Raw genomic sequence first — 83,683 nt, 5'->3', positions numbered from 1 at the left:
CCCGTCGACGAGGGTCGCGATCCTCGGCGCGGACACCACGGCCGGATCGACCCGCAGCCTCTTGAGCACGAGCGGGATCACCCACGCGATGAGCGCCGCCCCGACCACGATCACGGCGAGCGAGATCGAGACCGTGAGCATCACCTGCGCGCCCACGCCCAGCGTCCACGCCCGAAGGAGTCCGGCCGCGGCCATCGCGAGCGCCACCAGGAGCCCGGTGGCGTCGGGCCGTCCGATCGACAGGCCGACGCTGTCGCCCGGGGGTCAGGCGGTCGACGCGCGCGCGGCGATCGACGCCGGCGCGACCAGGTGCTGCGGCGGCTCGGTCGATCCCGCGATACGGCTCAGCAGCAGGTCCGTCGCGCGCTCGACGATCCACCCGTTGTGCGGGTCGACGCTGCTGAGGCCAGGCGGGACGTGCTGGACCAGGCCGAGGTCGTCGAACCCGATGAGCCGCACGTCCTGCGGGACCCGGAGCCCGGCGTCGTGCAGCGCGGCCCGCACGCCGAGCGACACCTGGTCGGTCACCGCGAACACCGCGTCCGGCAGCGCGCCGCGCTCCCGCGCCCGAGCGAGCGCCTCGGCGACGACACGGTGCGCCGTCGCCGCCTCGAGGTCCGGCATCGGGACGAGCAGGTCCTCGGGGGGCTCGAGACCGGCGTCCCGGTGCGCCGCGCGCCACCCCTCGCTGCGCAGCTCCGACGCCCCCGTCGACGGACCCGACGGCGTGCCGCCCGCCATCGCGACCCGTCGGGACCCGCGCTCGAGGAGGTGGGCGGTCGCGAGGCGCGCGCCCTCGACGTTGGCCATCATGACGTGGTCGAACCGCTCGGGGACGACCTGCTCGCCCAGCAGCACGATCGGGAGGTCGGTGCGCAGGCGGTCGACGTCGTCGTAGTGCAGGCCGACCACGCTGAGGATCACGCCGTCGTACATGTGCAGGCGGGCGTGCGAGACGGCGGACAGCTCGCCCTCGCGGCTCGCGCCGCTCTGCTCGACCGCGAGGTGCAGCCCCTTCTCGCCCAGCAGGGTGGCGAACCGCCCGGCGAGCTCGCCGAAGTACGGGTGGTCGAACCGGGGGACGACGAGCGCGACGGTCCCGGTGCGACCCGCACGCAGGCGCTTGGCCGTGAGGTTGACCTCGTAGCCGAGGTCCGCGACGACCTCGAGCACGCGCAGGCGCGTCTCCGCGCTGACCCGTGGCCGGCCGTTCACCACGTTGGAGACGGTCATGACCGAGACGCCGGCCACGCGCGCGACGTCGCTCATCGTCACCGGTGCCATGCGTCGTCACCCCCGCCCGTCAGCTCGCCCGCTCGCCGGCCGCGCCGCAGCGAGGATCGTTGCTTGATCGTTAACATCTGCGCCGCCCTGCGGGTTGACGTCCGCGGGCGGCGGCTGTCACAGTACCCGTCAGCACCCAGGTATATCGATAAAGCCTTCGCCCGCGAACGTTCCCGGGCGAGTGTCGGACCCCTGATCAACCACTGACCGAGTGGGGGCCGACGACGTCCTCGAGCATGCCGACGAGTGCCGATGAGTGCCTCTGATGAACGGACACGAAGGAGTTCCGATGAGCAAGCGCCCCCTCCTGGCCGGCGCCGCCCTGGCCGCGGCCCTGGCGATGACCCTCTCCGCCTGCGGCGGTTCCGACGGCGGCGGCGACGCCGACGGCACCACGACGATCACGTTCCTCTCCTGGACGGGGGAGGAGCAGATGACCCCCGTCCTCGACGCCTTCGGCGAGGCACACCCGGAGGTCAAGGTCGAGGTCTCCTACTCCCCGCCGGTCGCGGAGTACATCCAGACCCTCCAGACGCAGGTGCTCTCCGGCACCGCACCGGACGTCTTCCTCATCGCGGCCGAGAACAAGACGAACCTCATCGACGGCGAGCACGTCGTCGACCTGTCGGGCGAGGACTTCGTCAAGAACGTCGAGCCGTTCAACCTCGAGACCTACGGCCGCGACGGCGCGTACTACGGCCTCTCGCTGTCCTCCTGGGCCGCGGGCTACGCCTACAACATGGACCTGCTCGCGGAGGTCGGCTACGACTCGGTCCCGGAGACCTGGGACGAGTTCCTCGAGATGTGCCAGAAGCTCAAGGACGCCGGCATCACGCCGTTCCTCGAGAGCGTCGACCAGATGCCGACCACCGTCTCGGCCATGATCGGCGCCAAGTCCTCGGAGATGGACCCGAGCCTGGACGACCTCATCTTCTCGGGCGAGTCGACGTTCGAGGAGCAGTGGACGCCGGTCCTCGAGGAGTACAACCGCCTCTACACCGAGGGCCTCGTCTCCTCCGACGTCGTGGGCCTGGACGGCGACATGGTGCGCGACGAGTTCGCCGCCGGGCGCGTGGCGATGTTCAACGCGGGACCGTGGAACATCGCCGCGATCGAGGAGGCCGCACCGGACCTCAACTGGACCTACGCCATGATCCCCGGGCTCGAGGACGGCAAGCCGTTCGTCGCCGGCGCCGCGTCGCCGGGCTACGCGATCAACTCCGCCTCGGACGAGGCGCACCAGGCCGCGGCGAAGGTGTTCCTCGGCTGGCTCGCCTCCCCGGAGGGCGTCGAGATCGCGCAGAAGCAGACGAACGACGTGACGGTCACGAGCGACTTCGACCCGCCGGTGGACCCGATCTTCGAGCCGATGGTCGAGTCCATCCGGTCCGGTCAGCTGTACCTGCCGATGATCTCCTGGCAGCGCTCGGAGGACGTGCTCAACGTCGAGGCCGTGGCGCAGATCCAGCGGATGATCCAGGGACAGATCACTCCCGAGCAGGTCGCGCAGGCGCTGGACACCAAGCTCGCCGCGTCCTGATCGTCCCGACCCCCCGCCCGGCGCCGCGCCCGACCGCAGCGCCGGGCGGGGCCCCGAGAGGTGAGTGATCCATGAGTGCAGTCGCAGTGCGCCCGCCCCGGGCGCTGAGCAAGAGGGGCTCCCTGCGCGGCGGGGCGTCCGGGGGGTGGAAGCAGATCGCCGTCAACCAGGCGTTCCTGCTGCCCGCCCTCTTCGTCTTCGTCTTCCTCTTCGTCGTCCCGCTGGTGCAGACGTTCTACTGGAGCCTGACCGACTTCACCGGCTACAGCCCCGAGGCGAACTTCGTCGGCCTCGAGAACTACACGAAGATCCTTCAGGACCCGTCGATGCTTGCCGGCCTCGGGTTCACCCTGCTGTTCGCCGTCGGCACGACCGTGCTCATCACGGTGCTGGCGATCCCGCTCACGGTGCAGCTGAACAAGGTGTTCTTCGGGCGCAACTTCGTCCGGTCCGTGTGGTTCTTCCCCGCCATCCCGTCGATGGCCATCCTCGGGCTGGTGTGGCGCTACGTGCTCTCGCCGCTGGAGTCCGGCGTCCTCAACTCGGTGCTGGCCCGGTTCGGCGTCGAACCGATCGGCTGGCTCTCGGTCGACTCCCTCGCCCGGCTGTCCGTCATCGTCGTCGGCGTCTGGGCGGCGACCGGCTGGCACGCCGTCCTCTACACCGCCTACCTGCAGTCGATCCCCGGTGAGTACTACGAGGTCGCGAAGATCGACGGCGCGTCCCCGCGGCAGCAGTTCTTCGGCATCACGCTCCCGCTGCTCACCCCCGCCGTCGTGATCAGCACGTTCCTGCTCATGACCGGCGGCCTCAAGGTGTTCGACCTGCCCTACACGCTGACGAACGGCGGGCCGGGGTTCGCCACGTACACGATCACGCAGTCGATCATCGTGTCCGGCGTCGGACAGGGCCGCTACGGCCTGGCCTCCGCGCTCGCCGTGATGTTCACGGTCGCGGTCGGCATCCTCTCCTTCAGCCAGCTCGCGCTCACGCGCTACATCGAGCGGAGGTTCGTGTGGCCAGGCCGCTGTGGCGCCGCATCCTGCTGAGCGCCGTCATGATCCTGCTGGCGTGCTTCATCGGGATCCCGCTGTACTACATCGTCGTCAACACCTTCAAGACGCAGGGTCAGATGGTGACCTCGCCGCTGGCGCCGCCCACCGAGCTGTTCCTCGGCAACTTCCAGGAGGTCCTCACCGACCCGCGGATGTACCGCTCGTTCGCGAACACGCTCTACGTGACCGCGCTGTCGGTGGTGCTCCAGCTCGTCGTCGGGGCGCTCGCGGCGTTCGCGATGATCATGCGGACGAGCCGGCTCAACCTCCTCATCGGCAACATCCTGCTCATCGGGTTCATCGTCCCGGGCCAGTCCACCCTCATCCCGCTGTACCGCACGCTCGTGGGCTTCAAGCTCGTGAACGACCTCAACGGCCTCGTCGTGATGTACATGGGCGGCGCGATCTTCTGCTACTTCCTCATCCAGGGGTACATGCGGACGCTCCCGTTCGAGGTGATCGAGGCGGCCCGGCTCGACGGCGCCGGCCCGTTCCGGATCTTCTGGCACATCGCGCTGCCGCTCATCAAGCCGATCCTCGTGACGGTGGGCGTGTTCCAGACGATGTGGGTGTGGAACGACTTCCTCATCCCGACCGTGTTCATCTCCAGCCCGGACAAGCGCACCGTGGTGCTGCAGGTCTACAACGCGGTCTCGGAGTTCACCACGGACTGGCCGATGTTCATGACCGTCTCGGTGGTCGCGCTCATCCCGATGGTGATCTTCTTCGTGTTCACGCAGCGCCACATCGTCTCCGGGCTGCTCGCCGGCAGCGTGAAGGGCTGAGCCGTGACCGACCTCGATCCCTACGGGTATGTCCTCGTGCACTTCGTCGAGGACCACGTGGGCCACGGCGAGCGGCTCTACCTCTCGCTCTCGGTGGGCGACGACCCCCTGCGGTGGCGTCGCCTCAACGGTGGTGAGCCGGTCGCCGAGTCGACCCGCGGGGCGAGGGGCATCCGTGACCCGCACCTCGTGCGCCGGCACGACGGCGAGGGGTTCCACGTCGTCGCGACCGACCTTCGCGTGTGGACCGGACAGCCGACGATCGACTGGGACCACCTGCACCGGCACGGCAGTCGCGACCTCGTGGTGTGGGACTCGCCCGACCTCGTGACGTGGTCGGCGCCGCGGTACGTCACCGTGGCGCCGGCCGAGGCCGGCATGGCGTGGGCGCCCGAGGCGCACTACGACGAGGCCTCGGGGGAGTACCTCGTCTACTGGTCCTCCACGCTCTACGCGCCCGACGACGTCGAGCACGCCGGGGAGTCCTACAGCCGCATCCTCGTGGCCCGCACGCGGGACTTCGCGACGTTCGGTCCGGCGCAGGTGTACCTCGACCAGGGCGAGGAGGTCATCGACCTCACCGTGTACGTCGAGAGCCCGACGCGCGACGGCGAGCACACCCGGGTGCACCGGTTCGCCAAGGACAACGGCGGGGACCGCGGGGTCTTCCAGGAGACCGGCTCGGCGTTCCTCGCCGACGACTTCGTGGCCACCGCGGACGGGCTGGGCCGCGAGCTCGCCGTCGGGGTCGAGGCGCCCCTGGTGTTCCGCCACCACCACGAGCGCCGGTGGTACCTGTGGGTGGACAGCTACGAGCTGGACCCGCAGGGTTACCGTGCTCTGACCACGACCGACCTCGCGTCCGGCCAGTGGGACCTGGTCGAGGGGTTCGAGCTGCCGGCGAACACCAAGCACGGCACGGTGCTGCCCCTCATGCGTGCCGAGTGGGAGCGCCTGGACCGCGCGCTCTGAGCGCGCACGCGTCCCTCCCGACCAGACCCCTACCAGGCCCCGACCAGACCCCGACCGTCCCACCCGACCCACACTCGAGGGAACACCCATGTCCGACTCGCTCGTCGCCGTCGTCGATCTCGACCTGCCCGGTCCCACGATCTCCCGGCACGTGTACGGCCACTTCGCCGAGCACCTCGGCCGCTGCATCTACGGCGGGTTCTACGTGGGCGAGGACTCCGACCTGCCGCACGAGGGTGGGATCCGGCTCGACGTCGTGGAGGCGCTGCGCGCCGTCGCGATCCCGAACCTGCGCTGGCCGGGCGGCTGCTTCGCCGACGACTACCACTGGCGCGACGGCATCGGCCCGCGCGAGGACCGCCCGCGGATGGTCAACTCGCACTGGGGCGACGTCGTGGAGGACAACTCCTTCGGCACGCACGAGTTCATGCACCTGTGCGAGCTGCTCGGGGCCGACCCGTACGTCTCGGGGAACATCGGCTCCGGAACCGTGCGCGAGATGAGCGAGTGGGTGGAGTACCTGACCCGCGGCGACGACTCCCCGATGGCGTCCCTGCGGCGCAGCAACGGCCGGGACAACCCGTGGCGCGTGCCGTTCTGGGGCCTGGGCAACGAGGCGTGGGGCTGCGGCGGGAGCATGCGCGCGGAGCACTTCGCCGACCTCGCGCGGCAGTACGCCACCTACGTGCGCAACCACGGCGACAACACGGTCTACAAGATCGCCGCCGGCGCCAACGGGGACGACTACGCGTGGACCGAGACGCTCATGAAGTCGCTCTCCTGCCTGGGCTGCTCGCGCGAGCCGCAGAGCTACTTCCAGGGCCTGTCGATCCACTACTACACGATGACCGGGACCTGGGGGGTGTCGAAGGGTTCGGCCACGGAGTTCGACGTCGAGGAGTACTACGTCGCGATGCGCCGCGCGCACCGGATGCGCGAGATCGTCGCCGGGCACGCGGCCGTCATGGACTGCTACGACCCCAAGCGGCGCGTCGGCCTCGTCGTCGACGAGTGGGGGACCTGGTGGGACGTCGAACCCGGCACCAACCCCGGCTTCCTGTACCAGCAGAACACCCTGCGCGACGCGCTCGTGGCCAGCGTGCACTTCGACGCCTTCCACGACCACGCCGACCGGGTGGTGATGGCGAACATCGCGCAGACCGTCAACGTGCTGCAGGCGATGATCCTCACCGACCCGGACTCCGGGGCGCTCGTCCTCACGCCGACCTACCACGTGTTCGAGATGAACGTCGGGCACCACGACGCCGCCTCGCTCGCGGTGCGGGTCAAGGGCGACGTGCCGACGCGTGAGGTCGAGGGAGCGCAGCTGCCGTTGCTGTCGGCGTCGGCGTCCACCAAGGACGACACCGCGCTGATCTCGGTGTCCAACCTCGACGCGGAGGAGCCGCGCACCGTGGTGCTCGACCTGCGCGGGCGCGACGTGACCGCCTCGAGCGCGCGGGTCCTCACCGCCGCGACGCTGCAGACGCACAACACGCCGGAGGCGCCCGACGCCGTCGCACCGGTCGCGCACGACGGCCTACGTCCGCACGCCCTGGGTCTCGAGCTGGACCTGCCCGCCCACTCGTACGTGACGGTGTCGCTCGAGCTGGGCTGACGTCAGCGCGGGCACAGCCACAGCGGTTGGGTGTGTACGCGCCGCGCATGCGGCGTTGCCGGACCGCCGGGGCCGGACGAGCCGCTCGTTCTTGCGGATCTCGGCCTACGCCGGGCATCGCGAGCCGCACGCGCGAGGGCGCGTGGAGCCACAGCGCTTGCACGCATGGGCGGGGCCCGGTCGACGCCGGGTCCCGCCCTCGTGCGGGATGCGGGATGTGGGATGCGTGGTGTGGAGACTGGTCAGGCCGATGCCGGCGTCGCACTGGCGCGTGACGCGTGGCGCTGGGGTCAGCGTCCGCCGGTCTCGCCCCGGGTGAAGAGGAGCAGCTCCGGCAGCGACGTCGCGAAGTAGTCCGTGACGCCGGAGGCGTGCCGGGCCACCGGCGGCACGAACTCCGGGAGAGCCTCGCCGAGGTTCGCCGGCGGATCGGCGAGCGGGAGCCCGAGCGCGTCGCGCGCCGCGTCCCAGGCGGCCAGGGTGCGGCCCTCCCCGCCCTCCCACGGGTGGAAGCGCCGCGTGGTGAGCACGTCGAGCGCCTCCTGCGCCCGGCCGCAGGCGGTGAGCAGCCCCACGTACTCGATCGTGAGGTCGTCGCGCGTGAGCACGAGGTGACGCACGGGCTCCAGATGCGCGAGCCGCTCGGGGTTCGTGTGTCCCAGCCGCGCGGCGAGCTGGTCCTGCTCGTAGCGCAGCCGGGCGTCGTCGGGGGCGAGCGCGACCGCCTGCTCGTACCGCCGCCAGGCGAGCGCGTCGTCGTGGGTCACGTTGTAGGCGGCGAGGCCCGCGTTGCGCAGGAGCACCGGGTCCTCGGCGCCCGCGGAGACGGCGGTCTCCCACCGCTCGGCGGCCTCGGGTCGCCGGTCGTGCGCGTACAGCAGCATGCCGAGCAGCGCCGCGGCGCGCGCGTCACCGGGATCGGCGTCCAGTGCCGCCACGAGCACGTCGTGCTGGTCCAGCCCGTTCGGGAACGCCCAGGTGGCGTCGCTGGCGCGTGCTGCCGCCCGGTGCTCGGCCGCCTCGTCCGCCTGCCCGAGGTCCGCGAGGATCGCGGCGGCCGTGTAGTGCGCGATCGGAGCCCAGCTTCCGGCCGGCGTGCTCGGCGCCGCGGCGACCTCGGCCAGGTGCGCGAGAGCCTGCTCCACCTCGCCCGCACCCCACAGGTCGAGGGCGACGTCGTAGCGGATCCCCGCGTCGGTCGGAGCCGGCCGATCGGCGAGCACGCGGAGCGTCGCGTCGAGCGGGTCGGCGCCGAGCGCGGCCGCCAGGACCCGGTCGGCGTCGTCGGGGCGGCCGAGCCGGCGCAGCAGTACGGCACGCAGAGCCGGACGTCGGGCGTCGTGGCCCACCACGCCGTCGAGCGTGTCGAGGACGCGCAGCGCCGCCCGGTTGCGCCCGCGTGCCGCGAGCGAGCGCGCGAGCTCCAGGCCGGCCGCGGGCGCCCAGGTGCCGTCCCACCCCGCCTTGCCGAACGCCGACTCGGCCTCGGCGGTCCGGCCCAGCCGAGCGAGCGCGAGCCCGGCGAGGTAGAAGGCCTCGGCGTCCTGCGGGTTGGCGTTGCGTCGCGTGAGTCGCGCGAGGGCGGTCTCGGCGTGCTCGAGCGCGGCGGAGTACCGCGCGGCGCGGTAGTCCCGATCGGCGAGCGCGAGGTGGGTGCCGACGTGTCCGGGGTCGCGGCGCAGGGCCTCGGACCAGTAGGGCAGCGGGGAGCGGGTGGGGTGGCGGTACTGGGCGAGGTGCACGCCGATGAGGCAGAGCTCCTCCACGGAGTCGATCTCCTCGGGCGCCGCCGGCTCCGAGGCGACCCACGGCTCGCCGTCGGCGACCTCGGTGGGCGCCCAGGCCACGAGCAGGCGACCGGCGGCGTCGCGCAGCTCGACGCTGACGCCGTCGGGCTCACCGTCGGCGTGCAGCGAGACCGGGACGCCGGGCACGGCGTCGACGGTGGCGCTCGCGAGCGTGACGTCCCCCCGGCGGATCAGCAGGCGCGCGCCCGGGCGCGGCGAGGTGACGGCGAACGAGGCCGTGATCCCGTCCTCGCGGTCGACGCTGACGGCGGCGTCCGGTGTCGCCTGATGGGCCGGCCCGATGGCGGGGATCGGGTACCAGTACTGCGTGAAGAGCTTGGTCTCGCCGGGCAGGAGCCACGTGAAGTCGGGCTGGTTGTCCGTGTAGACGCCGGCCATGAGCTCGACGTAGGGCCCGTCGTCGTCGGTGAGCTGCGCGTCCCACGCGTGGCCGAAGGGCGCGTCGCCCCACGTCCACTGCTTCTTTCCGGGGGAGATCCGGCGCTCGGCCCAGTGGACGAACCCGGCGCCTGCGCCGTGGTCGTAGCCGCCGAAGAAGTCCTGCTGGGAGTCCACCACCATGTACGACGTCGGCACCGGGATGTTGCGGTACCAGTCGATCCGGTCCGCGCCCGGCGTGACCTCGGCGCGTGCCGGGTAGTCCACGCCGTAGTAGGGCCGGTCGGCGTGCGGGAAGGCGGTGAGCGCGCGCCGCGCGTGATCGGCCACGTAGCGCACGTCCTCGGGGAAGAACGACTGGTAGTCGTCGTTGACCGCGGCGGCGACGTTCGCCCACCACAGGAACGTCTGACGCTCGCTCGTGCGGTTGTGCAGCCTGACCACGAGCTCGAGGACCGAGCTGTGCGCGCGCAGGCGCACGCCGTGCTGGGCGGACATCCGGTCGAACGGGTCGTGGTCGTGGCACCACACGGTGACGGTGCCGTCGTCGTCGTGCTCGATGGTCGTCTCGACCGGCAGGTAGGTCGCGGGGCGGTGGTGCTGCGGCCAGTTGAGCTCGACCCCGCCGCTGATCCACGGCCCGCCGAGCCCCACCAGCGCGGGCTTGATGACGTTGTTGCGGTAGAAGAAGTCGTACCCGGTGCTCTTGTCGTAGCCGATGTGGATCCGTCCGCCCAGCTCCGGCAGCACCACGAGCCGGACGTAGGAGTTCTCGAGGTGGACCGCCTGCCAGTCCCGCGCGACGCCGTCGTCCGCGACGCTCTCCACGAAGGGGAGCGGATAGACGCGCCCGCTGGAACCCTGGTAGACGCGCTGGTCCAGGTACATCGGGTAGGCGCTGGGCGTTCCCGCCTCGTAGGTGGTGATCGTGAGGGGCTCGCTCCACGCGACCGCCGCGCCGGACGTCAGGCGCGCCGCCACGTTCGCGGAGGCCTCGGGTAGGAGGATCCGCGCCCGCTCGCGCGGCGTGGCTCCGGTCGCGAGCGGGAGCGGCCGGTGCCGTCGGGTGGCATCGGCGGTTCGCTCGGTGGTGGACATCGCGGGACCTCTCTCGGGGCGTCGGAGCTCGGCTCGTCGTTCTCGGCTCGCCGCGCTCAGTGCCTCGGTGCGGGCTGCCTCGGTGCGGGCGGACCTGGACGGGTCGCCGTCGGTGCTCACGACACTAGGAAGGTGCCGCGCGGGTGGGCATGGCGGGACCCGCTGGTTCCATGGACGAAATCGCGGCCGGGGCTACGCCGTCGTGGTACCGCCCGGCCTCGTCGCGGATCAGGCCTGGCGCTCGCGGTAGGCGGTCGGCGGCACGCCGTGCGTCTTCGTGAACTGCCGGGAGAAGTACAGGGGATCGTCGTACCCGCACGCACTCGCGACGGCGGCCACGGGCATCGTGCTGCTGTCCAGCAGCTCCCGCGCCCGGGCCATCCGCAGGTCGTTCTGGTAGCGCAGGGGCGGCACCCCGACCTGCTGCCGGAAGAGCGCCCCGAACTGGGACGTGCTGAGGCCGACCATCGTGGCGAGCTCCTCGACGGCGGTCCGGCGCGGCGCCGTGGCGCGCAGGTGCTCGACCGCCCGCTCGATCGGGCCCAGGGTCGACCCGCGGGTACGTCGTCCGGTCGCGATCACCTCGGTGAGGGCGTTCCACGCGGCACCGGAGGCGCGGACGAGGCCGCCGGCGGTCGCTGCGTCGAGGCCGTCGACGACCCGCGCGAGCAGAGCGGTGACGGTCCCGGCGTCGCGCAGGTGGGAGAGCACACCGCCGGTCGCCGCGTGGGCGGCGTGGACCAGCTCGGCGGCGTCCGCCCCGGTGACGTGCATCCACCACAGCGTCCAGGGGTCCCGTTCGGACGCGACGTACTCGTGGGAGACCCCCGCGGGCAGCAGCAGCGCATCGCCGCGCTGCACGTCGAATCGTCCATCGGGGGTCCGGCACCAGCCGGCGCCGCCCGAGCAGACCATGAGGATGTGCTCCCGGGAGCCGGCCGGACGGGTGCGGCCGTGCCGCGCGGCGTGCGGGAAGAAGCCTGCGTCGGTGACGAGGAGTCGCCTGGTCACCGGCCGGGTGAGCGCCGCGCTCACCACCGGTCGCGCGACCACCACCATGCGCTGTCCCGCGAACCCCTCGCGCAGGTACTCGGGCGTGGCGCGCGGGGATTCATCCATGGTCCACATCGAATCGGCCATCCCCGCGAGGGTCAACGCTCGCCTACCGTGGAACGCTGTCGCGGGCCGCCCGCGCCCGTCACGCCTCGCAGGAGAGACATGAGCACCACGAGTCCCACGCCGTCACCGGTCGAGCCCGGGCGGACCACACCGGCTGCACCGAGCGGGCCGGCTGCACCGGCTGCACCGGCCGGGCCGGCTGCACCGGCTGCCAGGCACCTGCGCGTGGGCCGCCCGAAGGAGCCGCGGCGCGGGCACCTCGCGCTCGGCGAGCCGGAGGGCACGCCCGACCGGATCGACGTGACCAGCCGCTCTCTCGAGCGCGGCGGCCGGCCGTGGTTCCCCGTCACGGGTGAGATCCACTACTCCCGGATCGACCGCGAGCGCTGGGACGAGGTGCTGGGCCTCGCGCGCGCCGGCGGCCTCGACACCGTCGCCACCTACGTGTTCTGGCAGGCGCACGAGCCGCGCCCGGGTGAGTTCGACTGGTCCGGCAACCTGGACCTGCGGGCGTTCATCCAGCTCGCGGCCGAGCACGGGCTCGACGTCGTCGTCCGGATGGGCCCGTGGGCCCACGGTGAGGCGCGCTACGGAGGCTTCCCCGACTGGCTCGAGGAGCTCGGCCTCGCCACCCGCACGAACGACCCGGAGTACCTGACGCTCGTCCGACGGCTGTTCGCCGAGCAGGCGGCGCAGCTCGTGGGACTCACGCACGCGGAGGACGGGCCCGTCGTCGGGCTCCAGATGGACAACGAGCTCTACGACCAGCCGCAGCACCTCGCCACCTTGCGGACGATCGCGGAGGAGCTGGGTCTGCGGGTGCCGATCTGGACCGCCACCGGCTGGGGCGGGGCCCAGGTTCCGGAGACGCTCCTGCCCGTCTACTCGGCCTACGGCGACGGCTTCTGGGAGGAGACCACCACCGAGTGGCCGGAGTTCGCCGCGTTCCACTACCGCTACTCGCCCGTGCGCGACGACCTGAGCGTGGGCAAGGACCTGCGCGAGAGCCTCGACGGCGTCCTGCTCGACCCCGACGCGGTCCCGCTGAAGGACGACGAGCAGCTTCCCTACGCCACGTGCGAGCTCGGCGGCGGGATGCACGTCGCGTACCACCGGCGCCCGCTGATGACCGCGGCGGACGTCACCGCGCTCTCGCTGGCCAAGCTCGGCAGCGGGTCGGTCTGGCAGGGCTACTACATGTACGCGGGCGGGACGATCCGGCGCGGACCCTGGGGAACCTCGCAGGAGTCGCACGCGACCGGCTACCCGAACGACGTCCCGACCCTGACGTACGACTTCTACGCGCCGATCGGCGAGTTCGGTCAGCTGCGTCCGCACTTTCATGCCCTGCGCCTGCAGAACCTGTGGCTCGCGCTCGACGGCGAGGCGCTCGCGGCCATGACCGCGAGCGTCGGGGGCGGCAGCGAGGACCCCGCCGAGCTGCGCTGGGCCGTGCGCTCCGACGGCGAGCGCGGCTACGTCTTCCTCACCACCTACCAGCCGGCTCGGCGCCCGGTCGACGGCCAGGAGTCCGTCCAGGTCACGGTGGAGCTTGAGGGCGGTCCGGTCACCGTGCCGTCCCGGCCCGTGGACCTGCCGGCGGGCGTCAGCGTGGCGTGGCCGATCCGCTACCGCCTTACCGACGCGGTGACGCTGCTGAGCGCGACCGCCGCCCTCGTGACCCGGGTCGGTGCGCCCGGCGCGAGCGACGTCGTCGTGCTCGCCGCCACCGACGGCGTGCCCGCCGAGGTCGTGCTCGAGGGCGACGTGGCGGTCGCGGGCGCGGGGCGGGTTACCCGCGAGGACGGGCGCACGATCGTGGCGATCGACGAGCCCGGCGCGGACTGCGTCGTCGAGCTCCCGGGCGTTCGCCTCCTCGTGCTCGACGAGCGCACCGCCGACGCGCTGTCCGTCCTGGACCTCGGCGGCGCACCCCGGCTCGTCCTGACCGAGGCCGGCGCGTACGCGCGGGACGGCCGGCTCGTGCTCCTGTCGGAGCGGGCCACCGCCCGAGTCTCGCTGTTCCCCGCGGCGCCCGGCCTCGTCCGGGCCGTCGCGGGTGAGGCGCGGGACGAACCACCGCGCTCGATCTGGACCACGCTGCGCGTCACTTTCCCCGGCGCGGGGACGACCCGCCTCGCCGAGGGGCTGTCCCTCGAGGCGCCCCGCCCCCCGGCGCCGACCAGGGGAGGGCCGCTGCACCGGCTCTCGGCCCCGACGGACTTCACCGGCGCCGCCCGGCTGCCGATCGACCTCCCGGTCGAGCTCGTCGACGGCGCCGACCGCAGCCTGCTCCGCGTCACCTGGACCGGTGACGTCGGCCGCGCGGTGATCGGCGAGACGGTCGTGAGCGACACGTTCTGGCACGGGCGCGTCTGGGACGTCGACCTGACCCGGGAGCGGGACGCCCTCGCCCGAGCGAAGCTCGTCCTGGAGCTCCTGCCGTGGCGCGCCGAGACGGGCGTGTGGGTCGACCCCAGCGTGCGGGACGTGCCGGACGGGATCCACGTGGACGCCGTCGACGTCGTGCGGGTGGGTCGCGCGGTCCTCGAGGTCGCCCCGGCCGACTGACGCGAGGGCGGGGCCCGGCCGGTGCCGGACCCCGCCCTCGCGTGGTCGTGCTGGTGGTGCTGGTCGTGCCGACCGAGCTCGTCGGATCAGTTGAAGAGTGCGTTCACCTGGTCGTTGGCCGAGGTGAGCGAGTCCGGCTCGGCGTCGCCCGTGAACACCGCGTCCACGGCCGGCTGCATGATGCCGGTGATCTCCGCGGCGTGGTCGGTGATCGGGAACAGGAACGTCGTGCCGTCCTCGACGTGCTGGAGGAACGGCGTGACGTCGATGCCCTTGGCCTCGAACGCGGCCTTGGCGGCGTCGGTCCCGCTCGGGATGGCCGGGAAGACCACGCCGCTCGCGCCGACCACGTCCTGGCAGGCAGCCGAGCCGAGGTACTCCACCCACTTCACCGCGGCGGCCTTGTTGTCCGAGCCGGCCCACACGGAGTCGGCGAGGCCGTTGTACATGCTGGCGCGCTTGCCGTCGGGGCCGACCGGGGTCGGCGCGAGGCCCGTCTCCACGCCGTCGTAGCCGAACATCTGGTTGATCATCCAGGAGCCGTTGGTGATCATCGCGTACTTGCCGGCGCCGAAGATGTCGGCCGAGCTCTGCCCGGTCACGGCCTCGAGGCTCGGCATGTAGCCCTTCTCGATGAGGCTGCGCATCCAGGCGATGGTGCTCTGGAACTCCGGCTTGTCGTAGTTGTAGTGCGTGCCCCACGGGTTCTTGTCGGTCACGGTCCAGCCGGTGGTGCCGGAGTACATGCTCCACTGGGTCTGGCCGTTGCCGGCGCCCGAGCCGCCGTCGAGGCCGAGGCCGTAGACCGCGACGTCGTCCTTGTCGAACCCGGGCTCGTCGCCGCGCACGCCCTTGCCGTCCACCGTGAGGTGGGCGATGAGCTTCTCGTACGTGCCGCCGTCGTCGGGGTTCCACTCGAGGTTCTGCAGCTCGGCCGGGTCGACGCCCGCGTCGGCCAGCAGCGCGCTGTTGTAGAAGATCGCCACGGTGTCGAAGTCCTTCGGCAGCCCGTAGCGCAGGCCGTCCTGGCCCACCCACAGGTCGGCGAGGCCCTCCTGGAACGAGCCGGTGTCCACGCCGTCGGCCTCGAGCGTCGCGTCGAGCGGGAGCAGCTGGCCCTGCGAGACGAACTCGGGGTACTTCGACAGGTGGTCGGTGAAGACGTCCGGCGCCGTGCCGGCGACGAAGCCGTTGGTGACGTTGGTCCAGTAGTCGTCCCAGCTGTACTGGGTGATGTTCACCGTGACGTCGGGGTTCGCGGCGTGGAAGTCGTCGGCGCACTGCTGGTAGGCGGGCAGCTGGTTGCTGTCCCAGAGCCAGTAGTCGATGTCGCCGGACGCGGTCGAGGTGTCGATCGCGTCGCCGGCGTCGCCTCCGCCGGAGGAGTCGCCGGACCCGCCGGAGCTCCCGCCGGAGCAGGCGGTGAGGACGAGGGTGAGGCTGGCGGCGACGGCGAGCGCGCCGCCGACGGAGCGGGTACGGGTGCGGGTGCTGGACATGGTTTTCCTCTCGGGTGACCGGCGTCAGAGCGCGCGGGGCTCAGGGGTGGTGGGTGAGGGGTCGAGCGAGCGCTGCGGGCGAGTGCCCCAGCGGGTGGTGCGGCGAGCGGGAGGCGAGCCGACGCGGCGACGGGAGCGTCGCCGTCGGGCACGCCTACTTGCTGCCCGAGTAGCCGATCGAGTCGATGATGCGGCGGGCGAAGGAGAAGAAGAGCAGGAGCATCGGGGCCGCGGCGACGAGCGTCGCGGCCATCAGGCCGGCCCAGTCGGGCGAACCCGCCGGGGTCTGGCTGCGGAACACCCCGAGCGCCACGGTGAGCACGCGGGTGTTCTCGGTGTTGCCCACGATCAGGGGCCAGAAGTAGTCGTTCCAGGTCGCGATGAACGTGAGGATGCCGAGCGTGGTGACCGGTGCGACGCTCATCGGCAGGATGATCCGGAAGAACGTGCGCCACTGGCCGGCGCCGTCGATCCGGGCCGCCTCCTCGATCTCGCGGTTGATGCCGAGGAAGAACTGCCGCAGGAAGAAGACCGCGAACGGCGTCATGAGCAGCGTCGGCAGGATCATGCCGGGCAGCGTGTTGAGCAGGCCGAGGTTCTTGATGAGGATGAAGTTCGGCAGGCTCGTGAAGATCGGCGGCACCAGCAGGGCGCCGAGGAAGATGCCGAACACGAGGTTGCGACCGGGCCAGCGCAGCCGGGCGAACGCGTAGGCCGCCATCGAGCAGAAGAACACCTGGCCCAGCGTCACGGCCGTGGAGTACACGAACGAGTTGCGCAGGTAGAGCCAGAAGTTCACCGCCGCACCCGAGCCGCCCTCGGCGACCGCCTCGTCGAAGCTCGCGAGACCGAGGACCCGCTTGAACGCGCCCCAGGTGAAGTCGACCGGGAGGAGCGAGGAGGGGTCGGTGGGCAGCGCGCGGGTCGTGGAGAACGCGGTGCGCAGCATCCACAGGAACGGGAAGATCGTGAGGGCGAGGAACGCGATCATCACGATCCACGCGGCGATCCGGCCGGGCGTGAAGCGGCGACGGCGAGCGCGGGACCGCGCGTCGGCGCGCGCCTTCGCCTGGGCGTCGGCGTCGTGGGCGCCGCCTGCGTCGTTCGGACGAGCGTCGGAGACAGTCGTGGTCATGGCGGGCGCTCCTAGGCCAGGTCCGAGTCGCCGGCGCGGAGCAGCCTCAGCTGCAGCGTGGCGAGGATCGCGAGGATGATGAACAGGACGACGGCGATCGCGCTGCCGTAGCCGAACTGCCCCTCCCCGAAGGCCTTCTGGTAGATGTAGTACTGGATGACGCGGGTGACGTTGACGGGGCCGCCTCGCGTCGTGACCGCCACCGTGTCGAACACCTGGAACGAGCCCGTCACGGTGATGACGAGGACCATCGCGAGGACCGGGCGCAGCAGCGGGAGCGTGATGCGGCGGAACGCGGTCACCTCGGACGCGCCGTCCAGGGACGCCGCCTCGTAGACGTAGTTCGGGATCGTCTGCAGGCCGGCGAACACCAGCAGCGCGGTGTAGCCCATGTGCCGCCAGACGTTGACGAAGGCGATCGTCGGGATCGCCCACACCTCGTCGCCGAAGAAGGCGATCCGGTGGATGCCGACCCAGTCCAGGAACTGGTTCACCAGGCCGATCTGGTAGTCCAGCAGCCAGAACCACAGCATCGCGGCGATGACGTTGGAGATCAGCCAGGGGATGAGCAGCGCGCCGCGCAGGGCCGTGGACCTCGTCAGCCGCTGCATGAGGACCGCGAGGAGGACCGCGATCGTCGTCTGGAAGGTGATGTTGAGGACGACGTACCAGATCGTCACCTTCAGCGCGTTCCAGAACAGCGGGTCGTGGACGAGCTTGACGTAGTTGTCCATCCCGACCCAGGTGGGCGAGCCCAGCAGGTTGTACTCGGTCAGGCTGTAGTAGATGCCGCGCAGGGTGGGCACCAGGTAGAAGGTCGTGAACCCGATCAGTGCCGGGAGGATGAAGACCAGCGCCGTGGCGAGCTCGGCTCGCCGGCCGGTCGGCAGGCGGAGCGACCTTCGGGCTCTGCCGCGTGTGCTCACGTCCGCGTCTGCGACTGTGCTCGCACTCACCTCAAGTTCCCTTCGTTGGGATGCCCACGGGAGTCGTGGGCCTGTCGAACGGGTGGGACGCTACACGTGTAGATCCGAAGCGCGCAAGAGGGAAGTTCGGAGCGGAGAACCGCGGTAGAGCGGCGATGCCGGTTGGCGACCCGCCCTGTACGCCGCAGGTCTACAGGTGTAGATTGCCGTCGTGATCTACTGCTGTAGATTGGCAAGCGCCAGCAACGAAGGAGGGCACGATGTCCGGTGGCGTCCCCGGCTCCGGCGAGCCGAGCACGCGGCGCTCGCGCCGCTCCGATCCCGAACCGGCGCCGCGCGCCCTGGCGACCCGCGCCGACGTGGCCCGCCTCGCCGGGGTGAGCTCCGCCGTCGTGAGCTACGTGGTGAACGACGGACCGCGGCCCGTCGCGGCCGAGACGCGCGCCCGGGTGCTGCAGGCCATGGACCAGCTGGGCTACGTGCCGAACGCGAGCGCACGCAACCTGCGCCGGGGGAGCACGCAGACGCTGGGGCTCGTCGTCGCCGACAGCCAGAACCCCTTCTTCGGCCAGTACACGTTCGAGCTGGTCAAGGCCGCCGAGCGACAGGGCAAGCAGCTCCTCATCGCGGACTCGCGCGAGGACGCCGCGCGCGAGGCGGACATCGTGGACAACCTCGTCGCGCAGCAGGTGGACGGGCTCCTGTTCACCTCCGCGTTCGCCCGCGTGGACCGCAGCCGCAGCCTCCGGCTCGCCGGCATCCCGACCGTGCTCATCGACTGCCCGGGCCCCGTGGTGGGGCGCCGCACCGTCGGGTCGGACGCGGGTGGCGCGGCCGAGATGCTCGTGCGGCACCTCGTCGAGCACGGGCGCACCCGGATCGGTCTCGTGATCGGGCACCGCGGGTTCGGCGATCCCGACCCCCGCGAGCACGGCTGGCGCCTCGCGCTGCGCTCCGCCGGCCTGCCGGACGGGCCGATCGTGCGCGTCCCGTTCACGCGCGAGGGTGGCTTCGCCGGGGCGCAGGCGCTGCTCGAGAGCGCCGACGTCGACGCGATCTTCGCCAGCAACGACATCCAGGGCGTCGGCGCGCTCCTCGCGCTGCAGCAGCGGGGCGTCCGCGTGCCCGACGACGTCGCGGTCGTCTCCTTCGACGGCACCGAGGAGTCCCGGTTCTGCTGGCCGCCGCTGACCGCCGCGCGTCAGCGCATCCCCGATCTCGCGGCCACGGCGCTGGAGCTGCTCGGTACGCCCGACACCGAGGCCGGCACCCACGTCAGCCTCCCGACCGACCTCGTCCGGCGACGATCCTGCGGCTGCGGGGTGGCCGAGCCCGATCCGGGTGTGGCCGCGGAGCTGCAGCTGCCCGACGGCGAGGACGCGGGCGACGGCGGATCGGCGTCGGCGGCCGTGGCGACCTGAGCGTCACGACCTTCCCGCCCCGACCGAGCCCGCGCGCTGCGCCCGTCCCCACCAGCCCTGATCGCACGCCCCAGCACCCAGCACCCACCACCCAGCCCCCAGCACCCGACCGCCGCCGTCCGGCACGCCTGGACGCGCGGTGCCCCGACCATGCCCAGCCGAGCCGAAGGACCTCACCGATGAGCAAGCCCGTCAACGCCTATCTCCACCTGCACGCCGAGGGTGTCGGCGTCGTGATCGACCTCGCCGAGGGTCGCCTGCCCGCGGTGCTGCACTGGGGCGCCGACCTGGGTGCGCTGACGGTGGCCGACGCGCAGACCCTCGCCCTCACCGGGGTGCACGTCATCGCGCCGAACATCGTCGACGAGCCGGTGCGCGTCGCGCTGCTGCCCGAGGCGCGCACCGGCTGGCTCGGCCGCCCCGGGATCAGCGGCTCGCGCGGCGGCCGGGACTGGTCACCCGCGTTCACCACCACCGCGCTGGTGATCGACGGCGTGGACCAGGACGCCAACGGCGAGACTCCCGTGCTCCTGGAGCGCGGGACCGCGGAGGCGACCGTGCTCGCCGTCGACGACGTCGCGGGTCTCGCGCTCGAGCTGCGGATCGGCCTGACGCCGGGCGGTCTGCTGCGTACCCGCGCGCTGCTGCGCAACACCGGTGCCGACGCGTACCAGCTCGACGACCTCGTGCTGGCCTACCCGGTGCCGCCGGTCGCGCGCGAGCTGCTCGACCTCGCGGGTCAGTGGGGTCGCGAGCGCTCGCCGCAGCGGCGCGCCCTCACGGTCGGCACGCACCTGCGCGAGGGTCGCCGCGGCCGCACCGGCGCGGACGCGGCCACCGTGCTGCACGCCGGCACGCCGTCGTTCTCGTTCGGCTCCGGGGAGGTCTGGGGCGTGCACATCGCCTGGAGCGGCAACCACACCCACCTCGCGGAGCGGCTGTCCACCGGCGAGCAGGTGCTGGGCGGCGGCGAGCTCCTGCTCCCCGGCGAGGTCGTCCTCGCCCCGGGCGAGCACTACTCCTCGCCGTGGCTCTACGGCTCCTACGGCGAGGGGCTCGACGGCGTGGCGCACCGCTTCCACCGCTACCTCCGGTCGCGCCCGCAGCACCCCGACGTCGAGCGACCGGTCACGATCAACGTGTGGGAGGCGGTCTACTTCGACCACCGCCTGCCGCCGCTGCTCGAGCTCGCCGAGATCGCGGCGTCGCTCGGCGTCGAGCGGTTCGTGCTCGACGACGGCTGGTTCGGCTCCCGGCGCGACGACTACTCCGGCCTCGGCGACTGGACCGTGTCGGCCGACGTGTGGCCGGACGGGCTGCACCCGCTCGTCGACCGGGTGAAGGACCTCGGCATGCAGTTCGGCCTGTGGTTCGAGCCCGAGATGGTGAACCTCGACTCCGACGTCGCCCGCGCGCACCCGGACTGGGTGCTCGCGACCGGCGGCCGGATGCCGGTGCCCTCGCGCCACCAGCAGGTGCTCGACCTCGGCAACCCCGACGCCTACGCCTACATCCGCGACGCGATCGTGGCGATGCTCGCGGAGTACCGGATCGACTACATCAAGTGGGACCACAACCGCGACCTCGTCGACGCCGGCAGCGGACCCGCGGGCCGGCCGGGCGTGCACGCGCAGACCCTCGCGGTCTACCGGCTGATGGACGAGATCCGGGCCGCCCACCCGGGGCTGGAGATCGAGGCGTGCGCCTCGGGTGGTGCGCGCGTGGACCTCGGCATCCTCGAGCGGACCGACCGCGTGTGGGTGTCGGACTGCATCGACCCGCTCGAGCGGCAGCAGATGCTGCGCTGGAGCGGTCAGCTGCTCCCGCCGGAGCTGCTCGGCTCGCACATCGCCTCGGGCGTCTCGCACACCACGGGCCGGTCCCACGACCTCGACTTCCGCGCCGCGACCGCCCTGTTCGGCCACCTCGGCATCGAGTGGGACCTGCGCCGGGCGAGCGAGCGCGAGCGCGCCGAGCTCGCCGAGTGGATCGCGTTCTACAAGCGTGAGCGCGGCCTCCTGCTGCGCGGCGACCTCGTCCGCGTCGACTTCCCGAACGCCTCGCTCACGGCGTCGGGCGTCGTGAGCCCGGACCGCTCCCGAGCGATCTACTCCTTCGCCTCGGTCGCGACGCACGAGACGGCGCTGCTGGGCCGGCTCCGGTTCCCGGGGCTCGACCCGGACCGGCGCTACCGGGTGGCGCCCGTCCTGGTGGGGAGCGCGCCGTCGGGCCTGCTCCCGCCGCAGTGGTGGGGTGTCGAGCGCGACCACTCCGCCTACCTCGCCGACCTGCACGAGGGGCACGCGCCCCGGCTGCGGCAGGTGGGGGAGCACCTCGGGGTCGAGCTGCCGGGCTCGGTGCTCGTGCACACGGGACTCGTCGACGCACGCGTCAATCCCGACCACGTGCTGCTCTACAGCGCGGAGGCCGTCGACTGACGGCGGAGGTCGGGCCGGGCGCGACCCCGCGCCGACGCTCGTGGGAGCGGCGGCGCGGGGTCGCGCGGTTCGGCGGCGCGCCTCAGCGCGTCTCGGCGGCTTCGGCGCCCTCCTCGTGCCCGACGGCGTCGCGCAGCGCCGCGTAGACGGCGTCCGGCACGCTCGGCGGGACGGAGCACGACGGCGCGAGCAGGAACGCGCGCCCCGCACCCTCGAGCGCGGCGCGGGCCTGGTCGCGGACGGTGGCGACCTCGCCGTCGCCCGCCGCGAGGTGCGCGACGCCGCCGACGCCGGTCGCGCGCAGCGTGCGGCCGGCCTCGGCGAGCGTCGGGTTGCCCGGCGCCGTCTGGTCCCAGTGCACGGCGTGCACGCCGGGACGGTCCAGCCACTCCGGGTGCGCCCACGGGCCGCACGTGTGCACCACGCGCCAGCCCTGGACCGAGGCGAGCACCTCGTCGTCGTACGGCGTGGACAGCTCGGAGAACTGCTGCGGCGACGCGACGTCGCGGTGGGCCGTCCCCGTCACGGCGAAGAACACCCCGTCCGCGCCGGCCTCGCGCGTGCGCCCGAGATAGGTGACCAGGGTGTCGGTGATCGCGCGCAGGGCGGCGTGGACCGCCGTCGGGCGCTCGGCGAGGAGGCCGGCGAGCACCTCGGTGGGCCGGGCGTCGCCCGGCTGGAGCGCCGAGACGTACGACGGCGTGCCGGTCAGCTCGAGCAGCACCGACAGCGGCGAGAACACGGTGGGCAGGAGCGGGAGGTCGCCGACGCGTTCGCGCAGCAGCGCGACGAGGCGCACGTGGTCGGCGAGCACCGCTGCGTCGGCGGCGTCGGTCACGAGGTCGAGGTCGGCGGGGGTGCGCACGAGGGTGCGGGTGCGCGCCGGGAGGACGCCGGTGTAGCGGGCGAGGTCGTAGGTGTTGCCGAACGCCTCGGGCAGGTAGGTCGCGCGCGGGTTGATCTTGATCCAGTCCCAGCCGAAGCGCGCGGTGTCGGCGGCCACCCGGTCGGCGAGGGCCTCGACGTCGGACTCCGCGGGGATGTGGTGCTGCCACGCGGTGACGGGGACGCGGTCGGGCGTGCCGCCCGTGAGCGTGGCCTCGAACCGGCGGCGCTGCGGGGACGGGGTCGGGGTGGGAGCGGGGGTGGGAGTGGTGGACTCGGCCGGCGGGACGAGCGTGGTCGTGTCAGTGGTCATGGCGGGCTCCTCGGGGGTGCGGTGCCGAGTCGGTCGCCGGTGCGACGGCCGCTCGGTCGGGCGGGTGCTCCCACGGTCGGGGCCGACGCGCTCGCGCGAGGGCAACGCGGCAGGCGTCCCGGATGCCGGAACGATTTCGTGGGACTTCAGTCCCGTTCGGGCGCGGGAGGGGGCCATGGCGCGCCGTCATGCCGGGCTGACGCGGTGCGCGCTCCTACGCTGGCGCGATGCGCGCGCATCCCCACGCCCTCGACGAGGTGCCCTGCCACGACCCGTACGTCCTCGCCGTCGAGGACGGGTACCTCCTGTACACCTCGTTCGACTCCCGGCGGTGGGCGCACCACATCCCCGACGGCAGCGACTACGCCGCACCGGTCGGCACCGGCGTGCTGGCCTGGTGGAGTCCCGACCTGCGCACGTGGGGGTCGCCGGAGGTGGTGTTCACGGTGCCGGACGGCGCCTGGGCGAGCCCGGACGCGGCGCCGTGGGCACCCGAGGTGCACGCGTGGGGCGACCGCTTCGTGCTCGCGACGACGCTGCACGCGCCGCAGGACCCGCTGCCCCCGACGCGTCAGCGCGGGACGGTCGTGGACCTGATCGGTGCGGCGGGGGAGCACACGCTGCGGCCGATCCGCCGAGGCACGGTGCTCGCCGTCGCCGACGACCCCCGCGGGCCGTTCGAGCTCCTGGACCCCTCGGCGCCCCACACCCCGGGGGACTTCATGGCGCTGGACGGCACGCTCGTGCGGGACGAGCACGGCGCGCCGTGGCTCGTGTACGCGCACGAGTGGGTGCAGGTGCTCGACGGGACGATGGAGGCGGTACCGCTGACGGAGGAGCTCGCCGTCGCCGGAGCGCCGGTGCACCTCTTCCGGGCGTCCGAGGCGCCGTGGTTCACCGCGATCACCCCTTCGACGCAGGCCCTCGCGCCCTACGTCACCGACGGCCCGCAGCCGTACCGGCTGCCGGGTGGTGCGCTCGCGATGCTCTGGGCGTCCTACCGGCCGGGGAGCGACGTCGTGACCGGCGAGTACGTCGAGACGCAGGCGATCTCACCGTCCGGCTCGCTCCTCGGGCCGTGGCAGCAGGGCGAGGTCCTCGTGGCGGGGAACGCGGGTCACGGGATGCTCCTGACCACGCACGACGGCGAGCTCGTGCTCGTCCTGCACCGCGGCATGAACACCCCGCGGGTGCGAGCGGAGGTGCACGACGTCGTCGCGACGCCCACGGGCCTGCGCGTCGTCGGACGCCGCGTGCCGGCGATGTGATCGTTATCAAACAGTGACCCGACCCACTGGTCAGGAGTTGTTCTAAGGGTTAATGTAACGGCCACGACAACGACCGAGGGCCGGTGCGCTGAGGCGCCGGGCCGACGTCGGACCCACCGCAGAGAGGCGGAGAACCTGGGATGAGTGCCACACGACGACGCCCGAGGCGACCGTGACGGCCGCTACGGCCGTGCTCACGGAGCTCGAGCCGCCACCGACCCGGAAGCAGACGACGATGCGCCGGCTCAAGCAGTCGCGCGTCCTCATCGTCATGTGCCTGCCTGCGCTCATCTACTTCCTCGTGTTCGCCTACGGGCCGATGCCGGGCAGCTGGATCGCGTTCACGAACTACAACTACCGGGACGGGATCTTCGGCAGCCCGTTCGTCGGGATGAAGAACTTCGAGTTCCTCATCCAGTCCGGCCAGCTGTGGCTGCTCACGCGCAACACGATCCTGTACAACCTGGCCTTCATCGTGCTCGGCAACATCTCGCAGATCGCGCTCGCGATCATGCTGAACGAGATGCGCATGAAGTACTTCAAGAAGATCAGCCAGACGATCATGTTCCTGCCGTACTTCATCTCGGTGGTCCTGATCGGCGTGATCGCGTTCAACCTCCTGAACTACGACACCGGCGCCGTCAACGCGCTGATCGAGCAGTTCGGCGGCGACCCCGTGAAGATCTACAGTGCCGCCGGGATCTGGCCGCTCATCATCATCCTGTTCTTCCTCTGGCAGAGCACGGGATACGGATCGATCGTGTACTTCGCGGCGATCATGGGCATCGACTCGACCATGTTCGAGGCCGCGGCCATCGACGGCGCCTCGGCGTGGCAGCGGATCCGCTACATCATCCTGCCGAGCCTGAAGCCGACCTTCATCATCCTGCTGCTCTTCTCGCTCGGCGGGATCATGCGCGGAAACTTCGGGCTGTTCTGGAACCTCATCGGCAACAACGCCGTGCTCTTCGAGACGACCGACATCATCGAGACCTCCGTCTACCGCATGATCGTCTCCCAGAACAACTTCACCTCGTCCACGGCCGTCGGCCTGTACCAGTCGCTGTTCGGCTTCGCCCTGGTGATGCTGTGCAACTGGATCGTGCGACGGATGAATCCCGACTACGCGCTGTTCTGACCGGGAGCCACCATGACCACCACAGCTGCAGCCCTGCCGGCGACGAAGGCGGGCACCACCAAGGTCAAGCTCGGCGCGAGCGACTACGCGCTGCGCGGGGTCTCCTACGTCGTCGTGACACTCTTCACGATCTTCTGCGCGCTGCCGTTCATCCTCATCATCTCGGCCTCCTTCTCGAGCGAGGCCTCGATCATGCGAGACGGCTTCGGGCTCTTCCCGCGGGAGTTCTCCACCGAGGCGTACGAGTTCATCTTCCGCTTCCCACGCGCGATCGCCGGCTCCTACGTCGTGACGATCGTCATGACCGTGCTCGGGACGGCCATCGGGCTCTTCGTCATCGCGATGACGGGCTTCGCGCTCCAGCGCCGCGACTTCGCCTACCGCAACTATCTCTCGTTCTTCATCTACTTCACGACGCTGTTCTCCGCGGGCCTCGCTCCCACCTACCTGTGGGTGACGCAGGTGCTGGGCCTCAAGGGCTCGTACCTGGCGGTGTTCCTGCAGCTGCTCATGACGCCGTGGCTGATCATCCTCATGAAGAACTTCTGCCGCTCGATCCCGTGGGAGGTCGTGGAGTCCGGGAAGATCGACGGCGCGGGCGACTTGCGCATCTTCCTCCAGCTCGTCCTTCCGATGCTCAAGCCGGCGCTGGCCACCGTCGGGCTCTTCCTCGCACTGGGCTACTGGAACGAGTGGTACCTCTCCTCGCTCTACCTCGGCAGCGCCGTCGAGTTCAAGCCGCTGCAGTACTACCTCTACAACGTGGTCAACACGGCGAACGCGCTGAAGAACTCGGTCGCCGGAGCGAACGTCAGCGTGGCGCAGCTGCCGTCGAACACGCTCAAGATGGCGACCGCCGTGATCGCGACCGGGCCCGTGGTCCTCATGTACCCGTTCGTCCAGAAGTACTTCGTCACCGGCCTCACGGTCGGCGCCGTCAAGGGCTGACCCCCGGACCCGCCGGCTCTGCGGGGCGGCTGGTTCGCGCCGTCCCGACCCGCAGCGTCGCGCGGCACCCGCAGGACTCACCAGACAGCACCACCAGCACCACCGGATCCACCACCACGACCAGCACCAGAACCAGAACCAGCACCACCGGATCCACCACCACGACCAGCACCACCCGGAATCACCTACAAGGGAGCAGAGGATTCTCCGATGAAGCGCAGAACGATCACCAAGGCGGGGGCGGTCGCCGCCACCCTCGCGCTGTCCAGCGTGGCTCTCGCCGCCTGCGGCAGCGGCGGCGACAGCGACGGCGGCAACGCCGACGGCGGCGCGTCGGGCGACATCACCCCGATCACGATGCTCGTGCTCGGTGACAAGCCGACCAACGGCCGGCTCGAGGCGATGCTGGACGAGCTCAACGCGAACCTGCGCGAGCAGGCGGGCGCCGAGCTCTCGCTGTACTACGTGGAGTGGGCCGACTGGCAGACCCAGTACAACGTGCAGCTGCTCGCCAACGACGGTTCGGTCGACCTCGTCACCACCGCGACCGACTGGCTGTTCGCCTGGGAGAACGCCGAGAAGGGCGCGTTCCTGCCCCTGTCGGAGGACATGCTCAAGGAGAACGCCCCGAAGACCTGGGAGCAGGTCTCGGCCTCCGGCGACTGGGACCTCACCAAGCTCGACGGCGAGATCTACTTCATCCCGGAGGACAACTACACGCAGTACACCAACCACGGGTTCTTCTACCGCGGCGACTGGGCCAAGGAGGCCGGCTTCGCGAACGGCGAGATCACGAAGTTCGAGGACTTCACCCAGTACTTCCAGTGGGTCAAGGACAACCAGCCCGAGGCCTACCCCTGGGACGTGGCGGGCGCGAACATGGCCGCGCTCACCGGCTACCTGCAGGGGCACACGGACGCGATCACGCTCCAGGGTGTCGCGACCGGCAACTACTCGATCTTCGAGACCACGAAGTCGGACCCGTACACGATCAGCTCCAACTTCATGGAGGGTGACGCGCTGCTCGAGGCCGCCGAGCTCGCCAAGGAGTGGAACGACATGGGCGTGTGGCGGGAGGACGCGATCAACTACACGGGCGACACCCGTGAGGAGTTCTACGCGGGCCTGTCCGGCGCGGACCAGCACCACACCCAGACCTTCCTCACCCAGATCGTCAACAACATGACGACCAAGCAGGAGGGCTCGGGCCCGAAGATGTTCTACTTCGGTCAGGAGAACGGGAACATCTTCAAGGACCTCAAGACGCACGGCGCGATGGCGGTGAGCGCGGCCTCGAAGAACCCCGAGAAGGCGCTGCAGGTCTACGACCTGATCCGCAACGACCAGACGGACTACGACCTGCTGAACTTCGGCATCGAGGGCACCGACTACATCCTCACCGACGACGGCAAGCTGGACTACCCCGAGGGCTACGACTCCTCCACCGACGCGCTCGGCTCGAACTTCTGGGGCGGCCGGATGGACGAGTACGAGTACGACAAGGTGACCGACGCCCCGAACAAGTGGGAGACGTACGAGGCGCTCGACGCCGTCGCGGAGGACTACCCGTACGAGACCCTCGTCTTCAACAAGGACTCGATCGACTCCTCGCTGGCCACGATCGGCGGCGTGCTCTCGACCTACCTGCCCCAGCTCATGTACGGGAAGTTCGACGACCCGGCTGCGGCCATCGAGGACATGCGGGCCGAGCTGGCGGCCGCCGGCTACGACGAGGTGCGGGAGTCCCTCCAGGCGGACATGGACGCCTGGGCCTCGGAGCAGGGCCTGAAGTAGTCCGTTTCCCCCTGCACGATCCCGCACGACACCCAGCACGATCCGGGTGGGGCCGGACGTCGATCGGACGTCCGGCTCCACCCGCCCACCACGACGAGACGAGGACGACGTGAGCACGAGCATCTTCGAGGCGGACTCCGCGCTCCTGCGGTTCCTCAGCAAGGTCGCGGACGTGATGGTGCTGAACCTGGTGTTCGTCCTCACCTCGCTGCCGATCGTGACGATCGGCGCGTCGCTGACCGCGCTGAACTACACCGCGCTGAAGATCGTCGACCGCGAGTGCGAGTCGGTCCTGGACTGCTACCGCCGGTCCTTCCGACAGAACCTGCGGCAGGCGACGGCGCTGTTCGGGATCGTGGTGGGGCTCGCCGTCGTGCTGGTCGCGTGGTTCCTCATCGCCGACGGCCTGGCCATCGCCTCGATCATCCGGTTCGCGCTCTACATCGTGCTGTTCCTCGTCACGTTCCAGGCTGTGATCGGCGCGCTCTTCGTGTTTCCGTACCTCGCGAAGTTCGAGGGGTCCACCAGAGAGGTGCTGGGCAACGCCCGCAAGATGTCGCTGCGCCACCTCTTCGCGTCGCTCGCGATGCTCCTGACGACGGGCCTGCCCGTGGTCATCACGATCTTCTACCCCCACCTCGTGGGCTACGGACTGCTGTGGCTGGCCTTCGGGTTCGCCGCGATCGCCGTCGTCAACGCGTTCCTGTTCAGCGCGATCTTCGCGAAGTACGTCCCGACCGCCCCGGAGGGTGTCGCATGACCGTCGTCGAGCAGCCGGCCCCGGCCGGCGTCCTGCCGGAGCCGAGCGGGGCGGGGCTGCCCGGGCTGGACGAGGTGGTGCTGTGCGCCTCGCTGTTCTACTTCCGGATCCCGCGTGAGCTGTGGTCCGCCCGGCTGGCTCAGGTGCGCTCGTCCGGGTACCAGGCGATCGACGTCTACCTGCCGTGGAACTTCCACGAGCTCGCCCCCGGCGAGTGGGACTTCACGGGTCGGCGCGACGTCGCCGCGTTCCTCGACCTCGCCCACGAGGCCGGGCTCCGTGTGATCGCCCGCCCCGGGCCCTACATCTGCTCCGAGTGGGACGGCGGAGCGCTGCCGGCCTGGCTCGGCCTCGCCGGGACCGACGGCCTTCGGCAGGCCGAGCCCCGCTACCTCGACGCGGTGCGTGCCTGGTTCGACCGCGCGCTGCCGATCCTCGCCGAGCGCCAGCTCGGCCGCGGCGGCAGCGTCGTCGCCGTCCAGCTGGAGAACGAGCTGGACTTCTTCGACACCCGCGACCGCACCGCGTACGTCGGCGCGCTCGCCGAGATGGCCCGCGCGCACGGCATCGAGGTGCCGCTGATCGCGTGCGCCGGGCAGGGTGATCTCGCCGGCGCCACCGGGGACGTGCCGGGTGTCGTGCCCGCCTGCAACTTCTACCCCGACGACCGCTCCCCGTTTGTCGAGCCCGAGGTCCGCCGGTACCGTCACCTGCTCGCCGAGCGCGGCCTGCCGCTCCTGGTGACCGAGACCAACCGTGCGCACGCCACCCTGCGCCGGCTCGTGGCCAGCGGCGCGGGTCTGGTCGCGCCCTACCTGCAGGCGTCGGGGTACAACGTCGGCTTCACGCCCTCGGTCGGCAACTGGGGCGACCCCGCCGGCTTCATGGCCCACGACTACGACTTCCACGGCTTCCTCTCCCCGGTCGGGCAGGCGCGTCCGGAGCTCGCCGACGCGCGTGTGCTCGCGGCCCTCGTCCGGCTGCTCGGCGCCGATCTCGCGCGCGGACTGCCCGAGGCGGCGGACGATGCCTACGCGACCGACGCGCCGACCAGCGCCTCGCCCTCGCGCCTGCGGATGCCCAGCGGCGCGACCCTGCTGGCCGTGCCGAACCTCGGCGACGTCGACGCCGAGGTGAGCCTCGCCGTCGGGCCCGATCGGGTGAGCGCGCCGTTGCCAGGGCTGATCTGCCTGCTCGTGCTGGCGGAGCTGCCGCTCGCGCGGTTCGGCCTGCCGGGCACGCTCGAGCTGGCCACCGCGGACCTCGTCGCCGCCGACCCGACGGGCCTCACGCTGGCGGCGACCGGCCGCAGCGCGCTGGTCCTTCGTGCGCCCGACGGCGAGCGAACGGTCCTCGAGGTCGACGCGCCTGCGCCCGGGGCCACCGTGCGCCACCGGGTGGCCGTGGGCGACTCCACCTGGGACGTCGAGGTGGTGCACCCGCGGGACGTGGCGGGCCCAGCCTCTCTCGACGCCGACGCCGACGCCGACGCCGACGCGGACGCCGCGACCCCCGTCTCCGACGAGGCGCAGGAGCTCGGGCCGCTGCGCGCGCTGCGGGCGGCGGAGCTGCCCGCACCGCAGCGGCACGCCGTCGCGCCCTGGTCGGAGGAGGTGGGGGTGTGGCGTGGCCGCACCCACTACCGCGCCTCCGTGGCCGACGTGCGCGAGCTGCTGCTCGAGGGCGCGGGCGACATCCTGGACGTCGCGCTGCTCACGGGCGACGGGGACGCGTCGATCGCCCACCGCACGCTCACGCCGTTCGGGGCGACCACCCTGCTCGACGTCGCGGACGCGACCGAGGTCGCCGTCACGGCCGAGACGTGGGGGCACGCCAACTTCGACGACGCGCGGCTGCCGGGCCTGCGGCTCGGCTCGCTGCGCGGGCTCGGCCGGGTGTGGGCCGTGACCGGGCGCGACGACGTCGGCGCGCTCTGGCGGGTCGAAGGACAGTGGAGCGGCCGGCCCGCGCCGCTGCGCACGCTCGGCGGCTGGAGCAGCACCCGCGTCGGGCTTCCGATCACCTACCGCCGCACGCTCCCGATCGACGGTGAGCACCACTACGCGCTGCACCTGTCCGGGGTGCCCGGCGCGGTCGAGGTGACGCTCGACGGCGAGCCTCGCCTCGTCAGCGCGCACGAGCCCTGGCTGCACCTCGAGCCGGGCCGCGGGCGCGACGTCACCGTGACCCTGCCGCACCTGCCGGGATCGCTGGGCGCCGCCCGGCTGCTGCGCCTGAGCGAGGTCCGGGACTGGAGCGTGCAGCCCGAGCCGGACGACGTCTACCTGGCGCGGGTCGCGGACGCGGCCGAGACGGCCGACGCGATCGAGCTCCCCCTGGCCCTCGAGCCGGGCGAGGAGCGCGTCCTGGCGCTGCGCGTGCCCGCGGGCGGGCTGTCGCTGCGGTTCGCCGGTCAGCAGGTGCGCGTCTCGGTGGTGGCCGGCCGGGAGCTGCTCGGCCGGGTCTGGCTCGACGACCCGGCACGTCCGAGGTTCACCGGAGGTGACGCGCACCGGACCTGGCTGCCGGCGGCGTGGAACACCGGCGCCGTGCGGCTGCTCGTCCGCGGCATGGCGGGCCCCGGCGTCCCGGAGCTGCGCAGGGCGTGGGCGGAGCCGACGCCGCAGTGACGGCGCCACGCCGCCGGACGACGTGTCGGGCGGCCCTGTCCGACGGCGCGAGACGTGTGCTCACCGAGGCTCAGCGGTGCGCAGAGCTGCTCGTGGTTACCATGACCGGAACCAGGTGGGGGTGAGCGTGGCGGTCCAGCGACTGACGTCGCGCGACATCAGGAGCGAGTCGAGACTCGACGTGATGAAGGCGCTGCTCGTGGCGGGGGAGGCGTCCCGCAACGAGCTCGTGCGCGAGACCGGGCTGAGCCCGGCGACGGTGGCGACCGTGGTGGGCGAGCTGATCACCGCGGGCATCGTCACCGAGGGCCGGACCACCTCCGGCGGGATCGGGCGCCCGACCCGCGTGCTCCACATCAACGCCGCACGAGGTCTCGTGGTCGGCGTCGACGTGGCGGAGACGTACGTGCGTGCCACGGTCTTCAACACCTCCCTCGACGAGGTCGAGTCCGCCGTCGTGCACCGGGACGAGCACGAGCACACGGTCGAGTACGTCGTGGACGGCATCGAGCGCGCGGTGGACACCGCGCTCGCGAGCGCGGGCGCCGAGCGGGAGGCGGTGCTCGCCGTCGGCGTCTCGCTGCCCGGTCTCGTGGTGCGGGGCGGGAGCACGTCCGTCGTGGTGCCCGAGCTGACGTGGCACGAGACCGGCGTGGACCGGATCCGGGAGCGGCTCGCCCTGCCGGTCGTGGTCGACAACCCGCTCAAGGCGGTCGCGGCTGCCGAGCTCTGGTTCGGGGAGGGGCGCGACTGCGACTCGATGATCACGATCAACCTCGGCACCGGCGTGGGCGCCGGGATCGTGATCGGCGGGGAGATCCTGCGCGGCGCGACGAGCTCGGCCGGCGAGTGGGGTCACTCCCTCCTCGTGCTGGACGGCCGCGCCTGCCGGTGCGGGCGGCGCGGGTGCGTCGAGGCCTACGTCGGCGCGCCGGGCATCCTGGAGACGCTGCGCGAGATCGACCCCGACAACCCGCTCGTGCGGGTCGGCGCTCAGCGCGACGTCATCGAGGCGCTCGCGGGCGAGCTCGCCGCGCCGGAGCCCGACCCGGCCGCTCTGGAGACCATCGCGCGCACCGCGCGCTACCTCGGGTCGGCGATCGCCGACCTGGTGGCGATCCTCAACCCCGAGGCCGTCGCCCTGACGGGCTGGACGGCGTGGGCGCTCGGCGAGCACCTGCTGCCGCTGACTCGCTCGACCCTGGTCGCGCAGGCGCCGGGGGAGTCGGCCGTCGACATGACGCTCCGCATCTCCACCGTGCGCGGCAACTCCGTGGCCACCGGAATGGCGGTCTCGGCGCTGACCTGGTTCCTGGCCGACGTCGGGCTCGTCACGCGGGTGCCCGTCGGGCTCTGAGGCGCCGACGGCGGGGCGGGGGTCGGCGCGGCACGGTCAGTGCCGCGGGCGGCCGCCCTCGTCGAGCACCACCTCGAGCGCCCCGCGGGGCAGGCCTCGGTCGGTCGCCCAGCTCGGCAGCCAGCCCCGCCGGGACGCGTACCAGACCAGCGCCGCGATCGCGAGCCCGAGCAGCACGGGCCAGGAGGCAGCGGCCACCGTGACGGCGTCGAGCCTCGGGACCGAGACGATCGGGACCCACTGCCCGGCGAGGTACCAGGTGGCCGCGGTGCCGCCGAGCACGAGCGCCGCCCACGCCACGAACCACCCGTCGGCGCGTTGCCTGGCCGGCGCGATGTGGCTGCGCAGCGTGAACGCCGCACGCGCGAGGATCAGCGTGGTGGCGGTCGCGACGAAGGGGAGCAGCGCGGTGACGTCGAGCAGGAACGGCGCCGCAGCCACGGCGCTCTTGGCGGCGTACTTCGCCACGGCGCCGCTGCCGAGCGGCGCCCCGGCGACGGCGAGCGCGAGCACCACGCCACCCGCCACGACCCAGCGCCGCTGGGGTCCGCCGCCGTAGCGCGCCCACACGGCGACCGTGAGGATGAGCCCGCCCTTCGCCATGCCGTGGTGCACCGCGTACACGACGGCGGACAGCACGCACGCCGTCGCGAGCTCCGGCGCACTCAGCGCGACGCCCACGATGACGCCGAGGAAGCCCATCTGGGAGACCGAGCTGAACGCGAGGGACGCGTCCGGGTCGTTGCTGCGCACGCCGGGCAGCAGCGCGACACCGGCACCCAGCAGCGCGAGCACGACGAGGCCACCGCCCCACACCGGCAGCGCGGCCTCGCCGAGCGGCAGGAACCGCAGCCACCCGACGAGGCCGATCTTGATGACGCAGCCGCTCAGCACCGCGCCGACCGGGATCGAGACGCCGGACTCCACGAGCGGCAGCCAGCCGTGCAGCGGGAACGTGCACGCCCACTCGCCGAACCCCAGCAGCAGCAGCGCCACGATGAGCGGCGCGAGGGGCGACGCCGCGACGGCCGCCGGGGCGTCGGCCACCCGCCACCCGCCCGCGGCGACCACGAGCACGAGCGCCGCGAGCACGAACGCGTCGCCGACGAGGCCGAACGCGAGGTAGGTCCGCGCGGCCCTGCGCGCGAGCGGTGACTCCTGTCCGAGGATCATCGCGTAGACCATCGACGTCACGATCGCGCAGCCGACGGCGAACGTCGCCACGTCGACGGCGGACAGGACGAGGGCGTTCCCGGTGAAGCACACGAGCAGCCTGCTGGTCAGCCGCGACGCCGCGGCCGACCCGGACCGGGCGGAGAGCACGAGCGCCCCGGCGTAGAGCGTCACCGTGACGAGCAGCAGCGGACGGCTCACGACGTCGAGCCGGCCCACGCCCCACGCGGCCGGTTCGCTCGCCCCGAGCACGTCGAGGACCGCGACCGGCACCAGCGCGAGCGGCGCGAGATGCGCGACCCGGCCCGCGGCCCCAGGCCCCGACGACGACGGCGTGACCCCCGTCGGTCCAAGGGTGGCACCCGCGTCGGAGCCGCGCCGCGCGAGCACCCACAGCAGTCCGGCCGTCAGGGCCGGCAGGAGGTGGGCGAGGAGCTGCAGCGCGAGCATGCGTTCCGTTCGGACGTCAGGCGCGCGGCGCTCGAGCGACGCGCGCCGCCGAGTCTCTCACCTCCTCGCGCGGCTCGTCGAGCGTCGGGACAGGGCGCGTCACCCTGCGGTGTGTCGCAGCAGCACGACGTCGTGCGGCGCGATGTGGACCTGCAGCGCCACGCTGCCCGGGGCGACCCCGCGCGCCGCGTCGCTCTGCTCGGTCACCGCGGTGCGGGGCACGACGGCGTCGCTCCAGAGCTCGCGCACCTCTCCTTCCAGGGTCACGGGCAGGTCGACGTTGCCGGCGTCGAGCGCGACGGCGAGCGGCGCCTCGCCGGTGTTGAAGGCCGCGACGTACGCGGCGCCGTCGTGCCCCTGTGCCGACCACAGCACGAGGGGAGGTTCGCGGAAGACCTCGCGCGACGCCGTCGTGCGCAGGAGGGCGAGCACGCCGGGGTTGGTGAGCAGGGCGATCGTCTCCGGGGAGGACGTGGGCAGGTCTCCGCCCACCATGAGGGGCGAGCGCGCTACGCACCACAGCGTCATGAGGGTGCGGCGCTCGGCCGGCGTGAGGAGGCTGTCGCGCGGCTCGCCGCGCTCGGCCCGCAGGCCGATGCGGCCGAGGGGGAGCATGTCGCCGTCGGGCCAGCCGTGGGAGCCGGCGTGCGGCGCCCAGCGCGCGAACCGGGCGAAGTTGGCCTCGACGTCCTCCCACCGGTCCCACAGGTCGTCGCAGATCCGCCACATCGTGGCGTGCTCGCGCAGGTGGTCCAGCCGGGTGAGCGAGAGGTCACGCCCGGGGGAGAGGCTGAGCTCGATCGTCCTGCCCGAGCGCTCGATCGCGAGCGCGTAGGCCTCGATGTCGCGCGCCTGGTAGGGCCAGAGCATGTCGTCGCACTTGATGAAGTCCACGCCCCAGGAGGCGTAGAGCGCGAGCGTGGAGTCGTAGTACGCCTGCGCGGCGGGGTGGTCGTGGTTCAGGCCGAGCATGTCGGGGTTCCACTCGCACACGTTGGTGGCGTCCGCGACGTCGGCTGCGGTGCCAGCGGTGCCGAGGATCGGCGTGGCCTGCGCGACCGCGCGGCGCGGGATGCCGCGCATCGTGTGGATGCCGAAGCGCAGTCCGAGCGCGTGCACCGCGTCGGCCAGCGGGCCGAAGCCGGCGCCGTCGACCGAGCTCGGGAACCGAGCGACGTCGGGCTGAAGGCGACCCCAGGCGTCCATCGCGAGCGGCGCGTCGGCGTTGTACCCGTGGGAGCGCGCGGTGGGGTCGGACCAGTCGATGTCCACGACCACCGTGTCCCAGCCGTGGGGCAGGAGGTGCTCGGCCATGAAGCGGGCGTTGGCGAGCACCTCGGCCTCGGTGACGGTGGTGCCGTAGGAGTCCCAGCTGTTCCAGCCCATCGGGGGCGTGGGGGTGGGCGTCGTCGCCATGTGCGTCTCCCTCGACGGGCGAAGTCCGAAATGACAACGATGAACCTACCGCACCGCGCGGCGCTCCCCTGCGTCTACCCTGTGGCCCATGGCCGCCACGATGCGCGACGTCGCCGCGCTGGCGGGCGTCTCCCTGAAGACGGTGTCGCGTGTGGTCAACCTCGAGCCCCACATCCGCCCCGAGGTGATCCGACGCGTTCGCGCGGCGATCGCAGAGCTCGGCTGGGTGCCCAACGGCAGTGCGCGCGCCCTGCGGACCGGCCGCACCAACGTCGTCGCCGTCGCGGTGCCGCACCTGCAACGGCCCTACCACGCGCTGCTCGCCGAGGCCCTCGTGGTCGAGTCGAACCGACGCGGCATGCAGGCCGCCGTCGAGCCGACCCACCGCGATCCCGCACGCGTGGAGGCGGTGCTCTCGTCGGTCGGGCGCTCCTTCGACGGGGCGCTGGTCATGGGACGGCTACCTGACGGGCTCGATCCCGAGCTGCTGCGCACGAGGCCCGTCGTGCTCGTCCAGGCCGAGCCGGTCGACGGGGTCGACGCGGTCAGCGTGGACCTGGTGGAGGCGGCGTCGTTGCTGGCCAGGCACCTCGTCGTGATGGGGCGGCGGCGGCCCGCGCTCATCGGCTGGGACAGGTTCACCAGCGGGGAGGCCGTGATCGCGGCCGCGCTGTCGCCCGACTCCCCGGACACGCTGCCGCGGGTCTCCGGGGTCACCACGCGCGCCGACGGAGCGGCGGCGGCCGAGTCCCTCCTGGCGTCGTCGCCCGACGTCGACGCCGTCGTCTGCGCCAGCGACGAGATCGCCACCGGCGTCCTGCACGTCCTCGCCGAACGGGGCATCGAGGTGCCGCGCGCGGTGGCGGTCACAGGGTTCGACGGGATCGACGAGGGACTGTTCGCCACGCCGTCGCTCACGACGATCGACCCGGGTCCGGCCGCACTCGCGCGGCACGCGCTCGACCTCCTGCTGGACGGGCTGTCCTCCACGCCGCCCCAGGCGGGTCGACACGTGCTCGCGCCCGTGAGCCTCGTGCGCCGCGAGACCACCCTCGGCCAGGGGGTCGCATGACGACGACGATGGCGCACGTCGCCTCCGCCGCCGGCGTCTCGACCAAGACGGTCTCCAACGTCCTGCTCGGGCGTCCGGGGGTCTCGCCGGCGACACGCGAGCGGGTGCTGCGGCTGGTGGAGGAGCTCGGCTACCAGCCGAACCTCGCCGGCCGGGGCCTGTCGTCCGGACGGACGGGACGGGTGGCGGTCGTGGTGCCGATGCTCTACCAGCCGTACTTCGCCGAGGTGGCCGAGGGTCTCATCCTGGCGCTCGCAGATCGGGGCTACGCCACCACCCTGCGGATCGCCCCCGACGGCGCAGCCGAGCGCGACGCGGTGATCGGAACCACGACCCCGGACGTCGACGGCGTGATCCTGTGTCCGCACGCCTTCGTCGAGGAGATGGTGGACGGGGTCGAGCACCGACCCCTCGTGACGCTCGGGGGTCCGCCGATGCAGAGCGTGGACTGCGTGGTGATGGGTGAGCACGAGGGTGCGCGAGCCGCGACTCGGCACCTGCTGTCCACCGGGCGCAGCCGCATCGCGCTGCTCTGGAACGACCTGGGCTCCAGCACTCCGCACGGCGACCGGTACCAGGGGTACGTGGACGGGCTCGCCGAGGCGGGACTCGAGCCCGATCCCGCACTGTTCGCCTTCGGCTCGGACTGGGACCGCCGGATGTCCGGGTACGAGGCCATGGTGGCGCTCCTGCTCTCGGGGCGGTCCTTCGACGCGGTGCTGTGCATCAACGACGCCCTGGCGATCGGGGCGACTCGCGCGCTGCGCAGCCACGGTCGGCGCATCCCGGACGACGTCGCGGTCACCGGGTTCGACGACACGGCGGAGGGGGAGTTCATGACCCCGACCCTCACGACGGTCAACCCGCGCAAGGCGGAGATGGTCGAGCACGCCGTCGCGATGCTCGTCGAACGGCTCGACGGGTACGACGGCGAGCCTCGCCAGATCCGCACCGGAGCGGACCTCGTGGTGCGGGAGTCGAGCCGCTCGCGCGCGGACGGCAAGGCCTGACCGCACGCAGACCTGCCCGCTGACTCGCGCCGTCTGACGAGCAGGCGACCCGCGGAGCCCCGGCGGGGCCCTCGGGTCGCCTCGGCGGCCGCTGGACTCGAGAATGCGTGTCGAACGTTCACATCGGCCCACCGCTTGGAAAGTGTCACGGTCGAGTAACGATTGACAACGATGATGGCTCGCTGTTGACAACGCTGAACTCGACGGGACAGACTCGCCCCCAGCCACCCGGTCGAAGGAGACCCACGATGACCGCCAGCACCACCAGCAGCACGGCCGTGAGCCGCGTCGACGACGCCCGTGACGTCGCCGCGCCCGCTCTGCCGAGCGCGGCGCACGCCGTCCACACCCCGCTCGGTGTGCGCGAGGTGCGCCTCACCGACGGTCCGCTCGCCAGCTGGCAGTCGCTCAACGCGAGCGCGACGCTCCCGCACTGCATCGAGCAGATCGAGGAGTGGGGGATCCTGGACAACCTGCGGCGGGTGATCGGGGAGTCCGGCGCCGAGTTCCGCGGCTTCTGGTTCGCCGACTCCGACCTGTACAAGGTGATCGAGGCGGTCGCGTGGGAGATCGCGCGCACCGGCACCACCGAGTTCGACGCCTGGCTCGACGACGTGATCGGCCTGGTCGCCCGCGTCCAGGAGCCGAGCGGCTACGTGCACTCGTGGATCCAGGGCGTCCACCCGGAGCTCAAGTTCGTCCAGCTCGAGCTCACGCACGAGATGTACGTGCTGGGCCACATGATCCAGGCGGCCGTCGCGCTGGACCGCGCCAACGGGCGCGACGACCTGCTCGTGCTGGCCCGCCGGTTCGCCGACCTCCTGGACCGCCGGTTCGGACCGGGGCGCGAGCAGGGCATCTGCGGTCACCCCGAGATCGAGACGGCGCTCGTCGAGCTGTACCGGCACACGGGTGAGGAGCGCTACCTCGCGCTCGCGGCGCACATGGTGGAGCTGCGCGGACAGGGCCTGCTCAAGGTCGGCGGCCTCGGGGCGCGGTACTTCCAGGACCACGCCCCCGTGCGCGAGGCGCGCGACGCCGTCGGGCACGCCGTGCGCCAGCTGTACCTCAACGCGGGGGTGACCGACGTCTACCTCGAGCAGGGCGATGCCACGCTCCTGGCGGCGATGGACGCGCAGTGGTCCAGCGCGCACGAGCGGAAGATGTACCTCTCGGGCGCGTTCGGCTCGCGACACCGTGACGAGGCGTTCGGCGACGACTACGAGCTGCCCAGCGAGCGGGCCTACGCCGAGACCTGCGCCACGATCGCGGACATCCACTGGACCTGGCGCATGCTCCTGGCCGGCGGGGCGGCGGGCGCCGCGACGTACGCCGAGACCATCGAGCGCGAGATCCACAACGCGCTCGCGGCCTCGATCGACGGAGGCGGCACCCGGTTCTTCTACTCCAACCCGCTCCAGCAGCGTCCGGACCGCTACTCCGAGGAGAACGCGCCGCGCGAGCGCACGCCCTGGTACGTGTGCGCGTGCTGCCCCCCGAACATCGGACGCACCGTCGCGCAGCTGGGTGCCTACGTCGCCTCGACCACCGCCGACGCGCTGTGGCTGCACCAGCTGGCCGCCGCCGAGATCGACCTGCCGGCCGACCTCGGCGAGGCGGTCGTCCGCGTCACCACGGCCTACCCCGCCGACGGGCGCGTCGAGGTGAGCGTGCACGGGCACGTGCGCGACGGCGTCCGGCTCGCCGTACGTGTCCCGAGCTGGTCGCCCGACGCCGAGCTCACCTCACGGGCAGACGGGGGCTCGGGCGCCGCCCGCGCCGATGCGGACGGCTACGCGCGCCTGCCGCTCGTCGACGGCGCGCGCTACACGCTCTCCCTCGACCTCACGCCCCGTCTGACCCGCGCCCACCACCGGGTCGACGCCGTGCGTGGGTGCCTCGCCGTCGAGCGCGGTCCCGTCGTGCACTGCGTGGAGCAGGCCGACCTGCCCGACGGCGTCGCCGTCGACGACCTCGTCCTCCTGCCCGAGCAGGGGATCGACGTGGCCGACGACGGCACGCTCACCGTCCACTGCGCGCTCGTGGACCGCCCGGACACCCTCTACTCCGGCGCTGCTGCGCCGGTCGCGACCGAGGGCTCGCCGAGCCTGGACGTCGCCGCCATCCCGTTCGCGACCTGGGGCAACCGTTCTCCGGGCGCGATGCGGGTGTGGCTCCCGGTCGACCGCTGACCCGACCGCTGCCCATCCCCACCCTGTCCATCACCTCTCGTCCGACCCACCCAGCACCCACGCGGACGAGCCGTCTCGAGGAGGAGACATGACCGCTGCCCCACCCACCCGGCGCCGGTACACCCGGACCGCCGCAGCCGCGTCCTTCGCGGCCGTCCTGAGCCTCGTGCTCGCCGCGTGCGGCGGCGGTGGCTCGGACACCGACCCCGACGCCTCGGGCGGTGCCGGTGACGGCGAGACCCCGAACGTCTCGATCATGGTGATCAAGCACCCCCTCACGAAGCCGATGGCCGACATGGCCTGGGTCAAGCAGCTCGAGGAGGAGGCCGGCGTGACGATCACGTGGGAGGAGGTGTCGGCCGACTGGGACCAGAAGAAGAACCCGATGCTCGCCGCGGGCGACGTTCCCGACCTCATCATCGGCAACAACGCGATCACCGATGCGGACCTGGCCACCTTCGGCTCGCTGTTCGAGGACCTCTCCGACGACATGGACGCCCTGCCGAACGTCCAGGCGATGTTCGACGAGGTCGACGGCGCCCAGGCGATGGCCACGTTCAACGACGCCGAGAAGTCGGTGCCGTCGTACAAGAAGTTCTGGCCCACCGCCATCACGCACCAGTACATCAACCAGCAGTGGCTCGACGCGCTCGGCCTCGACATGCCGACCACGTGGGACGAGCTGTTCGACGTGCTCGTCGCGTTCAAGGAGCTGGACCCGAACGGCAACGGCCAGGCCGACGAGATCCCGTTCGACTTCGCGCCGGTCGGCACGACCGGGTTCGGCTACTTCCAGCCGTCCGCACTGCTGGGCTTGACCGGGATGCAGATCGTCGGCGGCGGTGGTGGCGGGTACTTCCTCGAGGACGGGGAGGTGAAGAACTTCTTCGTCGACGAGCGCTACCGCGACGTCGTCGAGTTCCTCAACCGCTGCTGGCAGGCCGGCCTGATCAGCGCGGACGCCTTCACCCAGGACTACTCCACGTACCAGTCGGTGGCCCGCGGCACGGGCGACACCGCCCGCGTCGGCTTCTCGTGGGGCTGGTCCGGCTCCGACCGCTTCGGTCCGGGCGTCTACGAGCAGTACACCGCGATGGCGCCGCTCCTGCAGGAGGAGGGTCAGTCCGCCCCGGTGCGCTGGTCCTACGACTTCGAGAACCTCACCCGCAACCACGTCACGATGTCCGCCGACCCGTCGGACAAGGACGCGGTGCTGCGCGTCATCAACGCGTTCTACTCCCCGGACATCTCGATCCAGGTGCTCTTCGGTGACATCGGCCCGAACGTCGAGAAGGTCAGCGACACCGAGTACAAGGTGCTGCCGCCCGCGGATGCGAACCTCGACCCGTCGACGTGGAAGTGGACCTCCAGCCTCGCGGACAACGGCCCGATCTTCATCCGGGAGTCGATGGAGGTCGAGCCGCCGACCGACCTCGCCGAGGCGGTGGAGAACGCGGTTCCCCTGGCGCCCGCCTTCGAGGACCTGGACATCGACAAGGACGTGTTCCCGAGCCTGTTCCTCAAGCTCAGCGCAGCGGACCAGTCCACCTCGGCCGTGAACCAGACGGCTATCGACGGCATCACGATGCCGGCTTTCGCGCAGTGGGTCACGTCCGGCGGTGCCACCGACGGGTGGAACTCCTACGTCTCCCAGGTCGAGGGCGCCGGGATCCAGGCCAACCTCGACATCCTGCAGACGTACTACGACGACTACATCGCGTCGAAGTCCTGATCACCCCGCGCCCGGGCCGCTCCGCGTGACCGGCCCGGGCGCAGCCCGGAGAGGCAGGTAGCCATGGCCGTGGCCCTGGAGACGAAGGTGGCGACGACGCCGCCCGCGCGCACGAGATCGCCGTGGCCCCAGCGGCTGCGGCAGCACCTGAGCCGGCGCTGGCAGCTGTGGGTCATGCTCGCGCCGGCCATCGTCGCGACGGCGGTCTTCGCCTACGCGCCGATGTACGGCATCCAGCTCGCGTTCCGCGAGTTCGACTTCGAGGCCGGCCTCACCGGCGGCGACTGGGTCGGACTGAAGTACTTCCGGCAGTTCTTCGACTCGCCGCAGTTCTGGCAGCTGATGCGCAACACCGTCCTCATCAGTGTCACGACGCTGGTGGTCGGCTTCTTCGCCCCGATCGGCCTCGCGCTGCTCGTCAACCAGGTCGTCGGACCGCGCCGCAAGCGGTTCAGCCAGACCGCGACGTATCTGCCGCACTTCATCTCGATCGTCGTGATCGTGGGCATGCTGCAGGTGTTCCTCTCCCCGAGCACGGGTCTCATCACCCGGGTGATGGAGTGGTTCGGCGTGAGCGGGATCAACTTCCTCGGTGATCCCAAAGCCTTCATCCCCGTCTACGTGATCTCCGAGGTGTGGCAGCACTGCGGGTGGAACAGCATCATCTACCTCGCGGCGCTGTCCAACGTCGACACCCAGCTCTACGAGGCCGCGAAGATCGACGGCGCAAGCCGGTTCCAGATCATTCGCAACGTCGACCTGCCCTCGCTCGTACCGACCATGGTGATCCTCTTCATCCTCACGATGGGCGGGGTGCTCAACACGGGCTTCGAGAAGATCTTCCTCATGCAGAACACGCTGAACCTGCCCATCTCCGAGGTCATCTCGACCTACGTGTACAAGATCGGCATCATCGGCAACCAGTTCAGCTACTCGACGGCGATCGGCCTGTTCAACACGCTCATCAACTTCGCGTTCCTCGTGGGCGCGAACCAGCTCGCCAAGCGTCTCGCCAACACGAGCCTGTGGTGAGGGGAGAGACGCCATGACGACCAAGGTCCGCTACCACCGCCCCGGCGACATCGTCTTCGCCGCCCTCGTCGCGGTCAGCATCGTGCTGATCGTCTTCGTCACCCTGTACCCGATCTTCTTCGTGGCGATCGCCTCGATCTCCCAGCCTCAGCTGGTGCAGGGTGGCCAGGTCTGGTTCTTCCCGCGCGGCATCAACTGGTTCGGGTACGAGCAGATCCTCGGCGACCAGCGCATCTGGACCGGGTACCGCAACACGATCGTCTACACCGTGCTCGGCACGGCCGTGAACATGCTCGTGACGATCCCGGCGGCGTACGCGCTGTCGCGCCGTGAGTTCGCCGCCCGCCGGCCGCTCATGTTCTTCTTCGCGTTCACGATGTTCTTCAACGGCGGGCTGATCCCCACCTACCTGCTGTACCGCGACCTCAATCTGCTCGACAACATGTGGGTGTTCATCCTGCCGAGCGCGCTCAACGTCTACAACCTCATCATCGCGCGCGCGTTCTACGAGAACTCGATTCCCGAGGAGCTGCACGAGGCCGCGACGCTCGACGGGTCCGACGAGTTCCGGTTCTTCTTCACGATCGCCATCCCGCTGTCCAAGGCGATCCTGTCGGTGATCATGCTGTACTACCTCGTCCAGCACTGGAACGACTTCTTCACGGGTCTCGTGTTCATCCGTGACTACGCGAAGCAGCCGCTGCAGATCGTGCTCCGGGACATCCTCATCTCCAACACCGCCTTCGCCGGCGGGGCGGGCGGCGCAGGCGGGACCGGTGGCGGTTACGGGCAGCAGTACGCCGACCAGATCAAGTACGGGGTCATCATCGTGTCCTCGCTGCCCGTCATCATGCTCTACCCCTTCCTGCAGAAGTACTTCGAGAAGGGCGTCATGATCGGGAGCGTGAAGGGATGAGGAACGTCCTGGACTGGCACGTGCGGATCGCCGACCTGGGTCGCCGCCTGCTGTGGCTGCAGCTGCTGTGGGTCGCGCACACGCTGCTCGGCGCCGTCGTGCTGGGGATCGCCCCCGCCACGGCCGCCGTGCACGCGGTGCTCAGGCGCGACCATATGGCGGGAGAGGGCTGGCCGGGCACCGCCGAGCGCGAGCGACTGCCGCGCGAGTTCCACCGGGCATGGCGCCGTGAGCTCGTCCCGGCCAACGCCGTCGGACTCCCGCTCGTGGCGGGATGGGCGTTCGTCCTTCTGGACCACCGCCTGCTGGGCACGACCGAGGTGGCCGGCGCGGGCGCGCTGCAGGTGCTGCTCTGGGTCGTCACACTCGTGCTGATGTGCATGTCCGCGACGGTGTGGGTGCTTCAGGCGCACTTCGCCGAGGGGCCGCTGCGCGTGCTGCGGCGGGCCGCCGTGCTCGTCGTCGCGCGCCCGCTGATCTCGCTCGGCGGAGCCGCTGTGCTGGCGGCGACGGCCTGCCTCTACTACGTCGTTCCCGGCCTCGCGGTCGTGCTCGGGATCATGGCACCCGCCTGGGTGACCACCGCCCTGGTGTGGCGCAGCGGGATCCTGCCGCGGCCCGCCGACACGTCCGACGGCGAGCCCACGGCCGCGTCCGACGGCGCCCCGACGCCGGCGCTCGCGCCCTCGCGCTGACCGAGCACCACCCCACCCAGCACCACGACCCGCACGGACAACGAACCACGACCAACCACAACGAACCACGACGAACCGCGACGTCGCCGTCGCCGTCGCAAGCAGGAGGAGCACGCGTGAGCAGCCACGTCCAGGTGTCCGGACCCGCCCTCGAGTGGACCGGCGACGGCGAGACCGTCCGGGTCGAGTCCTGGGGCCGGAGCGCCGTCCGCGTGCGGGCGACCCTGAGCGGGGAGCTGCGCGACCACGACTGGGCGCTCCTGCCGCCCGACCCCGCGATCACCGACGTGGGCGGCGACGCCGGCCCGAAGCTCACCGTCACGGAGACCGCGGACGGCGCCGTCGGGACGCTCGTGCAGGGCGACCTCCGGGTCGTCCTGACCGCGCGACAGGGGATGGACGGTCAGGCGGGGTACCTGCGCTCGAGCTGCCACCTCGCGTTCTACCGCGGGGACCGGCTCGTGCTCGAGGAGGAGCACGAGGGCGGCGCACTCAAGCGCCGCGCGCGCCAGTACGACCCGCGCGGCGCCGGGCACCGTCTCACGGTGTCGCTGGTCGGACCGCGCGAGGAGCGCCTGGTCGGGATGGGTCAGTACCAGCAGGACCTGCTGGACCTCAAGGGCTCGACCCTCGAGCTCGCGCACCGCAACTCCCAGGCGAGCGTGCCGTTCGTGGTCTCGAGCGCCGGCTACGGCTTCCTCTGGCACAACCCCGCCGTCGGTCGTGCCACGTTCGCGAGCAACCGCACCGAGTGGGTCGCCGAGCTCACCGACCAGGTGGACTACTGGCTCACGGTGGGGGACACGCCGTCGGACATCGCGCGCGCGTACGCGGACGCGACCGGTCACGCCCCGATGATGCCCGAGCTCGGGCTGGGCTTCTGGCAGTGCAAGCTGCGCTACACCACGCAGGCCGAGCTGCTCGAGGTGGCCCGCGAGCACACCGGGCGGGGCCTGCCGCTCGACGTCATCGTGGCGGACTTCTTCCACTGGCCGCACATGGGCGACTACCGGTGGGAGGAGGAGTTCTGGCCCGATCCCGCGGCGATGGTCGCCGAGCTGGCCGAGCTCGGCGTCGCGCTCATGGTGTCCGTCTGGCCGCAGGTCTCCTACGAGTCGGAGAACTACGCGGAGCTCGCGCGACGCGGGTACCTCGTGCGGTCCGACCGCGGCGTGGACGCGCAGATGTCCTTCCAGGGGCCCTCGCGGTTCCTCGACGTCACCCACCCCGGTGCGCGGGCGTGGCTCTGGGAGACGCTGCGGCGGAACTACCCGGGGGTGTCGCTGTTCTGGCTGGACGAGGCCGAGCCCGAGTTCGTCTTCTACGAGTACGAGGCCTACCGCTACCACGCCGGCCCGGCGATCCAGGTCGGCAACGTCTACCCGCAGCTGTTCTCGCGCGCGGTGGCGGAGGGCCAGGTCGCGGACCGGCAGGCGGGCGGTGCCGCTCGTGACGCGTCCGGCCCGGTCAACCTCGTGCGCTGCGCGTGGGCCGGCTCCCAGCGCTACGGCGCGCTCGTCTGGTCCGGCGACATCCACTCCTCGTTCGAGTCGATGCGGCGCCAGGTCACGGCCGGGATCCACATGGGCGCCGCAGGGATCCCGTGGTTCACCACGGACATCGGCGGCTTCTACGGCGGTCACGTCGACGACCCCGCCTTCCACGAGCTCCTGGTGCGCTGGTTCCAGATGGCGACGTTCATGCCGGTGATGCGGCTGCACGGGGACCGGTCGCCGCAGCGCGGCGTGACGGCCGCCGACGGCTCGGCGCGCTGCCACTCCGGCGCCGGCAACGAGCTGTGGAGCTACGGCGAGGCGGTCTACGAGGTGCTCGCACGGCACGTGCACCTGCGTGAGGCGCTGCGCGACTACACGCGCGAGGCCATGCGCGCCGCGCACGAGGACGGTCAGCCGGTGATGCGCGGACTCTTCCACGGGTTCCCCGACGACGCCGAGGCCTGGCGCATCGGCGACCAGTTCCTCTTCGGCTGTGACGTCCTCGTGGCGCCCGTCCTCGAGGCCGGAGCTCGCCGTCGCCGGGCGTACCTGCCGGCCGGAGCCACGTGGACGGACCTCGCCACGGGCGAGGTGCACGACGGCGGAGCCTGGGTCGACCTCGACGCTCCCCTCGAGCGCACGCCCGTCCTCGTGCGCGACGGCGCGCTCGCCGGGCTCGTCGGGGTCGCCTACCGCGGCGCTGCTGTCGGCGCCGCAGACGCGGGGTGACCCGCTCGACGCGTGAACCCGCCGGCCACGCCCCCGCCGGCCGGCGGGCCGCCTAGGATCGACAGCACCACACGGACGAAGGAGACCGCGATGACCACGCCGTACACCGGGAACTCGCCCTACCCCGCGATGGGCTTTCCCGCCGCCCTGAACGCCGAGACCGAGGCCGAGAAGGTCGAGGAGCTCGAGACCCCCGACGTGCCCGAGGAGGAGCTCGAGGAGGACGAGTCCGAGGGCGCCGCGGTGCTCGGTGCGCTCGCCGACCCGGCCAACGCCGAGGCGATCGAGCGTCTGCGCCCCAAGCACGAGGGCTGAGGAGCGCCGCGCCCGGCGGACGGGCCGGCCCGTGGGGGTGCTCGCGCCCCTAGCATGCCCGCGGGAGGTCCGATGACGACGGGTGCGAAGGGCCCGCGCGAGGTGCGCGCGCGCGGCGGGGTCACGATGCACGACGTCGCAGCGCTCGCGGGCGTGTCCTTCAAGACCGTCTCGAACGTCCTCAACGACTACCCGCACATCCGGCCCACCACCCGCGCCCGCGTCGAGGCCGCGATCGCCGAGCTCGGCTACCAGGTCAACGCTTCGGCGCGGAACCTGCGGCGCGGTCGCACGGGCGTGATCGGCCTGGCACTGCCCGGGCTCGCGGAGCCCTACTTCGGCGAGCTCGCCGACACCGTGGTGCGCGTGGCCGAGACCCGCGGGGTCACGGTGCTCGTCGAGCACACCGCCGGCGAGCGCGCCAAGGAGCTCGACGTGCTCACGAGCGCGCGCCGCTCGCTCACCGACGGACTGCTGCTGTCCCCGCTCGCGGTCACGGCCGAGGACCTGCGCGAGCTGCGACCGACCTCTCCGCTCGTCCTGCTCGGTGAGCGGGTGTTCGGCGTAGGGCTGGACCACGTGACGATGGCCAACGTCGAGGGCGCTCGGCTCGCGACCCGACTCCTGCTGGACCGCGGCGCGCACCGGATCGCGGTGGTCGGCGCCCCCGGTGCGCCCGGCGAGCCCGAACCGCTCGGCCCGCTCACGGAGCTCACCGGGCTCGCCGAGCTCGCCGCGCTCGCCCGCGGCGCCGGGGTGCCCGACGGCGAGCTCGGCTCCGCGCGTCCGCTCACCACCACCACGGCGCGCCTGCGCCTGGCCGGGTACCTGCACGCGCTCGTCGAGGCCGGCCTCGAGCCCGACCCCGCCCTGCTGCTGCCGACCGGCGACTGGCACCGCACCTCCGGTGCGGCGGCGATGGACCGGGCGCTCGCCGTCGGGCTCGAGGTGGACGCCGTGCTGGGACTGAACGACTCCGTCGCGCTCGGCGCGCTGCACGCGCTGCAGCTGGCGGGCGTCGACGTGCCCGGGCGGGTGCAGGTCGTGGGGTTCGACGACACGATCGACGGCGCGTTCGCGACACCGGCGCTCACGTCGGTGTCGCCGGGGCGCGAGGTGATCGCGAGCTCCGCCGTCGACCTGCTGCTGCGACGGATCGAGGGCGTCGAGCAGGCGCCGCGGCTCGTCGTCGCGCCGGTTCGGGTGGAGGAGCGCGGGAGCACCCGCCGGGCGTGACTCGAGTGACCCGAGCAGCGCGCATGAAAGCCGCGCACCACACCCGTCGACAGCCGCACCGCCACCCGCTAAAATCCCGATCTACAACGTTGTAGAACTCGTGCGAGGAGCACCCATGGCCCAGGCCACACTCACCATCGATCCCGCCTTCACGATCGGACCCGTGCGCCGCCGCACGTTCGGCTCGTTCGTCGAGCACCTCGGCCGCTGCGTCTACGAGGGCATCTACGAGCCCGGCCACCCGACGGCCGACGAGGACGGCTTCCGCGGCGACGTCATCGAGCTCGTCAAGGAGCTCGGCATCTCCACGGTGCGCTACCCGGGCGGCAACTTCGTCTCCGGCTACCGCTGGGAGGACGGCGTGGGCCCGGTCGAGGACCGGCCCAAGCGCCTCGACCTCGCGTGGCACTCCACCGAGCCGAACACCGTGGGCCTGGACGAGTTCATGGCGTGGGCGCGCAAAGCCGACGTCGAGCCGATGATGGCGGTCAACCTCGGCACCCGCGGGGTCGCGGAGGCGCTCGAGGTGCTCGAGTACGCGAACATCGCCGGCGGCACCGCGCGATCGGACCAGCGGCGCGCGAACGGCGCCGAGGAGCCCTACGGCATCCGCATGTGGTGCCTGGGCAACGAGATGGACGGCCCGTGGCAGACCGGCCACAAGACGGCTGCCGAGTACGGCCGACTCGCCGCCGAGACGGCGCGCGCGATGCGGCAGATCCAGCCCGACCTCGAGCTCGTGGCCTGCGGCTCCTCCAGCGCGTTCATGCCGACCTTCGGCTCGTGGGAGCACACCGTGCTCACGGAGACCTACGAGCTCGTCGACTACGTCTCGGCGCACGTCTACTACTGCGAGGGCGACAACGACCTCGGGTCCTTCCTCGCCTCCGCGGTGAACATGGACCACTTCATCGAGTCGGTCGTCGCGACGGCGGACGCGGTGCGCGCCGCGGGCAAGCACACCAAGCGGATCCACATCTCGTTCGACGAGTGGAACGTGTGGGACCAGAAGCGGGTGGAGTCCTACATCCCCTCCCCGACGGGCGACGACTGGCCGATCGCGCCGCCGCTGCTCGAGGACCACTACACGGTCGCGGACGCCGTCGTCGTGGGGAACCTGCTCATCTCGCTGCTGCGGCACACCGACCGCGTGCACTCGGCGTCGCAGGCGCAGCTCGTCAACGTCATCGCGCCGATCATGACGCAGCAGGGCGGCGGCATCTGGAAGCAGACGATCTTCCACCCGTTCGCCCAGGCCTCCTCCCTCGCCAAGGGCGCCGTGCTGCGCACCCTCGTCGACACGCCGACGTACGAGACCGCCGTGCACGGCACCGCGGGCCTCGTCGACGCGGTCGCGACGTGGGACTCCGAGAGCGGCGAGCTCGTCGTGTTCGCCGTCAACCGCGCCCAGGACGAGGCGACCGAGCTCGCGGTCGACGTCCGGATGGCCGGCCTCGAGCTCGTCGAGGCGACGAGCTACTCCCACAGCGACCACACGTGGCAGGCCTCGCCCGAGGACGACACCACGGTCCTGCCGGTCGCCAACGAGAGCGCACGCACGACGGCGGACGGCCGCGTCACCCTCAGCCTCCCCGCGATCTCGTGGAACGTCGTGCGGCTGCGCCGTGCGTGAGACCCGCCCGTCGCGGGCGGTGCCGGCGAGCAGGCTCGCCGGCACCGCCCTCGCGGTCGTCGCGGTCGCCCTCTCGGGGGTGCTCGCGGCGTGCGCGGGCGCGGCCCCGACGGCGACGGCGATCGCGGCCGAGGGGGACACCGCGACCCACGACCCCGCGCTCGTGATCACCGACGACGCCTGGTACGTCTTCTCCACGGGCGACCTCTCGATCGGCAGCGGCGCGCCGCAGATCCGCCGGTCCACCGACGAGGGCGTCACGTGGGAGCGCATCGGGACCGTCTGGGACTCGGCCACCCGGCCCGAGTGGGCCTACGCGGCGGTGCCGGGCGTCACGAACTTCTGGGCGCCCGAGGTGATCGAGCACGACGGCACCTACTACCTCTACTACTCGGCCTCGACCTTCGGGAAGAACGCCTCGGCGATCGGGCTCACCACCAGCGCGTCCCTCGACCCCAACGACCCGGACTACGGGTGGACGGACCAGGGTGTGGTGTGGCAGTCGGCTCCGGGCGTGAACTACAACGCCATCGACCCCGGCGTCATCACTGCGCAGGACGGCACGCCGTGGATGGCGTTCGGGTCGTTCTGGGGAGGCATCCAGCTCGTGGAGCTGGCGTGGCCCGACGGCAAGCCCGTGGCCGACGCCGAGCCCACCCTGCTGGCGGCCCGCGGCTTCTCGCCCAACCCGATCGAGGCGCCGTACCTCGTGTGGCACGACGACTGGTACTACCTGTTCGTCTCGCGCGACTTCTGCTGCCGGGGCACCGACTCCACGTACAACATCGCGGTCGGCCGCGCGCGCGACGTCACGGGCCCCTACCTCGGCCCCGACGATGCGCCGATGACCTCGGGCGGGGGACTGTCGCTGCTCAGCACGGACGGCGACATGGTCGGGCCGGGCGGGCAGTCGGTGTCCGACGGCGTGCTCGCGTTCCACTACTACGACGCCGCCGCGGCGGGGGCGTTCCGCCTCGGGCTGCGGGAGCTCGCCTGGACCGAGGACGGCTGGCCGGTGGCGCGCACGGCGCAGGAGCGGCGCGCCTTCGAGGACGCCTCGGCGTCGTCCTGATGGCGCGCGCGTCGCGGGTGAGGGTCGGCGCGCCGCCCCCGGGTGGTGACCTGGCTCACTTCCGGCCAGGATTGCCCTGCCCGGGACACGTGCAGGGCAGACGGGCGCCGCAGGGGAGCGGCCCCCGCGATCGCACCTCGGCCCCCCGTCGGACCGATGTCCGACGCACGCCCGACCCACGCCCGACCCACGCCCGACTCACGCAGCAGGAGACACCATGACCCAGGTCCGGACCCGACCCACCACCCGCCGCCGCTCGCTCGCGACGGTCTCGCTCGCCGTCGTGCTCGGCGCCTCGGCGCTCAGCGCGTGCGCCTCCGGCGGCTCCGGCTCCGGCGGCGCGACCGCCGAGGCGCTCTCGCTGGAGGGCTCCTGGACGCTCGTCTCGGGCAGCGGCCCCGACGGCGAGATCACGCCGGTGGACGGGGCCCCGATCACGCTCATGGTCGACGGCGAGGGTGCGGTGAGCGGCAAGGACGGCTGCAACAACATCGTCTCGACCGTGACCGTCGACGGCGACACGGTCACGTTCGCGCCGATCGCCTCGACGATGATGGCGTGCGAGCAGCCGATCATGGACGTCGCGACCGCGTACGGCTCGGCGCTCGGCGCCGTGACGACCGGTGACCTCGACGGCGAGCAGCTCGTGCTCACCGGGCCGGACATCGAGCTCACCTACGACCAGGCCTGAGCCACCGGCGGCATCCCTGCCGCCGGCGGACGAGTGCGGGCGCGGACCTCGGTCCGCGCCGGCGCTCGTCGCGCGAGACCCGCGGGTCAGGGCACCTTGAGCATGAGGGAGTGGTCGTCCGGGGGGAGGAAGGGCTCCGCCGTCGCGAGCACCTTCATCCGGTCCAGCGTGAGCCGGGCGCCGTAGTTGGACAGGAACGCGGTGTCCGAGGCGTCCCGGCCGGTCGCGACGCGCACGAGGGTGTGCCGCGGTGCGAGCCGCGTCGCGTCGACGACGTGCCACGCGCCATCGACCCACGCCTCGGCGACCGCGTGGAAGTCCATCGGGAACAGCCCCGGCGCGTACACGGCCGCGAGCCGGGCGGGCACGTCGAGCGCCCGCAGCATCGCGATGACGACGTGCGCGTAGTCGCGGCAGACGCCGCGCCGCGCGAGCAGGGTCTCCACCGCGCCGTCGGTGGGCCGGGAGATCCCCGGGGTGTAGCGCGTCTGGCGGTGCACCCAGTCGCCGACGGCGAGCACCAGCTCGCGCCCCTTGAGCCCGCCGAACTCCGCGTAGGCCGTGCCGAGCAGACGGTCGGACTCGACGTACCGGGACGGACGCAGGTACGTCAGCAGGTCCACGGGGCCGCCCGCGTCGCCGACGATCTCCTCACCCTCGGCGTCGTCGTGCGAGGAGTCGACCTCGTCCCAGTTCGTGTCGACGTTCGCGTGGTAGCTGAGCACGAGGGGCGTGCCGGACACGCCCGGGTCCACCTGGAGGTTGTGGATCACGCCGTGGTGGGGCGCGGGGATCTCGGTGGGGACGAGTTCGGTCTCGCCGAGATGGATGGTCAGTCGCTCCTCGATGAGCAGCCCGGGAACCCGCGCGACGGCGACCATGAAAGCCAGATCGGCGGGACCCTCGCTGAGCGTGAGCTCGAGGGTGGCGGAGACGTTGCGACGCACCTCTGAAGGATCCCATGACGCGGGGGCTCGCCCGGCCGCGCGCGGGTCCGCACCCGGCCGTTCGGCCGGGCCTGACCGGCCGAGCGTGCGCGAGCCACCCGTACGTCGGGACCGGTGGCATCCGACGCTTTGACTGGTGGCTCCGTCACATTGACTGGTCAGATTGCAGATCGCCGGAACTCAGACCGGACCCGCCGCTGTGACCTGCTACGATGCTCCCGGGTGCGGTCGCCGCTGGGTCCGACCAGTCAATGTGTCGGAGCCACCAGTCAATGTGTCACGAAAGGCGGCCCGCATGGGCCTCCCAGTCGCCCGCACGGGCCCGCAGTCGCCCACCCGGGCCCCGCACCCGGCTGCCGGCGCCGCGGGGGTGACAATGGGGCGCATGACCGAACGCCCGCACCGCCCGCGCCGGCCCGCCTCGCTCGACCCCGCCCAGGCCGACCGGATCGCCGGGGGAGCCGATCCCGCACTGCGCCTGCGCGCCGCGCACGCCACGGCGCAGGCCGTGCTGCGGCGCGGGCACGAGTCCGACGTCGACGTCGAGACCGTCGACCGGCTCGTCCGCCTCGTGGAGACCGAGGGGCTCGAGGTCGTCGCCTCGCTCTGGGCCGACAGTGACGCCGCCTCCCTCCCCGGCGCCCTGTGGCGGCTGTACGTGCTGCGCGAGTGGATCCGCCGCACGCCGGTCGAGGTCACGGCGCGGTACGCGCTCGGGGCGCAGCGCGCGGAGGTGGACGACGCCGTCGCCGGCGTGCCCGCGCCGCCCACGCCGCAGGAGGTCGCGGCGCTCGCGGACGCCGTGCTCGCCGGCGCCGTCACCGCGGACCTCGACGTCGCGCTCGACCGCGCCGCCGCCTTCTACCGCGTCGTCGGGACCGGGACGGCGCTCGACGCCGACCTGCACGACGCCCCGCACGGCCCCGAGGCCGCGCACGCCACGCGCAGCGCCGCCAACCTCGTGCGCACCGGGGAGGAGCTGCGGGACGCCGCGCGCCGGGCGCGGGCCGGGACGCTGGAGTGACCACGGTTCCCGGGCGGCCACCGTCTCCCGCCGACCGCATCGAGTCGGGCGACGCCGTCGCCCCCGGTCCATTGCATGAGGTGGACCGTCGCGCCGTGCTCGCGCTGGCCGCCCGCGCGCAGGCGCACGACGGCGTCGCCCCCCTCTCCGAGGAGCACCTCCTCGCGCTGCGCACGCCCGAGGCCCACGTGCTCGTGCACCGCGAGGCGGGCGCGATCGTCGCGGCGGCGTCGCGGTCGGGCTCCGCGGCCGAGGTCGTGGTCGACCCGGCGCGCCGCCGCCGCGGGCACGGCGCGGCGCTCGTCGCCGGCGTCCTCGCGCAGGACCCGAACGTCGGGTTCTGGGCGCACGGCGACCTGCCCGGCGCGCGCGCCCTCGCGGCCTCGGCCGGGCTCGAGGCGGCGCGGTCGCTCCTCGTGCTCGAACGCCCGGTCGGCCCGGCCGACCTCGATCCCGACGTGGCGGGTGCGCTCGCCGCCGCCGGGCTGACCGTGACCACCCACGCCGACGCAGTGGCGACCGACGCGGGCGCCGGAGTCCCTCGCCCGAGCCAGGGGCGAGGAGCGGCCGACGCCCTGCTGTCGGCGTGGCTGGAGCTGAACGCCCTCGCGTTCGCCGACCACCCCGAGCAGGGCCGCTGGACCCGGGCCGACCTCGACGCTCGGCTCGCCGAGCCCTGGTACGACCCGGCGCTCCTGGCGGTGGCGACCCGCGCGGGCGCCGTCGTCGGCAGCGTGTGGGTGAAGCCGGTCGGTCCCGAGCGCGCGGAGATCTACGTGCTCGCCGCGCACCCGGCGTCGGGCGGCGGCGTCGGCCGGGCACTGCTGCGGTGGGCGACGGCGCAGGTCGCCGCGCGCGGCGCGACGAGTCTCGAGCTCTACGTAGACGGCGCAAACACGCGCGCCCGGGCCCTGTACGAACGCACGGGCTACGCGGAGCGAACCCGGGATGTCCAGTATCTGACCCTTTCGCGACCCCCCCGCGGTGGTGTCACGATAGGGGCATGACCGACCAGGCGTTCGCCGCCGCCCCCGACACCCTCTCCGACGAGCTCCCGGACGTGGCGAGCCAGGCGGAGGCCGACGAGGTCCAGCTGCCCGAGGGTCGGTTCGCCGACCGCGAGCTGTCCTGGCTCGCCTTCAACGAGCGCGTCCTCGAGCTCGCCGAGGACCCGGGGCTGGCGCTGCTGGAGCGGTGCCGGTTCGCGGCGATCTTCGCCTCGAACCTCGACGAGTTCTTCATGGTCCGGGTCGCCGGACTCAAGCGGCGCATCGCGACGGGGATCGCCGTCACGGCCGCATCGGGGCTGACGCCGCGTCAGGTGCTCGAGGCGATCTCGGTCCGGGCCCACGAGCTCACGGCGCGGCACGCCGAGCTCTTCCGGTCCGAGCTCGTGCCCGCCCTGGAGGGCGAGGGCATCACGTTCGTGCACTGGGAGGACCTCGCGGACGAGGAGCAGGACCGCCTGCACCGGTTCTTCCGCAAGCAGATCTTCCCCGTGCTCACGCCGCTGGCGGTGGACCCGGCGCACCCCTTCCCGTACATCTCGGGGCTCTCGCTCAACCTCGCGGTGGTGGTGCGCAACCCGGCCACGGAGAAGGAGCACTTCGCCCGGGTCAAGGTGCCGCAGTCGCTCCCGCGCTTCGTCAAGGTGGAGGAGGCGCTGACCGGCGAGGCCGACGAGCGCGGGGCCAACCGGCTCATCGCGCTCGAGGAGCTCATCGCGGCGCACCTGCACTACCTCTTCCCGGGCATGGACGTGGTGGAGCACCACTCGTTCCGCGTCACGCGCAACGAGGACCTCGAGGTCGAGGAGGACGACGCCGAGAACCTCCTCAAGGCGCTCGAGAAGGAGCTGCTGCGGCGCCGGTTCGGCCCGCCCGTGCGGCTCGAGCTCGCCCCGGACATCTCGCCGCAGATCCGCCGCCTGCTCGTGCGCGAGCTCGGCGTGGTCGAGCACGAGGTCTACGAGCTGCCGGCCCCGCTCGACCTCACGGGCCTCAACGTCGTGGCGGACCTGGACCGCCCCGACCTGCAGTACCCGCGGTTCGCCGGTCGCACCCCGCGTGCGCTCGCCGAGGTCGAGAGCGCGAGCCCCACGGACTTCTTCGCCACGATCCGCGAGCGGGACATCCTGCTCCACCACCCGTACGACTCCTTCTCCACGAGCGTGCAGCAGTTCCTCGCGCAGGCGGCGGCCGACCCCGCCGTCCTCGCGATCAAGCAGACGCTCTACCGCACGTCGGGCAACTCCCCGATCGTGGACTCGCTCATCGACGCCGCCGAGGCGGGCAAGCAGGTGCTCGCGATCGTGGAGATCAAGGCCCGGTTCGACGAGCAGGCGAACATCTCCTGGGCCCGCAAGCTCGAGCAGGCCGGCGTCCACGTCGTGTACGGCATCGTGGGCCTCAAGACGCACTGCAAGCTCTCGCTCGTGGTGCGCCAGGAGTCCGACGGCCTGCGCCGCTACTGCCACATCGGTACGGGCAACTACAACCCCAAGACCGCGCGGCTGTACGAGGACCTCGGGCTGCTCACGTGCGACGGCGAGGTCGGCCAGGATCTCACCCGGCTCTTCAACCAGCTCTCGGGCTACGCGCCCAAGAGCCGGTTCCACCGGCTGCTCGTCGCGCCCCGCTCGATCCGCGCGGGCCTGATCGAGCGGATCGAGCGGGAGATCGTCAACCGCCGCGAGGGCAAGGACGCCTGGATCCGGATCAAGGTCAACTCGATCGTCGACGAGGCCACGATCGACGCGCTGTACCGCGCGTCCCAGGCCGGCGTGCCCGTCGAGATCGTGGTGCGCGGCATCTGCGCGATCAAGGCAGGTGTGCCGGGGTTGAGCGAGAACATCACGGTGCGCTCGATCCTCGGGCGGTTCCTCGAGCACTCGCGGATCTACGCGTTCGCCAACGATGGTGAGCCCGAGTACTTCATCGGCTCGGCCGACCTCATGCACCGCAACCTCGACCGCCGGGTCGAGGTGCTCGTGCGGCTCACCGATCCCGACCACCTCGCGCAGCTCGCGAACCTCTTCGCGCTGTCGGTCGCCGACACCACCTCGTCCTGGCACCAGGTGCACGTCGACGGTGAGCAGCAGTGGGTGCGTCACCACCTGGGCCCCGACGGCGAGCCCCTCCTCGACCTGCAGAGCGCGCTGATCTCGCGGCCGCGCGGCCGGGTGAGCGTGCGGTAGTGCCGGCCGCAGTCCTGAGGGCACCCCGCGCCTCCCGCAGTGCACCCGTGACCACCCCACCGCTCCCCGCGCCGACGATCCACGCCGGCGGCGCAGTCGTCTGGCGCGTGGACCGCGGACACCTCCAGGTCCTGCTCGTGCACAGGCCCCGGTACGACGACTGGTCCTGGCCGAAGGGCAAGGTCGAGCCGGGGGAGAGCCTGCCGGTCTGCGCGGTCCGTGAGGTCGGCGAGGAGACCGGGCTGCCCGTGGTGCTCGGGCAGCCGCTGCCCGGCGTGCGCTACCGGCTCTCCGACGGCCGCCTCAAGCAGTGCCACTACTGGGCCGCCCGCGTGCTGGACTCCGGGTCACCCGCGCTCGCGGCGCGCGGTGTCGTGCCGCGGTGCTCGCCCGAGGAGATCGACGAGGCCCGCTGGGTGACGGTGCCCGAGGCGCGCCGTGTCCTCACCCGCGCGGCCGACCGACTCCCGCTCGACGCGCTCGTGGACCTGTGGGACGACGGCCACCTCGACACCCGCGCGCTAGTGGTGCTGCGGCACGGCCGGGCCAAGAAGCGAAGCGCGTGGAAGGGCGGCGAGGACGACCGGCCGCTCACCGCCGTCGGACTGCACCAGGCCGTCGCGGCGGTCGGGATGCTCGCCGCGTACGGGGTGTCCGAGGTCTACACGAGTCCGTGGGAGCGGTGTGCCGCGTCGGTCCGGCCGTACGCGCTCGCGTCGGGGCTCACGTCCGTCGCGGTGCCCGAGCTGACGGAGGCCGCCGCGAAGCGTCGGCCCGGCGCGGCCCGCAGCGCGGTGACGCGCCTCGTCGGGGAGTTCCGGCACCGGCGCGGGGTCGATGTGCCCGAGGGTGCCGTGCTCTGTACCCACCGGCCCGTGCTCCCGCTTGTTCTCGAGGCGCTCGCCAGCCGTGCGTCCTCGCGCGTGCGCGCCACGCTGCCGCGGGAGAACCCGTACCTGCGCACCGGCGAGCTGCTCGTCGTGCACGTGCTCCCGCGCCACCGCCGGGGTGTGCGGATCGTCGCCGCCGAGCGGAGCAGGCCGCCCGTCTGACGCGGCCCACCGGACGATCACCGGGCGCACGCCCGTGCGCGCACGTGCCCCGTGCCGCCCGCCCCTTGGCCGGCCCTTGGCGAGATTGTTGCGTCCAGCTGGCCGACGCGGCGCTCCCGGTCCGGCATGATCGCCCCCATGTCGCAGACCTTCGCCCGGCCCGTGCGACGCACCGCTCGGGGCTTGCGGAACGCGCGAGGCGCCGCGGGCGTCGCGGCCACCGTGCTGGCCGCGCTCGCCCTCGTCGGGTGCTCCTCGCCGTCGTCCGCTCCGTCCCCCAGCCCGAGCACGGCCCCGTCGACGACCGCCCCGACGCCCAGCCCGGCGCCCAGTCCGACGCCGAGCCCCACCCCCAGCCCGACGCCCGACCCGGTGCAGTCCCTCACCCTCGAGCAGCGGGTGGGCCAGCTCTTCGTCGTGGGCTCGAGCGCGTCCAGCGCCGACGCCGTGACCCTGGACGCCGTGAGCAGGCTCGCCGTCGGCGGCGTGTTCCTGCACGGCCGCTCGAGCGCCGGCGTCGACGCGACCAGCGCCGTGGTCACGACGCTGACCTCCGCCTCGACGTCGCCCGTGCCGGTGCTCGTGGCCACCGACCAGGAGGGCGGTCAGGTGCAGGTGCTCAGCGGTCCGGGGTTCTCCACGATGCCGTCCGCGCTCCAGCAGGGCCAGCTGGCCACGAGCGACCTGGAGTCCTCGGCCGCGACGTGGGGCGGGGAGCTCCACGCCGCCGGAGTCACGCTCAACCTCGCGCCCGTGCTGGACGTGCCGGCGAGCGCCGAGGCCGCGGCGGGCAACGCGCCCATCGGCGCGTTCGACCGGGAGTTCGGGTACGACGCGCAGGCGGTGGCGACGGCGGGCCGCGCCTTCGCGGACGGCATGGCGACGGCGAGCGTCGGCACGGTCTTCAAGCACTTCCCCGGTCTGGGCCTCGTCACGCAGAACACGGACACCACCGCGAACGTCACCGACACGCAGACGACGGCGAGCTCGCCCAGCGTGCAGGCGTTCGCCACGGTCATCGGGCAGGGGGCGCCGTGGGTGATGGTCTCCTCGGCGATCTACACCCAGCTCGACCCGGCCGACCCCGCGCTGTTCTCCTCGTCGATCGTGACCGACCTGCTGCGGGGCACTCTCGGCTTCACGGGCGCGGTGATGACCGACGACGTGTCGGCGGCCGAGGCCGTCGCCGCGTGGTCGCCGGGCGACCGCGCGGTCAACGCGATCGCGGCGGGCTGCGACGTCATCCTCGTCTCGGCCGACCCGACGGTGGCCGCGGAGATGGTGGCCGCCGTGCTCGCGAAGGCGCAGTCCGACGCCACGTTCGCGGCCCGGGTCGACGAGGCCGCGGCCCACGTGCTGGCGGCCAAGAGCTGACACGGCTGAGTCACGGAGGACGCCGTTCGGTGTGATCGTTCCCACGATCGGGCAAGGTGTCGCCGCTCGTTCACCTCGCATTCACCCTGCGCCGGGCGGCGCGTCACCCGCCCTTCCTACCTTCTCGTCATGGCGGACACACGCGTGCCCGCAGACCCGACGAATGGGGAACGAAGTGAAGCAGTCGATCCGTCGTGGCACGTACGCGATCCTCGCCGCGAGCACGGCACTCGTGCTTGCGGCCTGTGGGTCGTCGGCGTCGTCCGGTGACTCCGGTGGCAGCGACTCGACCGCCGGTGGTGGCGAGTCCGCGGCGTCCGGCGACCTGTCCGGCAACCTGGCCGGCGCGGGGGCGTCGTCCCAGGCCAAGGCCCAGGAGGGCTGGGTCGCCGGCTTCACCGAGGCGAACCCCGACGTCACCGTGACGTACGACCCGGTCGGCTCGGGCGGTGGCCGCGAGCAGTTCCTCGCCGGCGGCACGCTCTTCGCCGGCACGGACTCCAACTTCAACGACGACGAGCTCGCCTCGGGCACCGAGCGCTGCGCGGGCGGCGAGGTCGTGGAGCTCCCGGTCTACATCTCCCCGATCGCCGTGGTGTACAACCTCCCCGACGCGGGTGTGGAGCACATCCAGCTCGACGCCGACACCCTCGCGAAGGTGTTCTCCGGTGCGATCACCACCTGGGACGACGCGGCCATCGCGGCGCTGAACCCGGACGCCACCCTGCCGGCCACCAAGATCACGGTGGTGAACCGCTCGGACGACTCGGGCACGACGAAGAACTTCACCGACTACCTCGGTCAGACCGCGCCCGACGTGTGGACCTACGAGGCCGACGACGCGTGGCCGATCGCGTCGGTGCAGTCCGGTGACGGCACGTCCGGCATGATCGCGACGGTCGGCGCCGCCGTGGGTGCGATCGGCTACGCCGACGCGTCCCAGGCCGGCGACCTCGGTACCGTCGCGGTGCAGGTCGGCGAGGACTTCGTCGGCCCCGACGCGGACGCCGCCGCCAAGGGCCTGGACGCCTCGCCGCTCACGGACGACGCGACCGACCTGCGCATCACCTACAAGATCGACCGCACCACGACCGAGGCCGGTGCCTACCCGCTGATCCTCGTGTCGTACCTCGCGGGCTGCAGCACGTACGACTCCGCGTCGGACGCCGCGAACGTCGCCGCGTACTTCACGTACGTGACGAGCGAGGAGGGTCAGGCGCGCGCCGCCGAGCCGAGCGTCGCGGGCTCCGCGCCGATCTCGGACGACCTGCGCACCAAGATCGACGCCGCGATCGCGCAGATCAAGGGCGCCTGATCACCCTGCGACCGCTCCGGGGCGGCGCCCGCGGGTCCTCATCGAGGACCCGCGGCGCCGCCCCAGCCGAGTGATCAGCGGCGGCGCCCCAAGTCCGCTCCGAACCGGGGCGCCGCCGCGAACCCTCGACCTTCCCCCGCCACCGTGCAGAAAGGCGCAGCGTGAGCACCGACGTGAGGCCGGACCCCGTGGACGCGGTGGCTCCCGAGCCGCTCAGCGACCACACCAAGCACCCGGGCCGCTTCGGCAACCGGCTGTTCTCGGGCATCTCGCTCGCTTCCGGCATCCTCATCCTCGCGACCCTCGTGGCCGTCGCCGCGTTCCTCCTGCGGGAGGCGCTGCCGGCGATCACGTCGTCGACGCAGGACATCGCCGACTTCACCCGCGGCCTCAGCCTCGGGCAGTACATCGCCCCGCTCGTCTTCGGCACCGTGCTCGCCGCGATCATCGCGCTCGTCATCGCGGTCCCGCTGTCGATCGCGATCGCGCTGTTCATCGCGCACTACGCGCCGAAGCGCCTGGCCGGGCCGGTCGCCTACGCCATCGACCTGCTCGCCGCGATCCCGTCGGTCGTCTACGGCCTCTGGGGCTTCTACTGGCTCGTGCCGCTCGTCGGCCCGTTCTTCGACTGGGTCTCGACGACGTTCAGCTTCATCCCGCTGCTCGCGGACTACGCCCCGCCGGCGAAGAACATCACCTCGGCCGCGGTCGTGCTGGCCGTCATGGTGCTGCCCATCGTGACCGCGGTGTCGCGCGAGGTCTTCCTGCAGACCCCCCGCCTGCACATCGAGGCCTCGCTCGCGCTCGGTGCGACGCGCTGGGAGGTCGCCCGGATGGCCATCCTGCCGTTCGGCCGGTCCGGCGTGATCTCCGCGTCGATGCTCGGGCTGGGCCGCGCGCTCGGCGAGACGATGGCCGTGCTGATGATCCTGGCGCCGTTCGCCAAGGGCTCGTCGTTCTTCAGCTGGCACATCCTGCAGAGCGCGCAGCACCAGACGATCGCCGCGAACATCGCCCAGCAGATCCGCGAGGCGCACGGGCTCAGCGTGAGCGTGCTCATCGCCTCGGGTCTCGCGCTGTTCGCCATCACCCTCGTCGTCAACATGATCGCGCGCTGGATCGTCTCGCGCCGCGCCGCCTTCTCGGGAGCCAACTGATGGCCGTCCAGACCCAGTCACCGACCGGCCCGACGCCCACGCCGACCGACGCCGCGCCGTCGTTCGCCACGACGGCGAGCGGCCGGCGCCGCAAGCGGACCAACACGATCATGGCCGTCGTCGTCACCGTCGCATTCCTCATCGCGCTCATCCCGCTGATCTCGCTGCTGGTCGAGGTGGTGGTCCGCGGCGGCAAGATGATCAGCTGGGACTTCCTCACCACCGACATGGCGGGCGTCTTCGGCGACATGACGACGGGCGGCGTCGAGCACGCGATCCTCGGCACGCTCCAGATCACGGCGCTCGCGACGCTGATCTCGGCGCCGATCGGCCTGCTCGCGGCGATCTACCTCGTGGAGTACGGCACCGGCCGGCTGGCGAAGACGCTCACGTTCTTCGTCGACGTGATGACCGGCATCCCGTCGATCGTGGCGGGCCTGTTCGCCGTCGCGCTCTTCGCGCTCCTCGTGGGTCCCGCGTACCGCTCGGGGCTGATGGCCGCCGTCGCGCTCTCGGTGCTGATGATCCCCGTGGTGGTGCGCAGCTGCGAGGAGATGCTCCGGCTCGTGCCGAACGAGCTGCGCGAGGCCGCGTACGCGCTCGGCGTGCCGAAGTGGCTCACGATCATCAAGGTCGTGCTGCGCACCTCGCTCGCCGGCATCGTGACCTCGATCGTGCTCGCGATCGCCCGCGTCATCGGCGAGACCGCTCCGCTCCTGCTCACCGTGGGCATCGTCACGACCGTGAACACCAACATGCTGGACGGTCGCGTCGCGACGCTGCCGGTGTTCGCCTACAGCCAGTACGCGCAGGACTCCCAGGGGGTGGGCGCCGACCGCGCCTGGGGCGCCGCGCTCGTCCTCATCGTCATGATCATGCTGCTCAACCTCGTCGCGCGGTTCATCAGCCGCCGGTTCTCGATCGCCGAGAAGTAGCGCGCTCGGACCAGCAGCCGCCACCGCACAAGGAGACCCAGAACCCATGTCCAAGCGCATCGACGTCAGCGACCTCGACATCTACTACGGCGACTTCCTGGCCGTGAAGGGCGTGAACATGGCCATCGAGCCGCGTTCCGTCACCGCCCTCATCGGCCCGTCCGGGTGCGGGAAGTCCACCTTCCTGCGCACGCTCAACCGGATGCACGAGGTGATCCCGAAGGCCCGCGTGGAGGGCAAGGCCGTCATGGACGGCGTGGACATCTACGGCCGCGACGTCGACCCGGTCGAGGTCCGCCGCCAGATCGGCATGGTGTTCCAGCGGCCGAACCCGTTCCCCACGATGTCCATCAAGGAGAACGTGCTGGCCGGGGTGAAGCTCAACAACAAGCGCCTCTCGCGCTCCGACGCCGACGCCCTCGTCGAGCGCTCCCTGCGCGGCGCGAACCTGTGGAACGAGGTCAAGGACCGCCTTGACAAGCCCGGCTCGGGCCTGTCCGGCGGCCAGCAGCAGCGCCTGTGCATCGCCCGCGCGATCGCGGTGTCGCCGCAGGTGCTCCTCATGGACGAGCCGTGCTCGGCGCTCGACCCGATCTCCACGCTCGCGATCGAGGACCTCATCGCGGAGCTCAAGGCCGACTACACGATCGTCATCGTCACGCACAACATGCAGCAGGCCTCGCGCGTCTCCGACCGCACGGGCTTCTTCAACCTCGAAGCCACGGGCAAGCCCGGCCAGCTCGTCGAGATGGACGACACCACCACGATGTTCTCCGCGCCCTCGCAGAAGCAGACCGAGGACTACATCTCCGGCCGCTTCGGGTGAGCCGCGGCGGTGCGCCCCGGCGCACCGCTTCGCACCACGCGCACGCACGCACGACGGCGAAGGCCGGCTCCCGAACGGGAGCCGGCCTTTCGCGTCAGAGCAGCACGGCGGCGAGCACGGCGTAGCTCCCGGCGGAGACCAGCGCCGCAGCGGGGATCGTGAGCAGCCACGCCACGCCGATGTTGCCCGCGACGCCCCAGCGCACGGCGGACAGTCGTCGGGTGGCGCCGACACCCATGATCGCCGACGTGATCGTCTGGGTGGTCGAGACCGGGGCGTGCAGCCCCATCGCCATGACGTAGAGCACGAATGCGGAGACCGACTCGGCGACGAACCCGCGCGGGGGGTCCAGGTCGATCAGTCGCCGCCCCAGCGTCCGCATGATCCGCCACCCGCCCGACCACGTGCCGAGCGAGATCGCCAGCGCCGCGAGGAGCTTCACCCACAGGGGGATCGCGTCGTCGGCGCGCACCCAGCCTGCGGACAGCAGCGCGAGGAAGATGACGCCCATCGTCTTCTGGGCGTCCTGCAGGCCGTGGCCGAGCGCCATCGCCGCCGCCGAGACGGTCTGGGCGAGGCGGAACCCGCGCGTGGTGGGTCCCGGCCGTGCGTTCCGGAACCGCCACAGCACCCCGATCATGAGCGCGAACGCGAGCGTGAAACCGATCACGGGGGACAGCACCATGGGGATGACGACCTTGTCCAGGACCTCGCCCCACTGGACTACGAACGAGCCCGCAAGGCCCGCGCCGACGAGCCCGCCGATGAGGGCGTGCGAGGAGGACGACGGCAGGCCGCGCCACCAGGTCAGCAGGTTCCAGCCGATCGCGCCGACGAGCGCCGCGAGCACGACGACGAGCGCGGCGTTCGCGTGCGAGCCCTCGCGGAGGTCGAGCGTGACGATGCTCGTGGCGATCGTCTCGGCGACCGAGGTGCCGAGCAGCGCGCCCACGAAGTTCATCACCGCGGCCATCACCACGGCGACCCGCGGGGTGAGGGCGCGCGTGGAGACCGAGGTGGCGACCGCGTTCGAGGCGTCGTGGAACCCGTTGGTGTAGTCGAAGCCCAGGGCGAGCGCGACGACGAGGAGGACGAGGGCGACCTCCACCGATCAGGCTTCCTTGATCGCGATGGTCTCGATCACGGCCGCGACGCGCTCGAAGGCGTTCACGGCGCGCTCGAGGCCGTCAGTGATCTCCTTCAGCTTGAGCACCTCCACGGCGTCGCGGCCGGCGGGGGAGGTGCCGTCGAAGATCGTCGAGAGCACCGCGCGGTGCATGATGCCCGCCGCGTTCTCGATGCTGTTCAGCTCGACCCAGTACTCGCGCAGGTTCGCCATGGTGCGCAGCCGGGGCACGGCGTCGGACGTCAGCTCGGCGCACCGCTGGATCGCGTCGACCTGCGCGACCACCCCCGCGGGCAGCTCGCCCACCCGGAACGACACGACGCGGTCGCCGACCTCCTCGAGGAGGTCGACGCAGTCGTCGAGGGACGCGGTGAGCCGCGCGATGTCCTCACGGTCCAGCGGCGTCACGAACGTCTCGGCCAGGCGGTGGAGCACCGCGTGCGCGCTCTCGTCGGCAGCCTGCTCCGCGGCGCCGAGTCGGGCGGCGAGCTCGGCGCGCGCGGCAGTCGGGGCGGCCACCAGCTGGGCGAGCAGGTCCGCGGTCGACGGGAGGTGCTGGGCGAGGGCGGTCAGGAGGTGGAGGATCGAGGAGTCGCGGGGCTTGAGGCGCAGGCGCACGAGCTCTCCCGAAGTCGAAGGGGGTAGTGGACACCGGACCGGGAAGCGCCTCTCGGCGCGTGGCCGCTCGAAGCGGCTGTGATTGGAGCCCGGGGCTTGCCCGGCCCGGCGTCCGCGGACACTCTACCTGCCGAAGGTGACGGGGTGTCCGGCGGGTGAACGTCAGGAGCGGGCGCCCGCCCGGGTGCTGGGACGCGCGGGGGCGACGCGCCCGGGGACGGGCGACGCCGCGCCGTCGGGGGCGTTCGTGCCGGTGGGCGCGACGACGGGCGCGACGATCGGGGCCTGCGCGAGATCGGGCCGCGGCGGCTCGAACCGGTAGCCGACGTTGCGCACCGTGCCGATGAGCGACTCGTGCTCGATCCCGAGCTTCGCGCGCAGCCGGCGGACGTGCACGTCCACGGTGCGCGTGCCCCCGTAGTAGTCGTACCCCCAGACCTCCTGCAGCAGCTGGGCACGCGTGAAGACGCGGCCGGGGTGCTGGACGAGGTACTTGAGGAGCTCGAACTCCTTGTACGTGAGGTCGAGCGCCCGACCGCGCAGCCGCACGGTGTAGCCGCTCGGGTCGATCGCGAGGTCGCCGGCCTCGATCTCGGCGTCCTCGTCGGCGAGGCGCTGCGAGCGGTCGGACTCCCCGAGCAGGCGAAGGCGGGTGGACAGCTCGGCCGGTCCTGCGGTGTCCAGGACGATGTCGTCGGTGCCCCAGTCGGCGTTCACGACCGTCAGCCCGCCCTCGGTGAGCACGAGGAGCAGCGGCACGGTCAGGCCCGTGGAACGGATGAGGCGGCAGGTGGTGCGCGCGGTCGCAAGGTCGCGCCGACCGTCCAGGATGACGACGTCCGCGTCGGGTGCCTCCAGCAGGGCCGACGGCTCCACGGGCAGCACGCGCACGCGATGACTGAGGAGGCCGAGAGCGGGCAGCACCTGGGACGAGCCACCGGGTTCCGACGTCAGCAGGAGCAGATCGGCCACGCCGTTCCTTCCTCGGGTCGGACAGGGGGAGTGGTTGGAGTGTATTGCAGTACCGTGGACGGGCCCCGTCGGGGCGCCCGGAGCTGCCGGGAGAGTCGTCGGCCAGAGCGCGTTCGCGCCGGGGGAGAGTCATGGCAGAGGTGCGCACGCTCGGCGCCTCGACGCGCGCCGTCGTGAGCGCCGCCGCGGCGGCCCTCGTGGCGATCGCCTCCTACGCGGGCACGACGGCGGTGCTCGCCGTGGTCGCCGTCCTCCTCCTCGCGTTCGCCTGGGGATGGCCGCGGCTGGTCGGCCTCCCCGTCGCCGGTCGACGCGCCGTGCTGCTCGCCGTCGTCGCCGTCCTCTCGCTCTCCGCGGTGCTGCTGACGGGCGATCTGGAGTACCTCGCGGTGGTCGCCGCCGCCGGCGTGATCGGCGCCTTCGTGCTCGAGCTGACCCGCGACGACGGGCGACCACGCCTCGTGGACTCGCTCTCGGCGTCGTGCGCCGGGGTCGTGGTGGTGGTGTCCGGCGCCGGCTGGGTCGGCATGGGGCGCACGCCGCTCGAGGTCGCCGTCGTGTTCACCGCCGCGGGCACGCTCGCCGCCGGCGCGGCGTGCGCCGCGATCCACCTGCCGCCGTGGGTGCACGCCGGGGTCACGATCGTCGGGGCGACCGTGGTCGGCGCCGTCGCCGGGCTCGTGCTGCCCGAGCTCGGCTACGTCGGCGCCATCATCGGCTTCGCGTCCGGCCTGCTCAGCGCCGCGCTGCACCAGCTGCTCGGGCGCTACCCCGCGGCGAACCGGCTCGTGCCGGCGCTCGCGGCCGCGGTGCTGCCGGTGGTCGTGGTGGGCGTGCCGGTCTACGTGATCGCGCGGTTCTACCTCGTCTGAGTCGTCTGGGCCGGCTGGGCCGGCGGCTGAGCCAGCCGCGAGAGGTGCTCGGCGGCGCGCTCCCCGATGCGCCGCTGCGCGGGCGGGTCGGGGTGCAGCAGGTCGGCCATCGGGAGCTCGACGCCGTCCTGCTCGCCGTACAGCGCGAGGCCGTCGAGGTGGTGCAGCGCGGTGTCGCCGGCCGCGCGGCGGGCGGCCACGACGTCGGCCACGAGTACCCGCATGTCCCGCAGCGTGAGGCGGCCCTCGGCCACCTGCTCCGGCTTGCCGAGCGAGACGAACTCGACGTGGTCGGTCACGGTCGGGTCGATCACGGTCGGCCCGGGGGTGTCCTCCGCGATGGGGCAGAACAGCGGGGAGATCACGAGGAACGGCGTGTCGGGGTGGCCCTCGCGCACGGTGTCGAGGAACCCGTGCAGCAGCGGCGCGAACATCCGCCGGCCGTACGCGTTGGCGTTGAGGACGTTGATCCCGATCTTGAGCGAGAGAAGGTCCGCCGGCGCGTCGCGCATCGTGCGGGCCACGAACGGGTCGAGCATCGCCGCGCCGGACAGCCCGAGGTTGACGAGGTCCAGGCCGGCCGTTCGCGCCGCGACGGCGGGCCACGTGCCGGTCGGCGACGCCGCCTCCGCGCCGTGGCTGATCGAGGAGCCGTGGTGCACCCACCGCGGTTGGTCGACGGCGGGCGGGGCCGCGACGTCGTCGGCCTCGAGCGCGACCAGCCGCACCCGGTCGCGGTAGGGCAGCCAGAGCTCGACGGTGCGCGGGCGGCCGTCGCCGGGCGGGAGGTCCACCGCGAGGGCCTCGGGCGCCCCGAGGTCCTCGTGCTGCGTGATCGCTGCGAGGTCGAGCGTGACGAGCCCGGTGCCGATGGGCTCGATGGCGCAGTGGAGCTCGCCGTCGAGCACGACGTCGATCGGGCCGGGCGGGCGCGGCGGTGTCTCGACGGCGGGCGGGACCGGGCGAACGAGGGTGCGGCTGACGCGCGCGTGCAGCACGCAGGCGTCCGAGGTGGTGCGGAACCGCACGCGGACGCCCGAGGGGTGCGCGACGTTGACCGCGTACAGCGGGTCGGGGTACTGCGCGCGGGTCCACGCCGGGAGGCGCTGCGGGAGCAGGCCGGCGTCGGTCGGCTCGAGCCAGGCCGCGCCGCGGACGTCGAGCCGGGCGTCGGGGAACGGGATGCGCACGGGGACTACTCGGCGGTGTCGGCGGAGCCGCCGGCGCCCGACGCGCCCGTGCTCGCCGTCGTGCTCGCGTCGCTCTCGGAGACGGTCTCGGCGGTCCGGGCGGTCTCCGCCTCGGCGGCGCGGGTCGCCTCGCCCGCCGTGAGGAGCCCGGCGAGGAACGTGAGCCCGAGGCCCTGGCCCCAGCCCTGCGTCCACTTGCGGGAGATCGAGCGGTAGCCCTCGCGGTCGCGCATGACGGCGGTGCCGGCCGAGGTGTTGAGGAGCCGGCCGTCGGGGGAGACGTTGGCGAGGACGCCCTCCTGCGCGGCGGCCACGGCGCGGGTGTGCAGCGGGTTGCCGCCCGCGAGCATCGCCGCGGCGATCCCGGCCGAGGCCGAGAGCTCCTCGTAGCTCTCCTCGTCGTCGAGCACGGTGCGCCACAGGCCGTCGGGGGTCTGCAGCGCCCGCACGCCTGCGAGCTGGTCGCGCAGCGAGCTGTCGACGTCCATGAACTGCGGGTAGAGGTAGGGCTGCGGGATCGTGCGGCCGACCTGGCTCATCGTGTAGGCGGCCCAGGCGTTGGCGCGGGCCCAGAAGAAGCCCGACATGTGGTCGCCGCGGACGTTGTCGTAGCCGTGGTAGAAGAGGCCGGTCGCGGGGTCCTGCAGGTACTCGATGTGCCAGAAGTACTGGTTGAGCGCGTCGTCGACGAGCGCGCGGTCCTCGTCGCGTGCGCCGACCCGCAGCATGAGGAACGCCGCCATGAACAGGGTGTCGGCCCACGCCTGCTCGGGGAAGTCGTTGTTGGCGGACACGGTGTGCTGGAGCACGCCGTCGCCGAAGCGCAGCGCGCGGTGGCGCAGGTAGTCCATCTTCTGCTCGAGGATGTCGCCGTAGCGCTGCTCGCCGGTGACCTTCTGGAGCGTGAGCAGGCTGTGGCCCATCGCGCACGTGTTGACCGTCCAGCCCGGCAGGCCGACGTCGATGAGCTCGTCCACCCGCGCCTGCAGCAGCTCGAGGTAGGCGTCCTCGCCCGTCGCCTCGTACGCCTGCGCGACGCCGTAGTACGCGACGCCGCACGGCCAGTCCCACGTGAGGTCCATCGCCATCGTGCGGCGGACCATGGCGTCCAGGGCGGTGCGCAGGCGTGCGTCGTCCGTGCTGACGCGGATCATCTCGGGGTGTCCTCTCGGTGGGAGCTGGGGGGCGGTGCTGTCGGTGTCGTGTTGCTGCTGTGGTGCCGGGGCGTGGTGCTGTCGGTGGTCGGAGCTAACGCGCGCTGCGGGTCGTGCCACGCGGGATCACGGTGAAGTCGGCCAGGCGTGAGTCGACCGCACCGGGGTCGTCCTCGTCGTCGTGCTCGAGCAGGTGCGCGAGGACCTCCAGAGCGAGGCCGGCGGCGTGCCGCTTGCCCGGCTCGACCGTGGACAGGGCGGGCAGGGCGAAGGCGGACTCCTCCAGGTCGTCGAACCCGGCCACCTGCACCTGGCCGGGCACGTCGAGACCGGCGCGCACCAGCGTGCTGAGCGCGCCGAGCGCGAGCATGTCGTTGAAGCCGAACACAGCGTCGACCTCGACCCCGTCGGCGAGCAGCTCGGCGACGGCCTGCGCCCCGGAGGTGCGGTGCCACGCCGTCGTCGGCCGGATGAGGGCGTCGTCGCGGGGGATGCCGGCGGCGTCGAGCGCGGCGAGGTAGCCCTCGAGGCGCGGCGTGGCCGACCCCGCGCGCTCGTGCGGCCCGATCGCCGCGATCCGCCGCGCTCCGCCCGCGAGGAGCAGCTCGGTGACGGCGCGGCTCGCCTCGACGTTCCGGTAGCCGACCTGCGGGCAGTGCGAGTCCGCCCCGCGCTCCCCGAGCAGGACCACGGGGACGCGATGGGCGCGGCGGGTCTCGAGCACGTCGTCGATCTCCGTGCCGAGCAGCTTCTGCGGCACGTAGACGAGGCCGTCCACGAACGCCGTCATGCTGCCGGTCAGGACCGAGACCTCGTGCGCGCGGTCGCCGGCGAGCACCTCCACCGCGACGCGCAGCCCGTACCGCGATGCCGCCCCGATGACCTCGCTGGCGAGCTCGGCGAAGTAGGCGTTGCGCAGGTCCGGCACGACGAGCGCGATGGTGCCCGAGCGGCCCGAGCGCAGCGACCGCGCCAGCGCGTTCGGCTCGTAGCCCAGCTCGTCGGCGGCGGCCCGCACCCTGGCGCGGGTGGCGTCGGAGACCCGAGGGTGGTCGCGCAGCACGTTGGAGACGGTGGCGGGGGACACGCCCGCGAGGCGCGCGACGTCCCGGATCGTCGCGGGTGACGGGGCGGTGCTCACGGCCACTCCTGCAAAATCGATTCAATCCCCGGCTGCGTTGCCACCGACCGAAGTCGGGTGGGATGGCGTCACCCTACCGCACAGCCGGTTCACGGGCGGCCTTCCCGGCGGCGCGGATCCAGCGATCTGTGCCTTGTCGGGAGGCTGACCCAGCGATCTGTCGCGGGTCGGGGCTCGGAACTGGCACAGATCGCTGGCTTCGCGAGTGTGAGCGGCACGGATCGCTGGCTCCGTGTTGAGCAGCGGCACGTATCGCCGGCATCGCGTCCGCGGGAGCCGCGTCGGCCCGCGCAGCAGGCGAGCCCGCCCGGACCGACCCCGGACCGCGCGCGAGGCAGTAGGTAGCATCGGCCCATGTCGATCCACCTGATCTTCACCGCACTCATCGGCGTCGTGGTCGTCGCCGTCGGATGGTTCGCGGCCTACGTCGTCTACCGGCTGTACAAGCAGTCGCGCTGATGACGTTCACCATCGCCGACGACGTCGCGCCCGAGCTCTACCCGCTCGCGTGGCTCCTCGGCTCCTGGCGCGGACCCGGCGTCCTCGCCTACCCCGGCATCCCCGAGCGCGGCATCGTCGCCGACATGGTCGTCACGCACGACGGCGGGCCCTACCTCGCGTACACCACCACCCTTCGCCTCGGCGAGCGGGTCGACCACGAGGCGCCTTTCGACCCCGAGGCCCTCGTCGCGGGTGAGATCTGGTCGCGCGAGAGCGGGTTCTGGCGCCCTGCCACCGGGTCCGAGGCCCGCCCGGTCCAGGGCGCCCCCGCCGACGGACCAGCCCCCACCGCGATCGAGGTGCTCGCCACCGACCCCAGCGGCTTCGCGGCCGTGCTGGACGGCAGCGCGCAGGGCCCGCGGATCGACGTCGCGAGCGACTGGGTCGCGAGCACCGCCACGAGCCCCGGCCGCGTCACCGCCATCCGCCGGATGTACGGCTGGGTGCGCGGGGAGATCTTCTGGGCCCACGAGCTCGCGGCGTTCGGCCACGAGCTCGCCAACTACGCGTCCGGGCGGCTGGCCCGCGTGGCGGACTGACGTGCTCCCGATCCACGGCGCCGTCGCGGCGGCCGGCCCCGACGCCGGGGTCGCCGCGCACTACGGCGACCCGATGCGTGAGCAGCGCCTGCTCGAGGCAGGCCGCGGGGTCGTGGAGCTGCCGCTCGCCGTCGTGAGCGTGCGCGGCCGCGACCGCCTCGGCTGGCTCGACACCCTCTCCAGCCAGCGCGTGCGCGGCCTCGCGCCCGGCGAGAGCGCCGAGCTCCTGCTCCTGGACGTGCACGGCCGCGTCGAGCACGCCGCGGCGCTCGTGGACGACGGCACGACGGCGTGGCTCACCACCGAGGCCGGCCGCGCCGACGCGCTGGCCGCCTTCCTCGACTCGATGCGGTTCATGCTCGACGTCGCGGTCGCCCGCGAGGAGGACGTCGCCGTGCTCGGCACGGTCGTGCCCGGGCGCGGGGGCGCCTCCCGCGTGGTGGCCGAGACGCGCGCTGCCCTCGCAGGATCGGACACGTCCGACGCCGCGACGGCGAGCCACGCCTTCGGCCCCGACGCCCTGCGCGCCGTGTGGGTCGACCCGTGGCCCGGCGTCGTCCCGGGCGGCACGCGCTACGCCCTCGCTCAGCCGCACCCCGGTGAGGCGACGACGTTCGTCCTCGTGCTGCTGGCCGCGGACGCGGTCGACGCGGTGGTGACGCACCTGCGCGCGGCGGGGATCGCCGTCGCCGGCGTGCTCGCCTGGGAGGCGCTGCGCATCGCCGCGTGGCGGCCCCGGCTCGCGCGCGACGTCGACGACAAGGCGCTGCCGCACGAGCTGGACTGGCTGCGCACCGCCGTGCACCTGGACAAGGGCTGCTACAAGGGGCAGGAGGGCGTCGCGCGGACGTACAACCTCGGCCGGCCGCCGCGCCGCCTCGTGCTGCTGCACCTCGACGGCTCCGACCACCTGGTGCCCGAGGCCGGCGCGGACGTGGGCTGGGGCGGCCGGGTCGTGGGTCGCGTGACCTCCGTGGCACGCCACCACGACCTCGGTCCCGTGGCGCTCGCGGTGGTCAAGCGAACGCTCGACCCGGACGTGGACGTCGAGGTCGCCGGGCCCGCGGGCCCCGTCGCGGCGTCGCAGGAGGTCATCGTCCCGACCGACGGCTACGGCGAGGGCCGGCCGCAGGCCCGTGGGCCGGTGACGCCCGGCCTGCGTCGGTGAGCACGCCGCCCCCACCCGGGCGGCGGCCCTGGTCCGCCCTCGTGACGCCGGTGCTCGGGCGTCCGCGCGTGCGGGCCGGGCTCGGGCGGGTGCGTGTGGCTGCCCAGCCCGTCGCGTGGGCGAGCCTCGCAGCGGGGGTGGCGTACGCCGTCGCCGGCGCGCTGCTCGGCCACCCCTACCCGTTCTTCGCCTCGGTCGCGGCGTTCTCGGCGCTCGGCTTCTCCCCGGACGTGCAGCCGCGTCGAGTGGGCGAGCTGGCGTTCGGGGTGTCGCTCGGCGTCGCGATGGGCGAGCTCATCCAGCACGAGTTCGGCTCCGGGCCCGTGCAGACGACGGTGGTGGTGTTCCTCGCCGCGCTGATCGGCCGCGCGATCGACCCCTCGCCCGTGGTGACGACCCAGTCCGCCGTGCAGGCGATCGTCGTGCTCGGACTGCCGGCGGCCGCGTCGAGCGGGGGTCCCGTCGGCCGGTGGACCGACGCCCTGCTCGGCGGCCTCGTGGCGCTCGTGTTCTCGCTCTTCGTGCCGAAGGATCCGCGCCGCCGACCCCGGATGCTCGCGCGGACCGTGCTCGCCGAGCTCGGCGACGTCCTGGCGCTCGTGGGGCGCGCGCTCGCGCAGGGCGACACCGTGGCCGCCGCGGAGTCGCTCCGCCGCGGCCGGGCGACGCAGGGTCTGCTCGTCGCGTGGGCCGAGGCGGTCACCGCCTCGGGCTCGACGGCGAGGATCTCGCCCGCGTGGCGGCGCCACGCCCACGAGCTCGTCGTCCTCGACGCCGCGAGCGAGTTCACCGACCGCGCCGTGCGCACCTCGCGCGTGCTCGCGCGGCGCGCGGGCGTCTCGGTGCGCGAGGGCGTGCGCGACCCCTGCCTCGCCGGCCTCGTCGAGGAGGTCGGGCTGGCCGCGCGCCGGCTCGGCGTGGCCCTCGGGGAGGGACGCGAGCCGATCGCGCCGCGGGAGGACCTCGAGGCCGTCGCGGTGCGGCTGGACACGCGCGGGGAGCGCGACCCGGGCCGGCACGTCGTGCTCACGCTGCTGCGCTCGATCACGTTCGACCTGCTCCGGGTGGCGGGCTGCACCGAGGCGCAGGCCACGGCTGCGCTCGGTCGCGCCGGGGTGCCCGGGGCGCCGGACGCCCGGCCTGGCCCGAGCACGCCGCCCGCGCCCGGCGAGGACGGCGCGCCGACCCCGTAGGCTCGCACCCGTGCTCATCGGCCTGATCACGTTCTACGTCTTCCTGGGACTCGCCCTCGTCGGTTTCGCGATCGAGGCGTGGGCCCTGGTCGACGCCGTGCGCCGGCCCGCGCACTCCTTCGTGACCGCGGAGAAGCGGACGAAGGTCTTCTGGGTCTCGCTCACCGCCGTCGGTGCCCTCATCGGGTACCTCGCCATCCCGGGCTTCTCGGTGTTCGGCGTCCGGATCGGGTTCGGGCTGCCGTGGCTGTTCACGCTCCTGGCCGTGCTGCCCGGCGCCATCTACCTCGCGGACGTCAAGCCCGAGGTCATCCGGTACCTGCGCCGACCGGGGCCCTCGACCGGGCGCTGGTGACGGCGTGCGCGCCGTCGTCCAGCGGGTGACCCGCGCCCGCGTCACGGTCGCGGACGACGTCGTCGGCGAGATCGGCCTCGGCCTGCTCGCGCTGGTCGGGGTGACACACGACGACGGCGCCGCGCAGGCCGCCACGATCGCGCGCAAGATCGCCGACCTGCGCATCATGCCGGGGGAGCGGTCCGTGACCGAGACCGCCGGCGGCGTGCTCGTCGTCTCGCAGTTCACGCTGTACGGCGACGCGCGCAAGGGCCGCCGCCCCACGTGGATCGCCGCCGCCCCGGGCGACGTGGCCGAGCCGCTCGTCGACGCCGTCGTCGCCGACCTGCGCGGGCGCGGCCTCACCGTGGCCACGGGCGTGTTCGGGGCCGACATGGCCGTCGAGCTCGTCAACGACGGACCGGTGACGATCCTGCTGGAGGCCTGAGGCCCGCGACGTCCCCGTGCCGCGACGACCCCTCGTCCGCGGGTGCCTACGCTGGGGCCCGTGCCCCGGCTCGCCGTGATCGACGACGTGACCTGGGACGGCGTGCCGGTCACCGGGCCGATCGTGCGCGACCTGCTGCGCGCGCTGGTGGTCGCGGGCCCCGCCGGGAGCTCGGACGGCGCGCTGCTCGAGGCGCTCTGGGCGGACCCGCCCGGCCGCAACGCGCTGCAGACCGTCGTCTCACGCGCCCGCCGCGCGCTGACGGCCGAGGCCGTGGCGCGGACCGCGACGGGCTACCGGCTCGCACTCGACGCCGGCGAGGTCGACGCGTGGGCGCTCACCGAGGCGGCGCACGCCGCCGCCCGTGCGCTCGCGTCCGCCGACCCCGACGGCGTGCTCGCCGCGGCGAGGCACGTCGCCGACATCGGCTCGCGGCACGAGGGCGGGCGCGACGGCGAGGGTGCGCGCGCCGAGCCGGTCGGCCCCGCCGAGCGCTGGACCGAGCGCGGTCCGGCGGAGCGCGAGCTGCACGCCCGCGCGACGGCGGACCGCAGCCGCCTCGACGCGGCGCTCGGCAGCGTCCTGCTCGCGCTCGGCCGGGACGCCGAGGCCCTGGAGGCGCTCGAGCGCGCCCACGCCGCCCGACCCGACGACGAGGACGTCGCCGTTCCCTACCTGCGCGCCCTCGCGGCCGTCCACGGACCGCCGCGCGCCCTCGCGGCGTACGCCGCGCTCGCCGACCGCACCGCAGACCGACTGGGGGTCGACCCGTCGGCGCCGCTCGCCGTCGTGCACGCGGAGCTGCTGGCTGCCGACCGTCCCGTGCGGACCGGTGTGGTGCAGGACCCGACGCCGCTCATCGGCCGGGAGCGCGACCTTGCCGCCGTGCGCACCGCGCTCGAGGAGGCGCGGGTCGTCACGATCCTGGGGTCGGGCGGCCTCGGGAAGACGACCCTCGCGCAGCGCGTCGCGCGGACCGCGCGGCAGCCCGTCGTGCACGTGGTCGCGCTCGCGGCGGTGACGGCACCGGCGGACGTCGCGCCCGCCGTCGCCGCCGCGATCGGGGCGCGCGACGGGGCCGCCGAGCGGCACGACCAGCGGGCGGACGCGGGCGCCGTGCTCGCCCGGATCGCGGCTCACCTCGCCGGACCGCCGGTGCTGCTGGTCCTGGACAACTGCGAGCAGGTGGTCGAGGCCGTGGCCGACCTCGCCGCGTTCCTCGCCGCGGCGGTGCCCGGGCTGCGCGTGCTGACGCCCCGGCAGGCCCTGGAGCCGGCCGAACATCCGCAGGTTCTCCAGGGCCGTGAGGTCCTCGTCCACCGAGGCGTACTGCCCGGTGAGGCCGATGAGCTGACGCACCCGGTGCGGGTGCTTCATGACGTCGACGCCGAAGACCTCGGCGGTCCCGGAGTCGACCGGGAGGAGGGTGGCGAGCATGCGCAGGGTGGTCGTCTTGCCCGCACCGTTGGGGCCGAGGACGCCGACGATCTCGCCGCGCGCCACCTCGAGGTCGACGTGGTCGACCGCGCGGTTGCTCCCGAAGTCCTTGACGAGGCCGCGGGTGCGGACGGCCGGTGTGGCCGTGGGGGTGGTGGGTGTCATGGGACGAGGGTGCGCCCGAGGACTGACAGGTCGCTGACGCTCCGCTGACAGCGTGGCTGACGGTGGCTGACAGCGCGACCGGCGCGACGCCGTCGTGCGTGGACGTGGGCGCGACGCGCCGCATCGCCACCGAACCGTGATCCGCCGGGGGCGAACAGGGGCATGCAATGTCGGACTCGCTCGTTAGCCTGGGTGGACACCGTCAGCGGGCCGTTGTCGCGACCCGTCGTAGCCGGAAGGGAAGGTGCGCGATGTTCGAGAGATTCACCGACCGAGCTCGCCGCGTCGTCGTCCTCGCTCAGGATGAGGCGCGCATGCTCAACCACAACTACATCGGCACCGAGCACATCCTCCTCGGCCTCATCCACGAGGGCGAGGGCGTCGCTGCCAAGGCGCTGGAGTCGCTGGGCATCTCGCTCGACGTCGTGCGGCAGCAGGTCGTGGACATCATCGGCGAGGGCCAGCAGGCTCCCACCGGCCACATCCCGTTCACGCCGCGCGCCAAGAAGGTGCTCGAGCTCTCGCTGCGCGAGGCGCTCCAGCTGGGTCACAACCACATCGGCACCGAGCACATCCTGCTCGGCCTGATCCGCGAGGGCGAGGGCGTCGCCGCCCAGGTGCTCGGCAACCTCGGCGCCGACCTCGGTCGCGTGCGCCAGCAGGTGCTGCAGCTGCTCCAGGGTCAGCCCGGTGGCAAGGAGCCCGTCGCGGCCGGTGGCCCGCAGGAGGGCACGCCGTCCGGCTCGGCCGTCCTGGACCAGTTCGGCCGCAACCTCACCCAGCTCGCCCGCGAGGGCAAGCTCGACCCGGTGATCGGGCGCGAGCGGGAGACCGAGCGCGTGATGCAGGTGCTCTCGCGGCGCACCAAGAACAACCCCGTGCTCGTGGGCGAGCCCGGCGTCGGCAAGACCGCCGTCGTCGAGGGCCTCGCGCAGGACATCGTGCGCGGCACCGTCCCGGAGACGCTCAAGGACAAGCAGCTGTACACGCTCGACCTCGGCGCGCTCGTGGCCGGCTCGCGCTACCGCGGCGACTTCGAGGAGCGCCTCAAGAAGGTGCTCAAGGAGATCCGCACCCGCGGCGACATCATCCTGTTCATCGACGAGATCCACACGCTCGTCGGGGCGGGTGCCGCCGAGGGCGCGATCGACGCCGCCAGCATCCTCAAGCCGATGCTGGCGCGCGGTGAGCTCCAGACCATCGGCGCCACCACGCTGGACGAGTACCGCAAGCACGTCGAGAAGGACCCGGCGCTCGAGCGCCGGTTCCAGCCGATCACGGTCAACGAGCCGACGATCGCGCACGCCATCGAGATCCTCAAGGGCGTGCGGGACCGGTACGAGGCGCACCACCGCGTCACGATCACCGACGGCGCGCTCGTCGCCGCGGTGACGCTCGCGGACCGCTACGTCAACGACCGCCACCTGCCGGACAAGGCCATCGACCTGATCGACGAGGCGGGCGCCCGCCTGCGGATCCGCCGGATGACGGCGCCGCCGGAGCTGCGCGAGCTCGACGAGCAGATCGCCGAGGCGCGCCGCGCCAAGGAGTCCGCGATCGACGACCAGGACTTCGAGCGCGCCGCACGGCTGCGCGACGACGAGAAGAACCTCGCCGCCCGCCGCCTCGAGCGCGAGAAGGCCTGGAAGTCCGGCGACATGGACTCCGTCGCCACGGTGGACGAGGACCTGATCGCCGAGGTGCTCGCCGTCGCGACCGGCATCCCCGTCTTCAAGCTCACCGAGGAGGAGTCCTCGCGGCTGCTGCGGATGGAGGACGTGCTGCACGAGCGGATCGTGGGCCAGAAGGCTGCGGTCACCGCGCTCTCGCAGGCGATCCGCCGGACGCGGGCCGGCCTCAAGGACCCCAAGCGGCCCGGTGGCTCGTTCATCTTCGCCGGCCCCACGGGCGTCGGGAAGACCGAGCTGGCCAAGGCGCTCGCGGAGTTCCTGTTCGGGGACGAGGACGCGCTGATCCAGCTCGACATGTCCGAGTTCTCCGAGAAGCACACCGTCTCGCGGCTGTTCGGCTCCCCGCCGGGATACGTCGGCTACGAGGAGGGCGGCCAGCTCACCGAGAAGGTGCGCCGTCGGCCGTTCTCCGTGGTGCTCTTCGACGAGGTGGAGAAGGCGCACGCCGACATCTTCAACTCGTTGCTGCAGATCCTGGAGGACGGTCGCCTGACCGACTCCCAGGGCCGCGTGGTGGACTTCAAGAACACCGTCATCATCATGACGACGAACCTCGGCACGCGGGACATCGCCAAGGGGGTCCAGACGGGCTTCCAGGCGGGCGGCGACCTGTCGACGTCCTACGAGCGCATGAAGAGCAAGGTCAACGACGAGCTGAAGCAGCACTTCCGCCCGGAGTTCCTCAACCGCGTCGACGACGTGGTGGTCTTCCCGCAGCTCTCGCGGGACGAGATCTTCCAGATCGTGGACCTGATGGTCGCGCGGCTCGGGAAGCGGCTCGCGGACAAGGACATGGCGATCGAGCTGACCGAGGCCGCCAAGGGTCTGCTCGCCGAGCGCGGGTACGACCCGGTGCTCGGGGCTCGGCCGCTGCGTCGCGCGCTGCAGCGGGAGATCGAGGACGCCCTGTCCGAGAAGATCCTGTTCGGCGAGCTCCGCGCGGGTCAGAAGGTGCTCGTGGACGCCACCGGCGAGGGCCTGCTCGGGGAGTTCCTCTTCACCGGCATGGAGAAGTCCGACCCGCGCCTGGAGAGCGAGGCGAGCGACGTCGTCGTGGTGGGCGCCACCGCGATCGACGCGCCCGTCGAGGACGCCTCCACCAGCGAGAGCTGATCTGGGCGTCGCGGCCCACGCCGCCACCCACGAGCCGAAGGGCCGGCGCACCGTCAGGGTGCGCCGGCCCTTCGGCGTCTTGGTGGCTCGGTGGCTCGGCGGCTATGGGCGCGAAGGCGTTCGCTTGGATCGTCGGATGTGACGCTGGGCGCGGTTGGGGGTGGGTGTGCCGCGCGGAGTGTCACGCCCGGTGGGTGTGCCGCGCGGAGTGTCACACCCGGCGGGGGAGCGTCGCGACGCGTTCGCTTGGATCGTCGGATGTGACGCTGGGCGCGGTGGGGGTGGGTGTGCCGCGCGGAGCGTCACACTCGGCGCGAGTGCCGCGCGGAGCGTCACATGGGCGGGTGGGGAACCGGCCGGACGGGCGCCGCCGCCGCTCGCTCGCAACACCGCCCGCCTCGATGGCGGTACGCTCGTGGCGACGTCACCATCTAGTGAGTCCGCGCCGCTGAGGGCAGCCGAGACCGCCTGAGCCAGCACGTGCCGTCAACGAACGCCCGCGCCGACAACCCCGCCCACTCAGCCCGACCCAGTCCGCCGCCCACCACGCCACCGAACATGGAGTCTCCGTCGTGTCTGCCGCCAAGTCGATCGCTCCGCCCTTGCCTGAGCTCGCCGCAGGGACGGGCTCCGCGCACGTCCCTGCCGCACTTGACGGCGTCACCCACGAGACCGTCGCCCCTCCCGTGGGCATCCGCCCCGCGCGCTTCCGCCCACCGACCGGCGCGAGCAGCGCTGAGACGGTGAGCCTCGACGGCGACTGGCGCTTCCGACTCTTTCCCGGGGCCGAGACGGGCGCCGACCCGGCGGACGACGGCAGCAGCAGCAGCAACAGCAGCCCCGCCTCCGACCCCTGGGACATCCTCACCGTCCCCGGCCACTGGCAGCTCGCGGGGGCGCCCGACGCCTGGCCCTACGGCAAGCCCGCCTACACCAACGTCCTCTATCCGATCCCGCTCGACCCCCCGCGCGTGCCCCGCGACAACCCGACCGGGGAGTATCGCCGCACCTTCGACGTGCCGGAGTCATGGCTCGCCGAAGGCCGGGTCGTGCTGCGGTTCGAGGGCGTGGACTCGTGGTTCACGGTCGCCGTCAACGGCACCCCGCTCGCCGTCTCGCACGGCTCGCGCCTGCCCACCGAGATCGACGTCACCGAGCACGTCCGCGCGGGCGCCAACCTGCTCGCGGTCCGCGTCACGCAGTGGTCGGCGTTCACCTACGTCGAGGACCAGGACCAGTGGTGGCTGTCGGGGATCTTCCGCAGCGTGAGCCTCGAGCACCGCCCCGTCGGCGGGATCGAGCACGTCCGCGTCAGCGCCGAGTACGACCACACCAGCGGCGAGGGCACCCTGCGCGTCGACGTCACCGGGCCCGACGGCGAGCCCGCCCCCGGCGCGCGCGTCACCGTTGCCGAGCTCGGGATCGAGGTGGGCGCGGGTGAGGAGGTGACGCTCGCCGTCGACCCCTGGAGCGCGGAGGTGCCGCGCCTGTACGACGCGAGCGTCACGACCGACGCGGAGACGGTCGCCCTGCGGATCGGCTTCCGCACGGTGTCGATCGTGGACGGGGTGTTCCTCGTCAACGGCGCCCCGGTCAAGCTCAAGGGCGTCAACCGGCACGAGTTCGAGCCCACCGCCGGGCGCACCGTGAGCCCCGAGCAGATGCGGCAGGACGTGCTGCTGATGAAGCGGCACCACGTGAACGCGGTCCGGACCAGCCACTACCCCCCGCACCCGCACTTCCTGGACCTGTGCGACGAGTACGGCCTGTACGTCGTCGACGAGAACGACCTCGAGACGCACGGGTTCATCGCCGCGGGCTGGCGCGGCAACCCCACCGACGACCCGGCGTGGACCGACGTGCTCGTGGACCGCGTGACCCGGATGGTGCACCGCGACGCCCACCACGCGAGCATCATCCTGTGGTCGCTGGGCAACGAGGCGGGCGAGGGCCGCAACCTTGCGGCGATGAGCGCGGCGATCCGCGCACTCGACCCGAGCCGTCCGATCCACTACGAGGGCGACTGGTCCAGCGAGCACGTCGACGTCTACTCGCGGATGTACGCGTCCACGCAGGAGGTGGCGCTCATCGGCCGCGGCGAGGAGGACGCCCTGGCCGACGGCGAGCTCGACGCGCGCCGGCGCGGCCTGCCGTTCATGCAGTGCGAGTACGTGCACGCGATGGGCAACGGCCCGGGCGGTTTCACCGACTACGACGACCTGTTCGACGCGCACCCGCGCCTCATGGGCGGGTTCGTCTGGGAGTGGAAGGACCACGGCATCTCGCGTCGCGAGGACCTCGACGCCGGCACGGGTGAGACGTTCTACGGCTACGGCGGCGACTTCGGGGAGACCTTCCACGACGGCACGTTCATCGCCGACGGCCTGCTGCTGCCCGACCGCACGCCGTCGCCCGGCATGGTCGAGATGGCCGCGGTGTACGCGCCGGTGCGCGTCGACCCGCTCGACGTCGACGGCGACGGCGTGAGCGACCACCTGCTCGTCCGCAACCGCTACACGTTCCGCGACACCGCCCACGTGCGGCTCGCGTGGTCGCTGCACCAGGGCCACGAGGTGCTCGCCGCGGGCGAGCTGGACGACGAGGACACGCTGCTCGCCCCGGGCGAGGAGCTCCTGCTCGACGCTCCCGAGGAGGCGGTCGCGCTGGCCGCGCAGGCGCCGGGGCGCGAGCCGGTCTGGTGGACGGTGCGCGCCGTGCAGCGCGCGAACGCCGGCGCCGGACTTGACGCCGCGTGGCTCGACGGTCTCGACGGTCTCGACGGCGAGCACGTGCTCGGCGCCGGACAGCTGCTCCTGCGCGCGCAGCGCGCCCTGCCCGAGGCGGGCGACGGCGCGGCGAGCCAGGGCGCGGACGGCGGGTTCGCCGTCGGGCCCGCGCGGTTCGACCGCGCCGGACGACTCACGGCCCTGGGCGGCGTCGCGGTGCGCACGGCGCGCGTGGACGCGTGGCGCGCCTCGACCGACAACGACCACGCCAAGCAGTGGGAGGCCGCGCGCAGCGACGAGGAGACCTGGTACCTGCAGGGGCTCGCGCTGCTCACCGAGCGCCTCGACACCGCGGAGGTCGTCGACGACGCGGTCGTGGTGAGCGGCCGGGTGGCGGGCCCGGCGACGGAGGTCGGGCTCGCGTTCACCGCGACGTGGCGCGCGGTCGCGGCGGACGCCGTCGACCTCGACCTCACCATCGTGCCGGAGGGGCAGTGGCTCGGCAGCGTGCCGCGGCTCGGCCTGCTGCTCGGGCTGGAGCAGCCCGACCCCGGGGCCGTCGCGGCCGTCGAGGTCGACTGGGCGGGCCTGGGGCCGGAGGAGTCCTACGCCGACTCGACGAAGGCGGCGCTGGGCGGGGCGTGGCGGCACACGGTCGCCGACTGGCAGACGCGCTACACCCACCCGCAGGAGAACGGCGCGCGCCGCGGGGTCACCTCCGCGACGCTCACGCTCGACGGCGGACGCACCCTCGACCTCGAGGCCGCCGACAGCGAGCTCGGCGCGCGCACGCTGCCAGGGCTCGAGCTCACGCTGCGGCCGTGGACGGACCAGGCGCTGCACGCGGCGGCGCACCCGCACGACCTCGTGCCCGACGGCGTGCTCTGGGTCCACCTCGACGTCGCCCAGCACGGTGTCGGGACCGCGGCGTGCGGCCCCGGCGTGCTGGCCAACGCTGCGCTGCGGCCGGCGCCTGCGCGGCTGCGGGTGCGGCTCACGGTCGGCGGCTGAGCGGACTGACGGTCCAGCCCACTCGCTCCGCGCGCCGAGAACGGCCTGCTGCGGCGAGAACGGTCCCCGGCGGGCCGACCCATCGATGTGCTGCGTCGACGGCGTCTACTACCTCCTCACGTCCTCGTTCGGCTACCACCCCGGGCTGCCCGTGCACCGCACACCGACCTGCTGACGTGGGAGCTGATCGGGCACGTGCTGGTCGGGGAGAGCTGGCTGGACCTGCGCGGCCTCGGCGCCTCGTGGGGCGTGTGGGCGCCGACGATCCGGCACCACGCCGGGACGTTCTTCGTCGTCGTGACCGTCGCCGGCCCCACGCCGGTCGCGGGGAACTACCTCACGACGGCGAGCGACCCTGCCGGTCCCTGGTCACCCCCGCGGCGGCTCGCCGCCGAGGGCATCGACCCCGACCTGTTCGTCGATCGCGACGGCCGGGCCTGGGTGTGCGGTGCCCGCGACGCGGCCGAGCCCGACCGGCCCGGCCTCGGGCCGGGCGAGATCTGGCTGCGTGAGCTCGACCTGGACACGCTCGAGCTCGTGGGCCCGACCCACGTGCTGTGGCACGGCGCGATGACGAGCACGTGGGTCGAGGGTCCGCACCTGTACGAGCGGGACGGGCGCTACCTGCTCGTCGGCGCCGAGGGTGGGACCGAGCGCAACCACGCCGTGACGTGCGCCGTCGCCGACGCGGTGACCGGCCCCTTCCGGACCGACCCGCGCAGCCCGCTGCTCACGCACCGCCATCTCGGTGAGTCCCACCCCGTGCAGAACGTGGGCCACGCGGACCTCGTGACGACGCCGGACGGCGGCCTCGTGGCCGTGGTGCTGGGCGTGCGGCCGCTCGCGGCCCACCACGTG

General features: G+C 72.7%; 65 protein-coding genes and 2 pseudogenes. 47 read left to right on the top strand and 20 right to left on the bottom strand.

Going from position 1 to position 83,683, the window contains the following annotated elements; genetic code table 11:
• Both FH969_RS03555 and FH969_RS03550 read right to left on the bottom strand, forming a co-directional pair.
• A partial coding sequence (locus tag FH969_RS03555; RefSeq protein WP_342776989.1) for a magnesium transporter occupies positions 1-210 on the bottom strand: 210 nt, incomplete at its 3' end.
• 54 nt (positions 211-264) lie between these two features.
• Positions 265-1,284 carry a LacI family DNA-binding transcriptional regulator gene (locus tag FH969_RS03550; RefSeq protein ID WP_218975251.1) on the bottom strand — a complete coding sequence of 340 codons (1,020 nt, stop codon included), beginning with the start codon at positions 1,282-1,284 and terminating at the stop codon, positions 265-267.
• Positions 1,285-1,573: 289 nt separating this feature from the next.
• On the opposite strand from FH969_RS03550, the gene FH969_RS03545 reads away from it, so the two are divergent.
• From FH969_RS03545 to FH969_RS03525, 5 genes are all read left to right on the top strand, one after another.
• A complete protein-coding gene (locus FH969_RS03545; protein WP_180359650.1) occupies positions 1,574-2,824 on the top strand; it encodes an ABC transporter substrate-binding protein in 1,251 nt (416 codons plus the stop codon).
• A 71-nt stretch (positions 2,825-2,895) separates the two neighbouring features.
• Positions 2,896-3,873, top strand: a complete 978-nt coding sequence (locus FH969_RS03540) for a carbohydrate ABC transporter permease (protein ID WP_139986153.1) — start codon at positions 2,896-2,898, stop codon at positions 3,871-3,873.
• Positions 3,840-4,664, top strand: coding sequence for a carbohydrate ABC transporter permease (locus FH969_RS03535; protein ID WP_246071685.1), 825 nt, complete (start codon positions 3,840-3,842; stop codon positions 4,662-4,664). Before FH969_RS03540 ends, FH969_RS03535 begins: the two co-directional genes overlap by 34 nt.
• A gap of 3 nt (positions 4,665-4,667) precedes the next feature.
• Positions 4,668-5,636, top strand: coding sequence for a glycoside hydrolase family 43 protein (locus FH969_RS03530; RefSeq protein WP_139986151.1), 969 nt, complete (start codon positions 4,668-4,670; stop codon positions 5,634-5,636).
• 88 nt (positions 5,637-5,724) lie between these two features.
• Positions 5,725-7,254 carry an alpha-N-arabinofuranosidase gene (locus tag FH969_RS03525; protein ID WP_139986149.1) on the top strand — a complete coding sequence of 510 codons (1,530 nt, stop codon included), beginning with the start codon at positions 5,725-5,727 and terminating at the stop codon, positions 7,252-7,254.
• A gap of 290 nt (positions 7,255-7,544) precedes the next feature.
• On the opposite strand, the gene FH969_RS03520 is transcribed toward FH969_RS03525, so the two are convergent.
• Positions 7,545-10,538, bottom strand: a complete 2,994-nt coding sequence (locus FH969_RS03520; protein WP_139986147.1) for a DUF5107 domain-containing protein — start codon at positions 10,536-10,538, stop codon at positions 7,545-7,547.
• Between the two features lie 228 nt (positions 10,539-10,766).
• Positions 10,767-11,678 carry a helix-turn-helix domain-containing protein gene (locus FH969_RS03515; protein ID WP_246071684.1) on the bottom strand — a complete coding sequence of 304 codons (912 nt, stop codon included), beginning with the start codon at positions 11,676-11,678 and terminating at the stop codon, positions 10,767-10,769.
• Between the two features lie 204 nt (positions 11,679-11,882).
• On the opposite strand from FH969_RS03515, the gene FH969_RS03510 reads away from it, so the two are divergent.
• Positions 11,883-14,228: a beta-galactosidase gene (locus tag FH969_RS03510; RefSeq protein ID WP_180359649.1), complete on the top strand. Its 2,346-nt coding sequence runs from the start codon at positions 11,883-11,885 to the stop codon at positions 14,226-14,228.
• An 86-nt stretch (positions 14,229-14,314) separates the two neighbouring features.
• Here FH969_RS03510 and FH969_RS03505 read toward each other — a convergent pair whose 3' ends face one another.
• The 3 genes from FH969_RS03505 to FH969_RS03495 all read right to left on the bottom strand — a co-directional run bounded on the left by FH969_RS03505 (position 14,315) and on the right by FH969_RS03495 (position 17,788).
• Complete coding sequence (locus tag FH969_RS03505) at positions 14,315-15,727, bottom strand: ABC transporter substrate-binding protein (RefSeq protein WP_139986143.1); 1,413 nt, start codon at positions 15,725-15,727, stop codon at positions 14,315-14,317.
• Positions 15,728-15,881: 154 nt separating this feature from the next.
• Positions 15,882-16,862 carry a carbohydrate ABC transporter permease gene (locus FH969_RS03500; RefSeq protein ID WP_108718278.1) on the bottom strand — a complete coding sequence of 327 codons (981 nt, stop codon included), beginning with the start codon at positions 16,860-16,862 and terminating at the stop codon, positions 15,882-15,884.
• 11 nt (positions 16,863-16,873) lie between these two features.
• Entirely contained in the window at positions 16,874-17,788 is a 915-nt protein-coding gene (locus FH969_RS03495) for a carbohydrate ABC transporter permease (protein WP_108718277.1), read from the bottom strand.
• Positions 17,789-18,048: 260 nt separating this feature from the next.
• On the opposite strand from FH969_RS03495, the gene FH969_RS03490 reads away from it, so the two are divergent.
• Positions 18,049-19,209, top strand: a complete 1,161-nt coding sequence (locus tag FH969_RS03490; protein WP_139986137.1) for a LacI family DNA-binding transcriptional regulator — start codon at positions 18,049-18,051, stop codon at positions 19,207-19,209.
• Between the two features lie 179 nt (positions 19,210-19,388).
• On the top strand, positions 19,389-21,647 hold the full coding sequence (locus tag FH969_RS03485; protein WP_139986135.1) for an alpha-galactosidase: 2,259 nt from the start codon (positions 19,389-19,391) through the stop codon (positions 21,645-21,647).
• An 82-nt stretch (positions 21,648-21,729) separates the two neighbouring features.
• Here FH969_RS03485 and FH969_RS03480 read toward each other — a convergent pair whose 3' ends face one another.
• Positions 21,730-22,845 carry a uroporphyrinogen decarboxylase family protein gene (locus tag FH969_RS03480; protein WP_180359648.1) on the bottom strand — a complete coding sequence of 372 codons (1,116 nt, stop codon included), beginning with the start codon at positions 22,843-22,845 and terminating at the stop codon, positions 21,730-21,732.
• Positions 22,846-23,072: 227 nt separating this feature from the next.
• Between FH969_RS03480 and FH969_RS03475 the strand changes: the two genes are divergently transcribed.
• The 3 genes from FH969_RS03475 (at position 23,073) to FH969_RS03465 (ending at position 26,199) form a co-directional block, all read left to right on the top strand.
• A complete protein-coding gene (locus tag FH969_RS03475; RefSeq protein ID WP_139986131.1) occupies positions 23,073-24,113 on the top strand; it encodes a glycoside hydrolase family 43 protein in 1,041 nt (346 codons plus the stop codon).
• A gap of 172 nt (positions 24,114-24,285) precedes the next feature.
• Positions 24,286-25,251, top strand: a complete 966-nt coding sequence (locus FH969_RS03470; RefSeq protein WP_218975250.1) for an ABC transporter permease — start codon at positions 24,286-24,288, stop codon at positions 25,249-25,251.
• Between the two features lie 12 nt (positions 25,252-25,263).
• Positions 25,264-26,199: a carbohydrate ABC transporter permease gene (locus tag FH969_RS03465; protein ID WP_139986129.1), complete on the top strand. Its 936-nt coding sequence runs from the start codon at positions 25,264-25,266 to the stop codon at positions 26,197-26,199.
• Here FH969_RS03465 and FH969_RS15115 read toward each other — a convergent pair.
• A complete protein-coding gene (locus FH969_RS15115; RefSeq protein ID WP_180359647.1) occupies positions 26,189-26,374 on the bottom strand; it encodes a hypothetical protein in 186 nt (61 codons plus the stop codon). The genes FH969_RS03465 and FH969_RS15115 overlap by 11 nt on opposite strands.
• A 35-nt stretch (positions 26,375-26,409) precedes the next feature.
• Here FH969_RS15115 and FH969_RS03460 point away from each other — a divergent pair, with 35 nt between their 5' ends.
• From FH969_RS03460 to FH969_RS03445, 4 genes are all read left to right on the top strand, one after another.
• Positions 26,410-27,993, top strand: a complete 1,584-nt coding sequence (locus FH969_RS03460; RefSeq protein WP_139986126.1) for an ABC transporter substrate-binding protein — start codon at positions 26,410-26,412, stop codon at positions 27,991-27,993.
• Between the two features lie 109 nt (positions 27,994-28,102).
• Positions 28,103-28,753, top strand: coding sequence for a YesL family protein (locus FH969_RS03455; RefSeq protein WP_139986124.1), 651 nt, complete (start codon positions 28,103-28,105; stop codon positions 28,751-28,753).
• Positions 28,750-31,383, top strand: a complete 2,634-nt coding sequence (locus FH969_RS03450) for a beta-galactosidase (RefSeq protein ID WP_139986123.1) — start codon at positions 28,750-28,752, stop codon at positions 31,381-31,383. Before FH969_RS03455 ends, FH969_RS03450 begins: the two co-directional genes overlap by 4 nt.
• A 76-nt stretch (positions 31,384-31,459) precedes the next feature.
• Entirely contained in the window at positions 31,460-32,740 is a 1,281-nt protein-coding gene (locus tag FH969_RS03445; protein WP_342776988.1) for an ROK family transcriptional regulator, read from the top strand.
• 36 nt (positions 32,741-32,776) lie between these two features.
• Here the strand turns inward: FH969_RS03445 and FH969_RS03440 are convergent, their stop codons facing one another.
• Both FH969_RS03440 and FH969_RS03435 read right to left on the bottom strand, forming a co-directional pair.
• Positions 32,777-34,363, bottom strand: a complete 1,587-nt coding sequence (locus FH969_RS03440; protein ID WP_139986121.1) for a proton-conducting transporter transmembrane domain-containing protein — start codon at positions 34,361-34,363, stop codon at positions 32,777-32,779.
• 99 nt (positions 34,364-34,462) lie between these two features.
• A complete protein-coding gene (locus FH969_RS03435; RefSeq protein ID WP_139986119.1) occupies positions 34,463-35,779 on the bottom strand; it encodes a glycoside hydrolase family 27 protein in 1,317 nt (438 codons plus the stop codon).
• Positions 35,780-35,867: 88 nt separating this feature from the next.
• Between FH969_RS03435 and FH969_RS03430 the strand changes: the two genes are divergently transcribed.
• The 13 genes from FH969_RS03430 (at position 35,868) to FH969_RS03370 (ending at position 51,600) form a co-directional block, all read left to right on the top strand.
• The gene (locus FH969_RS03430) at positions 35,868-36,851 is read left to right on the top strand and encodes a LacI family DNA-binding transcriptional regulator (protein ID WP_139986118.1); all 984 of its coding nucleotides are present in this window, start codon (positions 35,868-35,870) and stop codon (positions 36,849-36,851) included.
• Complete coding sequence (locus tag FH969_RS03425) at positions 36,848-37,861, top strand: LacI family DNA-binding transcriptional regulator (protein WP_108718265.1); 1,014 nt, start codon at positions 36,848-36,850, stop codon at positions 37,859-37,861. Before FH969_RS03430 ends, FH969_RS03425 begins: the two co-directional genes overlap by 4 nt.
• Before the next feature lie 248 nt (positions 37,862-38,109).
• On the top strand, positions 38,110-40,053 hold the full coding sequence (locus tag FH969_RS03420; protein ID WP_139986116.1) for a glycoside hydrolase family 127 protein: 1,944 nt from the start codon (positions 38,110-38,112) through the stop codon (positions 40,051-40,053).
• An 88-nt stretch (positions 40,054-40,141) separates the two neighbouring features.
• A complete protein-coding gene (locus FH969_RS03415) occupies positions 40,142-41,785 on the top strand; it encodes a type 2 periplasmic-binding domain-containing protein (RefSeq protein ID WP_139986114.1) in 1,644 nt (547 codons plus the stop codon).
• 63 nt (positions 41,786-41,848) lie between these two features.
• Positions 41,849-42,817, top strand: a complete 969-nt coding sequence (locus tag FH969_RS03410) for an ABC transporter permease (protein ID WP_139986112.1) — start codon at positions 41,849-41,851, stop codon at positions 42,815-42,817.
• A gap of 13 nt (positions 42,818-42,830) precedes the next feature.
• A complete protein-coding gene (locus FH969_RS03405; protein WP_108718261.1) occupies positions 42,831-43,733 on the top strand; it encodes a carbohydrate ABC transporter permease in 903 nt (300 codons plus the stop codon).
• Positions 43,730-44,428 (top strand): YesL family protein, encoded by a 699-nt coding sequence (locus FH969_RS15605; protein WP_139986111.1) that lies wholly within the window; start codon positions 43,730-43,732, stop codon positions 44,426-44,428. Before FH969_RS03405 ends, FH969_RS15605 begins: the two co-directional genes overlap by 4 nt.
• A 116-nt stretch (positions 44,429-44,544) precedes the next feature.
• Positions 44,545-46,653 (top strand): glycoside hydrolase family 31 protein, encoded by a 2,109-nt coding sequence (locus FH969_RS03395; protein ID WP_246071682.1) that lies wholly within the window; start codon positions 44,545-44,547, stop codon positions 46,651-46,653.
• A 90-nt stretch (positions 46,654-46,743) separates the two neighbouring features.
• Positions 46,744-46,968: a hypothetical protein gene (locus FH969_RS03390; protein WP_108718259.1), complete on the top strand. Its 225-nt coding sequence runs from the start codon at positions 46,744-46,746 to the stop codon at positions 46,966-46,968.
• A gap of 72 nt (positions 46,969-47,040) precedes the next feature.
• Positions 47,041-48,204, top strand: a complete 1,164-nt coding sequence (locus FH969_RS03385; RefSeq protein ID WP_246071681.1) for a LacI family DNA-binding transcriptional regulator — start codon at positions 47,041-47,043, stop codon at positions 48,202-48,204.
• Between the two features lie 115 nt (positions 48,205-48,319).
• Positions 48,320-49,837, top strand: coding sequence for an arabinosylfuranosidase ArfA (gene arfA, locus FH969_RS03380; protein ID WP_139986109.1), 1,518 nt, complete (start codon positions 48,320-48,322; stop codon positions 49,835-49,837).
• Positions 49,830-50,909: an arabinan endo-1,5-alpha-L-arabinosidase gene (locus FH969_RS03375; protein WP_246071680.1), complete on the top strand. Its 1,080-nt coding sequence runs from the start codon at positions 49,830-49,832 to the stop codon at positions 50,907-50,909. Before arfA ends, FH969_RS03375 begins: the two co-directional genes overlap by 8 nt.
• 217 nt (positions 50,910-51,126) lie before the next feature.
• Positions 51,127-51,600, top strand: a complete 474-nt coding sequence (locus FH969_RS03370) for an META domain-containing protein (protein WP_139986107.1) — start codon at positions 51,127-51,129, stop codon at positions 51,598-51,600.
• 86 nt (positions 51,601-51,686) lie between these two features.
• Here the strand turns inward: FH969_RS03370 and FH969_RS03365 are convergent, their stop codons facing one another.
• Positions 51,687-52,547, bottom strand: a complete 861-nt coding sequence (locus tag FH969_RS03365) for a transglutaminase-like domain-containing protein (protein WP_246071679.1) — start codon at positions 52,545-52,547, stop codon at positions 51,687-51,689.
• Positions 52,548-52,932: 385 nt separating this feature from the next.
• Between FH969_RS03365 and FH969_RS03360 the strand changes: the two genes are divergently transcribed.
• The 4 genes from FH969_RS03360 to FH969_RS03345 are packed head-to-tail and all read left to right on the top strand — an operon-like array spanning position 52,933 to position 57,819.
• The gene (locus FH969_RS03360) at positions 52,933-53,571 is read left to right on the top strand and encodes a hypothetical protein (protein WP_139986106.1); all 639 of its coding nucleotides are present in this window, start codon (positions 52,933-52,935) and stop codon (positions 53,569-53,571) included.
• Positions 53,568-54,578: a mycothiol synthase gene (mshD, locus tag FH969_RS03355; protein WP_139986104.1), complete on the top strand. Its 1,011-nt coding sequence runs from the start codon at positions 53,568-53,570 to the stop codon at positions 54,576-54,578. Before FH969_RS03360 ends, mshD begins: the two co-directional genes overlap by 4 nt.
• Positions 54,575-56,767 carry an RNA degradosome polyphosphate kinase gene (locus FH969_RS03350; RefSeq protein WP_139986102.1) on the top strand — a complete coding sequence of 731 codons (2,193 nt, stop codon included), beginning with the start codon at positions 54,575-54,577 and terminating at the stop codon, positions 56,765-56,767. Before mshD ends, FH969_RS03350 begins: the two co-directional genes overlap by 4 nt.
• A gap of 47 nt (positions 56,768-56,814) precedes the next feature.
• The gene (locus tag FH969_RS03345; protein WP_139986100.1) at positions 56,815-57,819 is read left to right on the top strand and encodes an NUDIX hydrolase; all 1,005 of its coding nucleotides are present in this window, start codon (positions 56,815-56,817) and stop codon (positions 57,817-57,819) included.
• 17 nt (positions 57,820-57,836) lie between these two features.
• Here FH969_RS03345 and FH969_RS15600 read toward each other — a convergent pair whose 3' ends face one another.
• Positions 57,837-58,205, bottom strand: coding sequence for a hypothetical protein (locus FH969_RS15600; protein ID WP_246071678.1), 369 nt, complete (start codon positions 58,203-58,205; stop codon positions 57,837-57,839).
• Here FH969_RS15600 and FH969_RS03340 point away from each other — a divergent pair.
• The 5 genes from FH969_RS03340 (at position 58,192) to pstB (ending at position 63,426) form a co-directional block, all read left to right on the top strand.
• Complete coding sequence (locus FH969_RS03340) at positions 58,192-59,193, top strand: glycoside hydrolase family 3 N-terminal domain-containing protein (protein WP_246071677.1); 1,002 nt, start codon at positions 58,192-58,194, stop codon at positions 59,191-59,193. The genes FH969_RS15600 and FH969_RS03340 overlap by 14 nt on opposite strands.
• Positions 59,194-59,368: 175 nt before the next feature.
• Positions 59,369-60,508, top strand: a complete 1,140-nt coding sequence (locus FH969_RS03335) for a phosphate ABC transporter substrate-binding protein PstS (protein ID WP_246071676.1) — start codon at positions 59,369-59,371, stop codon at positions 60,506-60,508.
• A gap of 161 nt (positions 60,509-60,669) precedes the next feature.
• The gene (gene pstC / locus FH969_RS03330) at positions 60,670-61,665 is read left to right on the top strand and encodes a phosphate ABC transporter permease subunit PstC (protein ID WP_342776987.1); all 996 of its coding nucleotides are present in this window, start codon (positions 60,670-60,672) and stop codon (positions 61,663-61,665) included.
• Positions 61,665-62,600, top strand: coding sequence for a phosphate ABC transporter permease PstA (gene pstA, locus FH969_RS03325; protein WP_139986096.1), 936 nt, complete (start codon positions 61,665-61,667; stop codon positions 62,598-62,600). Before pstC ends, pstA begins: the two co-directional genes overlap by 1 nt.
• Before the next feature lie 46 nt (positions 62,601-62,646).
• Positions 62,647-63,426, top strand: a complete 780-nt coding sequence (pstB, locus tag FH969_RS03320; RefSeq protein ID WP_108718250.1) for a phosphate ABC transporter ATP-binding protein PstB — start codon at positions 62,647-62,649, stop codon at positions 63,424-63,426.
• A 94-nt stretch (positions 63,427-63,520) separates the two neighbouring features.
• On the opposite strand, the gene FH969_RS03315 is transcribed toward pstB, so the two are convergent.
• From FH969_RS03315 to FH969_RS03305, 3 genes are all read right to left on the bottom strand, one after another.
• Positions 63,521-64,534 carry an inorganic phosphate transporter gene (locus FH969_RS03315; protein WP_139986094.1) on the bottom strand — a complete coding sequence of 338 codons (1,014 nt, stop codon included), beginning with the start codon at positions 64,532-64,534 and terminating at the stop codon, positions 63,521-63,523.
• A gap of 3 nt (positions 64,535-64,537) precedes the next feature.
• A complete protein-coding gene (locus FH969_RS03310; RefSeq protein ID WP_139986092.1) occupies positions 64,538-65,170 on the bottom strand; it encodes a DUF47 domain-containing protein in 633 nt (210 codons plus the stop codon).
• A gap of 162 nt (positions 65,171-65,332) precedes the next feature.
• A complete protein-coding gene (locus FH969_RS03305) occupies positions 65,333-66,142 on the bottom strand; it encodes a winged helix-turn-helix transcriptional regulator (protein WP_108718247.1) in 810 nt (269 codons plus the stop codon).
• A gap of 131 nt (positions 66,143-66,273) precedes the next feature.
• On the opposite strand from FH969_RS03305, the gene FH969_RS15110 reads away from it, so the two are divergent.
• A complete protein-coding gene (locus tag FH969_RS15110; protein ID WP_108718246.1) occupies positions 66,274-67,014 on the top strand; it encodes a hypothetical protein in 741 nt (246 codons plus the stop codon).
• On the opposite strand, the gene FH969_RS03295 is transcribed toward FH969_RS15110, so the two are convergent.
• The 3 genes from FH969_RS03295 to FH969_RS03285 form a co-directional block, all read right to left on the bottom strand.
• Positions 67,002-68,204, bottom strand: coding sequence for an SGNH/GDSL hydrolase family protein (locus FH969_RS03295; protein WP_139986089.1), 1,203 nt, complete (start codon positions 68,202-68,204; stop codon positions 67,002-67,004). The genes FH969_RS15110 and FH969_RS03295 overlap by 13 nt on opposite strands.
• A 5-nt stretch (positions 68,205-68,209) precedes the next feature.
• Entirely contained in the window at positions 68,210-69,358 is a 1,149-nt protein-coding gene (locus FH969_RS03290; RefSeq protein WP_108718244.1) for a glycoside hydrolase family 88/105 protein, read from the bottom strand.
• A 94-nt stretch (positions 69,359-69,452) separates the two neighbouring features.
• Positions 69,453-70,499 carry a LacI family DNA-binding transcriptional regulator gene (locus FH969_RS03285; protein ID WP_139986087.1) on the bottom strand — a complete coding sequence of 349 codons (1,047 nt, stop codon included), beginning with the start codon at positions 70,497-70,499 and terminating at the stop codon, positions 69,453-69,455.
• Positions 70,500-70,957: 458 nt separating this feature from the next.
• On the opposite strand from FH969_RS03285, the gene FH969_RS03280 reads away from it, so the two are divergent.
• The 6 genes and pseudogenes from FH969_RS03280 to FH969_RS15595 form a co-directional block, all read left to right on the top strand.
• A complete protein-coding gene (locus tag FH969_RS03280) occupies positions 70,958-71,539 on the top strand; it encodes a heme-binding beta-barrel domain-containing protein (protein WP_139986086.1) in 582 nt (193 codons plus the stop codon).
• A 1-nt stretch (position 71,540) separates the two neighbouring features.
• Entirely contained in the window at positions 71,541-72,707 is a 1,167-nt protein-coding gene (gene ygfZ, locus FH969_RS03275) for a CAF17-like 4Fe-4S cluster assembly/insertion protein YgfZ (protein WP_234417837.1), read from the top strand.
• Positions 72,704-73,900, top strand: a complete 1,197-nt coding sequence (locus tag FH969_RS03270; RefSeq protein WP_139986084.1) for an FUSC family protein — start codon at positions 72,704-72,706, stop codon at positions 73,898-73,900. The genes ygfZ and FH969_RS03270 overlap by 4 nt, the downstream gene beginning before the upstream one ends.
• 10 nt (positions 73,901-73,910) lie before the next feature.
• Positions 73,911-74,255 carry a DUF2516 family protein gene (locus FH969_RS03265; protein ID WP_234417835.1) on the top strand — a complete coding sequence of 115 codons (345 nt, stop codon included), beginning with the start codon at positions 73,911-73,913 and terminating at the stop codon, positions 74,253-74,255.
• Positions 74,256-74,259: 4 nt separating this feature from the next.
• On the top strand, positions 74,260-74,682 hold the full coding sequence (gene dtd, locus FH969_RS03260; RefSeq protein ID WP_139986082.1) for a D-aminoacyl-tRNA deacylase: 423 nt from the start codon (positions 74,260-74,262) through the stop codon (positions 74,680-74,682).
• Between the two features lie 42 nt (positions 74,683-74,724).
• A pseudogene (locus tag FH969_RS15595) lies at positions 74,725-75,879 on the top strand (AfsR/SARP family transcriptional regulator); the annotation flags it as partial.
• Between the two features lie 81 nt (positions 75,880-75,960).
• On the opposite strand, the pseudogene FH969_RS15590 reads toward FH969_RS15595, so the two are convergent.
• Positions 75,961-76,284, bottom strand: a pseudogene (locus tag FH969_RS15590) (ATP-binding cassette domain-containing protein); the annotation flags it as partial.
• A gap of 251 nt (positions 76,285-76,535) precedes the next feature.
• Here FH969_RS15590 and FH969_RS03250 point away from each other — a divergent pair.
• From FH969_RS03250 to FH969_RS03240, 3 genes are all read left to right on the top strand, one after another.
• A complete protein-coding gene (locus tag FH969_RS03250) occupies positions 76,536-79,088 on the top strand; it encodes an ATP-dependent Clp protease ATP-binding subunit (protein WP_108718237.1) in 2,553 nt (850 codons plus the stop codon).
• A 686-nt stretch (positions 79,089-79,774) separates the two neighbouring features.
• On the top strand, positions 79,775-82,825 hold the full coding sequence (locus FH969_RS03245) for a glycoside hydrolase family 2 TIM barrel-domain containing protein (RefSeq protein WP_246071675.1): 3,051 nt from the start codon (positions 79,775-79,777) through the stop codon (positions 82,823-82,825).
• 195 nt (positions 82,826-83,020) lie between these two features.
• On the top strand, positions 83,021-83,683 hold a 663-nt coding region (locus FH969_RS03240; RefSeq protein ID WP_218975249.1), incomplete at its 3' end, for a family 43 glycosylhydrolase.

This window comes from Miniimonas arenae, assembly GCF_006351005.1.
Taxonomy (GTDB): Bacteria; Actinomycetota; Actinomycetes; order Actinomycetales; family Beutenbergiaceae; genus Miniimonas; species Miniimonas arenae.
This window is presented reverse-complemented; position numbering and strand designations above follow the sequence as displayed.

Bases quoted from the DNA above. Each gene is read 5' to 3' on its own strand.
- FH969_RS03390 (WP_108718259.1), top strand. From the start codon at position 46,744: ATGACCACGCCGTACACCGGGAACTCGCCCTACCCCGCGATGGGCTTT.
- FH969_RS03520 (WP_139986147.1), bottom strand. From the start codon at position 10,538: ATGTCCACCACCGAGCGAACCGCCGATGCCACCCGACGGCACCGGCCG.
- FH969_RS03420 (WP_139986116.1), top strand. From the start codon at position 38,110: ATGACCGCCAGCACCACCAGCAGCACGGCCGTGAGCCGCGTCGACGAC.
- pstB (WP_108718250.1), top strand. From the start codon at position 62,647: ATGTCCAAGCGCATCGACGTCAGCGACCTCGACATCTACTACGGCGAC.
- FH969_RS03360 (WP_139986106.1), top strand. From the start codon at position 52,933: ATGACCGAACGCCCGCACCGCCCGCGCCGGCCCGCCTCGCTCGACCCC.
- FH969_RS03350 (WP_139986102.1), top strand. From the start codon at position 54,575: ATGACCGACCAGGCGTTCGCCGCCGCCCCCGACACCCTCTCCGACGAG.
- FH969_RS03410 (WP_139986112.1), top strand. From the start codon at position 41,849: ATGGCCGTGGCCCTGGAGACGAAGGTGGCGACGACGCCGCCCGCGCGC.
- FH969_RS03465 (WP_139986129.1), top strand. From the start codon at position 25,264: ATGACCACCACAGCTGCAGCCCTGCCGGCGACGAAGGCGGGCACCACC.
- FH969_RS03415 (WP_139986114.1), top strand. From the start codon at position 40,142: ATGACCGCTGCCCCACCCACCCGGCGCCGGTACACCCGGACCGCCGCA.
- FH969_RS03485 (WP_139986135.1), top strand. From the start codon at position 19,389: ATGAGCAAGCCCGTCAACGCCTATCTCCACCTGCACGCCGAGGGTGTC.
- FH969_RS03450 (WP_139986123.1), top strand. From the start codon at position 28,750: ATGACCGTCGTCGAGCAGCCGGCCCCGGCCGGCGTCCTGCCGGAGCCG.
- FH969_RS03475 (WP_139986131.1), top strand. From the start codon at position 23,073: ATGCGCGCGCATCCCCACGCCCTCGACGAGGTGCCCTGCCACGACCCG.
- FH969_RS03545 (WP_180359650.1), top strand. From the start codon at position 1,574: ATGAGCAAGCGCCCCCTCCTGGCCGGCGCCGCCCTGGCCGCGGCCCTG.
- FH969_RS03500 (WP_108718278.1), bottom strand. From the start codon at position 16,862: ATGACCACGACTGTCTCCGACGCTCGTCCGAACGACGCAGGCGGCGCC.
- FH969_RS03280 (WP_139986086.1), top strand. From the start codon at position 70,958: ATGACGTTCACCATCGCCGACGACGTCGCGCCCGAGCTCTACCCGCTC.
- arfA (WP_139986109.1), top strand. From the start codon at position 48,320: ATGGCCCAGGCCACACTCACCATCGATCCCGCCTTCACGATCGGACCC.
- FH969_RS03490 (WP_139986137.1), top strand. From the start codon at position 18,049: ATGTCCGGTGGCGTCCCCGGCTCCGGCGAGCCGAGCACGCGGCGCTCG.
- FH969_RS03385 (WP_246071681.1), top strand. From the start codon at position 47,041: ATGACGACGGGTGCGAAGGGCCCGCGCGAGGTGCGCGCGCGCGGCGGG.
- FH969_RS03540 (WP_139986153.1), top strand. From the start codon at position 2,896: ATGAGTGCAGTCGCAGTGCGCCCGCCCCGGGCGCTGAGCAAGAGGGGC.
- FH969_RS03425 (WP_108718265.1), top strand. From the start codon at position 36,848: ATGACGACGACGATGGCGCACGTCGCCTCCGCCGCCGGCGTCTCGACC.
- FH969_RS03435 (WP_139986119.1), bottom strand. From the start codon at position 35,779: ATGGCGACGACGCCCACCCCCACGCCCCCGATGGGCTGGAACAGCTGG.
- FH969_RS03405 (WP_108718261.1), top strand. From the start codon at position 42,831: ATGACGACCAAGGTCCGCTACCACCGCCCCGGCGACATCGTCTTCGCC.
- pstA (WP_139986096.1), top strand. From the start codon at position 61,665: ATGGCCGTCCAGACCCAGTCACCGACCGGCCCGACGCCCACGCCGACC.
- FH969_RS03505 (WP_139986143.1), bottom strand. From the start codon at position 15,727: ATGTCCAGCACCCGCACCCGTACCCGCTCCGTCGGCGGCGCGCTCGCC.
- FH969_RS03430 (WP_139986118.1), top strand. From the start codon at position 35,868: ATGGCCGCCACGATGCGCGACGTCGCCGCGCTGGCGGGCGTCTCCCTG.
- FH969_RS03250 (WP_108718237.1), top strand. From the start codon at position 76,536: ATGTTCGAGAGATTCACCGACCGAGCTCGCCGCGTCGTCGTCCTCGCT.
- FH969_RS03525 (WP_139986149.1), top strand. From the start codon at position 5,725: ATGTCCGACTCGCTCGTCGCCGTCGTCGATCTCGACCTGCCCGGTCCC.
- FH969_RS03515 (WP_246071684.1), bottom strand. From the start codon at position 11,678: ATGGCCGATTCGATGTGGACCATGGATGAATCCCCGCGCGCCACGCCC.
- FH969_RS03370 (WP_139986107.1), top strand. From the start codon at position 51,127: ATGACCCAGGTCCGGACCCGACCCACCACCCGCCGCCGCTCGCTCGCG.
- FH969_RS15110 (WP_108718246.1), top strand. From the start codon at position 66,274: ATGGCAGAGGTGCGCACGCTCGGCGCCTCGACGCGCGCCGTCGTGAGC.
- FH969_RS03480 (WP_180359648.1), bottom strand. From the start codon at position 22,845: ATGACCACTGACACGACCACGCTCGTCCCGCCGGCCGAGTCCACCACT.
- FH969_RS15605 (WP_139986111.1), top strand. From the start codon at position 43,730: ATGAGGAACGTCCTGGACTGGCACGTGCGGATCGCCGACCTGGGTCGC.
- FH969_RS03440 (WP_139986121.1), bottom strand. From the start codon at position 34,363: ATGCTCGCGCTGCAGCTCCTCGCCCACCTCCTGCCGGCCCTGACGGCC.
- FH969_RS03460 (WP_139986126.1), top strand. From the start codon at position 26,410: ATGAAGCGCAGAACGATCACCAAGGCGGGGGCGGTCGCCGCCACCCTC.
- FH969_RS03290 (WP_108718244.1), bottom strand. From the start codon at position 69,358: ATGATCCGCGTCAGCACGGACGACGCACGCCTGCGCACCGCCCTGGAC.
- FH969_RS03550 (WP_218975251.1), bottom strand. From the start codon at position 1,284: ATGGCACCGGTGACGATGAGCGACGTCGCGCGCGTGGCCGGCGTCTCG.